Source organism: Hungatella hominis (assembly GCF_014288005.1).
Classification (GTDB): Bacteria; Bacillota; Clostridia; order Lachnospirales; family Lachnospiraceae; genus Hungatella; species Hungatella effluvii.
In genome coordinates, this window is the sequence record NZ_JACOPB010000001.1 from 576,714 (window position 1) to 692,056 (window position 115,343).

The 115,343-nt window shown below is 50.6% G+C and carries 106 protein-coding genes, 1 pseudogene and 1 other annotated feature (2 of these 108 cut by a window edge); of the genes and pseudogenes, 94 read left to right on the top strand and 13 right to left on the bottom strand.

Annotated elements, in window-relative coordinates; translation table 11 throughout:
- A protein-coding gene (locus H8S75_RS02690) for a TrkH family potassium uptake protein (RefSeq protein ID WP_055657067.1) crosses the window boundary here: on the top strand, positions 1-860 show its 3' portion. The gene continues 496 nt to the left of window position 1, outside the view; only the last 860 of its 1,356 coding nucleotides appear in the window; its start codon lies off the left edge, out of view; it ends in the stop codon at positions 858-860.
- A 250-nt stretch (positions 861-1,110) separates the two neighbouring features.
- Positions 1,111-1,764 (top strand): potassium channel family protein, encoded by a 654-nt coding sequence (locus H8S75_RS02695; RefSeq protein WP_055657071.1) that lies wholly within the window; start codon positions 1,111-1,113, stop codon positions 1,762-1,764.
- 151 nt (positions 1,765-1,915) lie between these two features.
- On the opposite strand, the gene H8S75_RS02700 is transcribed toward H8S75_RS02695, so the two are convergent.
- Positions 1,916-2,788 (bottom strand): helix-turn-helix domain-containing protein, encoded by an 873-nt coding sequence (locus H8S75_RS02700; protein ID WP_187019122.1) that lies wholly within the window; start codon positions 2,786-2,788, stop codon positions 1,916-1,918.
- 153 nt (positions 2,789-2,941) lie between these two features.
- Here H8S75_RS02700 and H8S75_RS02705 point away from each other — a divergent pair, with 153 nt between their 5' ends.
- From H8S75_RS02705 to H8S75_RS02790, 18 genes are all read left to right on the top strand, one after another.
- On the top strand, positions 2,942-4,798 hold the full coding sequence (locus H8S75_RS02705; RefSeq protein WP_187019124.1) for a DUF2264 domain-containing protein: 1,857 nt from the start codon (positions 2,942-2,944) through the stop codon (positions 4,796-4,798).
- Positions 4,799-4,826: 28 nt separating this feature from the next.
- Positions 4,827-5,963, top strand: a complete 1,137-nt coding sequence (locus H8S75_RS02710; RefSeq protein ID WP_187019125.1) for a glycoside hydrolase family 88 protein — start codon at positions 4,827-4,829, stop codon at positions 5,961-5,963.
- A 258-nt stretch (positions 5,964-6,221) separates the two neighbouring features.
- Complete coding sequence (locus H8S75_RS02715) at positions 6,222-7,511, top strand: ABC transporter substrate-binding protein (RefSeq protein ID WP_187019127.1); 1,290 nt, start codon at positions 6,222-6,224, stop codon at positions 7,509-7,511.
- Positions 7,512-7,529: 18 nt separating this feature from the next.
- Entirely contained in the window at positions 7,530-8,450 is a 921-nt protein-coding gene (locus H8S75_RS02720; protein ID WP_187019128.1) for a carbohydrate ABC transporter permease, read from the top strand.
- A gap of 12 nt (positions 8,451-8,462) precedes the next feature.
- Positions 8,463-9,311 (top strand): carbohydrate ABC transporter permease, encoded by an 849-nt coding sequence (locus tag H8S75_RS02725; RefSeq protein ID WP_002603458.1) that lies wholly within the window; start codon positions 8,463-8,465, stop codon positions 9,309-9,311.
- A gap of 30 nt (positions 9,312-9,341) precedes the next feature.
- A complete protein-coding gene (locus H8S75_RS02730; protein WP_187019130.1) occupies positions 9,342-9,479 on the top strand; it encodes a hypothetical protein in 138 nt (45 codons plus the stop codon).
- Positions 9,472-11,145 (top strand): glycoside hydrolase family 2 protein, encoded by a 1,674-nt coding sequence (locus tag H8S75_RS02735; RefSeq protein WP_187019132.1) that lies wholly within the window; start codon positions 9,472-9,474, stop codon positions 11,143-11,145. Before H8S75_RS02730 ends, H8S75_RS02735 begins: the two co-directional genes overlap by 8 nt.
- A gap of 232 nt (positions 11,146-11,377) precedes the next feature.
- Positions 11,378-11,590, top strand: a complete 213-nt coding sequence (locus H8S75_RS02740; RefSeq protein ID WP_002603461.1) for a FeoA family protein — start codon at positions 11,378-11,380, stop codon at positions 11,588-11,590.
- 15 nt (positions 11,591-11,605) lie between these two features.
- Positions 11,606-11,827, top strand: coding sequence for a FeoA family protein (locus H8S75_RS02745; protein WP_025530593.1), 222 nt, complete (start codon positions 11,606-11,608; stop codon positions 11,825-11,827).
- 76 nt (positions 11,828-11,903) lie between these two features.
- Positions 11,904-14,060, top strand: coding sequence for a ferrous iron transport protein B (feoB, locus tag H8S75_RS02750; RefSeq protein ID WP_187019134.1), 2,157 nt, complete (start codon positions 11,904-11,906; stop codon positions 14,058-14,060).
- 62 nt (positions 14,061-14,122) lie between these two features.
- Entirely contained in the window at positions 14,123-14,311 is a 189-nt protein-coding gene (locus H8S75_RS02755) for a FeoB-associated Cys-rich membrane protein (protein WP_081034280.1), read from the top strand.
- A gap of 16 nt (positions 14,312-14,327) precedes the next feature.
- Complete coding sequence (locus tag H8S75_RS02760) at positions 14,328-14,603, top strand: transcriptional repressor (protein ID WP_002603465.1); 276 nt, start codon at positions 14,328-14,330, stop codon at positions 14,601-14,603.
- A 35-nt stretch (positions 14,604-14,638) separates the two neighbouring features.
- On the top strand, positions 14,639-15,034 hold the full coding sequence (locus H8S75_RS33555) for a metal-dependent transcriptional regulator (protein WP_432764170.1): 396 nt from the start codon (positions 14,639-14,641) through the stop codon (positions 15,032-15,034).
- 102 nt (positions 15,035-15,136) lie between these two features.
- Positions 15,137-15,652: an RNA polymerase sigma factor gene (locus H8S75_RS02770; RefSeq protein ID WP_187019136.1), complete on the top strand. Its 516-nt coding sequence runs from the start codon at positions 15,137-15,139 to the stop codon at positions 15,650-15,652.
- Positions 15,642-16,673: a zf-HC2 domain-containing protein gene (locus H8S75_RS02775; RefSeq protein ID WP_187019137.1), complete on the top strand. Its 1,032-nt coding sequence runs from the start codon at positions 15,642-15,644 to the stop codon at positions 16,671-16,673. The genes H8S75_RS02770 and H8S75_RS02775 overlap by 11 nt, the downstream gene beginning before the upstream one ends.
- On the top strand, positions 16,645-17,349 hold the full coding sequence (locus H8S75_RS02780; RefSeq protein ID WP_187019139.1) for a hypothetical protein: 705 nt from the start codon (positions 16,645-16,647) through the stop codon (positions 17,347-17,349). The genes H8S75_RS02775 and H8S75_RS02780 overlap by 29 nt, the downstream gene beginning before the upstream one ends.
- A 105-nt stretch (positions 17,350-17,454) precedes the next feature.
- On the top strand, positions 17,455-18,819 hold the full coding sequence (locus H8S75_RS02785; protein WP_187019141.1) for a CobW family GTP-binding protein: 1,365 nt from the start codon (positions 17,455-17,457) through the stop codon (positions 18,817-18,819).
- Positions 18,820-18,823: 4 nt separating this feature from the next.
- The gene (locus tag H8S75_RS02790; protein WP_187019142.1) at positions 18,824-19,777 is read left to right on the top strand and encodes a TIGR03943 family putative permease subunit; all 954 of its coding nucleotides are present in this window, start codon (positions 18,824-18,826) and stop codon (positions 19,775-19,777) included.
- Positions 19,778-20,088: 311 nt separating this feature from the next.
- Here H8S75_RS02790 and H8S75_RS02795 read toward each other — a convergent pair whose 3' ends face one another.
- Positions 20,089-21,483, bottom strand: coding sequence for a polysaccharide deacetylase family protein (locus H8S75_RS02795; protein ID WP_187019144.1), 1,395 nt, complete (start codon positions 21,481-21,483; stop codon positions 20,089-20,091).
- Positions 21,484-21,744: 261 nt separating this feature from the next.
- On the opposite strand from H8S75_RS02795, the gene H8S75_RS02800 reads away from it, so the two are divergent.
- Positions 21,745-22,977 (top strand): D-alanyl-D-alanine carboxypeptidase family protein, encoded by a 1,233-nt coding sequence (locus tag H8S75_RS02800; protein WP_187019146.1) that lies wholly within the window; start codon positions 21,745-21,747, stop codon positions 22,975-22,977.
- A gap of 193 nt (positions 22,978-23,170) precedes the next feature.
- Here the strand turns inward: H8S75_RS02800 and H8S75_RS02805 are convergent, their stop codons facing one another.
- The gene (locus H8S75_RS02805) at positions 23,171-25,153 is read right to left on the bottom strand and encodes a sodium-translocating pyrophosphatase (RefSeq protein ID WP_187019148.1); all 1,983 of its coding nucleotides are present in this window, start codon (positions 25,151-25,153) and stop codon (positions 23,171-23,173) included.
- 243 nt (positions 25,154-25,396) lie between these two features.
- Between H8S75_RS02805 and H8S75_RS02810 the strand changes: the two genes are divergently transcribed.
- From H8S75_RS02810 to H8S75_RS02840, 7 genes are all read left to right on the top strand, one after another.
- Complete coding sequence (locus tag H8S75_RS02810) at positions 25,397-25,648, top strand: PspC domain-containing protein (protein WP_002603475.1); 252 nt, start codon at positions 25,397-25,399, stop codon at positions 25,646-25,648.
- A 43-nt stretch (positions 25,649-25,691) separates the two neighbouring features.
- Positions 25,692-26,012 (top strand): PadR family transcriptional regulator, encoded by a 321-nt coding sequence (locus tag H8S75_RS02815; protein WP_002603476.1) that lies wholly within the window; start codon positions 25,692-25,694, stop codon positions 26,010-26,012.
- Positions 26,009-26,737: an HAAS signaling domain-containing protein gene (locus H8S75_RS02820; RefSeq protein WP_055657104.1), complete on the top strand. Its 729-nt coding sequence runs from the start codon at positions 26,009-26,011 to the stop codon at positions 26,735-26,737. The genes H8S75_RS02815 and H8S75_RS02820 overlap by 4 nt, the downstream gene beginning before the upstream one ends.
- On the top strand, positions 26,734-27,699 hold the full coding sequence (locus H8S75_RS02825) for a DUF4097 family beta strand repeat-containing protein (RefSeq protein WP_187019149.1): 966 nt from the start codon (positions 26,734-26,736) through the stop codon (positions 27,697-27,699). Before H8S75_RS02820 ends, H8S75_RS02825 begins: the two co-directional genes overlap by 4 nt.
- A 40-nt stretch (positions 27,700-27,739) precedes the next feature.
- Positions 27,740-27,931, top strand: coding sequence for a PspC domain-containing protein (locus H8S75_RS02830; protein ID WP_002603479.1), 192 nt, complete (start codon positions 27,740-27,742; stop codon positions 27,929-27,931).
- 149 nt (positions 27,932-28,080) lie between these two features.
- Complete coding sequence (locus H8S75_RS02835; RefSeq protein WP_349768861.1) at positions 28,081-28,404, top strand: RNA polymerase sigma factor; 324 nt, start codon at positions 28,081-28,083, stop codon at positions 28,402-28,404.
- Complete coding sequence (locus H8S75_RS02840; RefSeq protein WP_187019151.1) at positions 28,377-29,168, top strand: hypothetical protein; 792 nt, start codon at positions 28,377-28,379, stop codon at positions 29,166-29,168. The genes H8S75_RS02835 and H8S75_RS02840 overlap by 28 nt, the downstream gene beginning before the upstream one ends.
- Here H8S75_RS02840 and H8S75_RS02845 read toward each other — a convergent pair.
- A complete protein-coding gene (locus H8S75_RS02845) occupies positions 29,152-30,531 on the bottom strand; it encodes an ATP-binding protein (RefSeq protein WP_187019152.1) in 1,380 nt (459 codons plus the stop codon). The genes H8S75_RS02840 and H8S75_RS02845 overlap by 17 nt on opposite strands.
- Positions 30,531-31,262, bottom strand: a complete 732-nt coding sequence (locus H8S75_RS02850; RefSeq protein WP_490400383.1) for a LytR/AlgR family response regulator transcription factor — start codon at positions 31,260-31,262, stop codon at positions 30,531-30,533. Before H8S75_RS02850 ends, H8S75_RS02845 begins: the two co-directional genes overlap by 1 nt.
- Positions 31,263-31,519: 257 nt before the next feature.
- Between H8S75_RS02850 and H8S75_RS02855 the strand changes: the two genes are divergently transcribed.
- The 36 genes and pseudogenes from H8S75_RS02855 to H8S75_RS03025 all read left to right on the top strand — a co-directional run bounded on the left by H8S75_RS02855 (position 31,520) and on the right by H8S75_RS03025 (position 68,372).
- Entirely contained in the window at positions 31,520-31,732 is a 213-nt protein-coding gene (locus tag H8S75_RS02855) for an alpha/beta-type small acid-soluble spore protein (RefSeq protein ID WP_002603484.1), read from the top strand.
- Positions 31,733-31,928: 196 nt separating this feature from the next.
- Complete coding sequence (gene cbiD / locus H8S75_RS02860) at positions 31,929-33,116, top strand: cobalt-precorrin-5B (C(1))-methyltransferase CbiD (RefSeq protein ID WP_187019156.1); 1,188 nt, start codon at positions 31,929-31,931, stop codon at positions 33,114-33,116.
- A gap of 65 nt (positions 33,117-33,181) precedes the next feature.
- A complete protein-coding gene (cobI, locus tag H8S75_RS02865) occupies positions 33,182-33,859 on the top strand; it encodes a precorrin-2 C(20)-methyltransferase (protein WP_187019157.1) in 678 nt (225 codons plus the stop codon).
- A gap of 2 nt (positions 33,860-33,861) precedes the next feature.
- Positions 33,862-34,641: a precorrin-4 C(11)-methyltransferase gene (gene cobM / locus H8S75_RS02870; protein WP_187019159.1), complete on the top strand. Its 780-nt coding sequence runs from the start codon at positions 33,862-33,864 to the stop codon at positions 34,639-34,641.
- Complete coding sequence (locus tag H8S75_RS02875; protein WP_349768851.1) at positions 34,638-35,777, top strand: cobalt-precorrin 5A hydrolase; 1,140 nt, start codon at positions 34,638-34,640, stop codon at positions 35,775-35,777. The genes cobM and H8S75_RS02875 overlap by 4 nt, the downstream gene beginning before the upstream one ends.
- Positions 35,774-36,514: a precorrin-3B C(17)-methyltransferase gene (cobJ, locus tag H8S75_RS02880; protein ID WP_187019161.1), complete on the top strand. Its 741-nt coding sequence runs from the start codon at positions 35,774-35,776 to the stop codon at positions 36,512-36,514. Before H8S75_RS02875 ends, cobJ begins: the two co-directional genes overlap by 4 nt.
- Complete coding sequence (gene cobK, locus H8S75_RS02885; RefSeq protein WP_187019163.1) at positions 36,507-37,988, top strand: precorrin-6A reductase; 1,482 nt, start codon at positions 36,507-36,509, stop codon at positions 37,986-37,988. Before cobJ ends, cobK begins: the two co-directional genes overlap by 8 nt.
- A complete protein-coding gene (locus H8S75_RS02890) occupies positions 37,985-39,985 on the top strand; it encodes a cobyrinic acid a,c-diamide synthase CobB (protein ID WP_243270156.1) in 2,001 nt (666 codons plus the stop codon). The genes cobK and H8S75_RS02890 overlap by 4 nt, the downstream gene beginning before the upstream one ends.
- Positions 39,986-39,988: 3 nt before the next feature.
- Positions 39,989-40,438, top strand: a pseudogene (locus tag H8S75_RS33560) (GNAT family N-acetyltransferase); the annotation flags it as partial.
- 102 nt (positions 40,439-40,540) lie between these two features.
- The gene (gene cobT / locus H8S75_RS02895) at positions 40,541-41,614 is read left to right on the top strand and encodes a nicotinate-nucleotide--dimethylbenzimidazole phosphoribosyltransferase (protein ID WP_279288634.1); all 1,074 of its coding nucleotides are present in this window, start codon (positions 40,541-40,543) and stop codon (positions 41,612-41,614) included.
- A 55-nt stretch (positions 41,615-41,669) separates the two neighbouring features.
- Positions 41,670-42,314: a bifunctional adenosylcobinamide kinase/adenosylcobinamide-phosphate guanylyltransferase gene (locus tag H8S75_RS02900; protein ID WP_187019165.1), complete on the top strand. Its 645-nt coding sequence runs from the start codon at positions 41,670-41,672 to the stop codon at positions 42,312-42,314.
- A 62-nt stretch (positions 42,315-42,376) separates the two neighbouring features.
- Positions 42,377-43,021 carry a GyrI-like domain-containing protein gene (locus tag H8S75_RS02905; protein ID WP_187019167.1) on the top strand — a complete coding sequence of 215 codons (645 nt, stop codon included), beginning with the start codon at positions 42,377-42,379 and terminating at the stop codon, positions 43,019-43,021.
- Between the two features lie 214 nt (positions 43,022-43,235).
- On the top strand, positions 43,236-43,664 hold the full coding sequence (locus H8S75_RS02910) for a ribonuclease Z (RefSeq protein ID WP_187019169.1): 429 nt from the start codon (positions 43,236-43,238) through the stop codon (positions 43,662-43,664).
- Positions 43,648-44,709, top strand: coding sequence for a DNA/RNA non-specific endonuclease (locus tag H8S75_RS02915; protein WP_187019170.1), 1,062 nt, complete (start codon positions 43,648-43,650; stop codon positions 44,707-44,709). The genes H8S75_RS02910 and H8S75_RS02915 overlap by 17 nt, the downstream gene beginning before the upstream one ends.
- A gap of 292 nt (positions 44,710-45,001) precedes the next feature.
- Positions 45,002-45,337 (top strand): hypothetical protein, encoded by a 336-nt coding sequence (locus H8S75_RS02920; RefSeq protein ID WP_187019172.1) that lies wholly within the window; start codon positions 45,002-45,004, stop codon positions 45,335-45,337.
- 356 nt (positions 45,338-45,693) lie between these two features.
- A complete protein-coding gene (locus H8S75_RS02925) occupies positions 45,694-45,945 on the top strand; it encodes a TM1266 family iron-only hydrogenase system putative regulator (RefSeq protein WP_002603498.1) in 252 nt (83 codons plus the stop codon).
- A complete protein-coding gene (gene hydE / locus H8S75_RS02930; protein WP_187019174.1) occupies positions 45,942-47,003 on the top strand; it encodes a [FeFe] hydrogenase H-cluster radical SAM maturase HydE in 1,062 nt (353 codons plus the stop codon). The genes H8S75_RS02925 and hydE overlap by 4 nt, the downstream gene beginning before the upstream one ends.
- A gap of 53 nt (positions 47,004-47,056) precedes the next feature.
- The gene (gene hydG / locus H8S75_RS02935; protein ID WP_002603500.1) at positions 47,057-48,472 is read left to right on the top strand and encodes a [FeFe] hydrogenase H-cluster radical SAM maturase HydG; all 1,416 of its coding nucleotides are present in this window, start codon (positions 47,057-47,059) and stop codon (positions 48,470-48,472) included.
- 52 nt (positions 48,473-48,524) lie between these two features.
- A complete protein-coding gene (gene hydF / locus H8S75_RS02940; protein WP_187019175.1) occupies positions 48,525-49,733 on the top strand; it encodes a [FeFe] hydrogenase H-cluster maturation GTPase HydF in 1,209 nt (402 codons plus the stop codon).
- A gap of 307 nt (positions 49,734-50,040) precedes the next feature.
- On the top strand, positions 50,041-50,463 hold the full coding sequence (locus tag H8S75_RS02945) for a helix-turn-helix domain-containing protein (protein ID WP_187019177.1): 423 nt from the start codon (positions 50,041-50,043) through the stop codon (positions 50,461-50,463).
- Between the two features lie 7 nt (positions 50,464-50,470).
- Positions 50,471-50,752 (top strand): DUF503 domain-containing protein, encoded by a 282-nt coding sequence (locus H8S75_RS02950; RefSeq protein ID WP_025530730.1) that lies wholly within the window; start codon positions 50,471-50,473, stop codon positions 50,750-50,752.
- 105 nt (positions 50,753-50,857) lie between these two features.
- Positions 50,858-51,313: a MarR family transcriptional regulator gene (locus tag H8S75_RS02955; RefSeq protein WP_187019179.1), complete on the top strand. Its 456-nt coding sequence runs from the start codon at positions 50,858-50,860 to the stop codon at positions 51,311-51,313.
- 184 nt (positions 51,314-51,497) lie between these two features.
- The gene (locus H8S75_RS02960; protein ID WP_187019181.1) at positions 51,498-52,289 is read left to right on the top strand and encodes an acyl-CoA thioester hydrolase/BAAT C-terminal domain-containing protein; all 792 of its coding nucleotides are present in this window, start codon (positions 51,498-51,500) and stop codon (positions 52,287-52,289) included.
- A gap of 158 nt (positions 52,290-52,447) precedes the next feature.
- A complete protein-coding gene (locus H8S75_RS02965) occupies positions 52,448-53,212 on the top strand; it encodes an adenosylcobinamide-GDP ribazoletransferase (RefSeq protein ID WP_187019182.1) in 765 nt (254 codons plus the stop codon).
- A gap of 17 nt (positions 53,213-53,229) precedes the next feature.
- The gene (locus tag H8S75_RS02970) at positions 53,230-53,667 is read left to right on the top strand and encodes a bifunctional adenosylcobinamide kinase/adenosylcobinamide-phosphate guanylyltransferase (protein WP_187019184.1); all 438 of its coding nucleotides are present in this window, start codon (positions 53,230-53,232) and stop codon (positions 53,665-53,667) included.
- A 10-nt stretch (positions 53,668-53,677) separates the two neighbouring features.
- Positions 53,678-54,682 (top strand): adenosylcobinamide-phosphate synthase CbiB, encoded by a 1,005-nt coding sequence (cbiB, locus tag H8S75_RS02975; protein ID WP_187019187.1) that lies wholly within the window; start codon positions 53,678-53,680, stop codon positions 54,680-54,682.
- Between the two features lie 49 nt (positions 54,683-54,731).
- Entirely contained in the window at positions 54,732-55,835 is a 1,104-nt protein-coding gene (locus tag H8S75_RS02980; protein WP_187019189.1) for a pyridoxal phosphate-dependent aminotransferase, read from the top strand.
- 4 nt (positions 55,836-55,839) lie between these two features.
- Positions 55,840-57,399 carry a cobyric acid synthase gene (locus H8S75_RS02985; RefSeq protein ID WP_187019191.1) on the top strand — a complete coding sequence of 520 codons (1,560 nt, stop codon included), beginning with the start codon at positions 55,840-55,842 and terminating at the stop codon, positions 57,397-57,399.
- Entirely contained in the window at positions 57,396-58,031 is a 636-nt protein-coding gene (locus tag H8S75_RS02990) for a precorrin-8X methylmutase (protein WP_187019193.1), read from the top strand. Before H8S75_RS02985 ends, H8S75_RS02990 begins: the two co-directional genes overlap by 4 nt.
- Positions 58,032-58,086: 55 nt before the next feature.
- Entirely contained in the window at positions 58,087-59,709 is a 1,623-nt protein-coding gene (locus H8S75_RS02995; RefSeq protein ID WP_187019195.1) for a response regulator, read from the top strand.
- On the top strand, positions 59,710-61,503 hold the full coding sequence (locus tag H8S75_RS03000) for a sensor histidine kinase (RefSeq protein WP_187019197.1): 1,794 nt from the start codon (positions 59,710-59,712) through the stop codon (positions 61,501-61,503).
- Positions 61,500-62,510 (top strand): substrate-binding domain-containing protein, encoded by a 1,011-nt coding sequence (locus H8S75_RS03005; protein WP_187019199.1) that lies wholly within the window; start codon positions 61,500-61,502, stop codon positions 62,508-62,510. The genes H8S75_RS03000 and H8S75_RS03005 overlap by 4 nt, the downstream gene beginning before the upstream one ends.
- Before the next feature lie 17 nt (positions 62,511-62,527).
- Complete coding sequence (locus tag H8S75_RS03010; protein WP_187019201.1) at positions 62,528-63,559, top strand: galactose ABC transporter substrate-binding protein; 1,032 nt, start codon at positions 62,528-62,530, stop codon at positions 63,557-63,559.
- A gap of 219 nt (positions 63,560-63,778) precedes the next feature.
- Positions 63,779-65,086: a substrate-binding domain-containing protein gene (locus H8S75_RS03015; RefSeq protein WP_432764173.1), complete on the top strand. Its 1,308-nt coding sequence runs from the start codon at positions 63,779-63,781 to the stop codon at positions 65,084-65,086.
- A 103-nt stretch (positions 65,087-65,189) separates the two neighbouring features.
- Complete coding sequence (locus tag H8S75_RS03020; RefSeq protein WP_187019205.1) at positions 65,190-66,698, top strand: sugar ABC transporter ATP-binding protein; 1,509 nt, start codon at positions 65,190-65,192, stop codon at positions 66,696-66,698.
- A gap of 18 nt (positions 66,699-66,716) precedes the next feature.
- Positions 66,717-68,372: a galactose/methyl galactoside ABC transporter permease MglC gene (locus H8S75_RS03025; protein WP_187019208.1), complete on the top strand. Its 1,656-nt coding sequence runs from the start codon at positions 66,717-66,719 to the stop codon at positions 68,370-68,372.
- 193 nt (positions 68,373-68,565) lie between these two features.
- Here the strand turns inward: H8S75_RS03025 and H8S75_RS03030 are convergent, their stop codons facing one another.
- Positions 68,566-69,030 (bottom strand): CYTH domain-containing protein, encoded by a 465-nt coding sequence (locus tag H8S75_RS03030; protein WP_025530743.1) that lies wholly within the window; start codon positions 69,028-69,030, stop codon positions 68,566-68,568.
- Positions 69,031-69,563: 533 nt separating this feature from the next.
- On the opposite strand from H8S75_RS03030, the gene H8S75_RS03035 reads away from it, so the two are divergent.
- From H8S75_RS03035 to H8S75_RS03090, 12 genes are all read left to right on the top strand, one after another.
- Positions 69,564-70,670 (top strand): substrate-binding domain-containing protein, encoded by a 1,107-nt coding sequence (locus H8S75_RS03035; RefSeq protein ID WP_187019210.1) that lies wholly within the window; start codon positions 69,564-69,566, stop codon positions 70,668-70,670.
- Positions 70,671-70,692: 22 nt separating this feature from the next.
- Complete coding sequence (locus H8S75_RS03040) at positions 70,693-71,253, top strand: DJ-1 family glyoxalase III (RefSeq protein ID WP_187019212.1); 561 nt, start codon at positions 70,693-70,695, stop codon at positions 71,251-71,253.
- A gap of 19 nt (positions 71,254-71,272) precedes the next feature.
- Positions 71,273-72,727 carry an extracellular solute-binding protein gene (locus H8S75_RS03045; RefSeq protein ID WP_349768853.1) on the top strand — a complete coding sequence of 485 codons (1,455 nt, stop codon included), beginning with the start codon at positions 71,273-71,275 and terminating at the stop codon, positions 72,725-72,727.
- Positions 72,728-72,729: 2 nt separating this feature from the next.
- The gene (locus H8S75_RS03050) at positions 72,730-75,774 is read left to right on the top strand and encodes a bifunctional diguanylate cyclase/phosphodiesterase (RefSeq protein ID WP_187019217.1); all 3,045 of its coding nucleotides are present in this window, start codon (positions 72,730-72,732) and stop codon (positions 75,772-75,774) included.
- Between the two features lie 100 nt (positions 75,775-75,874).
- The gene (gene tig / locus H8S75_RS03055; RefSeq protein WP_187019219.1) at positions 75,875-77,161 is read left to right on the top strand and encodes a trigger factor; all 1,287 of its coding nucleotides are present in this window, start codon (positions 75,875-75,877) and stop codon (positions 77,159-77,161) included.
- Between the two features lie 82 nt (positions 77,162-77,243).
- Positions 77,244-77,831: an ATP-dependent Clp endopeptidase proteolytic subunit ClpP gene (clpP, locus tag H8S75_RS03060; protein WP_002603539.1), complete on the top strand. Its 588-nt coding sequence runs from the start codon at positions 77,244-77,246 to the stop codon at positions 77,829-77,831.
- Between the two features lie 35 nt (positions 77,832-77,866).
- Entirely contained in the window at positions 77,867-79,168 is a 1,302-nt protein-coding gene (gene clpX / locus H8S75_RS03065; RefSeq protein ID WP_002603540.1) for an ATP-dependent Clp protease ATP-binding subunit ClpX, read from the top strand.
- A gap of 158 nt (positions 79,169-79,326) precedes the next feature.
- A complete protein-coding gene (gene lon, locus H8S75_RS03070) occupies positions 79,327-81,645 on the top strand; it encodes an endopeptidase La (RefSeq protein WP_187019221.1) in 2,319 nt (772 codons plus the stop codon).
- 12 nt (positions 81,646-81,657) lie between these two features.
- Positions 81,658-82,248 (top strand): ribosome biogenesis GTP-binding protein YihA/YsxC, encoded by a 591-nt coding sequence (yihA, locus tag H8S75_RS03075; RefSeq protein ID WP_187019223.1) that lies wholly within the window; start codon positions 81,658-81,660, stop codon positions 82,246-82,248.
- 62 nt (positions 82,249-82,310) lie between these two features.
- On the top strand, positions 82,311-83,195 hold the full coding sequence (locus H8S75_RS03080; protein WP_187019225.1) for a transporter substrate-binding domain-containing protein: 885 nt from the start codon (positions 82,311-82,313) through the stop codon (positions 83,193-83,195).
- A gap of 103 nt (positions 83,196-83,298) precedes the next feature.
- Positions 83,299-84,093 carry an amino acid ABC transporter permease gene (locus H8S75_RS03085; protein WP_187019628.1) on the top strand — a complete coding sequence of 265 codons (795 nt, stop codon included), beginning with the start codon at positions 83,299-83,301 and terminating at the stop codon, positions 84,091-84,093.
- A 2-nt stretch (positions 84,094-84,095) separates the two neighbouring features.
- Complete coding sequence (locus H8S75_RS03090) at positions 84,096-84,839, top strand: amino acid ABC transporter ATP-binding protein (RefSeq protein ID WP_187019227.1); 744 nt, start codon at positions 84,096-84,098, stop codon at positions 84,837-84,839.
- Positions 84,840-84,960: 121 nt separating this feature from the next.
- On the opposite strand, the gene pdxR is transcribed toward H8S75_RS03090, so the two are convergent.
- Positions 84,961-86,382 carry a MocR-like pyridoxine biosynthesis transcription factor PdxR gene (gene pdxR / locus H8S75_RS03095; RefSeq protein ID WP_187019229.1) on the bottom strand — a complete coding sequence of 474 codons (1,422 nt, stop codon included), beginning with the start codon at positions 86,380-86,382 and terminating at the stop codon, positions 84,961-84,963.
- A 314-nt stretch (positions 86,383-86,696) separates the two neighbouring features.
- Between pdxR and H8S75_RS03100 the strand changes: the two genes are divergently transcribed.
- On the top strand, positions 86,697-87,305 hold the full coding sequence (locus tag H8S75_RS03100) for a LysE family translocator (protein ID WP_187019231.1): 609 nt from the start codon (positions 86,697-86,699) through the stop codon (positions 87,303-87,305).
- Between the two features lie 126 nt (positions 87,306-87,431).
- On the opposite strand, the gene H8S75_RS03105 is transcribed toward H8S75_RS03100, so the two are convergent.
- From H8S75_RS03105 to H8S75_RS03115, 3 genes are read right to left on the bottom strand one after another with little or no spacing between them, the layout of a single operon-like run.
- Positions 87,432-87,839, bottom strand: coding sequence for a glycoside hydrolase family 23 (locus H8S75_RS03105; RefSeq protein ID WP_187019233.1), 408 nt, complete (start codon positions 87,837-87,839; stop codon positions 87,432-87,434).
- Positions 87,840-87,866: 27 nt separating this feature from the next.
- A complete protein-coding gene (locus H8S75_RS03110; RefSeq protein WP_002603550.1) occupies positions 87,867-88,388 on the bottom strand; it encodes a DUF4364 family protein in 522 nt (173 codons plus the stop codon).
- A 24-nt stretch (positions 88,389-88,412) separates the two neighbouring features.
- Complete coding sequence (locus H8S75_RS03115) at positions 88,413-89,567, bottom strand: NAD(P)-dependent malic enzyme (RefSeq protein ID WP_187019236.1); 1,155 nt, start codon at positions 89,565-89,567, stop codon at positions 88,413-88,415.
- Between the two features lie 142 nt (positions 89,568-89,709).
- Here H8S75_RS03115 and H8S75_RS03120 point away from each other — a divergent pair, with 142 nt between their 5' ends.
- The 17 genes from H8S75_RS03120 to H8S75_RS03200 all read left to right on the top strand — a co-directional run bounded on the left by H8S75_RS03120 (position 89,710) and on the right by H8S75_RS03200 (position 111,274).
- Entirely contained in the window at positions 89,710-93,354 is a 3,645-nt protein-coding gene (locus H8S75_RS03120; RefSeq protein ID WP_187019239.1) for a DUF5717 family protein, read from the top strand.
- A 15-nt stretch (positions 93,355-93,369) separates the two neighbouring features.
- Positions 93,370-94,593, top strand: coding sequence for a DUF5716 family protein (locus H8S75_RS03125; protein WP_187019241.1), 1,224 nt, complete (start codon positions 93,370-93,372; stop codon positions 94,591-94,593).
- Positions 94,590-95,402: a hypothetical protein gene (locus H8S75_RS03130; protein ID WP_187019243.1), complete on the top strand. Its 813-nt coding sequence runs from the start codon at positions 94,590-94,592 to the stop codon at positions 95,400-95,402. The genes H8S75_RS03125 and H8S75_RS03130 overlap by 4 nt, the downstream gene beginning before the upstream one ends.
- 272 nt (positions 95,403-95,674) lie before the next feature.
- Positions 95,675-96,019, top strand: coding sequence for a PadR family transcriptional regulator (locus H8S75_RS03135; protein WP_187019245.1), 345 nt, complete (start codon positions 95,675-95,677; stop codon positions 96,017-96,019).
- Entirely contained in the window at positions 96,006-97,358 is a 1,353-nt protein-coding gene (locus H8S75_RS03140; RefSeq protein WP_187019247.1) for a permease prefix domain 1-containing protein, read from the top strand. Before H8S75_RS03135 ends, H8S75_RS03140 begins: the two co-directional genes overlap by 14 nt.
- A gap of 89 nt (positions 97,359-97,447) precedes the next feature.
- The gene (locus H8S75_RS03145) at positions 97,448-98,551 is read left to right on the top strand and encodes an immunity protein Imm33 domain-containing protein (protein WP_187019249.1); all 1,104 of its coding nucleotides are present in this window, start codon (positions 97,448-97,450) and stop codon (positions 98,549-98,551) included.
- An 87-nt stretch (positions 98,552-98,638) separates the two neighbouring features.
- Positions 98,639-98,867: a binding site (T-box leader), on the top strand.
- 49 nt (positions 98,868-98,916) lie between these two features.
- Positions 98,917-99,201, top strand: coding sequence for a hypothetical protein (locus tag H8S75_RS03150; RefSeq protein ID WP_187019251.1), 285 nt, complete (start codon positions 98,917-98,919; stop codon positions 99,199-99,201).
- A 26-nt stretch (positions 99,202-99,227) separates the two neighbouring features.
- Positions 99,228-101,906: a valine--tRNA ligase gene (locus H8S75_RS03155; RefSeq protein ID WP_187019253.1), complete on the top strand. Its 2,679-nt coding sequence runs from the start codon at positions 99,228-99,230 to the stop codon at positions 101,904-101,906.
- 338 nt (positions 101,907-102,244) lie between these two features.
- A complete protein-coding gene (locus tag H8S75_RS03160; RefSeq protein ID WP_025530449.1) occupies positions 102,245-103,069 on the top strand; it encodes a sigma-E processing peptidase SpoIIGA in 825 nt (274 codons plus the stop codon).
- 28 nt (positions 103,070-103,097) lie between these two features.
- The gene (gene sigE, locus H8S75_RS03165; RefSeq protein ID WP_002603561.1) at positions 103,098-103,838 is read left to right on the top strand and encodes an RNA polymerase sporulation sigma factor SigE; all 741 of its coding nucleotides are present in this window, start codon (positions 103,098-103,100) and stop codon (positions 103,836-103,838) included.
- Between the two features lie 202 nt (positions 103,839-104,040).
- Positions 104,041-104,520, top strand: a complete 480-nt coding sequence (locus H8S75_RS03170; protein WP_187019255.1) for an RNA polymerase sigma factor — start codon at positions 104,041-104,043, stop codon at positions 104,518-104,520.
- A gap of 14 nt (positions 104,521-104,534) precedes the next feature.
- Positions 104,535-105,410 carry an anti-sigma-V factor RsiV gene (gene rsiV / locus H8S75_RS03175; protein WP_187019258.1) on the top strand — a complete coding sequence of 292 codons (876 nt, stop codon included), beginning with the start codon at positions 104,535-104,537 and terminating at the stop codon, positions 105,408-105,410.
- A 256-nt stretch (positions 105,411-105,666) separates the two neighbouring features.
- Positions 105,667-106,149 carry an RNA polymerase sigma factor gene (locus tag H8S75_RS03180; RefSeq protein WP_187019260.1) on the top strand — a complete coding sequence of 161 codons (483 nt, stop codon included), beginning with the start codon at positions 105,667-105,669 and terminating at the stop codon, positions 106,147-106,149.
- Positions 106,146-107,510, top strand: coding sequence for an RsiV family protein (locus H8S75_RS03185; RefSeq protein ID WP_187019262.1), 1,365 nt, complete (start codon positions 106,146-106,148; stop codon positions 107,508-107,510). The genes H8S75_RS03180 and H8S75_RS03185 overlap by 4 nt, the downstream gene beginning before the upstream one ends.
- A gap of 159 nt (positions 107,511-107,669) precedes the next feature.
- Positions 107,670-108,101, top strand: a complete 432-nt coding sequence (locus H8S75_RS03190; protein ID WP_207729046.1) for a BlaI/MecI/CopY family transcriptional regulator — start codon at positions 107,670-107,672, stop codon at positions 108,099-108,101.
- A complete protein-coding gene (locus H8S75_RS03195; RefSeq protein WP_187019264.1) occupies positions 108,101-110,440 on the top strand; it encodes a M56 family metallopeptidase in 2,340 nt (779 codons plus the stop codon). Before H8S75_RS03190 ends, H8S75_RS03195 begins: the two co-directional genes overlap by 1 nt.
- Before the next feature lie 468 nt (positions 110,441-110,908).
- A complete protein-coding gene (locus H8S75_RS03200; RefSeq protein WP_187019266.1) occupies positions 110,909-111,274 on the top strand; it encodes a hypothetical protein in 366 nt (121 codons plus the stop codon).
- Here the strand turns inward: H8S75_RS03200 and H8S75_RS03205 are convergent.
- The 3 genes from H8S75_RS03205 to H8S75_RS03215 all read right to left on the bottom strand — a co-directional run.
- The gene (locus tag H8S75_RS03205; protein WP_187019267.1) at positions 111,224-112,705 is read right to left on the bottom strand and encodes a recombinase family protein; all 1,482 of its coding nucleotides are present in this window, start codon (positions 112,703-112,705) and stop codon (positions 111,224-111,226) included. The two genes, H8S75_RS03200 and H8S75_RS03205, sit on opposite strands and share 51 nt — an antisense overlap.
- 298 nt (positions 112,706-113,003) lie before the next feature.
- The gene (locus H8S75_RS03210) at positions 113,004-113,717 is read right to left on the bottom strand and encodes a response regulator transcription factor (RefSeq protein WP_187019269.1); all 714 of its coding nucleotides are present in this window, start codon (positions 113,715-113,717) and stop codon (positions 113,004-113,006) included.
- A 108-nt stretch (positions 113,718-113,825) separates the two neighbouring features.
- Positions 113,826-115,343, bottom strand: partial view of an MATE family efflux transporter gene (locus H8S75_RS03215; protein ID WP_187019270.1) — the 3' portion only. 489 nt of this gene lie beyond the right edge of the window; only the last 1,518 of its 2,007 coding nucleotides appear in the window; the start codon falls outside the window, past its right edge; its stop codon occupies positions 113,826-113,828.

Sequence of the window (115,343 nt, forward strand, 5' to 3'; positions counted from 1 at the left end):
GTATTTTCCATTCCATATCGGCCTTCTGCAACGCGGGCTTCGACCTGATGGGAGGGCAGACACCGTACAGCTCTTTTGTAGCCTATTACGATGACTGGCTGGTGAATCTGGTCATCATGTCCCTTATTATTATCGGTGGTATCGGCTTTATCGTCTGGGATGATTTAAGCCGGAATAAGCTGCATTTCCGAAAATATATGCTTCAGACGAAGATTGTACTCGTCACCACCGCGATCCTGGTCTTCGGCGGAGGACTGCTGTTTTATCTGCTGGAGAGGAATCATCTTCTGGTGGGAATGAATACCAGCGGAAAGATCCTGACCTCCTTATTCAGCTCTGTGACGGCCAGAACGGCCGGCTTCAACACGACGGACACGGCGGCCTTAACCGATGGAAGCAAGCTGCTGACCATCATCCTGATGTTCATCGGAGGAAGCCCTGGCTCCACTGCCGGCGGCATCAAGACGACGACCCTGGTGGTCCTTCTCTTGTGCGTACATTCCAATATCAAGCAGACGTACGGGATCAATATCTTCGGCCGGAGGCTGGAGAACGACGCGGTCAAGCGTGCCGGTACGATTCTGACGATCAACCTTTTGCTGGCAGTCACGGCGTCGCTGGCCATCATGGCGATACAGCCGCTGGGATTTTCCGATATCCTGTTTGAGACGTTTTCCGCTATCGGTACTGTCGGAATGACCACGGGAATCACGAGAGCGCTCCATCCGGTATCGCGCTGCATCATCATTCTTCTGATGTACTGCGGCAGAATCGGAAGCCTTTCCTTTGCCCTGGCCTTTGTCCAGTCCAAGAGAAAGCCCCATGTACAGCAGCCTGCGGAGGCGATCAACATCGGGTAAGCCCGCAGCCGGTGCCTGGAAGTGAAGAGATCATGTATTCAATTCGCCTCGGCGAATTGGTGCGAGCGCCCGTCATGCCCCGCATGACATCATACACTGGGGCGCTCTGCACATCCGCCGGAGGCTTTAATATTCAGAAGTGGATTGCACCACCACTGAATAAAGATTGCTATAACCCGCCACCTTAGAGGTGGGGGAATCTGCTTATGAATGTTGAAATAATATGCTGCGAAGCAAAGGAGAATATCATATGAAATCAATTTTAATCATAGGAATGGGACGGTTTGGCCACCATCTCTGCGAAAATCTCGCCATGCTGGGAAATGACGTTATGGTGGTGGATCAGAAGGAAGAGGTATTAGAGGACCTGCTTCCCATCGTGACCAGCGCCAAGATCGGAGACTGTACCAACGAGGCGGTTTTACGAAGCCTGGGAATCGCCAACTTCGACATCTGTTTCGTCTGTATCGGAACGAATTTCCAGAGCAGTCTGGAGATCACCAGCCTTGTAAAGGAGCTGGGCGGCCGCCGTGTCATCAGCAAGGCGAACCGCGACATACACGCCAAGTTCCTTCTCAGAAACGGCGCGGACGAGGTCATCTATCCGGACCGTGACATTGCAGAAAAGATGGCGGTCCGCTACAGCGCCAACCACGTATTTGACTACATTGAACTGACGCAGGAATACTCCATCTACGAGATCCCGCCTCTTCCGGAATGGATCCACAAGACCATCCGCGAGGCCGATATCCGCAACCGTTACCACATCAGCGTCCTGGGCATCAAACGCGAGGGAAAAGCCCAGCTTATGCCCCCGGCCGACTATGTCATTCAGGCGCAGGAGCATCTGATGGTAATTGGAAAAAAGGTGGATATTGACAATATCCTGGAAAAGATGAAATGATGTGCTCAAAGTTCGGGTAAATAATATCGCCGTCCCACCGGTCAGCTTCTGGTGGGGCGGCGTTTTTTGGTTTCACAGGTAGGTTCATCCTATGAAATAAAAACCCTCCGGGGGATGTGCCGGACTCTTTATTCTGTAACAGGAACCTTTGCTATAAGAATTTTAAGTTGCTGGACTGACCCTCGGTGGTGTAGGTGGCCATATTTTTCACATATTTGCCGGGGGAGACTCCCATGATTTTATGGAACACCTTGACGAAATGGGAGTAATCATTAAATCCGCATTCGTAACAGGCGTCTGTGATGGAGGCACCCTGTTTTAAGAGGATTCCGGCGTGCTGGATGCGGCGTGCGATGATGTAGTTCCACAGGGAGGTTCCGGTATAGTTCTTGAATATATGACTCAGACGGGAACCGCTGATATTCAGTGCGGCGGCGATCGTCTGTATGGATATATCATGGGTCAGATTGTTATTGACATAGCTCAGGGCCTGTCGGATTATCTCGGGGGATACGTCTCCCGCAGAGGCGGATTCAAAACGGATGGCCTCATTCGCGCAGAGGAGAATCCAGGAGAGACAGGACCGGATTCGGATATCATACCCGAATTCTTTTTTGTTTAAGCTGTTGATAATGGTATCCACACACGCTTCGTATTGCTGAAGCTGTCTGCTGTCCAGATGGCAGGGATGGTCCGGAGTGAAATTCTGAAAACAGGCGAAGAGATCTGTTTCCGGGGTTGACAGGGAGGCGGCAAAGCTTTCTTCGAAATGGACAGGCATACGCTCATAGGGCGTCTCATCGCTGATGAACAGGCCGTGTATGTCATTCGGACAAATGAAAATCAGATCGCCGGGCATAAGGCGGAAGGTGACATCATTAAAAAAATAGTCTACATTACCGCTTTTAAACAGCAGAAGCTCGTATGCGTTGTTGTGCATATGCAGGGTACGATCCTGCTTCTGGCAGGTGCGGTGATGGGAAATCAGCAGCTGGTTGATGGATTGTGTGGTGATTTCAAACATTGGAAGCTCTCCTTTCTGACGATATGCGCAGCATGATATGACATAAATATAGCATAAAAAACAATATTATGAAAAGAAAATTATGATATGATAAGTCATATGGTTAATATACACAAAAAAAGAAAGATGAAAGTGAAAAAGATGGACATAATAATGAACTCAAGAAATGATATGGTTCAGCTGTTTCTGGATTTTATAAGGCCGCTGAAAGCATTTTACAGTCCGAAGAGGGCATTTCTTCATGTGGGGAATACAGGGGCCCATTACGGTGAAAAGTCAGCCAGGATGGAAGGCTGGGCCAGGGTGCTCTGGGGATTGGGGCCGCTCTGGTCAGCGGATAACTCCGGGCTTCCCGCAGAACAGCAGGAGGAGATAAGGGAGTGGCTTGTACTCTATCGGAACGGTATCATCCATGGAACGGATCCCGGAGACAGCGAGTACTGGGCCGACATATTTGATTATGATCAGAAGATGGTGGAGGTGGCGGCGCTCGTATTTTCGATAACGGTCAACCGCAGGGAGCTGTGGGACGCGCTGACTGACGGCCAGAAGGACAACCTGTACCGGTGGCTGAGACAGATGAATGACTACGACATGCCGAAGAATAACTGGAGGTATTTCAGAATTCTCACGAATATGACTTTTCGGCTGCTGGGGCTGGAGTGGCGGGAAGATAGAATGGAGGAGGATTTTGCGCTGATCGAAGGCTCCTATACCGGCGATGGCTGGTATTACGACGGCAATCCGGGCCAGGTCGATTATTATGTGGCATTCGCGATCCACTATTACGGACTGATCTACGCGGAACATATGGAGGCGCTGGAGCCTGAGAGGTGCCGGATCCTTAAGGAACGCAGTACGAAGTTCTTTGATGATTTTGTCTACTGGTTTGCGAATAATGGGGAAGAGATTCCTTTTGGAAGGAGCCTGACCTACCGTTTTGCGCACAGCGGCCTGTTCGGAGCGATGGCCTACGCCAGACTCGATGTGGATTACGGCGTGCTTAAGAATCTGGTTTTAAGGAATATCGAGGTGTGGATGCGGCGTCCCATTTTCGATAACACGGGGATTTTGAGCATTGGGTACGGATATCCGGATCTTTTGATGAGTGAGAATTATAATGGATGCGGTTCCCCCTACTGGTGCAATAAGGCGTTTATCGTGCTCGGACTGAATGAGAACCATCCATTCTGGACGGCTGAGCCCAAGGCGTACCCTTATGAACCGGTGAAATATTTAAAGCACCCGCACATGATTGTTACCCATGATGACAACGATCACGTGCTGGCTTACGTGACGGGGCAGCATTTGGCGCTGGATCACGGCAGGGGCGCGGAAAAATACGAGAAATTCGTATATTCCAACCAGTTTGGCTTCAGTGTTGCGAGAGGGACCAGCCTGGAACAGGGGGCATTTGACAATACTCTGGCATTTTCCGTAAAGGGAGAGAACCGCTACTGCATGAGATACGGTCAGACAGACTTTAATTCGGATGAGGAAAAGCTTTCTGCAAAATACAGCCCGATGACCGGTGTGGAGGTAATAAGCACAGTGGTTCCCTGCTCTCCCTGGCATGTGCGGATTCACCAGATTACCAACTGCGTACCGGTAACGGCAGCAGACGGAGGTTTTTCCATTGCTCAGGAGCGGTGCTTTGAAGTGACGGAGGGAGCCGGGACGGGCAGACTGAAAGCGGAGAATATCGAAATCACGGAAGATTCTGCATTTGTAAGGGCTTCGTGGGGAGTAAGCGGAATTGTGGCCGAAACTGAGGGGACGGCAAAGCTTGTGACGCCGTTTCCGAATACCAATTTATTCTATAATCTCACGGTTATTCCAACCGTGACAGCGGAACTGGAACCGGGCAGCCATTTACTGATTACCAGTGTGTTCGCAGACCGCTTCGCCAGTGCCGGGGAAATGGCCGGGCAGAAGCCTTTCGTGAGTGTGGAAGAGGGAAGTGTTACGATTGCATACAGAGGCAGGACAGTGACTGTCCCCCTTTTATGACATAAGAAACAAGAGAAAGGAGAATGCAATGTATTTATCACAACAGGATGCGGCATGGGCTGCTGAGACAATGGAAAAAATAAAAAAGAAGATAAAGCCTGTGACAGAACGCAGCCGCGGCAAGATACCGTATACCACGGTGGACGGCGTCTTCGATGACCGGTCCGGAAGCCAGGATATCTCCTGGTGGACCAACGGCTTTTGGGGCGGTATGATGTGGCAGCTTTACGCTTTGACGGGTGATGAGCTCTACCGGGAGACGGCTGAGGAACTGGAGAGAAAGCTGGATGCGGTGCTGATGCGTGCAGACGGCCTGGACCATGACAATGGTTTTAAATGGCTGCCAACTGCTGTGGCGGACTACAGGCTGACGAAGAATCCAGAGTCCCGGAACAGAGCCCTGCTCGCTGCCAATAACCTGGCAGGCAGATTCAATCTTGCCGGCAACTTTATCCGGGCATGGAATGACTGGGGAGAGGATGATCACCGCGGATGGGCGATTATCGACTGTATGATGAATCTCCCGCTGCTTTACTGGGCCTCCGAGGAGACGAAGGACCCCAGATTTCAGCAGATCGCTGTGGCGCATGCCAATATGGCGCAGCAATGTTTCGTGAGAGAAGACGGTTCCGTCAATCATATTGTGGAATTTGATCCCTTTACAGGAGAGAGGGTGCGAAGCTATGGGGGGCAGGGCTATGAGACCGGTTCTTCCTGGACCAGGGGACAGAGCTGGGGCTTATACGGCTTTGTGCTGAGCTACATACATACCGGTGACGGGCATTATCTTAACACGGCAAAGAGGATCGCCCATTACTTTATGGCCAACACGCCGGAGAACGGCCTGATTCCCGTTGATTTCCGGCAGCCGGCCGAATGCGCCTGGGAGGATTCCACTGCGGCGGCGATCGCGTCCTGCGGTCTGATCGAGCTTTCCAGGCACACGGAGGGCAGAGACAGCAGCCTCTATAGAAACGCCGCGCTGAAGATGTTAAAGGCCCTCGACGCGTCCCGCTGCTGCTGGGAAACGGAGAAGGATCATCTGCTGGAGCGGTGTACGGCGGCTTACCATGATAAAGAACATGAAATTGCCATTATTTACGGTGATTACTATTTTATTGAGGCAATATGGAAGATTGCTGGTGAAGATTTGTTTATTTGGTAATACAAAAGTTGCAGTTACTGCCGATAATACGAATTATGTCATGTATTATCGGTATTTTTATGTCTAAAAAGGACGTGAGCTATTTAAAAATCTGTTTATTCTGACTCTTTTATCTGGAAAACGCACTTCCTTTCTCGCACAATGCAAGCTATTCCCCAATCTCGCAAAATTAAGTCCACCATAATTCGTATTATATTTCCAAAATCAAAATCTGGTTTTTCCAGGTAAAGATAAATGAAGAAAATGGAGGATTAAAAAATGAAGAAAAGAAGATTGGCAGCGGGTGTTATGGCGGCGGTTATGGCAGCAGGTATCGTTGCAGGATGCAGCAGTACAGGCGCCGGAGCCAAAGGAAGCCAGGAGGAGAAGGTGACCATTAAGGTTGCCCTGTGGGATTATTCCAATACCGAATATTACAAGACCATGTTTGATGCATTTACGGCAAAGTATCCCAATATTACCGTTGAACCGGTCGAATTCTCTGCGGATGAGTACGACAACACGGTGATCACACAGCTGGGCGGCAAACAGGACTTCGATGTTGTGTTCACAAAGGGAACACCTGCACTGAGCGCACTGGTGGAACAGGGACACGTTCTGGCGCTGGATGATCTTATGGGGAAGGACGCCTCTTTTCAAAAGGATGCGTATTCCGGTCTTGTGGACCAGCTTCAGCTAAACGGCAAGACGTATGGAGTTCCGTTCAGAAAAGACAATAATATGATTTTCTATAACAAAGACTTATTCGACAAGGCCGGCGTCCCTTATCCCGAGGACGGCATGACGATGAAGGAATACCATGAGCTGGCTGCCATAATGACGAGCGGAATGGGAAATGACAAGGTCTACGGCGCCCATGTCCATACGTGGCCCAGCAATGTGTCCGAGTTCGCCAGACGAGTCGAAGAATTTGACGTTCTCGATACGGACAGCTATGAAAATCTGGTGCCGTATTATAATGAGATTCTGGCCATGCAGGACGAAGAAGTTGTTCAGGACTACGGTATGCTGAAGTCCTCCAACATCCATTATTCCGGCGTATTCTATAACCAGCAGGCGGCTATGCTTCAGATTGGAACCTGGTTTATCAACATGTGCGTGGAAAATGTAAAAGACTTCAACTGGGGTGTCTGCAGCCTTCCAAATGACAAAGGAATCGGCAATGAGGCCGCGATCGGCGGCGTGACTCCGGTATCCATCGGGGCGTATGCAAAGCATCCGGAAGAGGCGTGGACCTTTATCAACTATATCTGCGGAGAAGAGGGGGCAGAGGTCCTTGCAAAACAGGGAATTGTCCCAGGCTACAACTCCGATCAGGTCAGCCAGATCTTTGATGATATTCCCAAAACATCGCCCAATGCTCCGGAAGGCTTATCAAAGTATATTGATATAGATAAGTATGTAGTGGAGCAGCGTATGGACAGGCTTGCCAAGGAAATTGATAACATTTACCAGGAACAGCACAGCGCCATCATGACAAAGAGTGTGACTGTGGAGGATGGTCTCCGGAAGATGGCAGAGAGAGTTAAGGAAGCGCAGTCCAAGTAACTGGAGAAAGGCGGACATATGAACAGAGATAACAGCGCGGCCCAAATATCGAAGAAACGGTCTCTGGCCAGAAAAAAGAACTTAGTCGCATACTCATTTATCCTACCTAATTTAATCGGATTTTTCATTTTTACATTTATACCGATTGTCTTTTCCCTGCTGCTCAGTTTTTGCGAATGGGATTCCGGGAATCCGGTTAAATTCGTAGGTTTAAAGAATTTTATCACGATGTTTACCAATGATTCAAGCTTTTGGATTGCTTTGAAAAACACCCTTTATTATACGGTCGTGACAGTGCCTGTAACGCTGGCCTTATCGCTGTTTCTGGCCATTCTGATGAACAAAAACTTAAAGGGCCGGGTGTTTTTCCGCTCCGTTCTCTTCTTCCCGTACGTGGCTTCCCTGGTAGCCGTGGCAGTGGTCTGGATGGCATTATTCAATCCGGACCGCGGCCCGGTCAACGGGCTTCTGATGGCGCTCGGTGTGTCCAATCCGCCGAGATGGGCGGCGTCTACGACCTGGGCTATGCCGACGATCATCGGTTTGACCGTGTGGAAGGGGATGGGGTACTACATGATTGTCTATCTGGCCGCCCTCCAGGGCGTATCGGGGGATTTGTACGAGGCGGCTTCTCTGGACGGAGCAGGCAGATGGCAGCAGTTCCTCCACATTACGTGGCCCTGCGTAACCCCTACTACGTTCTTTATTTTGATGATGCTGATGGTATCCACCTTCAAATCCTATGATATTATGTATATCACGACACAGGGAGGACCCGGCGAGGCAACCAAGGTTCTGGCTTACCATATTTTCAACAGCGCGTTCGTAAGCTCCAGGTTTGGTTACGCCAGCGCGGTGGCCATGGTTCTGTTCGTCATTATCATGGGTGTGACACTGATTCAGTTTAAAGGTGAGAAACGATTTACAAGTTATTTATAAGGAGGCAGCAGTATGAAGCAGGCAGATAATAAAAATTCGGCTGTCTCTGCGGTTAAGACAGCGTTTATGTACGCAGCACTGATTATTATGGCGGTTATTATGCTTATTCCCTTTGCATGGATGCTGTCGGCATCCTTAAAGTTCGAGAAGGATGTATTCTCCTTTCCGATCGTATGGATACCGCCCGTTCCCCAGTGGAGCAACTATGCAGAAATATGGAAGAAGGTTCCGCTTCTGACGGGCTTTTTCAATACGACGAAGCTGACGGTATGCACCACCGTTTTGCAGCTGGTCACGTCGAGCTTTGCAGCCTATGCATTTGCGAAGCTGAGCTTTAAGGGGAGAGATACTATTTTCATGATGTACGTCATGACGATCTCAATACCATGGCAGGTTTATATGGTTCCCCAGTACAAGATGATGACGCTGTTCGGCCTGACCGACAGCCATCTGGGCATTATTCTGATGCATGCGTTTACAGCCATGGGAGTATTCCTGATGAGACAGTTTTTTATCGGAATCCCCAACGAACTGCTGGAGGCGGCGAGAATCGACGGTCTGAGTGAGTACGGAATCTGGGCGAGGCTGATGCTTCCGCTGTCGAAGCCGGCGATCGCCACTCTGTGCATTACCTCATTTACCTTTGAGTGGAACGATTTTATGGGGCCGTTAATCTATTTGTCTTCCCAGAAAAAAAAGACCATTCAGCTGATGCTGCGTATGTTTAACAGCCAGTATTCCTCCAACTATGCCCAGATTATGGCCGCGGCCACGGTTGCCCTGATCCCGGTCCTGATTCTGTTTATCTGTTTACAGAGGTACTTCGTGGAGGGCGTGGCGAGTTCCGGTATCAAGGGATAGAAGCTAATTCAGGAAAGAAAAGGAGACGGGATGAAATATTTGGAAAATGTGACCTTTGAGGATTTCTCCTCCGTGGAAAGCTCAGAGCAGAAGCTGAAGACAGATATTGACTGCATCAGGAGAATCGTAGACGCCGTGGAGCGGCAGGAGGTGGGAGCGTATGATTAGGACATTCTGCACCCATGAAATCCGAAAAGTCCGGGAATTGAGCGGCAGCCTGTGGGAATTTTCGCCCTGTACAGGTGATCTGGCAGGCAGAAAATACCGGACGGCGGTTCCGTGCTGCTGGGAATCCATGCCTGATTTTTCCTCTTACAGGGGAGTCGGCGTGTTTTCCAGAGAGATCGAGACGGAAGGGGCATTCCGGCTGGTATTCAAGGGCGTCAGCCATACGGCAAGAGTGTGTCTCGATGGAAGGGAGATAGGCAGCCATTATAATGCTTATACGCCATTCGCCGTGGCTGTCACAGATGTGATGGCCGGAAGGCACCTGCTGGAGGTCTATGCAGATAATACGTTCGGCGAGGCCAGCGCACTCCACATACCCAATGACTACATGAGCTACGGCGGCATCAGCCGCGGTGTCCTTCTGGAGGAATTGACGGATACGTATATTGAATACATTCACGCAGTCCCGATCATGGAGAAGGACGGCTGGAAAGCCCTGGTTTCAGTGAAGGTTAAAAATTGGTCCGCGGCCGGGAAAGCATGCAGGCTGAATCTGGACCTGGCCGGGATTGCCTCTGAAGCCATAAAACTGACACTGGAGGCCCGCGGGGAGAAAACCGTGGACTTTCAATTGTCCGCGGCAGAGGCGGAGGTCTGGGAGATCAAAAACCCGAAGCTCTATACAATCCGGGCCACGCTTTCGGATGAAAACGGAGCGTTTGACGACCAGATCGACCGCATGGGATTCCGCGAGATTAGGACGGAGGGCAAAGATATTCTTTTAAATGGGAAGAAGCTGCGTATCAGGGGATTCTGCCGCCACGAGGACCATCCGATGTTCGGCTGCGCCCTGCCCTATGCGGCAATCCAGCAGGATCTGGAGACGGCCATGGATTTAGGGGCCAATGCCATCCGTACCGCTCACTATCCCAACGACGAATTGTTTCTTGATCTGTGCGATGAGCAGGGAATTCTGGTATGGGAGGAAAACCATGCCCGGGGGCTGACGCTGGAGCATATGCAGAATCCGAATTTCGAGCGCCAGGCGGAAACGTGTATCGAGGAAATGATCACGGCTCATATCAATCACCCGTCTGTCATTATCTGGGGCATTTTAAATGAGTGCGCCAGTGATACGGAGTACGGCTATGAGTGCTATAAGAAGCAGTACGACTTGATTAGGCGCATGGATTTTTCCAGACCGAGGTCGTCTGCAAGCTGTAAATTTAAGACGGACATCTGTTTCGGGCTTCCGGAGATTGTCTCTTATAATCTTTATCCGGAGTGGTATCATGAGACGCCGGCCAATGAGTATGTGAAGGATATCTATGACTGGGTTCAGCGTGAGAGCGAAGGAAGCGGCAAGCCGTTTCTGGTTACTGAGATCGGTGCGGGCGCCATCTATGGTTTCAGAAGCCACACTCTGTGCAAATGGTCGGAGGAATATCAGGCAAAGGCTCTGGAGAACCAGATTACGGCGGTTCTTGAGCAGGAAGGCTGCAGCGGTATCTTTATCTGGCAGCTCTGTGACGTGAGGGTCAGTGACGAGTGGTTCACCAGCCGCCCCCGCACCATGAATAATAAGGGGATTGTGGATGAATACAGGCGGCGCAAGCTGGCCTATGATGTGGTAAAACGGATTTACCACGCTTACGAAGATAAATGACAGGGAGAGCAGCAGGGGAAAACCATGTTTAGAAAAACGCGGTTTTCCCCTGCTGTTTTTTAAAACCCTGTTCCTCTTTCCTTTAATAATTCCTGCATAGTTGGATTTATTTTCCTTATTGAGAATTATTTTCAATAAGGTACTTGATTTTTTATTCGGATTAGCATATACTAACTACTGTAAAGAAAATTAAATTGAGAATGATTTTCAAAATTAAGCAGAGGTGGTGAATATGATGCCTTTAACCATGGTAAGAACCGGCGAAGCACAGGTAATACGTAAAATCGGCGGGAACGAAGAAACGAAACGTTTTCTGGAGAATCTTGGTTTTGTAACGGGCGCAGTGGTCACCGTGGTATCGACAATCAGCGGAAATATGATAGTCAATGTCAAGGATTCCAGAATCGCAGTGAATCAGGATATGGCAAAAAAAATTATGGTTTAACAGGAGGAAAAGAGGATGCAGACCTTGAAGGAAATTCCATGCGGCACGACCGTAACCGTGAAGAAGTTAAATGGAGAGGGCGCAGTCAAACGCCGGATTATGGATATGGGGATCACAAAAGGCTGTTCTGTATTTGTCAGGAAGGTTGCACCGCTCGGGGACCCGGTGGAAGTAACGGTGCGAGGGTATGAACTTTCTTTGAGAAAACAGGATGCGGAACTGATTGTGGTAGAGTAAAAGATCAGGGAAGGGCGGACGCCCTATATTTTAAGAACGAGAGTTAGAGATGGCTAACTAAAGGAGGAACAAGAGTATGGCAATCCGTATTGCACTGGCAGGTAATCCGAACTGCGGAAAAACCACCATGTTTAATAACTTAACAGGCTCCAACCAGTATGTTGGAAACTGGCCTGGGGTTACGGTTGAGAAGAAGGAAGGGAAGCTGAAGGGAAAGAAAGACATCATTATCACCGACCTTCCGGGAATTTATTCCCTGTCACCGTATACACTGGAAGAGGTCGTAAGCCGTGACTATTTAATTAATGAGAGACCGGATGCGATTATTAACCTGGTGGACGCCACGAATCTGGAACGTAACTTATATTTGACGACACAGCTGCTGGAGCTGGGGATTCCGGTTGTCATCGCCCTGAACATGATGGATCTGGCGGTGAAGAGCGGTGATAAGATCGACGAGAAGAAGCTGGCGGCAGCGTTTGGCTGTGAAGTGGTTGCTACCTCCGCTTTAAAAGGCGAGGGACTGACTGAAGTGGTAGACCGTGCGGTTCGTCTGGCAAATGCCAGGACCATTCAGGTGCCGAAGCATGAGTTTTCCAGAGAGGTGGAAGGCTATTTGGCCGATATCGCAGACCTCCTTCCCAATTCCGTTCCGGACCATCTGGTGCGCTGGTACAGCATCAAGCTGTTCGAGCAGGATGAGAAGGTCCTGGGTACGACCCCGCTTTCTGCCGATTCCTCGAAGCGCATCGTGGAAATTGTGAAGGATGCCGAGAAGCAGATGGATGACGATGCGGAGAGTATCATCACCAACGAGAGATACGAATACATATCGAAAATCATTACGGGCTGTTTAAAGAAGAACCGAAAGGGAATGACCGTTTCGGACAAGATTGACAGGATTGTAACGAACAGAATCCTGGCGCTTCCGATCTTCGTGGCCGTGATGTTTGTGGTCTATTACGTTTCCGTCACATCGCTCGGAACCATTGTTACCGACTTTACCAACGATACGCTGTTTGGCGCATGGATCCAGCCGGCCGTTCAGAGCCTACTGGAGACCGCAGGCGCTTCCGAATGGCTCGTTTCCCTGGTTGTGGATGGTATCATCGGAGGTCTGGCGGCTCCAATCGGATTCGCTCCTCAGATGGCGATTCTCTTCCTGTTCTTATCTGTCCTGGAGGACTGCGGATACATGGCGAGAGTTGCATTTATCATGGACCGTATTTTCCGCAGATTCGGATTATCGGGAAAGAGCTTTATCCCGCTGCTTATCTCTTCCGGATGCGGCGTTCCGGCCATCATGGCCACTAAAACCATTGAAGATGATAAAAACCGCCGTATGACCATTATGACATCGACCTTCGTTCCCTGCGGCGCAAAGCTTCCGGTTATCGCACTGGTAGCAGGTGCGATCATGGGTGGGGCCTGGTGGATGGCACCCAGCATGTATTTTATCGGAATTGCATCGGTTATCGTATCCTGTATTATTTTAAAGAAAACGAAAATGTTTGCAGGTGATCCGTCACCGTTCGTAATTGAACTTCCGCAGTACCACGTTCCGTCAGTGAAGACCGTGCTGCTTCACGTATGGGAGCGTGTATGGAGCTTCTTAAAGAAAGCGGGAACAATCCTGTTCCTCTGCTGTATGGTGATGTGGTTCCTGGCTACGTTCGGTGTGGAAAACGGCGCCTTCGGCATGGTTGAGGATATGGAAGCTTCCTTCCTCGCGATCATCGGCACCTTCCTCGCTCCGATCTTTGCGCCTCTGGGCTTCGGCAGCTGGCAGGCGGTTGCCTCCTCCCTTTCCGGATTTGTGGCAAAGGAGGGCATCGTCAGCACCATGGGTGTCCTTGCCAATATGGCGGAAGCGACGGAGAGTGACGCCGCTCTGTGGCAGTACGTTATGACTGATTTCTTCCACGGAAGCGCCCTTGCAGGATTTACCTTCCTAACCTTTAACTTACTGGATTCTCCGTGTCTGGCTGCAATCAGCACCATGGCGAAGGAGATGGGAAATAAGAGCTGGACCGCGTTTGCAGTTATCTTCCAGAATGTATTTGCTTATGCGGTATGCTTAATGATCTATCAGCTGGGATCATTCGCCATGGGCGGTGGTTTCGGTATTGGAACAGCCTCTGCTGTTATTGTTCTTGCTGTAACTCTGTATCTGCTGTTCCGTCCGGCTCCGAAGGCTGACAAAAAGACAGGAGCCGCAGCGGCCAGAATTTAAGCAGATGCACAGGGACCTGGAGGACGGACTACCAGGAGACTGAATAGAAAAGAGGGATACTTATGGTAACTTGGATAGCTGCCAATGCGGCGACAATTATGATATCACTGATATTACTCGTATTGACGGGACTTGCGATCCGTTCCGTGTATAAGAACCGGGGAACCTGCAGCTGCGGAAGCAAGAGCGGCTGCGGAGGACAATGCAGTTGCTGCCATGGCTGCGCTCCAGGCCATAAGCCGCGCTCATAACGGGGAGGTTGATAAGATGAATCAGGCTGATATCCTCGAAGAGAAACGCGCCTATGTGATTCGGGAATTAAAGAAAAACGGCTGCAGAATCACAAACCAGAGACAGATTCTGATTGACGTGATTCTGCAGGACGAATGCTGCTGCTGTAAGGAAATGTATTATCAGGCACTGGAAAAGGACCCCACGATCGGAATGGCCACTGTTTACCGGATGGTGAAGACCCTGGAGGAGATTGGACTGATCCAGAGAAAGAACCTTTACCGGATAGACGGAGACAGCGCCAGCGCCTGACGGGATCAAAAACCCGGGCAGGAGAAGCGCTGACGGTGCTCAATGAGAATAACAGGAACCGGCGTGGTACCCGTGCAGACAGCTGCAGGGCGCCGCGGCCGGTTCCTTCGTTTTCGGAATACGGACCGGGAGTGGACTTATGGAAAAAAATCGTATATGATAGAAGCGATACACACGGGATGAAATGGGGAGAAACTGCCATGTATGAGTCCGGAGAAAATTATCTGGAGACGATCCTGCGTCTGAGAGAGAAAAATGGGACGGTGCGTTCCCTCGATATCGCCCACGAACTGAATTTCAGCAAACCAAGTGTGAGCCGTGCCATCGGAATCCTGAAGGAGGCAGAGGAAGACGCCTGCCGCATGGAACATATTATCAGTGAGGAAGTATTTTTGGGAATTAAAAGATTTATGAGCGAGCAGAGCCTGTAGGTTTCTGCTTTTCTTTATCTTTGAATGTAACTTTTTGAGAAAAACGGAGTCTATATAGGTGAAGGCGGTTTCGAGTGAAGAAAAAACAAAGGAGAGACGTCCGTGGGAGTGAGATTTGAAGAAGTTTACCAGAGGCAGAAAAACGCGGTATACGGTTACCTTTCCTATATGACGAAGGATAAAGATACGGCGGAGGATTTGGCGCAGGAGACCTTTTTGAAGGTCTATCTGGGGCTTAAGGGCTTTAAGGAGGACTGCAGTGAAAAGACGTGGTGCCTGACGATTGCGCGGAACACCTTTCTTTCCTTTGCCAGAAAGAAACAGCCGGTTCTCCTGGAAGAGGCCGACATACAACGGCTGGAGGCCGGGTATGAGAGCGGACCGGAGGAGAAGCTTTTGAAGGAAGAAAAGGCAAAACTGATCCGGGAGGTGCTTTCTTCCTTAAATGCCGACGACAGGACGATCATCCTGCTTCGCGATTATGAAAAGATGGCGTACGCGGATATTGCCAGAGTGACAGGGCTTTCGGAAACCGTGGTAAAGGTCAGGCTTCACAGGGCCAGGCTTAAGTACCGGAGCCGGTATGAACAGAGAGGAGGTGACAGCTGTGGCATGTGATTACAGAGATCGGGTACTGGAGTATCTGCGGGGCAATATCGAGGACCCGGAAGTGGAAAAGCACCTGGAGGAATGCGGGGAATGCCGCGCGCTGGTCGAGGGGTATCTGGAGAAAGGGAAGGAGCTGGACATACCGGAGGCCGGATATAGCGGTACGGATGAGGGGCTTAAGGAGCGGGTGGTCCATTTTGAAAAAGGAACCAGAAGGATCCTGGTGTTCACCCTGGTGGGATTCGTGCTGGGCTGGTTTTCCATCACTTATTTTACGGATTCCTTTCTTGTGACAAAGGTGATTCTGGCCATCCCGTACAAGGCCAGTGAGATGCTGCACAATCTGTTTCATGCGCAGCCCTACGGCTATTACAGCGGGAACGGCATGTTTACGGAGTTCAATGAATTCTTCCCGGGAAGAGGCCTTCTTACGTTTCTGGCGGAGCGGATTACGCCGGTTATGATCGGGGGCGCTGTCTATGGCAGCCTCGCCTATTTTACCGGAGATTCGAAGATCTTTACGCTGCGGCGCTATCTGAAATTTGCAGCCGTCTGGGCGGCTGTAGTCCTTCTGTGGACGGGGGCGCTGTTAAAGGCGGACACCGTAATGGCGGCAAAGGATGACCGTATGGAGGACGTAACCGGATTCTTTCTGGCGACCGAAATCCGGGGAAACGGCTACTATGAAGAGGATAAGCCGGGAGGGAATGACACCATTTTCCGCATTCTTCGGGATGCACTTTACCAGGACGGGAATCCCCTGGAACGCTTAAGCCCTGATGTGCGGGTACCCGAGGATGAACTGCAGCTTCAGATCTTTCTGGGAAAACACCGGCAGGATTCCATGATCTGTGAGGTAAATCCGAAGGAGCATTATCTGGTGACGGAGCACGGTACGGTATACCGGGTGCCGGAAGAATTCTCCAGATATATGGTTCGGTACCAGGAGGACTGTTTGGAGTCCTTATATGATGAATACGACGGGGAGGAGACGCTGACAGATGAAGAAATTGGCGGAATGGAGAATTAAAACGAAAAAAGACTGGATCCTTGCGTTCCTGTTTACGGCCCTGATGGTCTATGTGGTGGCGGTCCGCTTTTTTCACTGGAAGATCCTCAATTTTATGCAGAAGTTCATGCCGGATAAGATGAGTACCATGAACCTGCCGGAGGGATATGGAACAGTGCTGTTCTGCACTTTAGGCATGGCGGTGATCACGATGGCAGTGCTTGCGCTTGAACACCAGAAAAAGAAGTATATAGTGGCGGCGGGGCTGGCCGGATTCCTGATTGCCGACTGCGCGCTGGGCGGCTTCGTATTACACTGCCGCCTGATCGTACAGCGGGGGTATGAGGAACCTGCGGCTTCCGCCTGGATCGCTTTACGTGATGAGAATGAGAATGTGAATCTGGCGTCCGGAGACGAGACTCTGGCGCGGCTTCAGATGCTGGCATTTTCCCTGGAGAGGCAGCCGGCCGAGAGACAGGCGGAGCTGAAAAAGCTGGTGAGAGAAGGGAAGCAGGCCCGTTCGTTTGTCTGGTTCTCCTTTCCGGAGAAATATTTTCACGGATACGATCCCATATTTAATATAGAAGAAGGACTGATTTATATGGACCGCGGGGATCAAAATATGGTGTTTTACAAGGATAACGGTTTCATTGAGTGCGTAGAAGAACTGAAAAACACCATGATTGAGAAAAAATGATGAAGTACAATAAGGGTCTCCAGCTTGACTTTACAGGCGGTTTGTGACAAAATAGGTAGTTGTAATGAATGAAAAACCTGGAAAGAAAAGAGGTCCTTAAACGATATGACAAAGATTGATATTATATCCGGCTTCCTTGGAGCCGGTAAGACGACTTTTATTAAAAAACTGCTGGAGGAGGCCATCTCCGGAGAGCAGGTGGTTTTAATTGAAAATGAGTTCGGGGAGATCGGCATCGACGGGGGATTCTTAAAGGATTCCGGAATCGAGATCCGTGAGATGAACAGCGGCTGCATTTGCTGCTCCCTGGTCGGTGATTTTGGAAAGTCCCTGGCGGAAGTGCTGACCAAGTACAAGCCGGATCGTGTGATCATCGAGCCGTCAGGCGTGGGCAAGCTTTCTGATGTCATGAAGGCAGTCAGAGATGTGGCGGCGGAGATCGAGGTTACCTTGAACAGCGCGGTTACCATCGTGGATGTGGCGAAATGCCGGATGTACATGAAGAATTTCGGCGAGTTCTTTAATAATCAGATCGAGAACGCAGGAACGGTTGTTTTAAGCCGTACCGACATTACTGCCATGGACAAGGTAAATCAGGCTGTGGAACTGATCCGTGAGAAGAATCCGAAGGCCGTGATCGTCACAACGCCATGCAGCCAGTTAAGCGGCGCCCAGCTTCTGGAAATCATCGAGAAGCCGGATACGATGGCGGAAGACTTAATGAAGGAAGTTAAGGAGCACCGTCATCACCATCACGACCATGACGGCGGGGCGTGCGGCTGTGGGCATGATGAGGAAGAGTGCGGCTGCGGCCATGATCATGAGCACCATCATCATCACGACCACGATCATGAAGCAGAGGAATGTGGCTGCGGCCATGACCATGAGCATCATCACGACCACGATCATGAAGCAGAGGAGTGCGGCTGCGGCCATGATCATGAGCACCACCACCATCACGACCACGATCATGAAGCAGAGGAGTGTGGCTGCGGCCACGATCATGAGCACCATCATCATCACGACCACGATCATGAAGCAGAGGAGTGCGGCTGCGGCCATGACCACGATCACCATCATCATCACGACCACGATCATGAAGCAGAGGAGTGCGGCTGCGGCCATGATCATGAGCACCACCATCATCACGACGGCGAGGCCTGCAGCTGCGGTCACGATCACCACCATGCGGACGAGGTATTCACCAGCTGGGGCCTTGAGAATGTTGCGGCCATGAAGAGGGAAGACTTAGACCGGATTCTGGACGAACTGGCATACGGTGACCAGTACGGCGAGGTGCTTCGCGCCAAGGGCATGGTTCCTGGAGAGAAAGAGGGAAGCTGGCTCTATTTCGACCTTGTACCGGAGCAGTATGAGATCCGTGACGGATCACCGGAATATACCGGCAAGGTATGCGTGATCGGCGCAAAGCTGAAAGAAGACGAATTAAAGAAAGCGTTTGGCAGGTGAGAAGATGGAGTACACGGATACATTAGATGACGATTTTATGCCGGTGTTTCTGATCAATGGATTTTTAGAAGCCGGTAAGACCCAGTTTCTCCAGTTCACCATGCAGCAGGATTATTTTCAGACCGATGGAAAGACCCTGCTGATCGTCTGCGAAGACGGTGATACGGAGTACGATACAGAACTGTTGAAACGCACCAAAACGGCAGGTATATTTATCGAAAGCATGGACGAGCTCACGCCGGAGCGTCTTCTGGAGCTGGAGCTACTCTATAATCCGGAGCGCGTCTTAATTGAGTGGAACGGCATGTGGAATCAGGATGACTTACAACTGCCGGACGACTGGCGTGTATATCAGCAGATTACCATTATTGACATGTCCACCTTTGACTTATATGTGGCGAATATGAAGCCTCTGCTGTATGCCATGATTAAGAATTCTGAACTGGTTATCTGTAACCGGTGTGACGGGATCGAAGATTTATCAGGCTGCCGCAGGACCCTTAAATCCATGTGCCAGAGAGGCGAGATAGTCTTTGAGGATTCAGAGGGAGAGATCGACGAGATCGCGGACGAGGATCTGCCTTACGATATGAGTGCGGACGTGATTGCAATTTCGCCGGAGGCTTACGGCATCTGGTATATTGACTGTATGGACAGGCGGGACCGCTACGAGGGAAAGATTGTGGAATTTACGGCCATGGTATTAAAGAGCCCGGATTTTCCGAAAAATTACTTTGTCCCGGGACGTATGGCCATGACCTGCTGTGAAGCCGACATGACGTTCCTCGGATTTGTCACGAAGGCCAGAGAAGCGAAGGACTTACAGACGAAGCAGTGGGTAAAGGTCCGGGCCAGGATCGCCTATGAATTCTGGAAGGACTATGAGGGCGAAGGCCCTGTGCTCTATGCGGAGTCCGTCCAGCCGGCGGAGCCCATCCGGGCCGTGGTACAGTTTTAACAAAACAAGCTTAACGGCAGTGGCGGGCGGAGAGAAATCGGTATCCCCCACTGACATGAAGTCAAGCCGCGCATCTATAAGAGGTAGTCGCACTCTTTGAAATGATCGAGCGTGGATTGAAATAACGAAACAAAGATCGGGCAGGCCGTCTCAGCGCCATATTTCCTTCGTGCGGAGTGTCGGCCTCCGGAGGGTTTTTGTCTCATAGGACAGCTTTCCTATGAAATAAAAAAAGAGCCTTGAGGCGGAACTGTCATGGTCCCGCTTCAAGGCTCTTTTGAGTTTGCAGTGTTTTGTAATAAATGATAAAGCTACATCTGTGGTACCGGTGTCGGTCTGGCCGGATCGAATACGTCCGGGACGCTGAATAAGTCGCTTAAGCTGTCCGGATAGTAATACATGCGGTAGCCATCCAGATTCCGTCTCCCCTGGCGGAAATGATCCGGTCCCAGCTGCATCCAGTAAGGCGTGCTGGCATCCACGTTGCAGAAATATCGGAATCCCAGTGATTTTAAATAGGTAAAGCGTTCATTATCATCCGTATAAGGCTTCCAGGTCCCGATATCGCTGCCAAAGGGGTAGAGAATGATATCGGTAGGACCGATGAGGGATTCCACGTTCTTTTCCCATTTATCCGCATCCATCCTGAAGTGTTCCATGGAGATCGTGCCCAGGTTGCGGTGGCCCCAGCTGTGGGAAGCCAGTTCCCAGCCGTGGTCTCTCAGGCACTGAGCGACTGCGGCAGCCTGTTTGCGATCCTCCTCGTAATTGGGATTGGTGTCCTTATAAGATTCATCTGTCCGGTATCCAAGAATTCCATTGTAGCCCGTAAATGCGATTATGGCTCTTGCGCCCTTATAAGAAAATCCCGGGTGTTCTTTAATGAAGGTTTCCAGTATGGGAACGAGATCGAAATCTCCGGTGACGACGCTTCCGTCATCCTGTTCCATCTCTGTGGTGGGATAGCCGTCTTCACCGATCACCATGCGGGTGGCGAAGCCGTCTCCCTTCATATATTCATAGTAGCACACGTCATCCTGTGACATGACGAAGGCCTTTTTCCCTTCGGGAAGCATGATGTCGCCGTAGACGAACTTCGGATTGCCGTTTTCGTCTGTCGTCTCATAGGCGAGATCGTGAATCTTTACGAGGACGTAGCCCTTATCGTACATGGACTGCATCATCTTGATAAACTCGTCTTTCGTCGTCATCATCTGGTTGTATCCGCCCTCCCGGTTGTCTCCGTCGAAGGCTTTGGAGGTGTCGACGATCAGAGAGTGGAAGAACACGTGGGTGACTTCCTGGGGATTGACGCGGACCAGCCGGCTCATCTGATCTTTGTAGGCGGCGACGGCGTCTGCGGCTTCCTTCGCGGAGGCGTAGCGGCTGTCGGAGGTGATCAGGCTGATGGCGCCTTCATAATCGTACTGCAGGGCCAGGCTTTCTGCCTGTGTAAGGAGATCGATCAAACCGGTGTCCTCTGTCTCCGGTGCCGTGGTGATGATCTCCGGAGGGGATGCCTCCGCGGTGGTCTGGGTGACGGATGCCTTGACCGCCCCCAGACCCTTGCGGTGCCGGCCCAGTATAATGCCGCCCGTGACTAAGGCGGCAACCAGTAAAATTCCTATCATAATGACAATGATATTATGTAACGTGCGGCGACGCTTTTCCTGCTGACGCCGTTCACGGTATTCTTCCATATTCATGCTATTACCTCTTTTTCCAGTGTATTGAAGGAGCTTTGGGCGGCCGGATCAGACAGATGCTTCACAGAAAGTGACACACTGCTGTACCCGAAATCGTCCTGGATACCGGACACAGTACAAACTCCTGAACCAGTATACCATACTTTCAGACAGGATGAAATCGTATCAAGGGAAAATTAAGGAAAATTTTTTGGAAAAAAGTGGCATAGGACTGGAAATCCCACCCATACAATGAAACAAAGGATTTTATCAGGGGAAATTATGAAACGATTGTTAGCTATTGTTTTAAGCATGCTGCTTTTCCTCTGTCCGTCTCATGCCGCGTGGGGGCAGGAGCCGGACATTGCCGTGGCGTCGGACATGGTAATCCGGTCGGAAGAGGCGAAGACTGTAAACGCCGAGGGAGGTCCATCCATACAGGCGCCCAGCGCTCTGCTGATGGAAGCTTCTACCGGACAGGTGATATACGAAAAAGATGCGGATACGAAAAGGAGTCCCGCCAGCATTACGAAAATCATGACTCTGATCCTGATTTTTGATGCCCTGGATTCCGGAAAAATAAAAATGACCGACGAGGTGGTCACCAGCGCACATGCCAAGTCCATGGGCGGCTCCCAGGTTTTCCTGGAAGAGGGGGAGACCCAGACGGTGGAAACCATGATCAAATGCATCGTGGTGGCCTCAGGAAACGACGCTTCCGTGGCCATGGCGGAATACATAGCTGGAACAGAGGAAGAATTTGTGAAAATGATGAACGAGAGGGCGGCCGGACTTGGCATGACCAACACCCATTTTGAGGACTGCTGCGGCCTGACCGATTCGCCTACCCATGTGACGACGGCCAGAGATATCGCCCTTATGTCGAGAGAACTGATCAACAAGTATCCCCAGATCCATAATTACTCCACCATCTGGATGGAGAACATCACCCACGTGACGAAACAGGGAACGAAGGAGTTTGGTCTCTCCAACACGAATAAGCTGTTAAAAATGGCGACCAACTTCAATGTGACCGGTTTGAAGACGGGATCTACGTCTCTGGCTAAATACTGTCTGTCGGCGACCGCAGAAAAAGACGGTGTCCGCCTGATCGCTTCCATTATGGCGGCTCCTGATTACAAGGCCAGGTTTGCAGACGCCCAGACGCTGCTGAACTACGGCTACGCCAACTGCCGCCTGTACGAGGATAAGGAGATGCTGCCGCTTCCGGAGCTGGTGGTGGATAACGGCGTTGTGGACAGTGTCCCCTTAAAATACGGCGGCACCTTCTCCTATCTGAGCTTAAACGGGGAAGACCTGGCTGCCATAGAGAAGGAACTGGTACTGCCGGAATCCATAGCGGCGCCGGTGGAGGAAGGCCAGAGCGTGGGCGTGATTAAATACAGCCTGGCGGGAAAGAAGCTGGGAGAAGTTCCGGTACTCACAGCTGGAGCGGTGAAGGAAGCCGGGTTCATGGATTACTTTAAGAGAGTGCTGGCGGGATTCGCAGTTTGACAGCGCGGAACCAGAAAGAAAACGAAAAACGGGAGGAAAAGCGTCTCATGCTTTTCCTCCCGTTTTTTATTTCACAGGAAAGTTCATCCTATGAAACAAAAACCCTCCGGGGGCTGCGCATTCCGCGCTAAGGAAATATGGCCGCTGAAGCGACCGCGCTTCAGCGCGAGAGTCCGGCGGGCCGGACTCTTTATTATAGAAGACCACCAAACTGTAAGAACAGCGGAGCGAATACCAGGGACACAATGGTCATCAGCTTGATCAGGATATTGATAGATGGTCCCGACGTATCCTTGAACGGATCGCCTACCGTGTCGCCGACGACAGCCGCCTTGTGCGCGGAGCTGCCCTTTCCGCCGTGGTTGCCTGTCTCGATGTATTTCTTCGCGTTATCCCAGGCGCCTCCTGCGTTGGACATGAAGATGGCAGTGAGAACACCGGTCACCAGGGCTCCGGTCAGGAGTCCGCCCAGGGCTTCCGGCCCGAGAATCAGCCCGACGGCCAGAGGGACGAGCACGGCCATGAGGCCGGGAAGAAACATTTCGCGGAGCGCGGCAGTGGTGGAGATGGATACGCAGGAGGCGTAGTCCGGCCGGTCGGTCCCTTCCAGGATGCCCGGCTTCTCGTGGAACTGCCGGCGCACTTCCTCGATCATCTGGTGAGCAGCCTTCGACACGGATTCCATGGTCATGGAAGAGAAGAGGAAGGTGAGCATTCCGCCGATGAACAGTCCGACGATCACATGAGCATTTAAAATATCAATTGTTTTTAAATTTACCGCTTCTGCATAGGAGACGAACAAGGCCAGGGCGGTTAAGGCGGCGGAACCGATGGCAAAGCCCTTTCCGATCGCTGCCGTGGTGTTGCCGACAGAGTCCAGCTTGTCGGTGATTTCGCGGACCGAATCATCGAGACCGGCCATCTCTGCGATGCCGCCGGCGTTATCTGCGATAGGACCGTATGCGTCGATGGCGACGGTAATGCCGGTGGTGGAAAGCATGCCGACCGCTGCCAGGGCGATTCCGTAGAGGCCCATCAGGCGGAAGGAGACGAGAATGCCGATGCAGACCAGCAGGATCGGAATCGCGGTGGACTGCATACCGACGGCAATTCCGCTGATCACGGTGGTAGCGGACCCGGTCTCAGACTGTTTGGCAATCTTTTTTACAAAACGATAGTCGCCGGAGGTGTAGATCTCCGTGACGAATCCGATCATAACGCCCACAAGGAGTCCGGCGATGATGGCAAAGGCGGCGTTGAAGCTGCTGAAATATACGTAGCTTAAGAGGAAGGAGGCGGCCACGACCAGGGCTGTGGCGCTGTACTCTCCGCTCTTTAACGCGCGGTGCGGATTGGAATTGTTGCCGGCTCTCACGATCAGGGCTCCGATGATGGACGCCACGACTCCGCAGGCGGAGAGCAGCAGCGGGAAGATGACGCCCGCTTCCTGGTAGAATACGACACCCAGCGTCAGCGCTGAGATCAGGGACCCTACATACGACTCGAACAAGTCAGCCCCCATACCGGCCACGTCGCCTACGTTATCGCCTACGTTGTCTGCGATGACGGCCGGGTTCCGGGGATCATCCTCAGGAATTCCGGCTTCCACCTTGCCGACTAAATCGGCGCCCACATCGGCCGCCTTGGTGTAGATTCCGCCGCCCACACGGGCGAATAAGGCGATGGAGGAGGCGCCGAGGCTGAAGCCTGCAAGCACTTCCACATCCTTTGTAATAAGGAAAAGCGTTCCGACACCGAGAAGTCCCAGTCCGACGACGGCCATACCCATGACACTTCCGCCGGAAAACGCCACGGATAAAGCCCGGCTCATACCGGAGGTCCTTGCGGCGTTGGCGGTACGGCAGTTGGCGCGGATCGCCGCACTCATGCCAAGATAACCGGCGATGGTGGAGAAGGCGCTGCCCACCAGGAAGCAGACGGCCGTAGTCCAGCTTCTCGTACCAAAGCCGATCACGACGAAGAGGACAGCGACAAAGATGATGAGGACACGGTATTCCGAGGTCATAAATGCCCTTGCGCCTTCCGCGATCGCGTCCGCAATCTCGCGCATCCGGTCATTTCCCGGGTCCTGCTTAATCACGTGAAGACGCAGAAAGATGGCGAATAAAAGGCCGATCAGGCCGATAACGGGTACAGACAGTATCATTTTTTCCATAATAACCCTCCCAATTTTCATGATATTTGTGCAAATTGATACCTGTGTAAACCATTGTAGCAGATAAACAACGAGAATACAACAAAAAGTTTTAGATAACCTAAAAATAATTTAGAATAATTTATTCTGTGATTTAGTTGACAAACAATATTATACGATATATAATATAACCATGCTATACAAGATATAATATAGAACACAAAATAATATTATACTAAACAATAAGAGAAAGGTCGAGTGAGTATGGAGACGAAACGTTTATACCGATCAGTAAAGAATAAGGTAATTTGCGGCGTGTGCGGCGGCATCGGAGAGTATTTTAATGTGGACCCGGTTATTATAAGGCTTATATGGGTAATTCTGATGTTCTTCCAGCCATGGCGTCATATGTTCCATTCGTTTGCAGGATTTTCCCTCATCGGCGGCAGTTTAGTCGTTTATTTCATCGCGGCAGTGATTATACCGCGGGCACCCTCAGATGACGGAAGCCGTTAAAGGCCGTTCGGATCTGACTGAATGAGAAGATAGGAGTGGGAATATGGTTTTTAACACAGGTGCAGCCCTCCTTGACGCGATCGTACTGGCGGTTGTGTCAAAGGAACAGGAAGGGACTTACGGATATAAAATCACACAGGATGTGAGGAGTGTCATCGACATTTCGGAATCGACCCTTTACCCGGTGCTTCGCAGGCTTCAGAAAGAAGAGTGCCTGGAAGTCTACGATATGGCTATCGACGGCAGAAACCGCAGATATTATAAGATTACGGAAAAGGGAAGAGTACAGCTGAATTTGTACAAAGGTGAGTGGGCAGGCTACTCCCGGAAGATATCTCAAATCTTTGAGGAGGCATTAATATGAACAGGGAAGAGTTTATGAAGGAGCTGGAATATCTGCTTTCCGATATTCCGGATGAAGATAAGGCGGAGGCCATCGGCTACTACAGAGATTATCTGGAGGAAGCCGGAGATGAGAATGAGGAAGCTGCTATTAAGGAATTTGGAAGCCCGGAGCGCATCGCGGCGATTATCCGTTCCGATCTGTCCGGGCATTTGGAAGACGGCGGGGAGTTCACAGAGAAAGGGTATCAGGATGAACGGTTCCGCGACCCGAATTACCAGGTGGCGAAGCGGTATGACCTGCCGGACGCCGTGGAAGGACAGAAGACAGAGGAACATGAGGAAAAGAGAGAGAATCAGCCGAGAACCAACAGGACGGTGAAGATCATCCTGTGGATTATCTTAATCATTGTGGCGTCTCCGGTCCTGTTTGGAATCGGCGGCGGGCTGGTCGGGATGTTCGGCGGCCTCTTCGGACTGCTGGTAGCTGCTGTAGTGCTCGTGGGCGTCCTTACCGGAGTGCTGTTTATCTGTGGGATTGCACTGCTCATAGTGGGCATCGTGTCGATGGTGATTCATCCCTTAAGCGGGATACTGGTTATCGGCATTTCCGTACTGACGCTGGGATTTGCCTTTGCATGTCTGGCTTTATGCGGAGTGTTTTACGGTAAGTTTCTGCCGTTTCTGTTCCGGTCGATTGTGAACGGAATCAGTGGTTTACTCTATGGAAGGAGGAGTCGCTCATGAAGAATTTTACGAAGGCATGCCTGATAGCAGGCGGCGTCTGCATTCTGATCGGAGGTGGGATTACCACTGTGGCGGCCGCCATGGGCGGCAGACTGTCGGATGTGTCTGCTTACCATTACAGCTGGCTCGGCCGTGATATCGCCGACGGTATTACCCGTGACATCAGGTCGGGGATGGACGATCTCAGCCGCGACCTGTCGGATAGTTTCGACGACAGCTTTGACGAGCTGGGCCGCGAATTTGATGATATCGGCCGCAGCATCCATGACAGGCTGGATGATGGGGTATTAAACGAGAGTGCATTTTCTGAGATTTACGCCAGGAAGCTGGATCTGGAGGTTCGAAGAGGAAAGGCCGTTATCGTATATGATGCTCCGGCGGATAAGATTGTTGTCTCCAGTGAGGAAGATATGGCACGCTGGAATGTCTACAGCGAAGAGGATGAACTGAAGGTAACGGTTGGGTCCAAGTCCTGGGATTCCCATGATTATAAAGATACGGTGATATATATTCACGTTCCGGCAGATTACCGCTTCGAGGAGGTCGAACTGAAGGTCAAGGCCCAGAGTAACAACAAGGTCATCAACAGCGATAATGGTCCTGCCATTGTGGCGGAAGGCTTGAAGGCCGGCAAGATAGAGATCGACGCATCTGTCGGCGCAGTAAGAGTGACCGGAGCTGACACGGGAAAGCTGGAGGTTGATTCCGATGTGGGAGCCGTGCAGTTTGAAGGAAAGGTAGACGGCGATGTGGACACGGAATGTAGCGTCGGCGCTGTTAAACTCGACCTGGCCGGAGCGAAGGCAGACTTTAACTACGAGATCAAGTGCAAGGTAGGCAGCATTACCGTTGACGGCGAGGGTTTTTCCGGTCTGTCCAAGGAAAGAAAGATCAATAACGGGGCAGTCAAAAAGATGGAACTGGACTGCAACACAGGCGCGATTGAAGTTAAATTTCACTGAAAAATGGAAAACATAGAGAGAACAGAGAGGAGATTCGAAGATGGATGACAGAGAGACAAGAAGATTATATCGTTCTGATACAGATAAGATGATTTGCGGCGTATGCGGAGGAATCGGTGAGTATTTTAACGTTGACGCCACGCTGATCCGGCTCTTATGGGCGGTGCTGGCCTGTTCCGGCACGGGCGTTGTGGCCTATTTCATCGCGGCGATCATTATTCCCCGCAGATAGGAATTACGCGGATACGATTACCATTCCGGCTCCGGCTGCTTTTGCGGCCCGGAGCTTTTTTTCATTTCATAGGAACGTTCGTCCCATGAAATAAAAACCCTCCGGACTCTTTATTCTAAACTGAACCATTTTATCCCCTGGAGGCTCTTATATACAGGTGCACCAAAAACGGAAGGGAGAGAAGCGATGAACGAAACCCGTCCGAGGCGCCCTGCGAACAGGTGATCCGGCAGGAAGAAAAGGACCGGGTCTATGAGGCCGTATGCGCCCTGGACAGAAAGCAGAAGACCGTGGTCATCTTTTATTACTATCAGCAGCTGACGACGAGAGAGATCGCGGATATTCTGGGCTGTATGGAAGGAACGGTTAAATCGCGGCTTCATACGGCCAGGAAAAAACTTTCAAAGGCTCTTGAAGACTTGGGATGGCAAGAGGAGGAGAAAATATGGACGAAAAAAAACTGGAATCTCTGATTACGGAAACACTCGCTGAGAGGGCAGAGCGCCTTTCTGTATCTCCTGAAGTAAAGCAGCTTGTGAGACAGAAAATTTCTGAGGAAAAAAAGGAGAAAACGAATATGAAACATCGGATCAGCGGAAAAATAGTAATTCTCGCGGCGGCCCTGTGCCTGCTTGGAACCATGGGTGCGGTGGCGGCAGGAAGGGCAGCTGGACTTGTCAGCCATTCCGATGGGAACGATCCGGTCTATGGAAGCTACGGGGAACTGAGAAGTAATGTGAAGCAGGATCTGGGATATTCCGTAAAAACGGTGGATTCGCTGGGAGAAGGATGGGATTTCCGGAGGGCTTCCATTGGGAGCGTGCAGGCTCAGGATGAGACGGGAAATGTGATCGGCACGTATCTGAACCTGAAGGTCTGTTACGGCGCCTCTAAGAAGGAGGCGGTCAGCCTGATCGTCAGACGGCCGGGAAGCCTCGTCAGCGAAGAGGTGAGGCAGCCTGACGCGGCAGGGGAACATGAGGGAATCGAACTCCGCTATTACTGTGACAGGTACAAATTCCTTCCGGTTGGAACCGAGATATCCGAGGAAGACAGGCTGGCCGAGGAACGGGGAGAACTGTTCCTTTCCTATGGGTCCGATCAGACAGAGATAAACGATTACTATACCGTATCGTGGAAGGACGATGGAATCAGCTACTCCATCATGTCCTTGGATCGGAGCTTTACTGCAGATGAGATGTTTGCAATGGCGGCGGAAGTCATTGATGGGAAATAATCGTAGTTTCCCTGTCTGCCGCAGCGCCTGACGGTTCGGGGTTCAGCAGGACAGAAGTCTCAAAGACGCCGTCTTCATACCGGAACCGGGTGATACCGTGGTACTGGTCTGCGATGTGGCGTACAGACATGGTACCGATGCCTTCCCCGGCGTGATGGGAGGAGAGGAAGACTCCGTTCTCTTCCCGGATCTCCCCGGAGTAGGAGTTGACGACAGACAGTGTGACCATGGAGCGGCCCGCCATTCCCAGCTTCATGCGGATAAAGCGTTCCCCTTCCGTCTGCCGGAGGCATGCCTCCACGGCATTGGACAGCAAATTCCCCAGAATGGTGCAGAAGTCTACCTCAGGAACTGTCAGAAGGGAGGGAAGCTGGATCTCGATGAAGACGGTGACCCCGCTGCTGACGGCTGTGTTTTCATAATAGCTGATGATGGAATTGACCGCATGATTGTCACAGTACTGTTTCAGGGCGTAGCTGTCGGTCTGTTTTAAAAACTCTTCAATGTAGCGGAGGCATCCTTCATAGTCCCTCCGCTCAGCGTATCCCCGCATGGCCAGCAGATGGTGACGGAGATCGTGACGGGCCTTCCGTGTCCCCTCAATGTTGTCCTGCAGAAGGCTGTACTGCTTCTTCTCCATCTCTGTCAGCAGTTCGGCGGTATGAAGCTTTTCCCGCAGAACGATGTTCTGGGAGGTCTCCGACAGCAGCCGGAAGATGCAGAGCTGGCAGAAAAACATACCCGGATACCAGACCAGGGGAAACAGCAGCATGGAATTCTTATTTCCGGTCTCAATGGCGGTATAGTATGGATTGATGCCGAGCCGGTAGAGAAAGAAAAAGGACACGGGAATAATCCATAAATAGTTCCAGATATTCATGCTTTTTGTGCTGGCGATGGCCGGATGGATACACACCTTGAAGAAGTGGTAGAGTACCGGTACAAGGAGAATATAGACAGTCAGGCGGCACAAAAAACCGGTGGCGGTCTGGCTGCCGGAAAAGGAAGCTGAATGCCAGATCACACTCACCAGGTCGGAGATCATATTGGTTCCATCCAGATAGTTGCGCGCCGCAAACACCATGAAGATGGTGACGAATATACTTTCGCGAAAAAGCCAGGACAGAAATAGGATGATGACTGCCAGGCTGTAGATGGAATATAAGGTCTTAAATGAGTCTCCGCCCCCAAACAGGGGACGGAGCAGAAAGTAAGAACCGGTCGTAACAAAGAATAAAAGAACCAGAATAAAAAAGCTCCGTACGCCGTTTACCCGTAAACGGCCCCGGAAGAACAGCAGGATACAGAAAATAATCGTCAAAAGTTCAAGCCCGACGGATAAGATGGAAAAAGGGAACTCCATTATACGCCTCCGCTCAGCCGCAGAAACTGATAGTCCGCGTAGCGCTGGTGAATTTCCTGACGGTTCTTCCGCGTAATCGGCACACGCTCATCGGTATCCATGATAAAGTCATTTTTTTCTAAAGAGATCACCCGGTCCATGTTGACGATGCAGTTTCTGTAACAGCAGAGAAACTGGGGATAACAGAGAAGACAGGGTGAAAATGTCTCAAATTTCATGTAGGAACGGATCGTTCTCGTTTTGGTGTGAATCTGAATATAGTGATTAAAGTAATCTGTAAATATAATATCATCGAGCCGTATCTTAATCATGGTCCGGCTTTCCTTCACTTCTATGTACCGCGCGTGGCTGCGCATGGACCGTTCGCAGTATTTTAGCGTGTCTTTAAATTTCTCATAGGAAAAGGGCTTTACAAGATAATCAGAAACCCGCAGTTCAAATCCCCTGACTGCAAAGTCACTGCTGTTGGTAGTAAAGACCATCAGGCAGTCCGCATCGCTGTTTCTTACCTTCTCCGCGATCTCCAGTCCATTGATTCCATCTAAAAAAATGTCGATAAAAAGCAGATCATAAGCCCCCGGCCTCCAGCATTCCATAAACTGTTCACCGTTTTCAAATAGGTCGATCTGCCTGTATATGGGATTCCCTGAATAATATTCCTTAATATAGCCGGATAACTGTTCCCTCTGTGCTGAAGAGTCATCTATGACTGCAATACGCAATGTTATCACTCTCCTTCGTTCATATAGCATACCTATAAAATTATATCATATTATCGACAGACCTGCTGGAAAGATTGGGTAAAAACAGGATAAATACAGTAAACTATAGTATATTTTGGTAAAATGTGTCATTAGTACTGTCGAAAATTGACATATGGGGCCGCCGCCCCATCCTGCAAATCAGAAAACCCTCCGGTCCGGATGTTTAAGGGGTCTCATAACGGGCATACTCTCCTTAGATTCGAGAAAGGAGCAAGCCTGTAATCATGTCAAAAGGAAAAAAGAACGAACCATTCGATCCTCATAATTTAAAACCAGAGGAAATACTTAAATTCGAAATTGCCACGGAGTTAGGTCTCAGTGACAAAGTAATCAACGGCGGCTGGCGTTCCCTCACCGCGAAAGAAAGCGGCCGCATCGGCGGTCTCATTACGAAACGCAAACGCGAATTAAAACAAGAGGCTTTAGAAGAAAAGTAAGAACTGCGCGACAGCGCTTAAGGAGAGGGGAAGGGAGACCGGAGCTGACAAACAGACGGTTTCCCCTCCCCTCTCCTCAAGCTATGTGGCTAAGAATTGGCTTTGTAAGGGGAAAAGCCATAGGGGACTCCCTGTTTAAAAAAACTTGCCACCCCCCTCGCTATCCATTATAATATACGGGAAAGAGGATACAGCGATGGAAGAGAAAAAGTTGAGAAGTGGTTTTACCACGGGTACGTGTGCGGCCTGTGCGGCGAAGGCTGCCGCGGTTATGCTGCTGCAGCGGGAAGCGGTAGAGTGTGTCCAGGTGATGACGCCGGGAGGAACCCGGGCGGAGCTGTTGCTGCATGATGCGGAACGGACAGAACATTCGGCCGTGTGCGCCGTCAGAAAAGACGCGGGAGATGACCCGGATGTAACGGATAAGGCTTTGATTTATGCTTCGGTAGAGTACATAACAGACAGCGGTGACCCGGATATGTGTTACCGGAACAATCATATTTTCTTAACCGGAGGCCCTGGGGTCGGGATTGTTACGAAGCCGGGCCTTGCGTGTCCTGTGGGGCTTCATGCCATCAATCCGGTACCCAGAAAGATGATCTTTGAAGAAGTGGAGGCGGTGGCACGAAGCGCAGGCTGCGAAGGACGCCTCCTTGTCCGAATATGGATTCCGGAGGGGGAGCGTCTGGCTCTCAGCACCTTTAACCCAAAGCTAGGAATCGAGGGCGGGATCTCTGTGCTCGGAACCAGCGGGATCGTGGAGCCGATGAGTGAGGCCGCTTTAAGAGCCACCATTCAGCTGGAACTCCATATGAAGGCCGTGGCAGGGCAGCGGGAAGTGATCTTAACCCCCGGAAATTACGGGGAGAATTTTTTGAAGGAGACATTAAATCTCTCCCTGGCCCAGGGGATCCAGTGCAGCAATTTCGTACAGGATTCCGTGAAAATGGCGGCGGACGAGGGGATGAACGGTCTTCTTTTTGTCGGCCACGTCGGAAAACTGATCAAGGTGGCCGGCGGTGTCGGAAATACGCATTCGAAGTACGGGGACAGGCGTATGGGAATTATGTGGGACTGTGCCCGGATACACTGTGAGGAGATGGCGGAGAGTGACAGGAACCGGTTGAAAGACCAGGTGCTCGCATCCAATACGACGGAGGAGGCGGTAATCTGGCTGGAAAAGGCCGGAGTCCTGAAACCGGCGATGATGACTGCGGTGGAACGGATGAAGCAGTACGTAGAAGAGTGGAGCGGGAGAACCGTGTGCGCCGAGGTGGTGACATTTACGAACGGATACGGTATACTTGGTATGACTTGCGGGGCAGAGAACATGATTGAGGCATTTCGCATTCGGGAAGAAGCAAACGAAATGCAGAAAGAATAGAAGAGAGAACAAGGACAGAAGAGAAAACAAGAATAGAAGAGAAAACAAGAACAGGAGAGACAATCATGTCTGGAATTCTATACGGAATCGGAGTCGGTCCTGGAGACCCGGAATTAATGACCATAAAAGCAGCAAAGCAGATAAAGGAATGTGCGGTGATCGCCATTCCACACAGGGAAAAGGAACTGTGTACGGCTTACCAGATCGCGCGTCAGGCGGTGCCGGAGATTGAGGAGAAAGAGTGCCTCTACCTCCCCATGCCGATGACAAAGGATAAAAAAGTGCTGGATGAAAGCCATGATCTGGCGGCCAGCGCTGTGATGGAACGGCTGGACAGAGGGGAGGATGTGGGCTTCATCACACTGGGTGATGTGAGCATCTACTCGACCTGCAGCTATCTGCTGGAGCGCCTGTGGAGCAAAGGGTATGCGACGAGGCTGGAATGCGGGATTCCCTCCTTTTCAGCGGCGGCGGCCAGGCTTGGCATGCCGCTGGTGTCCGGAGCGGAGGAGCTGCATGTGATACCGGCTACGTACCAGGTGAAGGAAGCGCTTAAGCTTCCAGGCGTCAAGGTGCTTATGAAGACGGGAAAACAGATGAAGGCAGTCAAGGAAGAGATCCGCAAATGCGGGGCCAGTGCCGTTATGGTGGAAAACTGCGGCATGGCCGATGAACGGATTTTTATGTCCCTGGAGGAAATTCCGGATGAGCCGGGATATTATTCACTGTTGATTGTGAGGTAGAGATGGTACATATCGTAGGAGCAGGTCCGGGAGCACCGGATCTTATTACCGTCCGTGGGAAGGAACTGATCTCACAGGCGGATACAATCATTTACGCAGGCTCGCTGGTAAATCCGGCGCTGCTGGAATACAGAAAAGAAGGCTGCCGCGTGTTAAACAGCGCGTATATGACGCTCGATCAGGTGGTAGAGGCGGTCCGTGAGACCGAGGCAGAGGGAAAGATGACTGTCCGCCTGCACACGGGGGACCCCTGCATCTATGGGGCGATCCGGGAACAGATGGATGAATTTGACCGTTTGGGGATATCCTGTCAAGTCTGCCCGGGAGTCAGTTCCTTCTGTGGAGCCGCCGCAGCCTTGAATATGGAATACACGCTTCCGGAGATATCCCAGAGCGTGGTGATCACCAGGATGGCAAGGCGGACTCCGGTTCCGGAGCGGGAATCCATCGCTTCATTTGCGGCGCATGGGGCGACCATGGTCCTGTTCTTAAGCTCAGGCATGGTGGCAGAGCTGGCGGCTGAGCTGATGCGCGGCGGATACGGCGCGGACACTCCGGCGGCCATCGTCTACCGGGCTACCTGGGATGATGAGAAGAAGGTCGTCTGCACGGTGGGAACGCTGGCAGAGCGGGCGGCCGGGGAGCAGATCAGGAAAACAGCCCTGATCATCGTGGGAAACGCGGTGAGCCAGAGCGGATATGCCCTTTCGAAGCTGTATGATTCGGGGTTTACGACGGAATACAGGCAGGGAAGTGATACTGAGGGGAAAGAGAGGAAATGATGAGGCTTTCGCTGATTTGTTTTACAGGAGCGGGGGCGAAGCTTGGCGCCCGGCTGTTGAAGGAACTGAAACGGAACGGCCATGAATGCCGTGGGTTCGTGCTGGAGAAGTTTTTGAATCCGTTTCACGAGACAAATGGTCTGGAACCCTTAAAATCCAGCCTTCAGGAATGGACCGGGAACCAGTTTGAGACGCGGGAGGGGCTGATTTTCATCGGGGCCGCAGGGATCGCCGTCAGGGCCATTGCACCGTGGGTAAAGGACAAGAGGACAGATCCGGCCGTTGTGGTCATCGATGATAGCGGCCGTTTTTCCATTTCCCTTCTGTCAGGCCATTTGGGAGGTGCCAATGGGCTGGCGGAAGAGACGGCGAAGCTGACGGGAGGAATCCCCGTCATCACCACAGCCACGGATATCCATGGCCGCTTTGCGGTAGATAATTTTGCAAAGGAGCAGGGGCTTTGGATCTCGGATATGAAGACGGCAAAGGCGGTGTCCGCCGATGTCCTGGCCGGTGAGCCGGTGGGATTTTTCAGCGATTTCCCCGCAGCGGGAAGAGTGCCGGAGGGCTTTACCCAGAAGGAAAGCTGTAAAAGAAATGTCTGGATTACGGTGAAGCGTTATCCGGAGAACCATGACAGCTTATGCGGCCGCGCTCCGGCGCGTGAGTCCGGCGGGCCGGACTCTTTTTCGAAGCTGTACCTGCCGGAAGGCGGGGAGGTGCTCCGGCTGGTACCGCGGATTGTGATCCTGGGAATCGGCTGTAAGAGGGGCACGGAAAAAGAAAGAATAGAAGCATCCGTGGAGGAGGCATTACGCCGGTGGAACATCGAGCCGGAGAGTGCGGCCGCCGTGGCGACAATCGATATAAAGAAAGAGGAAGCCGGACTCCTTTCCTATGTAAGGGAGCATGGCCTCTCCTTTCAAACGTATCCGGCCGAACGGCTGCTGCAGGCGGAGGGGGAATTCTCCCCGTCTTCTTTTGTTAAGGAGATCACAGGCGTGGACAACGTCTGCGAGCGGGCCGCTGTAAGCCTTGTAGAGGACTTAGGCGGAGGAAGACTGATGATGAGAAAACAGGCGGGCGGCGGCGTCACGGTGGCGGCCGCGGTCCGGGATTGGAAGGTGAAGCTGTGAAGCAGACAGGAAAACTATATGTGGTGGGAATCGGACCGGGTTCCTACGAACATATGACGATAAAGGCGGTTCGCGCCATGGAAGAGAGCCAGGTGGTGGTCGGATATACGGTGTATGCGGATTTGATGCGGGAACATTTTCCCGGAAAAGAGTGGATCACCACGCCTATGAGGCAGGAGACAGAACGGTGTCGTAGGGCAATCGAGAAGGCGGAGGCCGGCATGACGGTGGCGCTGATCTGCAGCGGGGATGCCGGTGTGTACGGGATGAGCGGCCTTATTCTGGAACTGGTGGGAGAATCGGATTCCCCGATCGTGGAGGTGATTCCCGGAGTGACGGCGGCGTTAAGCGGCGGCGCCTTGCTCGGCGCGCCTCTGGGGCACGATTTTGCCGTGATCAGCTTAAGCGATTTACTGACTCCGATGGAGCTGATCGAGGACAGGCTTTTGCACGCGGCAAAGGCGGATCTGGCCATATGCCTCTATAATCCCTCCAGCCGGAAGCGGTCGGATTACTTAAGACGGGCGTGTGACATCATGCTCACCGCCAAGAAGCCGGAAACGGTCTGCGGCATTGCAATGAATATCGGCCGGGAAGGGGAGTCCGTGGAGCTTATGACGCTTTCCGAATTAAGAGACACATCCACCGACATGTTTACCACCGTGTTCATCGGCAATGAGAAGACAAAGGCGGTAAACGGGAGGATGGTAACGCCGAGAGGATACCGGAATGTGTAGGATTTTAATCTTCGGAGGCACTACGGAAGGCCGTCTTCTTGCCGAATACTGCCACCAGCAGGAAATAGAGGCGTACGTCAGCGTTGTCAGCGGTTACGGTGCGGATCTGCTTCCGGAAAGTGAATCTCTCCATGTGCTTTCGGGCCGCATGGCCGGTGATGCGATGGAAGGCTTCATGAAGCGGGCATCCATCCGCGCCGTCTTTGACGCGACCCATCCGTATGCCGCGGAGGCAACCAGAAATATAAAAGAAGCCTGCGGCCGCGCCGGGGTCTCCTATCTGCGGGTGACGCGGGAGTCTGCCGCAGCGGAGAGCCCCGGAGGTGACAGCCGCAAAGGCTCAGCCGCAGCATTTGCATCTCAAGTCGTATACGTGCATTCCGTAGAGGAAGCAGTCTGTTACTTGAAGGACAGGGAGGGAGACATCCTCGTGACTACGGGGAGCAAGGAACTTGCCGCCTATACAGCGCTTCCGGGATATGAGGAAAGGCTTTACGTGCGGGTTCTTCCCTCCTGCGCCGCCATATCCGCCTGCGAAGACATCGGAATAAGAGGAAAACGCATCATCGCCATGCAGGGTCCGTTTTCCGAAGAAATGAACCGGGCCATGATGCGGCAGCTGGGAGTCCGCTATCTGGTGACAAAGGAAGCAGGGACAGCGGGAGGCTTTTTAGAGAAGCTCTCCGCAGCGGAAGCACTTTCCGTGACAGCGGTTGTGATTGGAAGACCGTTGGAGGAGGGAGACGGAATTACATTGGACGCGGCGAAAATACTCCTGAAAGAAGCGGGAACCGTATCCGCCAAACGGAAGCTTTCTCTCATCGGGACAGGGATGGGAGGCCCGGGCCAGATGACGCTTGTGGCCGCTGAGGCGCTGAAACGATGCGATGTCTTATTTGGCGCCAGACGCATGACGGACGCGGCGGAGACGCTGGGAGAAGCAGCGTCGAAAATCCTGCGGGTTCCGATTTACGGGAACCGTGAAATCCTGGAATGGCTTGAGAGCCATCCGGAGCATAAAAGAGCCGGTGTCCTGTATTCCGGCGATACGGGGTTTTACAGCGGCGCGTCCGGTATGGGCGCCGTGCTTTCGGAAAAACCGTACTGCGATTCCTATGAATTCACCATTTACCCGGGGATATCGTCCGTGTCGTACTTATGTGCCAAAATGGGACGAAGCTGGGAGCATGTGAAACTGATCAGTCTGCACGGGCGGGACTGCGACGCGGCCCAGGCGCTGGCCCAGAATCCGGCGGTATTTACGCTGCTGGGCGGGGTGCACACGGTAAAGGAACTCTGTGAGCAGCTTTTGAGAGCCGGGCTTACCGACGTGAGAATCACTGCGGGAGAGCGGCTCTCCTATGCCGATGAGCGGATTGTGACCGGAACGCCGGACCAGCTTGCAGCTATGGAATTTACAAGCCTGGCTGTGGTTCTGATGGAACGGAACGAAGAGAGTGAGGGTGTCAGATGAGAGATGAATGGTTTATCCGGGGAGAGGTCCCCATGACGAAGAGCGAGGTTCGTGCCGTTTCGGTGGAGAAGCTGGAGCTTTCGCCCGATTCGGTCCTCTTTGATATCGGAGCGGGGACCGGTTCCGTGTCGGTGGAGGCCGCGGCTTTTATGCCGGAAGGCACAGTCTATGCGGTCGAGAAGAAGCGGGAGGCCGTGGAGCTGCTGGAGAAAAACAGGAAAAAGTTTCAGGCGGAGCAGATTCGAATCATAGAAGGCGCGGCCCCGGAGGCTTTAGAGGGTCTGGAGGCGCCTACCCATGCATTTCTGGGAGGCACCTCCGGCAAAATGGCAGATATTCTTTCTCTGCTGCTGGCAAAGAATCCAGAGGTCCGGGTGGTGGTGAATGCGATCACGCTGGAATCCGTTTCGAAGGTGATGGAATGGACCGCCGCCCGCGGGATCGAGGCCGATATCGTTCTGGTGTCAGTTTCACGGGCGAAGGCGGCGGGCCGGGTCCACATGATGATGGCTCAGAACCCTGTTTATGTGATTTCCTTTGGGGGGAGAGAGACAGGGGGCGTGAAAGCGGCAAAGCAAGCGGTGACAGCCGAAGAGGCCTCCGGCTCAGAAACCGCATATCCGCGTTTGATGCTTGCCGCACCCAAGAGCGGCAGCGGAAAAACGATGATGACCTGCGGACTGCTGGCTGCATGGAAAAAGCGGGAGATAGAATGCCGGGCGTTTAAGTGCGGGCCGGACTACATCGATCCCATGTTTCACAAATACGTACTGGGAATCGACGGTGGAAATCTGGATACCTTTTTCCTGCCTGATGAAGAGGTGCGAAATCAGTTTAAGGATCTGGCAGCCGGTGCTGACCTTTCGGTGGTGGAAGGCGTGATGGGATATTACGACGGTGTCGGAGGAAATGACACTTGGGCCAGCTCCTACGACACGGCCCGCGCTCTTGACGCGCCCGTCGTACTGGTTCTGGACTGCAAGGGAGCCTCGCTTTCCCTGGCGGCAGAAATAAAAGGATTTCTGGAATATAGAAAAGACAGCCGTATACGCGGCGTTATCCTAAACAGGATCTCTCCGGTGATGGCGGAGCGTCTCGTGCCGGAGATCGAAAAGCTGGGAATTTCCGTGTTCGGCTATCTGCCGGAATGCGACGCGGCAAAAGTAACCAGCCGTCATCTCGGACTTGTGATTCCGGAGGAGTCCAAAGCCCTGCGGGAGCGGCTGGAACTGCTGGCTTTGGAGATGGAGAAGACCGTGGATGTGGAAGGGCTTTTACGTCTGGCAGGCGGTGCCGGGGAATTGAAGGACGACGGTGAAGCGGCGGAGGGCAGTGCGGAAGCCGTAATCGCCATTGAAGCACCCGGAACGGAACGCATCCGGATCGGTATCGCCAGAGACGAGGCTTTCTGTTTTTACTATCAGGAAAATATAAAGCTTTTTGAGAGTCTGGGAGCCGAGTTCGTGGAATTTGATCCCATGCGGGACGAGCATCTGCCAAAGGAAATTGCCGGGCTGATGCTCGGCGGCGGTTACCCGGAACTCTATGCCGAAAGATTGTCGGCCAACGGCTCTCTTTTAAGAGAAATAAATGAAGCGGCGGCCGGCGGAATGCCCATACTTGCGGAGTGCGGCGGTTTCCTCTATCTACATGAGGAGCTGGAGACGAAGGAGGGGGAGGTCTTTCCCATGGCGGGAGTCATTGCAGGACGGGCATTTCCAACCGGAAAACTGTCCCGATTCGGATACATCGGGCTCGTGCCCTATGGGGACACCCCGCTTTTGAAAGAAGGGGAAGAGATCCGCGGCCATGAATTCCACTACTGGGACAGCACGGCCTGCGGCAATGCAATGAAGGCCGTGAAACCAGGCGGAAAGAGAAGCTGGGACTGCATTCATGCAGATGGCGGTCTGCTGGCCGGTTTCCCCCATCTTTATTATCCATCGAATCCATCTGCCGCAGAGCGGTGGCTGGAGCTTTGCAGGAAAGGAACTTAAGTCATGACAGAAGAATTAAACATACGGCGGGGTGTCTCAGAGGACATTCCCGAACTGGTGCGGCTATACGACGAGACGGTCGGGCATCTGGAAAGCCATGTCAACTATCCGGGCTGGAAAAAGGGAGTCTATCCCGGAAGGGATGCGGCGGAAGAGGGTGTGGAGACAGGCACACTCTATGTGGCGGAGACTAAAGGCCGCATCATCGGTTCCATCATATTAAATGGAAAGCAGGAGGCCGCATACAACGGTGTCTCCTGGGGCGTGGAGGCGGAGCCGGATGAGGTAATGGTGATCCATACATTTCTCGTTCACCCGGATTTCCGTAAATCAGGCGCGGGGAAATTTCTGATGGAGTTTGCGGAATTACAGGCCCTGAGGGAAGGAAAGAAGACGATCCGCCTTGACGTATATGAGAAAAATGAACCCGCAGTCCGGCTCTATGAGCGGCAGGGATACCGCTATGTGGCGACTGTGGATCTGGGACTGGGCTCCTGGGGCCTTCCGTGGTTTAAACTCTATGAGAGAACGGCAGAAGAATGCTTAAACGGGGTTTTGTCCAGGATATCCCCTCTTTCGTCAGATGCCATGGAACTGGCCTCTCTCACATGGAGCCATGTGGCGAAGCCGCTCTATAGCCTGGGGATTCTCGAAGAGGACGTGATAAAGATCGCCGGAATATCAGAGACCCAGCATGTTGATATCGGTAAACGGGCGCTGATTATCATGTGCAGTGATAACGGCATTGTAGAAGAAGGTGTAACGCAGACCGGACAGGAAGTCACTGCCGTGGTAACTGAAAATATGACGGATGGAAACAGCAGTGTCTGCCTCATGGCTGACCGGGCGGGAGTGGACGTGTTTCCGGTGGATATCGGAGTCTCCAGAGATTTGCGTTCCGGCGCCAGGAACCCGCTGATACGGAAAAAACTGGCTTATGGAACAAAGAATTTCCATAAAGAACCGGCCATGACCCGGGAAACCGCTGTAGCGGCCATTGCCGCGGGAATTAGCGTGGCTGGAGAGCTGAAGGAAAAAGGGTACCGTCTGATCGCCACAGGAGAGATGGGGATAGGCAACACCACGACGAGCAGTGCCGTGGCGGCCATGCTGCTGGATCGTGATCCGGCTGAAATGACGGGCCGCGGGGCGGGACTGTCGGACGAGGGCCTGATGAAAAAAGTATCCGTTATCCGGGAAGCTGTAAAGCGGTACGGACCGGAATGCAGAGATGCCATCGATGTGATTGCCCATGTGGGAGGCTTAGATCTCGCCGGCCTTACCGGTGTCTTTTTAGGGGGCGCGGTCTACCGCATTCCCGTTCTGATCGACGGCTTTATCTCGGGTACTGCGGCGCTTGCCGCAGCAAAGCTGGCGCCGGCCGCCCGCGATTATATGCTGGCCACCCACGTTTCGGCGGAACCGGCGGGACGCCTGCTCCTGGATGAACTGGGCTTAAAACCATTTGTGGCGGCAGGGATGTGTCTGGGGGAGGGAACCGGCGCGGTTGCGTCCATCCCGCTTCTCGATATGGCGCTGGAGGTTTATACCAAAATGAGCACATTTCAGGATATTCAGATTGAGGAGTACAAGCCGCTGGCGCCTCAGAAAAATTCCGGGACGCAGTAGCAGTGCATCCCGGCACCACCAGGGCGTGCTGGTGCTCACAGCGAGGAGGAAGAGGATGGTAACACTGGTAACGGGAGGCAGCGGCAGCGGAAAATCGGCCTTTGCCGAGCAGGAGATTGTCAGACTGGGAAAACGGAGGCGGATCTACATTGCGACCATGAAGCCTTGGGATGAGGAGTGCAGACGCCGGATTGAACGTCACCGTCTGATGCGGGCAGATAAGCAGTTTGAGACTGTGGAGTGCTACCGCGGCTTAGAGCGGCTGAAGCTGCCTGCCGCGGGAAAATACGGAGAGCTGACCGGAGCAGCGGAGTATGCAGTTCTTTTGGAATGCCTCTCCAACCTGGTTTCCAATGAACTGTTTGGAACCGGGGAGGACGACTGCCCGGACAGCTTTTCCGCCGAATACGGCTCTGCGGTGGCGGATTCGGTAGTAGACGGAATTCTGAGTCTGAGAAGGAAAGTATCTGATCTCGTCATCGTGACCAACGAGGTATTTTCGGCCGGCGATTACCGCAAACAACCGGTCTGCATAAAATGGGACGAAAACGGGGAAAATCCGGATACCGGAGATCTTTGCGGCTGGGATGAATCCACGGCTCTCTATCTAAAGGTTCTGGGAGAAATCAACTGCCGCCTGGGAATGCTTGCAGACCGCGTCATCGAGGTGAGCGCAGGAATTCCCGTTGTAATTAAATAATCATGTCATACAGTTGTCGTGTTTACTGTGTTACACTCATAAAAAAGTAAGGAGGCAGCAGTATGACACCATTTGATTATAAAAAAGAGTATAAGGCATTGTATCTTCCGAAGGAGATGCCAGCCATCGTGGAGGTACCTTCCATGCAGTACGCGGCAGTGAGAGGACACGGAGATCCGAACGAGCCGGATGGGGAATACGGAAGGGCGGTTGCCGTTCTGTACGGGATTTCCTACACGATTAAGATGAGCTATAAGGGAAGCCGGAAGGTTGACGGCTTCTTCGAGTACGTCGTTCCGCCGCTGGAGGGCTTCTGGTGGATGGAAGGCGGCGCGCCGGGCGTCGATTACAGGAACAAATCCCGATTTAACTGGATTTCCATAATCAGAGTGCCGGAATTCGTCACAGAGGAGGTATTTGCCTGGGCGAAGGAGGAGGCGCAGCGAAAAAAAGGGATCGATATGAGTCTTGCGGAGCTGATCACAGTTTCGGAGGGCCTGTGTGTCCAGTGTCTCCACATTGGAAGCTATAACGAGGAACCGGCCACCGTTGCAAAAATGGACCATTATATAAAGGAACAGGGCTATGAGAACGATATCTCTGATCGCAGGCGTCACCATGAGATATACTTAAGTGATCCGAGGAAGGTTTCACCGGAACGAATGAAAACTGTAATCAGGCATCCGGTGAGACCGAAGATTGATTAGAGCGTATCTAGTACAGCATTGCGCAAGTTCCGGTGAATTCTGCACTCGCTATTCACGCCAGGACCACGCCCACGAAGCTAGACGTAGGGTCCACTACGCCGTCGCTTCGCAGTCGCGCCCCTGGCGTAAATATCAAGCACATAATTCATCGAAACTTACGCAATGCTGTACTAGATATGAATTTTCAGACATGCTCTGGGAGAGGAAGGAAAAAATGATAGTCATGATTTGTGTTGACGACCATAACGGCATGATGTTCAACCACCGGCGTCAGAGCAGAGACAGCGCAGTGCAGGAGCGGGTGCTTCGGTGCTCGGAGAACAGCAGACTTTGGATGAACGAGTATTCCAGTAAGCTGTTCCCGGAGCCTAAACCGGACTGGCTGTCTGTCGATCCGGCATTTCTTGACAGGGCGGGAAGCGGCGAGTACTGCTTTGTTGAGGATCAGGACATTCTGCCGTATGAAGATGAGCTTGAATCGATCATTCTGTTTCAATGGAACCGCAGTTATCCGGCGGATTTCCATTTTCCCGCGGATATCCTGTCTCATGGATGGACCATGACGGAATCCGAGGAGTTTGAGGGAAGCTCTCACGAAAAAATAATAAGAGAAGTGTATAAAAAAGATGAAGAGAATAAGTAATTATATTGCAGTTTTAGTCATGACGGCGCTGCTCCTTGCCGGCTGCGCCCAGTCACCGGCCCCGATACCGGACCAGGCGCTGGCTCAGAAATCGGCTCAAATGTCAGACCAGACATCGGCTCAGACCGGTGAAAGCCAAAGCACTGCCGGTGTATTGGCCAATGAGACAGAGCTTGTGGGTAGTACAGGACCGAAGCAGTTTAAAGCATCCGATATTCCCGCCTATTCGGGAGACGCGTATGCCGCGGTAAACGGGAATGTCCCCTATTTCGAAACGTCAGATTTCACGACAGAATCCTTCGAGACTTACAGTGATTTAGACAGCCTCGGAAGATGCGGCACGGCCTATGCCAATGTGGGCACAGACCTTATGCCGACAGAAAAACGCGGGTCCATAGGCAAGGTGAAGCCTTCCGGGTGGCAGACCATAAAATACGATTTTGTAGACGGTAAGTACCTCTATAACCGGTGTCACTTAATCGGCTTTCAGCTGACGGCTGAGAATGCCAATGAAAAGAATCTGATCACAGGTACCCGGTATATGAATGTGGACGGCATGCTGCCGTTTGAGAACATGGTGGCCGACTACGTCAAGGAAACGAAAAACCATGTCCTGTACCGGGTTACTCCGGTTTTCCAGGGTAATAATCTGATCGCTGACGGCGTACTGATGGAGGCGGAATCCGTTGAGGACGAGGGCGACGGAATTTTATTCTGTGTATTCGTCTATAACGTGCAGCCCGGAGTCACCATAGACTACGCTACCGGCAGCAGTCAGCGATCAGAGAGTGCACCACAGGAGACCGCAGCGTCCGAGGACGGCAGCACAGCCGGAAAAAAAGCTGAGAGCAGCGCAGAAAGTAAAAACGAAAGTAAATCCAGTACCGAGACCACTTATATTTTCAATACCAATACTCACAAATTTCACTATCCTTCCTGTTCCAGTGTTTCACAGATGAATGAATCAAACAAGCAGAGCTTCACCGGCAGCCGGGATGAAGCGATCGCGCAGGGCTATGAGCCGTGCGGGAGATGTAAGCCTTAATTTCTTTTTCTGCCGGCTGGTATCTTTAGCTATAAAATTTATAGTTGTAGTGGGGGAGAGGCTCTGTGTCCCTCCTCTTTCCCGTCTTCACTCCAGGTCTCTCCCGAGCGTATCTTTCAGCCTCCAAATCCAATTCTGCGCCGGTAAATACGAATTGAAACCGTGATATTTTTTAAAATATTATAGACTTTATACGCCTGTATATGGTATTATATACATAAGAAACACGTCACTAACAGTTAATAATTGGATTGTAAAAAGTATGGTTCAATTTACTTGTATGGAGGTATATATGACAGATACAGAAAAAATTGATCAGATCCTATTAAAAATGGAAAGTTTTGCGACAAAAGACGATTTGAAGGCCTTTGCAACAAAAGACGATTTGAAAGCCTTTGCGACAAAAGCAGACTTAAGGCATGAAACCAATTTGGTGTTGGAAGAGTTGGATTCAACGGAGCAGAGACTCAACCGAAGGATTGATTCAACCAACAAAGACCTGCAAGAGTTACGTCAATATGTCTCAGTTGTGCGATATAACAATGAGATTGTCGAAATTCTGATGAAACGACAGGACAATGTAGAACAAAGATTGCAAAAAGTGGAAAGAAAGGTGTTGTGTTCATAAGTTGTAACAGTTCAGACGGCGGGATAATTGGCGCATAAGTTGTTTGGATCTGTCTGTAAAAGGCAGAAAACAATTGAAAATATTTACAGCTCGTGATATGCTATTACTGTATCCTGACGCCAAAAACATGTTTTGAGGCGAAAGGTTCGGCTCGAGATAGGAAATATAACATGGAATGCAGATCGCATTCTTTTCTTGCCGTACCTTTTGGGGTGCGGCATTTTTGCTTTAACAAAATCAATGAGAATTCTCCCAGCCTCTACAGGTGGGAGATGAATCGCAAAAACAAACTTAGCGTCAGTGGCGGGCAGATATCCCCCACTGACATGAGGTCAAAACAATCTGGAGGTGTAACGATGGAAACAAGGATCGCGGTGGTGGGAATCGTTGTGGAAGCAGAGGAATCCGTAGAGGAACTCAACGAAATTCTTCATGAATACCGCCAGTATATCATTGGCCGTATGGGGATTCCCTATCATGAGAAGAAGATCAGCATTATCAGCATTGCGGTGGACGCTCCCCAGAGTATTATATCGGCTCTTTCCGGCAAGGTGGGAAAATTGAAGGGCGTCAGCTCGAAGACCGCCTACTCGGGAGTGAAATCATGAGCGACGCTGCAAAAAAGGTTATGGACTTAGCCGTGCGGCTGGCGGAGAATCACGATCTGCCGGATGACGCGCTGTATACGCTGATTACGGAACGGAATGAAGAGACAGCCCTGTTTTTGAGAAACGAGGCCAGAGCACTGTGCGAACGGATCTACGGACGCTTCGTCTATATCCGAGGACTGATTGAATTTACGAATTACTGTAAAAATGACTGTTACTACTGTGGAATCAGGAGAAGCAACCGGGAGGCAGAGCGGTACCGGCTGACAGAGGAGGAGATTCTGTCGTGCTGTGAGGCTGGCTACGGCCTGGGATTCCGCACTTTTGTGCTTCAGGGCGGAGAAGATCCCTATTTTACGGATGAACGGCTTTGCACCATTGTGGCGTCAATCCGAGGGTTGTGTCCGGACTGCGCCATCACCCTGTCGGCAGGGGAGCGAAGCCATGACAGTTATAGACGCCTCCATGATGCGGGGGCAGACCGTTACTTACTCCGCCATGAGACGGCCGATCCGTGTCATTACGGAAGGCTTCATCCGGAGTCGATGAGCTTCGATAAGCGGATGGCAGCGCTGAGGGATCTGAAGGAAATCGGTTATCAGACTGGCTGCGGCTTTATGGTTGGGTCACCATACCAGACCGCGTCCATGATCGTAAAGGATCTGCGCTTCATGAAGGAATTTGGTCCTCATATGATCGGGATCGGACCGTTTCTCTCTCATAAGGACACTCCCTTTTGTGATATGGAAAATGGGACAGCCGAATTGACACTGTATCTGCTGTCGGTTATCCGTCTGATGATGCCGAAGGTGCTGCTTCCTGCTACCACGGCACTCGGAACCGTGACGGAAGGCGGCAGAGAGGCGGGAATCTTAAGCGGCGCAAATGTGGTCATGCCGAATCTGTCCCCGGCAGGCGTCCGAAAGAAGTATATGCTGTATGACAACAAGCTGTCCTCCGGCTCCGAGGCCGCGGAGAGCCTGGAACTCTTAAGGGAATCCTTAAGTAAAATCGGTTATGGGATTGCCGTCTCGCGGGGCGACAGTCTAGTAATATAAAAATGAATGACTGACGGAGAAGCATTTGCTGACCCGGAAGAAAGGAAGGAATCATGTATAATCCAGAATCGTTAAAAGCAGAGGAATTTATTTCACACGAGGAGATCCAGGAGACACTCGACTATGCGGAAAAAAACAAAGAAAACGTGGAGTTGATCGACTCGATCATCGAAAAGGCAAGGCAGCTGAAGGGACTCAGCCACAGGGAGGCATCCGTGCTGCTGGCCTGCGAGATGCCGGACAAGATTTTAGAGATGTATAACCTGGCGGAAGAGATTAAGAAGAAATTCTATGGAAACCGTATCGTCATGTTCGCGCCTCTCTACTTATCCAACTACTGTATCAACGGCTGTACGTACTGTCCGTACCACGGCAAGAACAAGCACATCGCCCGCAAGAAGCTGACGCAGGAGGAAGTGGCAAAGGAAGTAATCGCCCTTCAGGATATGGGCCACAAACGTCTGGCTATCGAGGCGGGAGAGGACCCGGTGAGGAATCCCATCGAATACATATTGGAATGTATCGATACGATCTATTCCATTAAGCATAAGAACGGAGCTATCCGCCGTGTGAATGTAAATATTGCGGCTACCACGGTCGAGAACTACAGGAAGTTAAAGGACGCGGGAATCGGAACCTACATTCTGTTCCAGGAGACGTATCACAAGGAGAGCTATGAGAAGCTTCATCCGACGGGACCGAAGCACGATTACGCCTACCATACTGAGGCTATGGACCGGGCCATGGACGGCGGAATCGATGATGTGGGACTTGGCGTACTCTTCGGACTGGAGCTCTACAAATATGAGTTTGCAGGTCTTTTAATGCATGCCGAGCATTTAGAGGCGGTTCACGGTGTGGGCCCTCACACAATCAGCGTTCCGCGTATCAAGCATGCCGACGATATCGATCCAAGCGCATTTGACAACAGCATCAGCGACGACATCTTTGCAAAGCTCTGCGCATTGATCCGTCTTGCTGTGCCATATACGGGAATGATCATATCCACAAGGGAGAGCCAGCAGGTGAGGGAAAAGGTGATCCGCCTCGGTGTGTCCCAGATCAGCGGCGCTTCCAGAACGAGCGTAGGCGGTTATCAGGAGGAGATCCGGCCGACCGATACAGAGCAGTTTGACGTTTCCGACCAGAGAAGCCTCGACGAGGTGGTGCGCTGGCTGATGGAGATGGGGTATATTCCGTCCTTCTGTACCGCGTGCTATCGGGAAGGCAGGACCGGCGACCGTTTCATGAGCCTCTGTAAGAGCGGCCAGATTCAGAACTGCTGCCATCCCAATGCGCTTATGACGTTAAAGGAATTTTTGATGGATTACGCCTCCGAGGACACGAAAGCCATCGGAGAGAAGTTAATCGAGGCAGAGCTCGCCAATATTCCAAAAGACAAGGTGCGGGATATCTGTAAGGATCATTTGGAAAAGATCGAACAGGGAATCCGGGATTTCCGGTTCTGAGATAGTATGGTTCATACAAAAGACAACTCAGAGGACTGTGGGGTGAAGAAATATGGGACTAGGTGATACGCCGGGCGGCGAGCGCATACACATCGGCTTCTTTGGCCGCCGCAATGCGGGAAAATCCAGCATAGTAAACGCGGTCACGGGCCAGGAACTGTCCGTGGTATCTGATATCAAGGGAACGACGACGGACCCGGTCTATAAATCCATGGAGCTGCTTCCCATGGGCCCTGTGGTGATCATTGATACCCCGGGCTTTGACGATGAAGGCGCTCTCGGAGAGCTGCGCGTGAAAAAGACCCGGGAGATTTTAAACAGGGCGGACTGTGCCGTGCTGGTGGTCGATTCGGTTTTGGGAAAGACGAAGGCCGATGAGGAGATGCTTTCACTATTTAAAGAGAAACAGCTTCCATATCTGATCGCTTATAATAAATGGGATCTGCTGGACAAAAAAGAGTATAAAACAGAAGAGCAGACAGCGGACGAAAAATCTGTTTTCGTCAGTGCCGAGACGAACTGCCATATTAAGGAGTTAAAGGAGAGGATTGCCGGTCTCATAAAAGAGAAGGAAAATGGCTGCCGTCTGGTGGGAGATTTCTTAAAACCTCTCGATCTTGTGGTGCTGGTGGTCCCCATCGATAAGGCTGCACCGAAGGGACGGCTGATCCTGCCGCAGCAGCAGGCCATCCGGGATATTCTGGAGGCAGGGGCCATGTCCGTGGTGGTGCGCGACACGCAGCTTCAAGCAGCGCTTAAGAAGCTGGGCCGCGATCCGGATCTGGTGATCACGGACAGCCAGGCATTTTCCGAGGTGGCCGAGGTGGTACCGGACCATGTACTGCTCACCTCCTTTTCCGTTCTGATGGCAAGATATAAAGGATTCCTGGATGCGGCGGCAAGCGGAGTGAAGGCCGTGAACCAGCTGCAGGACGGGGACCGGATTCTCATATCCGAGGGGTGTACCCACCACCGGCAGTGCAATGATATCGGCACGGTGAAGATTCCGGCCTGGATTAAGAAATACACGGGGAAGAATGTCATCATCGAAACGTCCTCGGGGCGAAGCTTTCCTGAGGACTTATCCGGTTACCGCCTGGTGATCCACTGCGGCGGCTGTATGCTTAATGAGAGAGAAATCAGATACCGCATGCAGTGCGCGGGGGACGCGGGCGTTCCCTTTACGAATTACGGTATGGTCATTGCGCAGATGAAGGGGATTTTAGAGCGAAGCATGGAAATCTTCCGGAAGGTTCGGTGATTAGTCCGGGAAACATATTTCCGGCTTGCGGGAATAACAGCAGAGCAGGAAGGATAACGGGATCCGCGTTATCTTTCCTGCTTTTTGTATCATAGAAAAAGGACTCTTAGTACAGGAATGATTCACAGAGAAGGAACCGGCAGTGCAGACCGGGCGCTGAGGCGGTTCGTCAGCTGTGAACACGACGGCAAATGGAAAAAAATACCATATATGGAGTTTAAGGACTACTGAGCGTGCGTTCCAAATACTGATTATTTCATGTAAAATAATAAAAGAAGTATTTTACATCAGGAAGGATTTATTTTACATGAATGATAACAGAAGTAAAAATCAGCCACGAGTACGGAAATTTCCATCAGAGCCGGCCGGGGAGAAGGGCCCGGGACGTGCATCAAAGGGCGGACGAAACAAAGAAGAACTGCTGCGTGAAATGGGGAACCGCTTAAGGCAGATCAGGTTGGAAAAGAACTGGACTCAGGATAAGATGGCGGAATGTCTCGGTATTACGAAAGCATTCTATGGAAAAATCGAGAGGGGAGAGAGCAGCATTGCCCTGGAAAAACTGGCCCTGTTGAATGAAACCATGGACATTGACTTAAACTATCTGATAACCGGGGAGACAATTCCGGTACTTCCGATCAATTTCCAGGATGTCCCCCGCGAGAAGCGATACAGCATGGAACAGCTTATCAAATATGCCGTCAGTCTGGCATCATCAAAAGAGGGGTGACAGAGAAATGAGAATTTTATCGTTGACAATCAGACTTCACGCCCCGTGGGTCCATTCTTTAAAGGAAAAGCGGATGGTGGTGAAGAGTCTGACTGCAAAGCTTCGCAATAAATATAATGTATCCGCAGCAGAGACCGATGAACAGGATATTCACCAGATAATCGTCATCGGAGTGGCCTCGATTGCTGCAAACCACGCCCAGGCCGACAGCATGGAGGAGGAGATTCTGCATTTTGTGGAGTCGAATACGGAGGCGGAACTGGTGGAACACGTGAAAGAAGTATTTTAAAGGCAGAGATAAAAGCGGCATTGTTAAAATGGGCTTGACAGAAGCTGGAAAAAGGGATATAGTTGCTATACTGTAAAGATACTTAACAAATTCGGAGGCAGCTACATGAACGATTATTCGCAGATGACGGTACTTATGGAACGTATTATTCATAAATACAATCAGTGGGAGAACAGAAAACGCACGTATGGCACAAAGATGCTGCTGACCCGATCAGAGATTCACACGATTGCGGCCGTGGGAGACAATCCGGGAATTAATATTACTACTCTGGCCTCTGCGCTGGGAGTTACGAAAGCCGCCGCTTCGCAGATGATCTATAAACTGGTGGATAAAGGCGTCGTGGAGAAGGCGGTATCCCACTATTCGGACACGGAGGTGGTCTTAAACCTGACGGAGGAAGGGCAGAAGAATTATATTGCCCACAGGGAGATCCACACCCGCTCGGATGAAGAATCCCTCCGGCTGATTCAGGAGATGCCGGAGCCGTTCTGCGGAGAGATGATTCAGTTCCTGACTGCGTTTGAAGAAATTATGGATAAGAGATTAAAAGAAGAATAGGCTGTCGCTGACAGCATTTCTTTTTTTTATTATGTTAAGTAAGTTTACAGTAAATCATATTAACATAGCGTTACATTGACAGCGCGCCACACTAACATGGGAAGCACATTAACATGGGAAGCACATTAACATGGGAAGCACATTAACGAGCACCACACTGAGAGGAAAGCATAAGGAGGAAATCATGATACAGGAATATCGCACAAAGGAACTTTACGGAGATTTTTATAAGAATGAAGGAAAACCGCTGGTGGTAATCATAGGCGGCAGCAGGCCGGGACTTCCGGCGCCTTTGAACAAAGATTTTTTAGAACGATTAAAGAAAGATTTTCAGGTTCTGCTGCTGGCGTACTTCGGCGCCGGTGATCTTCCGGAGAGTCTTGAGTGCCTGCCGATGGAATACTTTGTTAATGCGGTATCCGCCGTAAAACAGGAGTACGGCATCGGCGACAGGGAGGTGATCGTAATCGGCCAGTCGAAGGGAGGGGAAGCCGCGCTGCTGCTGACAAACTATATGCGATCAGCAGTGACAATCGCGCTGGTCCCTTCCTGTTATGCGTTTCAGGGACTGCCCGCGGAATTCACCCTGGAGAGCTTTACAAACAGGAAGTCCTCCTGGTCCTTTCAGGGAAAAGAACTGCCCTATATCAAATTCTATTTTGACCGGGAGATTGTAAAGGAGATTATGGATGGAAATTACTGTACGTGTTATGTAGCGTCGATAGAGAAAAACGGGAATGAAGACGCGCTCATCCGCGTTGACGGATATACCGGGAAAATACTTCTGATTTCTGAGGAAAACGACAGGTACTGGCCGAGCCGGGCGATGAGTGAGCAGCTGGTTAAGAGAAGCGGAAACAGAGAAAATATGAGACATATTTCCATGAAGCTGGACGGCCATTATCTCATGAATTATGAGGAGTCCGCCGGGGAAATCGTGAAGTACCTGGAAGAGTATCTGACCGGTAAACAGTAACGTTATGGTAATAGACAAATAAAGCATATAGCGCCAATAAATGATATGATGCCATTTATTGGTGTTTTGTTTTTAACAAATGTATCTGCTCTCTGTACGAAATCCCTGTTTTGTTGTATGATAATAGAGATAATTTTTATAATGGGAGGAATGGAACGATGAATTTACTGGGCAGCCTCGCAATCGCGTTTTCCATGTACTCTGTAATCCCCATGCCCCAGGTATCCTGGACGAAGGAGCGGATGAAATATGCCATGTGCTTCTTCCCGTTAATCGGTGTGGTGATCGGAGCCTTGACTTACGGTTCCGTGCTGGTGCTTACGGTGCTTAAGCTGGACTGGATGGCTAAAATATTACCGGTCCTGGTACCTCTGATTGTTACGGGGGGAATCCATATGGATGGGTTTCTCGACGTGACGGATGCCAGAGCCTCGCACGCGCCGGTGGAAAAGAAACTGGAGATTTTAAAGGACCCACATACGGGGGCTTTCGCCATAATCGGCTGCTGCGTGTATCTGCTGCTCTACGTAGCGGTTTTCGGAGAGATGAAACCGGTGCTTCTGGGAGCCTACGGAGGGATTTTTGTGATATCGAGGGCGCTTTCCGGACTTGCCGTGGTGACCTTTCCGATGGCGAAGAACAGCGGACTCGCTGCGTCATTTTCCGGACAGGCACAGAAGAAGACTGTCGCCGTGACCATGTGGTGCTGTCTGGTTCTGGCAGAAGGCTGGATTCTGTATGCGGGAGGAGCCGCGGCTGCATCGATGACAGCGGTTGGCGCCGCTCTGACATTTTTGTACTATTACCGTATGGCGAAAAAAGAATTTGGCGGAATTACGGGAGACCTGGCCGGGTTCTTCCTTCAGGTGTGTGAGCTGGTACTGACGGCGGTGCTGGCGGCTGTGACCCGATTTGCCATATAAAGAACAGGAGAATATTTATGATATTTATTACGGGCGGTGCGTGGCAGGGAAAGACGGCATTTGCGGAAACACTTGCGGCAGGCCGGGCCACGCCGGGAATAGGGGAACACGTACTTTACGCCGGTCCCAAAACGGAAGAGAGAACGCTTCCGGTGGCCAGCGGACGGAGGGATTCGTTCGAAACGGCCCTTGAGCGGCCGGTTATCAGCGGATTTCATTACTTTGTGAGGAGACTGCTCTGGGAAGAACGGGATGTCAATGAATTTATAGCCGCGATTGAGGCGAAGAATCCGGATGTCGTGATTACCGCGGACGAGATGGGATGCGGTATCGTTCCGGTGGACCCGGAGGAGCGGGCATGGAGGGAGGCAGCCGGGAGGGCGGCCGAAAAGCTGGCGGCAGATTCCGAAGCGGTGTACCGCATGGTCTGCGGCATCGCCACCAGGCTGAAATGAGGGAGAACAGATGATACGTTACCATATACTGGCTGCATTTGCGGGCTGTGCCCTTGATGCGCTGTTTGGAGATCCACGGAATATGCCCCATCCGGTCTGCGGCATCGGTAACCTGATCGCATGGCTGGAGGCACGGCTCCGCAAATGGTTTCCGGCAAACGAAAAGTCGGAGAGAATGGCGGGAACCGCGCTGGTCGTCGCTGTTCTTTTGATCACAGGACTTGCCTCGGTGCTCGTTCTGGCCGCCGCGTACACGGTTCATCCATTGGCCGGAGTGGCAGTGGAAAGCGTGATGTGCGGGCAGATGATGGCGTGGCGTTCTTTGAAAAAAGAGAGCATGAAGGTGTATGACGCGCTGGCCGCCGGGGATACAGAGGGCGCAAGAACCGCAGTCTCCATGATCGTAGGGCGGGATACCAAAGATCTCACAGACCTGGGAATTACCAAGGCTGCGGTGGAGACTGTGGCGGAAAATACCTCGGATGGAATCATTGCTCCGCTCTTTTACATGGTGCTGGGAGGCGGAACCGGGATATTTCTCTATAAGGCGGTTAATACCATGGATTCCATGGTTGGATATAAAAATGACAAATATATAAACTTCGGAAGAACAGCAGCCAGGCTGGACGATGTGTGCAACTACATTCCGGCCAGGCTTTCGGCCTGTTTCATGATCGCGGCGGGATATGTCCTGGAGGCGGCAGAAGGAGCCGGAATCCGTCACTACAGCGGAAGAGGCGGAATTCGGATCTTCAGACGTGACCGCTATAACCATAAGAGTCCCAACTCCGCTCAGACGGAATCGGTCTGTGCCGGAGTACTGGGGATTCAGCTGGCGGGAAACGCGTTCTACTTCGGAAAGCTGTACGAGAAACCGACTATCGGCGATGCAGACCGGTCTGTGGAATATGCGGATATCCGGCGGGCAAACACGCTGATGACGGGAACGTATGCGGCGGCGCTGTTTGCAGCGGCGGTTCTTGGGCTTCTGGTTACAATACCATTTATTAGATAATCGGGCACTGTACAACAGACTGTAAAATGACAGAATGGAGATATACATCATGGAATACCAGCATGGAGGAGACATATATACGAATCAGGTGGAGCTGGATTACTCCGCCAACCTAAACCCGCTCGGGCTTCCCGAGGGTGTGAAAAATGCTTACATAGGGGCGGCAGACTGCTGCAGCGTGTATCCGGACAGCCGGTGCCAGGCCCTTCGAACGAAGCTGGCGGATTACCACCGGATCGGAAAAGAGGCTGTTCTCTGCGGAAACGGCGCGGCGGAGCTTATCTTTCTGATTGTACAGGCGAAGCGTCCGAAGCGGGCGCTGTTAATCGCCCCCTCCTTTCTGGAATATGAGCAGGCGTTAAAGGCCGCAGGATGCGGGACGACCTGGTTCGACTTAAAGGAAGAGGAAGACTTTGCCCTTTCGGTACCGGAGCTCCTCGCGCGTTTAAAGGAGGCAGAGGCGGCCGGACAGCGGCCGGATATCCTGTTCCTCTGCAATCCCAATAATCCCACCGGATTTGCGGTGGAACGGGAAGCGCTGATCCCTCTTCTGGAGTACTGCGAAGAGCGGGGCATTGTCTGTGTGGTGGATGAGTGTTTTATGGAGTTCCTGGATGAGCCGGAGCGCTTTTCCGTGATGAAGGAACTGCGGTCGGGACGTTTCCGCCGGCTGTTTATTCTGAAGGCATTTACGAAGATTTACGCCATGGCCGGGCTGCGGCTGGGCTACGGTATTTCTCTGGACCGGGAACTTCTGGAAGCAATGGACGGCTGTCGTCAGCCGTGGAGTGTCTCCGGTCCGGCTCAGTCGGCGGGCGAGGCCGCGCTTGGGGAGACGGAGTATGTGAACCGGGCGAGGGAGCTGGTGAAACGTGAGAGGAGCTGGCTGAAGGCGCAGATGGAGGGCCTGGGGCTTTTCGTCTACGATTCCAGGGCCAACTATCTGTTTTTCAGGGATCCGGCGCAGGCCAGGGCCCGGACGCCGGAATCCCGCAGCCTCTATGACGCCTGCTTGAAAAACGGTGTCTTAATCCGCTCCTGCGCCAACTACCGGGGGCTTGACGGACGTTTTTACCGGATCTGCGTAAAGGACAGGGCCAATAACGAGACATTTATCCGGGTGCTGAAAAAGGCGATGGAAGAGAGGGATTAGATCAATGGCAAAATCAATTATGATACAGGGAACGATGTCTAACGCGGGCAAGAGTCTGATCGCGGCAGGATTATGCAGGGTCTTTAAGCAGGACGGCTACCGTGTCGCCCCTTTCAAATCGCAGAATATGGCGTTAAACTCGTATATAACGGAGGACGGGCTGGAGATGGGACGCGCCCAGGTGGTGCAGGCGGAAGCCGCCGGTATTAAACCGCAGGCGGACATGAATCCGATTCTGCTGAAGCCGACTTCCGACTCCGGTTCCCAGGTCATTGTCCACGGAGTACCGATTGGAACGATGCCGGCGAAAGAGTATTTTGCATATAAAATGACGCTGATTCCCGAGGTGGAAAAGGCATACCGGAGACTGGAGGAGGAGTACGATATCATCGTGATCGAGGGCGCCGGGAGCCCGGCGGAGATCAATCTGAAGAAGGATGATATTGTGAACATGGGCATGGCGAGGATGGCGGATGCGCCGGTCCTTTTGGTGGGAGATATCGACCGCGGCGGTGTGTTTGCCCAACTTTACGGGACTGTGGCCCTGCTTTCGGAAGAAGAGCGGGCGCGGGTGAAGGGGCTCGTCGTCAATAAATTCAGGGGAGACAAGACCATTCTGGAACCGGGGCTTTACATGATCGAGGACCTGTGCGGCATACCGGTTACGGGAGTGGTTCCTTATGCTGATGTGGACATCGAGGATGAGGACAGCCTGGGACACCATTTAAGCGGAACAGAAAAAGGGAAAAAGACGCTGGTGGACATTGCCGTCATACGGCTGCCCAGAATTTCCAATTTTACGGATTTCCAGGTCTTTTCCTGTATGCCGGAAGTCGGCCTTACGTATGTGAACCGTTTGTCGGATCTGGGAAAACCGGACCTGATCCTGCTTCCCGGGACGAAGAACACGATAGAAGATTTACTCTGGATGCGGGAGAACGGCCTGGAGGCGGCAGTGCTGAAGCTGGCATCCGCCGGCGTTCCTGTGTTCGGAATCTGCGGCGGCTTTCAGATGCTGGGAGAAAGCCTGGAGGACCCGTTCGGCGTGGAGACGGAAACCTACAGAGGGCGGCCGGTGGAGGGGCTTAAGCTTCTTCCGGTAAGGACCGTATTCGGGAAAGAGAAGACGAGAACCCGGGTGACCGGTTCCTGTGCCTCCGTGGGCGGAATCCTGGAGGAGCTTTCGGGCATGGAGATCGAGGGATACGAAATCCACATGGGTGAGACGGTCCGCGCGGTGCCGCCCCTGTCCTATGTAATGGAACAGAACGGCTCTCATCTGGCCAAGATGGATGGCTGCCAGAGAAATCATGTCTACGGCACGTACATCCATGGATTTTTTGACCGGGAGGGAATCGCAGAGACGGTTGTGAGCGCTCTCCTTGAGAAAAAGGGGCTGACCGCAGTGCGAAACGAAGAGTTTCATTATGCCGCCTACCGGGAGCAGCAGTACGACCGTCTCGCGGCAGTCATCAGAGAGAGCTTTGACATGGCGGCAGTTTACGAAATGATGGGAATCGACGGCAATCGCATGACGGACAGCAGAAAGGAAGATTCAGAATGATAAAGACGGAACTGGAACGGGTGCTTCCCGGTGACATAGAGAAAAGAAGCTTTGAGATTATCACAGAGGAGCTGGGGGACCGGGTCCTGGACCCGGAAAATGAACTGGTCATCAAACGCGTAATTCACACGACCGCCGACTTCGACTATGCGGACAGCTTAATCTTTTCCGAACACGCAGTGGAGCTGGCGAAGGCGGCGATTAAAGAAGGCGTCCGCTTCATCACAGACACCAATATGGGGAAATCGGGCGTCAACCGGGCGGCCCTCCGGAAATGCGGCTGTACGGTGGACTGTTTCATGGCCGACGAAGACGTGGCGGAGGCGGCGAAGCGGCTCGGAACCACCAGAGCCTGCGCCAGTATGGAGAAGGCGGCCGATTTGGGCGGAGACTGTATCTTTGCAGTCGGCAATGCCCCCACGGCACTGGTCCGGCTGTACGAGCTGATTAAAGAGGGCAGGCTGAAACCGAAATTGGTGATCGGTGTGCCTGTTGGTTTTGTCAACGTGGTCCAGTCCAAGGAGATGATCCTTTCGCTGCCCGACACTCCGTTTATTGTGGCGAGAGGACGGAAGGGCGGAAGCAATGTGGCGGCTGCCATCTGCAACGCGCTGCTGTATCAGTGCATATAACGGGACTGAATAGAGACAAAATCTTATTATTTACAGGAGAGAAGGGGTATAGATCATGAATTTATACAGTATTATTTTGGTGGACGACGAGGAAGAGGTCCGCAAGAGCATTATCAAACAGATCGACTGGGAATCAGCCGGATTCAAGGTGGTGGGGGATGCTGAGAACGGAGAAGACGCGCTGGAAAAGATCGAGGTCTTAGAGCCGGATGTGGTGCTGACCGATATCCGTATGCCCTATATGGATGGTCTTACTCTGGCGGAGAAAATCCGGCAGAGGTATCCTTCCATGAAGGTGGTTATTTTTTCGGGCTACGACGATTTCGAGTACGCCCAGAAGGCGATTAAGCTGAACGTGACGGAGTACATTCTAAAACCGGTCAACGTGGAGGAACTAACCTCCATCCTGAAACGGATCAAGTCCAATTTAGACGAAGAGATCGAAGAGAAGCGCAACGTGAGCCGCCTTCGTGAAAATTACAGAAAGAGCCTGCCAATTATCCGCGAGCAGTTTTTCAACGACATGGTGCACCGGAGGCTGTCGGATGATTTGATCGAGTCGAAGCTTAAGGAATACGATATCCCGATTATGGGAGCCAGGAAATGGGTGATCGCGGCTATCAATGTGGAAAAGAGTGATGACAGAAGCAAGAAGACACTGTCACTCCACGAGGAGGAAGAGCTGATCCCGATTTCCGTCATGCAGATCGTGCGGGAAAAACTGAAAAGCTACTGCCGGTTCTCCTTATTCCAGTCCACGGCTGAAGCCGAAATGGTGGTGATCGCGGCGCTCGACGACGACAATACGACGACGGGGCTCATCGATGTCCTGGGAGATATCTGTAAGGAGGCCAAACGTATTCTGGAGGTTCCGGTCACCATCGGCATCGGCCACAGCGTGACCGGCCTGTCGAAGATCGCAGGCTCCTACCAGTCGGCAGTAGAAGCCCTGGGATATAAGGCGGTGGTGGGCAGCGGAATCACGATCTACATCAACGATATGGAGCCGGTAGGCAGCGGCAAGCTGGAATTTGACAATGCAGACGAGTCTGATTTTATTTCCGCCGTCAAGTTTGGACCGGATGAGAAGATCGAGGCCGTAACGGCCAGGATTTCCGGCAAGCTGGAATCAGCAAAGGTGCATTACCGCCAGCAGCAGGTGTATGTTTTCGGCGTCCTGAACACCATCATTCAGATGATCCAGCAGTATGATTTAAACCTGGAGGAGATTCTGGGCGGCGAGCTGGAATACTTAAGTGTCATCGACAAGCTTCAGAAACGGGAGGAGTTCGGCGAGTGGCTGTTTAAGACGGCGCACAAGATGAACCAGGCCATCAATCAGGAGCGTGACATAACGACGCGCCAGGTGATCCAGCAGGCGAAGCAGTATATTATGGACAACTATCAGAACCCCGATCTGTCCGTGGAGATGATCTGCCGCCACCTGCACATGAGCCCGGCTTATTTCTCGACCATGTTCAAGAAGGAGACAGGGCAGGCCTACATCGCCTATCTCACGGAAATCCGCTTAAATAAGGCCGTGGAACTGTTAAACAAGACGGACGACAAGACGTACGTCATCGCCTCCAAGGTGGGTTACCAGGAGCAGAACTATTTCAGCTACGTATTCAAGAAAAAATTTGGAGTGTCACCGACGAAATTCCGTGGAGCCAGATAAATGAATAAAAAGAAAAACGGCAAGAGGATTCATAACAACAGCATACGGTATACGATCTTTACGTATTTTACCGTGACTGCCTTAGCGGCCAGTCTGCTCATTACGTTTTCCATCTACCAGCGTCTGTCGAGCCAGGTGTCCGAGACGGTCATGGAGGAAAATCAGAGCCTGATCGGCCAGGTGGCGCGGTCTGTGGAGAGCTATCTGCGCACGGTCATGAAGCTGTCGGATTCCCTGTATTACGGTGCGATAAAGAACGCGGACCTGTCCTCGGAGTCCATCAACAGCGAGATCACCCTGCTGTACGACAACAACAAGGACAATGTGGACAACATTGCCCTGTTCTCCCAGGATGGGACTTTAAAGGAGGCGGTGCCGGCGGCCAGAATCAAGACGAATCTGGACGTAACCGGGGACGGCTGGTTTTTAAGCGCAATGGAGAAGACGGAGAACCAGCACTTCTCCAATCCTCACGTCCAGTATATTTTCGACGGCAATGAAAGCCAGTACCGGTGGGTGATCTCTCTGTCCCGGGCGGTGGAGCTGACGGAAGGGACATCGACGGCCCAGGGCGTGCTTTTGGTGGATTTAAGCTACTCCAGCCTGGCGCATCTGTTTGAGGGCGTGACCACAGGCACCGGAGGCTACGTCTACTTAATCAGCAGCGACGGGGAAATCCTCTACCATCCTAAGATCCAGCTGATTGATTCCGGACGGGTCTCCGAGAATAATTTAACAGCGGCCGGATACAAGGACGGAAACCATTTGGAAAAGTTCGAGGGGCGTGAGCGGATTATCACCGTGAAGTCCGTGGGCTACACGGGCTGGAAGGTCGTAGGGGTGACGCCAAAGAACGTGGTATCCCTAAACTCCATAAAGACGAGGCTGTTTATCATTTTCCTGATCACCCTGATTCTCTTTATTTTAACAATTATTAACTCCTATATTTCGTCCAGAATCACGAATCCCATCAAGGAACTGGAGAAATCCGTGGGAATTCTGGAGGAGGGAAATTTGGAGACGCCGGTCTATATCGGCGGTTCGTATGAGATTCAGCATCTGGGAACCTCCATCAATAACATGGCCAGACAGATCCGGGTGCTGATGAACGATATTGTGACAGAGCATGAGGCCAAGAGAAAGCAGGAATTTGATACGCTGCAGTCTCAGATCAACCCGCATTTTCTCTATAACACCCTGGATATCATCGTCTGGATGATTGAAAATGAGCAGAAGGCGGAGGCAGTCAAGGTAGTGACGGCGCTTGCGCGGTTCTTCCGTATCAGCCTGAGCAAGGGCAAGAGCATCATCACCGTGCATGACGAGCTGGAGCACGTGCGCAACTATCTGATGATTCAGCACATGCGTTTTAAGAACAAATTTTCCTACTACATCGACGCCGCGGACGACTGCCTGGAGCTGGCCAGTTTAAAGCTGATGCTCCAGCCGCTGGTGGAGAACGCGATCTACCACGGGATGGAGTTCATGGACGGCGACGGCGAGATCACGCTCAAGGTGTGGAAGGAAGGGGAGGACTTATACTTCACGGTCCGCGACAACGGGCTGGGCATGACCCGGGAACAGGTGGAAAGCCTGTTTTCCGACTCGATTTTAGTGACCTCCAAAAAGGGCTCCGGAATCGGTGTAAAGAATGTGAATGAGCGGATCAAACTCTATTTTGGCGAGGAGTACGGGCTTAGGATCGATTCAGAACCGGACGAGGGGACGGAGATTACCATCCACCTTCCTGCCGTTCCCTACAGCCGGATTCTGGCGGAGGGCGGAGAAAGATGAAGATGACAAGGCGGGAAAAGATGATATGGAGTCTGCTTGCGGGAGTTTTAGTCCTCCTGTTTCTGCTGTCCTCCACGGATTTGATTATCAAAGAAAAGAAGACAGAGATTTATCCGATTTCCATCGTGATCGGAGATACCACGGATGATTACTACACAAATTTCCGCAAGGGCGTGGATAAGGCTGCGGATGAGTACAACGTGGATGTCAACTTCATCACCCTGTACGAAAAGGGAGATGTCACGGAGCAGATGGATCTGTTAAAGCGCGAGATTGACGACGGGGCGAAGGCAGTGGTGCTGGTCCCCTTAAAGCAGCAGGAGTGCAGTGCGATGCTGGATGGGATGGTCCTTGGCAGCCCGCTGATCGTCATGGGAACCATCTTCCCGGGCGACTGGGCCATGAGCGGAATCTCACAGGACTACCAGGAGACAGGGAAGATGCTGGGGGAAGCCATAGCAAGGGAAAATATCCATGACAAGCCGGTTCTCGTATTCTCCGAGGGGCTGGAGTACGGGTATAACAAAGAAGTGTACAGCAGTCTTCTGGCGGCGCTCTCCCAGGCGGGCTTCCATGTGCAGCTCTACGAAAAGTACAGAGGCGGCGCTTCCGGCACCAGCGCGGCGGAATGTGAGGATGACTTCCGCCGGACGATTGAAGAAACTGCGGTTTTCAGCAGCGGAGAGGAGATTCTAGTTGCCCTGGATGTGCAGAGCCTGGATCAGGTGGCGGACGTTATCGCGGGAAGCCCGGTTTATGGAAAAGACACTCCGAACCTCTACGGCTTCGGCAGCACGACGAAGATATTAAACCAGATGGACCGCGGCGTGATAAAGGGCCTTGTGACGACAAACCAGTTCGATGCCGGATACTTAAGCATTGTAAAGGCAGTGGAGGCCATCGAAAAGCGCGGCGACCGGGATCAGATCGTGCTGGAATCGTATTACATCGAAAAAGATGATTTGAAAGAGACGCGTTTCGAGAAGATTCTTTATCCAATCGAGTAAGAAACAGAGGAGGGCCAATGAAAAAGAAATATTCATTAATTGCAGTACTGCTCATAGCTGTTATTCTTGTGTTCGGCTGTCTGTTTTTCCAGAACCGGAGCCATGAGGAGAAGGAGGAGAAAAAGACGCTGCGGGTCGGGGTGACTCTGTACCGGGGAGACGATTCCTTTATCAATAATCTCTGCGGAAAGATGGAGGAGAAGGCGAAAGCCTATGAGAAGGAGACTGGCGTCAAAGTGATTCTCGACGTTGTGGATGGAAAGGGGAATCAGAACACGCAGAACAGCCAGGTGGACCGGTTTATTTCCCTGGGTGTGGACGTGATCTGTGTCAATATGGTCGACCGGTCCGCAGCCTCCTATATCATCAGCAGGGCGATGGAGGGTGATATTCCCGTGATATTCTTCAACAGGGAGCCGGTGGAAGAGGATATGAACCGATGGGAAAAGCTTTACTATGTGGGGGAAAGCGCTAAGGAATCCGCGGTCCTGCAGGGGAACATCCTGGTAGACGCTTACAAGAAGGATCCCGCTTCCCTGGATTTAAACGGCGACGGCAAGGTAAGCTATGTGCTCCTTGAGGGCGAGACGAGCCATCAGGATTCCCTGATCAGGACGGAATGGTCGATTCAGACCTTAAAAGACGGAGGCGTACCTCTGGAAAAGATCACCGGAGGCATTGGAAACTGGGAGAAGAGCCAGGGCTCTGCGTGGATGGAGAAATGGCTCGATGAGTATCCGGATGAAATCGAACTCGTGATCAGCAACAATGACGATATGGCGCTGGGCGCGGCTGACGCGCTGGAGCGGAAGAAAATCACAAGGCCCATCAAGATCGTGGGAATCGACGGAACGCCCCAGGGAATCGAGGGGCTGAACTCCGGCAAGCTCTTTGGAACCGTGCAGTGCGACAGCGATGAGTATGCTAATGCGGTGTTCCAGATCGCCGCTGCGGCTGGACTTGGACAGAATGTACAGGAAATCGTGAGTTTGGAAGGGGGAAAATACTATAATTGCAGGCAGACTGCACTAACAGTCGATAAAAACTGAAAAGTCTTGTGCATGTTGCGATTCAAACCATGGAAAAACAGGTGAAAAACAGAATGTCTAAGAAATTTTATATAAAAACGAAAAAAATCATATGGAAATATGCCTAAAATAAAGATATAATATGGGTGTCGATGAGGAAAAATGACGAATCGGCAAATACTATACTATATCTAGGGAGGATTTATCATGAGATTACTCAAAAAAGTAGTAGCAGTAGGTATGGCGTCCACTATGGTATTTTCCATGGCAGGATGTGGCTCCAAGACAGCAGAAACACCAACCACAGCAGCTCCGGCAGAGACGACAACCGCAGCAGCAGGAGAGACCACAGCAGCTCCGGCAGAGACAAAAGCCGCAGATGCAAAAGTGGAGAACAAGGATAAGCCCTTAGTATGGTTTAACCGTCAGCCATCCAGCAGTGCCACAGGCCAGCTTGATATGACGGCGCTGAATTACAATGCGGATACATACTATGTAGGATTCGATGCCAATCAGGGTGCTGAGCTTCAGGGTACCATGGTGAAAGAGTACATCGAAAAGAATATTGACACCATCGACCGCAACGGTGACGGAGTCATCGGCTATGTTCTGGCTATCGGCGATATCGGACATAACGATTCCATCGCCCGTACAAGAGGCGTTCGTAAGGCTCTTGGAACAGCAGTAGAAAAAGACGGCAACATCAACAGCGACCCGATCGGAACGAACACAGACGGCTCCTCCACCATCGTACAGGATGGTAAGATTGAAGTGAACGGAAAAGAATACGTAGTTCGTGAGCTTGCTTCTCAGGAAATGAAGAACTCCGCTGGTGCTACATGGGATGCAGCGACAGCAGGTAACGGAATTGGAACATGGTCTTCCTCTTTCGGCGATCAGATCGATATCGTTGCTTCCAACAACGACGGTATGGGTATGTCCATGTTTAATGCATGGTCCAAAGACAACAAAGTTCCTACATTTGGATACGATGCAAACAGTGATGCAGTTGCAGCGATCGCAGAAGGCTACGGCGGAACGATCAGCCAGCATGCAGATGTTCAGGCATATTTAACACTTCGTGTTCTTCGTAACGCTCTCGACGGCGTTGATATCGACACCGGTATCGGCACAGCTGACGACGCAGGAAACGTTCTGAGCAGCGACGTATATGTATACAAAGCAGATGAGCGTTCTTACTACGCGCTGAACGTTGCAGTTACAGCTGACAATTATAAGGATTTCATGGATTCCACAATGGTTTATGCACCTGTGGCAAACCAGCTTGACGCAGCTGCACATCCGGAAAAGAAGGTATGGCTGAATATCTACAATTCTGCTGATAACTTCCTGGGTTCCACCTATCAGCCACTTCTTCAGAAGTACGACAAGCTGCTTAACTTAAAGGTTGAGTACATCGGCGGCGATGGCCAGACAGAGTCCAATATCACAAACCGTCTTGGAAATCCGAGCCAGTACGATGCATTTGCAATCAACATGGTTAAGACAGATAACGCAGCTTCTTACACATCTTTACTTGATCAGTAAGATTCACTAATATTAAAGATGGGCAGGCTATCAGGGAGAAGAAATTCTCCCTGATAACCTCTTTTAATAATCAGGCGTTTTTATAAGCAGAGGAGTAAAAACAATGGCAGATAAGAAAGATGATATCGTCTTATCAATACGCGGTATGAGCAAGTCCTTTGGCCGAAACAGGGTTCTGGACCATATCAATCTGGATGTGAAGCGCGGAACCGTTATGGGGCTTATGGGTGAGAACGGCGCCGGTAAGTCCACCATGATGAAGTGCCTGTTCGGTACCTACCAGAAGGACGAGGGAAATATCTTCCTGAAAGGAAAGGAAGTAAGCTTTTCCGGACCGAAGGATGCCCTTGAAAACGGAATTGCAATGGTTCACCAGGAACTGAATCAGTGTCTGGAAAGAAATGTTATTGACAATCTGTTCCTCGGTCGTTATCCGGTCAATTCCATGGGGATTGTTGATGAAGGCAGAATGAAAAAGGAAGCTTCCGAGCTTTTCAGAAAGCTGGGCATGACCGTTGACCTTACTCAGCCCATGCGGAACATGTCTGTATCACAGAGGCAGATGTGTGAGATTGCCAAGGCAATCTCCTATAATTCTCAGGTAATTGTTCTCGATGAGCCTACTTCCTCCTTAACGGTACAGGAAGTGGATAAGCTTTTCGAGATGATGAGAATGTTAAAAGAGCAGGGAATTGCCCTGATCTACATCTCTCATAAGATGGATGAGATTTTTGAAATTTGTGATGAGATATCAGTGCTTCGTGACGGCAACCTGGTTATGACAAAGAGTACCAGGGATGCGAACATGAATGAGCTGATCGCGGCCATGGTAGGCCGTTCACTTGACAACCGGTTCCCGCCGGTTGACAATACCCCCAAGGATGTGATTTTGTCCATCCAGCATTTATCTACGAAGTTTGAACCCCATTTGCAGGATGTTTCCTTCGATGTAAGAGAAGGGGAGATCTTCGGGCTGTATGGTCTGGTGGGCGCTGGACGTACGGAGCTTCTGGAAACAATCTTTGGTGTCCGTACCAGAGCGGCCGGGCGTGTGTATTTTAACAAACGCCTTATGAATTTCGGAAGTGCGAAGGAAGCCATGGAGCATGGATTTGCCATGATCACCGAGGAACGGAAGGCCAATGGGCTTTTCCTGAAGGGCGATCTTACGTTTAACACCACTATTGCAAACCTGGAGCAGTATAAAACCGGGATCGCGCTCTCTGATGTTAAGATGGTAAAGGCGACTTCGAAAGAAATTAAAATTATGCATACCAAGTGTATGGGGCCGGATGATATGATATCGAGCCTTTCCGGCGGTAACCAGCAGAAGGTTATTTTTGGAAAATGGCTGGAACGCGAGCCTCAGGTTTTCATGATGGATGAACCTACAAGAGGTATCGATGTCGGCGCGAAATACGAAATATATGAGTTGATCATCAATATGGCGAAGCAGGGAAAGACGATCATCGTTGTATCCTCTGAGATGCCGGAGATTCTGGGAATTACGAACCGTATTGGTGTTATGTCCAATGGACGGCTGTCTGGAATTGTGAATACAAAAGAAACAAACCAGGAAGAGCTTTTAAGACTCAGTGCAAAATACCTATAATGGGGGAGATTGATGGATATGGCGAATGGAAATGGTAAGACTCTTACAGCTGAACAGGAACTTAAGCTGCGCCAGCCAATTGAGGATTATGTTGGTAAGATACAGAGTAAGATCGACAGCCTCAGAGCGGACGGCACAAACAGAGCAGTCGCTCTTCAGAATTCGATTGACGCAATAAAGAGAGACCGCAGCATCACGAAGGGTGAAAAAGAATCCAGGATTACAGCGTATAAGGCTGAGCTGGATAAAGCAAAAGCAGTTGAAGCAAAAAATAAAGATGAGATTTCAAAATTAATTTCCGACGCAACAGCGTATCTGAAGGCACACTTTGATAAGGATTATTATCAGCCGCTGAAGGAGAGCTGTGAGCAGGAAAAGGTGCTCGCAAAAGAAAAGTACAACAAAAAGATTGCGGAGCTGGAGAAAGAACACCAGAGCACCATGTCAAAGCTTTCTGACCATCAGGAAGTGAAGGATGAAAAGTATGTTCATAAGAACCGGATGTTTGATGCGAAAATGGATTTGGAAAAGGAACTTCAGCAGATCAAGGACAGAAGACACGCGGCGTTTGTCTGGCAGTATCATCTGATCGACTTACTGCGCATCTCCAAATTCACCTTCACGGAGTCCAGGGCCCAGAAATGGGAGAACTATAAATATACGTTCAACCGCAGGGAATTTTTACTGCAGAATGGTTTGTATATCGCGATTATCCTGATTTTTATCGGGCTTTGTATCGCCACGCCGATCATAAAGGGCGTGCCCCTGCTTACCTATAATAATATTTTAAATATTCTTCAGCAGGCTTCCCCGCGTATGTTCCTTGCACTCGGTGTAGCGGGACTCATTCTCCTTACCGGTACGGACCTTTCCATTGGCCGTATGGTTGGTATGGGTATGACGACTGCAACCATCATTATGCACCAGGGTATTAATACGGGTATGGTTTTCGGCCATGTATTTGATTTTACGGGCCTTCCTATCGGTGTAAGAGTTGTTTTCGCTCTGTTTATGTGTATCGTTCTGTGTACATGTTTTACCGCAATCGGAGGCTTCTTTACAGCCAGATTCAAGATGCATCCTTTTATTTCAACCATGGCAAACATGCTGGTAATCTTCGGCCTCGTTACGTATGCGACAAAAGGTGTATCCTTCGGTGCAATTGAACCGTCGATTCCGAAGATGATCATCCCGAGACTGAATGGCTTCCCGACTATCATCCTTTGGGCGGTAGCAGCCATTGCAATCGTATGGTTTATCTGGAACAAGACAACATTCGGCAAGAATTTATACGCAGTCGGCGGAAATCCGGAGGCAGCGGCTGTTTCAGGTATTTCCGTATTCTGGGTAACTATGGGCGCATTTATCCTGGCTGGTATTCTTTACGGCTTTGGCGCATGGCTGGAATGTGCAAGAATGGTAGGCTCCGGTTCCGCGGCTTATGGCCAGGGCTGGGAGATGGACGCGATCGCGGCCTGTGTAGTGGGCGGCGTATCCTTTACCGGTGGTATCGGTAAAATTTCAGGCGTAGTAGTCGGCGTACTTATTTTCACCGTACTGATCTACTCCCTTACAATCCTCGGTATCGACACAAACCTTCAGTTTGTATTTGAAGGTATCATCATTATCACGGCAGTAACACTTGACTGTCTGAAATACGTTCAGAAGAAATAAAACAATAATTCACCCAACAGCATGAAAGAATTTGCTTATACGCCAGCGCACCGCAAATTCTTTCATGCCTTTTTTATTTCTATAGGAAAGATGGCCGCTGAAGCGACCGCGCTCCGGCGCAGGAGTCCAGCTTGCCGGACTCTTTAATGTAAGGGGAAGAATAAAATTTCTCCCCAAAGCATGGTCCCCATGCTCAAAGCAGCTCCATACCTGCCAGCCCCGACAACCGGCTGTTCTGATACTCCCCGGAGTACGTCACATCCCTTCCAAACCATTCCGGAGGAACAAACGCATTCGCCTCCTCCTCCGTCTCAAACTCCACTTCCGCCAGCATAAGCCCCTGAAACTTCCCTTCAAACACATCGAATTCGATAGTCAAATGCGATCCCTCGACAGGAATCAAGTACCTTTTTTTCGTAAGAATATTCCCATCCGCCTTCCCGATCAAATGCTCATAAGCCTCCTTTGTAAGAGGCAGATTATACTCCTCCCTGGCCAGCTTCCCTCTTGACTTATACGTAAGATAATACGTATCATCCTCCCGTCTCACCCGCACCACCGGCTCTGTACACAGGTAACCCTGCTCAATCGCATGATAAGGATACTCCTTATATCCGGGCAGTGGATCATTTATAAAAAATTTACGTTCTATTTCCATCGATTTCCCTCCATTAACAATACGTGTAACCATTGCAAAAATAGTATACCATATACCATAAAGAAAATGTAGTCAAGCCTTTTATTTATTATTTAATATTGTTTTAATATTGGTTTTCCCAGCACAGCCAGTACACAGCCCCAGGGTTTGCGGTTAGGGTGAGGGGGACGGGGGAGAACCTGCGACAGCTTCCTTTTCCGAGGCTCGCAGGAACTTAAGCCGGAAGGCAGGAAAAAAGGGTGGTGAAATCTGGCCTCCAAGCCAGATTTCAAGTGCACATGGAGGAGAAGTCCTTCAGGAGTTCTCCGTAATTTGCGCGGGCCGCCCTTTTTTCCTGCCTTCCGGCTTTAGTTCCTGCCGCCGAGGAAACAAGAAGCTGTCGCAGGTTCTCCCCCGTCCCCCTCACCCCAACCGCAAACCCTGGGGCGTACCTCCCCAATAATTGTTTCTTCCCAACTCAAGCTGAAACAGTAGATAAAATATCCTAAAAGTGGTAATATAAAATCTACAGACAAAAAACAGGAGAATACATCATGAAAAAGAGAGAAAACCGTATTTTTCCCATCTGTCTGCTGCTGGCTCTGGCGGTCTGCTTTCTGGCGGCGTGTTCGTCCGGAAAAGGCGGGACGCGGGAATCGCCGGGGGCGTCAGAAAGTACGTTCAAAAGTACGTCAGAAAGTGCCAATGGCAGTTGGAAGGGTGCGGATGACAGCGGTGAAAGTGCGGAAGCAGCGGAGAAGAAGCTGCGGATCGGCGTTGCCATCTACCGGTACGACGATAATTTTATGAAGCTGTACCGGGAGGAACTGAGGCAGTATCTGGAGGAAGCGTATAACGCGGAGGTTGTGGTGCGGAACGCCAGGGGAGAGCAGGAGGAACAGATCTCCCAGGTGAATGAGTTTATCGAGGCCGGATACGACGGGATTATTGTGAATCTGGTGGACACGGACCGGGCGGGCGTGATTGCAGATTCCTGCCATGAGGCTGGGATTCCCCTTGTATTTATCAACCGGGAGCCGAAGGCGGACGAGCAGGCCAGATGGAAGGCGGAGAAGATGGCGGTTTCCTGCATTGGAACGGATTCGAAGCAGGCCGGAACCTATCAGGGCGGTATCATACTGGAGACGGAAAAACGCGGAGATTTTAACGGAGATGGCGTCGTGTCCTACGTAATGATTATGGGAGAAAAGGACAATGAGGACAGCAATTACCGCACCGAGTATTCCATAAAGGCGCTGGAGGACGGCGGCATGGAGACGGAAAAGCTGTTTTCGGGCCATGCTGACTGGAAGAAGGAGGAGGGCCGGAAGCTGGCGGAGAAGGCGCTTGCGCTTTATGGCAGGCGGATCGAGGTCATTTTCTGCAACAATGACGCTATGGCCAATGGCGCGTGGGAAGCCATCGACGCGGCGGGCCGGAAAACCGGAAAGGATATCTACTTAGTAGGCGTGGATGCCCTGGAGGAGACGGTTCAGTACATTAAAGAAGGCAAAGTGACGGGAACCGTGCTGAACGATCACACGGGACAGTCCCATACGGCCGCGGACATACTGATGAAGATGATTCACGGTGACGAGGCAGAAACAAGGTATCTGGTGGATTATGTGAAGATTTCTACCATCAGTACCCTGCAAAAATAAACAGACAGAGAGGATTATGATCATGGGAAAAGTATATGCATTTGTAGCAAACGGATCAGAAGAGGTGGAACTGCTGGCAGTCGTGGATGTTCTGCTCAGAGGCGGACAGGATGTGAAGCTGGTTTCCATTACAGGAAGTAAAGCTGTGGTAAGCGCGCATCAGATAAAGCTGCAGGCGGATCTTGAATTTTCCGAGGCAGATTTTTCTGACGCGGATGTTCTGTTTTTACCGGGCGGTATGCCGGGAACGAGGAATCTGGCGGCTCATGAGGGCTTGTGCGGGGAGTTGTTAAAGGCGGATAAGGCTGGAAAGAGACTGGCTGCCATCTGTGCCGGACCCAGTGTCCTCGGCGGACTGGGGATCCTGGAAGGGAGAAAGGCGACGTGTTATCCGGGCTTTGAAGGCGAACTGAAGGGCGCGGAATATACGAGACAGGGCGTAGTGACGGATGGCAATGTGACAACCGCACGGGGCCTTGGCTATGCGCTGGATCTGGGAATTGAACTGCTGGCTTTATTGACGGACAGGGAACATGCGGGTCAGATCAAAGATTCGATCCAGTATGACCAGATTCCAATGTAAGGATAAGGATGTGATGGGGATGAAGATGAAAAAAAGATGGGTACTGCCGGTTCTGGCTGCGGGGATTTTGGCCGCCGGCTTAGCGGGATGTGAAAAGAAGGATCCTTACGGCCTCTCGGCTAAGGTTCCGGTGACGATTACCATATGGCACTACTATAACGGCGTCCAGAAGGAAGGCTTCGATCAGCTGGTTCAGACATTTAACGAATCGGAGGGCCGGGAAAAGGGCATAATCGTGGAAGCCTACAGCAAGGGCAGTATCGACGATTTAAGTCAGGCCGTGACGGACAGCATAGATAAGAAGATCGGCTCGGATCCGGTTCCGGATGTCTTCGCGGCTTATGCCGATAAGGTTTATGAGATCGACCAAAGGGGCATGGCGGTTGATCTAAGCAAGTATCTGACCGCCGATGAGATCGGGGAGTATGTGGATGCCTACATAGAAGAAGGCCGGTTTGACGGAAGCGAAGGAATCAAGGTGTTCCCGGTGGCGAAGTCAACGGAAGTATTTGCGATCAACAAGACGGACTGGGATAAGTTTGCCGAGGCAACCGGTGAGACGGACGCGGCGTTCTCTTCCTGGGAGGGGATCACGCGTGTGGCGGAGAAATATTACAAGTGGACCGACAGCCTGACGGAAACGCCGGATGACGGAAAGGCATTTTTCGGAAGAGACGCATTTGCCAACTATATCATCGTCGGAAGCCTGCAGCTTGGACATGAGATTTTCCGCGTGGAAGATGGACACGTGATCATGGATTTTGACAGGACCGCCATGAAGCGGCTCTGGGATAATTATTATATTCCGTATGTCAACGGCTATTTCGGCGCATTCGGAAAGTTCAGAAGCGACGATGTGAAGACGGGACAGCTGGCGGCCTTCGTGGGCTCAACCAGCGGATTCGCCTATTTCCCAACCAGCGTGACGCTGGAAGATGGAACCAGCTATCCCATCGAGAGCAAGGTCTATCCGCTTCCCAACTTCTCCGGGACGGAGCCGTGTGCCGTCCAGCAGGGGGCAGGCATGATGATCTTAAAGTCTGAAGAGAAGAGAGAGTATGCGGCGTCCATCTTTTTGAAGTGGTTTACGGGTGTTGACAATAATATCAGATTTTCCGTCTCCTCCGGCTATCTGCCGGTTAAGAAGGAAGCGGGAGTGAAGGAACGGCTGGAGACCGTGCTGGCGGAGAATGGAGAGGAAGACGCGGCGGGTGAGAATCTGCTGATCGGCCTGGAGACTGCCAACAAGTATCAGCTGTATACGACGAAGCCCTTTGAGGGCGGAGATCAGGCGCGCGCCATTTTAAACGCCACCATGGCGGATAAGGCCAGAGAAGACAGAGAGACCGTGCTGTCCCTCATGGCGCAGGGAATGTCCAGGGAAGAAGCGGTAGAGCAGTTTACGGAAGAATCTAACTTTGACCAGTGGTATGAGGATACAAAAGAACAACTGGAGACAATCATCGGAGAGTAGTTATGAAAAAAGGCAGGAATGAATCCATCAGAACCCATCTGCTCTGGCCGTTATTGGTGCTGCTGATTATACAGGCACTGATTATGGCCGGAATGGTTCTGTTCGGCGGTGTTTCTAAAAAACTGAAGAATAATGAAATCCATATTTTGAGTGAGAATACGGATAACACCAGGCTCTATCTGGAGAAGGAGACGATCCACCAGTGGATCAATGTCGTCAATGACTCCGGATCCATGGCGTCTGAGATTCAGTCGGTTTTAGACGAACAGCATAAAGATGCGTCCTGTATTTCAAACGATTATGATTTAAACCGGGAGATTGCCGACGGGATTATGAACAGAGCCGTCGATCTCATGCGCCGCAGCTACGGGACGGGAATATTCGTCGTGCTGGATGGCCCGGCGGCGCAGAACAGTGCGGAAAATACGAAGGCCGGGTTTTACATACGCGATTCTAATCCCGGCAGGAGCTATAATCAGGATAATTCGTCCCTGCTTCTGGAGCGGGGGCTTCCTTCCCTTGCCAATAAATACGGGATTCCCCTGGATTCCTTCTGGGACCTGGGCTTTGATATGACGGCCGATGACGGCAGTACCGATTTCTATAAAAAACCGTTTTATTCCTCCGTGGAGAATCAGGCCGGGGCAGAGGACCGGTTGAATTTTGCCTATTTAAGCAAGCCGTTCCGCCTGAGTCCGAAAGACATTCCTGTCATCACGTATTCCGCTCCCATCATTCTGGAGGACGGAAGCGTCGTGGGCGTGTTCGGACTGGAGATGGGAATCGGAAGGATCGAACAGGTGCTCAGCTCCGACAGGACGGAGAGCAGCTTCGAGGTCTGCTACGCCCTGGGAGTCCGACAGTCGGGAGAGAATACCATCACTCCCGTAGCATCGTCAGGCTATCTTTATAATCAGTATTTCAAGGGAGACGAGTACCTGGAATACACGGATAACGAGGAGGAAGGTATCGGTGAGCTGCATTCCTCCGACCGGGCCGGGTGGTATGCCAGCGTAAAGCAGCTGGATGTGTATAACTATAATACGCCGTTTGAACAGGAGGAATGGGTCCTGGTCGGGATGGCCAGGAAGAACGACCTGCTGTCCTTTTATAATTCCATTCGAAGCATGCTGCTGAGCTCCATTTTGATTCCGATTATTTTAAGCGTATTCGGCGTCTTCATCATTGGCAAGATCGTGACAGACCCGATTCGCGGCCTGGTCAATGAGGTGCGTAAACGGTCTGGAGAACACGGCCTTACGCTGACACGGGTTCACATCGGGGAGATTGATGAACTGACAGAGACCATCGAACAGCTGAGTGCGGATGTGGAGCGGTCAGCATCGAAGATATCCAGCATTTTAGAGCACGCCAACGTGCTGATTGGCGTGTTTGAGTATGAAGAAAACAATGAAAGCGTATTCTGCAGCCGTTCTATTTTTGAGATGATGGGTTGGGAAGAGCCGGGGGAACCGTACTGCTATATGGGCAGCGAGGAGTTTCGGCAGCGGATGGAGGCCGGTATCAGGAATACAAAGAGAGACGGCGAAAATTACCTTTTTCATGTGGAGGCGCGCCCGACGGCAGATGAAGCAGAGAGGAGCGCGTCTGACCGGGCAAATGCGGCCGGTAAGGGGCGCTGGGTCCGTCTCATCCTGGAGACACAGGAGGCGGGAACGGTCCTCGGCGTGCTTTCAGATGTGACGGGCGACGTGGAGGAGAAGGCGAAGCTGGAGCGGGAGAGAAATTACGACCTGCTCACCAACCTTTATAACAGAAGGGCATTCCGGGAACAGCTGGTGGTGGCCATGGCGGATGGAACCATTCAGACCGCGGCTGTGGCCATGTGGGATCTCGATAATTTAAAGTATATCAACGATACGTACGGCCATGATGAGGGCGACCGCTATATCGTTCTGTTTGCCAACTGCTTAAAGCGGCTGGAAGAGGAAGGCGCCATTGTATCGCGCTATTCCGGCGATGAATTTGTCACGCTGATTTACGGGGGTGGAAAAGAGGAGATCAGGCGGAGAGTCCAGTCCTTCATGCAGTTTTTGCAGTCTACCAGCCTGGAGATGAAGGGTGGGTATCAGATTCCTGTCCGCGTTTCCGGAGGCATGGCGTGGTATCCGGATGATGCCGTGGATTTTGATACACTGTTAAATTACGCTGATTTTGCCATGTACATGGTTAAGCACAGCGTGAAAGGCATTATCATGGAATTCGATTCCAACGATTATTCCAACAATTCCTATATGCTGGCCGGGCGGGAAGAATTAAACCGGATGCTGGAGACGCGGGAAGTGGATTTTGCATTCCAGCCAATCACGAGGCGGGACGGAAGCGTCTTTGGCTATGAGCTGCTGATGCGGCCCAATTTTACGAATTTAAAGGGAATCAAAGAGGTGCTGAATCTGGCACGGGCTCAGGCGAAGCTTACACAGATGGAGACGCTGACCTGGTATGCCGGTCTGAAGGCTGTGGAAAAACAGGATCAGGCGGGCGCTCTGGGACAGACGGAACGGCTTTTCATCAACTCCATTGCCAGCGCCTGTATGTCGAAGGAGGAGGAAGCCGATCTCTGGAACCGGTACAGCCGCTATCTGTCCCGTGTCGTGACGGAGCTTACGGAAGGGGAACCCGTGAATCAGGAGTATATGAGCCGTAAAATTGCGGTGACTAAAAAGTGGAACGGTCTTATCGCTATTGACGATTTCGGAGCTGGCTACAACAGTGAAACCGTGCTTCTCGACATGGCGCCTGATATCATCAAGGTGGATATGAGTCTCGTGCAGCGTATCCATGAAGATCCCAACCGTCAGCTGATTCTGAATAATATCCTGGACTTTGCGGGGCAGAACCATATCACGGTTCTGGCAGAGGGAGTGGAGACGAAGGAAGAACTGGAATTTCTGATTCAATGCGGCGTCGAGCTGTTCCAGGGATACTATATCGGACGGCCTCAGTTGGAAATCCGTCCAATCGATCCGTACATTGTCAGGAAAATGCAGGATTTTGCCCAAAAATCGGACTTTTCACAGAAATAGTACTGGAATTTACCGAATGAGTATGCTATAATGCTAAATTGAAGTGTAACGCCCTGTCGGTATGGCGGTTCACATATATATTCAAGGAGGAACCCATAGAATGAGTTTACAAGTAGAGAAATTAGAAAAGAACATGGCAAAATTAACTGTAGAGGTACCAGCTGAACAGTTTGAAAAAGCGCTCACCACGGCTTTTAATAAGAATAAGAGCAGATTCAACATACCTGGCTTCAGAAAAGGAAAAGCTCCTCAGGCCATGGTAGAGAAGATGTACGGCGTAGAGGTATTATATGAGGATGCCATCAACGAAGCACTCGACGCAACATACGGCGATGCCGTAACAGAGAGTGAACTGGACGTTGTATCCAGACCTGAAATCGACGTTGTACAGGTTGAAAAAGGGAAAGAATTAATCTATACAGCTACCGTAGCTGTTAAGCCGGAAGTGACTCTCGGCGAGTACAAAGGAATCGAAGTAGAGAAGGCATCCGCTGAAGTGAGCGACGAGGACATCGAAGCAGAGCTTAAGAAGGTTCAGGAGCAGAACTCCAGACTAATCACCGTAGAGGACAGAGCAGTAGAAGACGGAGACCAGACGGTTGTTGATTTCGAAGGATTTGTAGACGGGACTCCGTTTGAAGGAGGAAAGGGCGAGGATTATCCTTTAACTATTGGTTCCCATTCCTTCATCGATACATTCGAAGAGCAGTTAATCGGTAAGAACATCGGCGAAGAGTGCGAAGTAAACGTAACTTTCCCGGAGGAATACCATGCAAAGGAACTTGCCGGTAAGCCAGCAGTATTCAAGGTAACCGTTAAGGAGATCAAAAGAAAAGAGCTTCCGGAGTTAAACGATGAGTTTGCCGGAGAAGTTTCCGAGTTCGAGACTCTCGAAGAGTACAAGAACGATGTAAAGGCCAAGCTTTCCTTAACAAAGCAGAAAGAAGCCGCTACAGAGAATGAGAATCATGTTGTTGACAAGGTGGTGGAGAATGCCACAATGGACATTCCTGAGCCGATGATCGACAGCCAGGTAAACAACATGGTCAACGATTATGCAAGAAGAATGCAGAGCCAGGGCCTTTCCCTTGAGCAGTACATGCAGTTCACAGGCATGACGATCGATACATTAAAAGAGCAGATGAAGCCGCAGGCTGTCAAGAGAATTCAGACAAGACTCGTATTAGAGGCGATAGTAAAAGCTGAAAACATCACGGTTTCCGATGAAGCTGTTGAGAAAGAGATCGCAGATATGGCTGAATCCTACAAGATGGAAGTTGCCCAGATCAAGGAATACATGGGAGAGAACGGCGTCGAGCAGATGAAGGAAGACTTAGCAGTTCAGGAAGCAGTTGATTTCCTGGTTGCTGAGGCAAAGTTAGTTTAAATACGTTCTGAAGACCGGGGAGATTCCTGATTATGTTTGGAATCTGCTCGGCTTTCGTAATATAAGGACAGGAGGAAACAAGATGAGTTTAGTACCTTATGTCATTGAATCGACGAGTAAGGGCGAGCGTTCTTACGATATTTATTCAAGACTCTTAAAAGAAAGAATTATTTTCCTGGGTGAAGAAGTGACAGACGTGTCCGCGAGCATTGTTGTAGCCCAGCTTCTGTTTCTGGAGGCGGAAGATCCTAACAAGGACATCAACCTCTACATCAACAGCCCGGGTGGCTCTGTAACCGCGGGTATGGCGATCTATGATACGATGAACTATATCAAGTGTGACGTTTCCACCGTATGTATGGGCATGGCGGCCAGCATGGGCGCATTTTTACTGTCCGGCGGTGCAAAGGGAAAGAGATTCGCTCTTCCAAACGCGGAGGTCATGATTCATCAGCCTTCCGGCGGCGCACAGGGACAGGCGACCGAGATCCGGATTGTTGCTGAAAACATTTTAAAGATCAAGAAGCGTTTGAATGAGATTCTGGCTGCAAACACAGGCCAGCCGTATGAAGTGATCGAACGCGATACAGAGCGCGATAACTACATGAACGCCGAAGAAGCAAAGGCTTACGGTCTGATTGATGAAATTATCTACAGCCACGAGCATTAAGTTAGTGATTAATTGAGAAAGAATGAGGTGTGTATATGCCGGTCAGAACAGACGACAAAATCCGATGCTCTTTTTGCGGGAAAACGCAGGACCAGGTAAAGAAGCTGATTGCCGGTTCCAATAATGTCTATATCTGTGACGAGTGTATTGATCTCTGCGCGGAGATATTAGAAGAAGAGTTCGACAGTCATGAAGAAGAAGGACCTGATTTCAGCGACATCAACTTAATGAAGCCGAAGGAGATCAAGTCATTTCTGGATGACTACGTCATCGGACAGGATGGCGCCAAAAAGGTGTTGTCCGTAGCGGTCTATAATCACTATAAGAGAATCACATCCAGACGAAACATGGATGTGGATGTACAGAAGAGTAATATCCTGATGCTGGGACCGACCGGTTCCGGTAAGACGTATCTGGCACAGACGCTCGCAAAGGTGCTCAACGTGCCGTTTGCCATCGCGGACGCCACAGCGCTTACCGAGGCGGGATACGTGGGCGAGGATGTGGAGAACATTCTGCTCAAGCTGATTCAGTCCGCAGATTACGATATCAGCAGGGCTGAGTACGGCATTATCTATATCGATGAGATTGACAAGATCACGAAAAAATCCGAAAACGTGTCCATCACGAGAGATGTATCCGGTGAAGGGGTGCAGCAGGCACTCTTAAAGATTCTGGAGGGAACGGTCGCCAGCGTGCCGCCTCAGGGTGGAAGAAAGCATCCTCATCAGGAGCTTCTTCAGATCGATACCACCAACATTCTGTTCATCTGCGGCGGTGCCTTCGATGGGCTCGAGAAGATCATCGAGAGCCGTTTAAGCGCGGGCTCCATCGGTTTCAACGCCGAGATCGTGGATAAGAACAGAACCGATATTGACGACCTGTTGAAGAAAGTACTTCCGCAGGATCTCGTAAAATTTGGTCTGATTCCGGAATTTATCGGCCGTGTGCCGGTTACCGTGTCATTAGAGCTTCTCGACAAGGCAGCGCTGGTAAAGATTCTGACAGAACCGAGAAATGCCCTGATCAAGCAGTATCAGAAGCTGTTTGAGCTGGACGATGTAAAACTGGAGCTGACCGAGGAAGCAGTCGAAAGGATTGCGGAGCTGGCAGTGGAGAGAAAGACGGGAGCCAGAGGCCTGCGTTCCATTATGGAAAGCGTTATGATGGATATCATGTATGAGATTCCATCCGACAGCAACATCGGTATCTGTACGATCACCAAGGCTGTTGTGAATAAAGAGGGAGAACCGGAGATCATCTACAGAGATACGACGGTGCCCAGAAAATCCCTGGCCCAGAAACTGAGAAAAGATAAGACAGGCGAGATTGCATAGGATCCAGAGAAAGTTCGGAAAGGTGTTACAGCAGGAAGAACTGCTGCAGCACCTTTCCTTATTTACGCCGGGAGGCACTAGTACAGCGTTGCATAAGTTCCGGTGAATGCTGTACTAGATGGATCCATCTGTCCTGTCGGGATGCAAAGGAGAGAAATATGGAAGATAAGACAATAACGATGCCGGTCATTGCTTTGCGTGGCATGACTGTCCTTCCTAAAATGATGATACATTTCGATATCAGCCGCAGCAAGTCCATCGCGGCTGTGGAGAAGGCGATGATCGGAGACCAGAGAGTCTGCCTCGTCACTCAGAAGAACAGCGAGGAGGCCGATCCGGGAGTCGACGAGCTTCACCAGGTGGGCTGTGTGGCACTGATCAAGCAGCTGGTGAAGATTCCGAATAATGTGGTTCGCGTCATGGTCGAGGGCCAGGAGCGTGTGGAGCTTCTGGGACTGGACAGCGAGGAACCCATGCTTGTCGGTGAGATCGGAACCTTAACAGAGTCGGAGGATTCCCTGGACTACGTCACGAGACAGGCTATGGTGCGTATTCTGAAAGAAAAGCTGGAGGAATACGGCAAGGAGAATCCCCGGATGCTGAAGGAGGTCTTCCCGAACCTGATGATGGTTACGGACTTAGGCGAGCTTTTGGATCAGATTGCGATCCAGCTTCCATGGGACTACAAGAACCGCCAGAAGGTTCTGGAGTGTGTACTGCTGGAAGAGCGTTATGAGACCGTCATGAGAAACCTTCTGACCGAGATCGAGATTACCCGTGTAAAACGGGAGATTCAGGGACGTGTCAAGGAGAATGTGGATAAGAATCAGAAGGACTATATCCTGCGGGAGCAGCTGAAGGTGATCCGTGAGGAGCTGGGCGAGGACAACCCGCTGTCCGATGCCGACGAGTATGAGAAGCAGCTTAAGGCTTTAAAGGCGGACAAGGAGACGAAGGACAAGATTCACAGAGAGATCGAACGGTTCAAGGCTATGCCGGGCGGAAGCCAGGAGGCCAACGTACTCCGCATGTATCTGGAGACAGTGCTGGACCTTCCGTGGAAAAAGGTGTCGAAGGACAATAACAACATATCGCATGCCGAGGCGATTTTAAACGCGGATCATTATGGGCTGGAAAAGGTAAAGGAGAGAATCCTGGAATACCTGGCCGTCCGTGTTCTGACGAAGAAAGGAACGAGCCCGATTATCTGCCTTGTGGGACCTCCGGGAACCGGTAAGACGTCCATCGCGCGCTCCGTGGCCAGGGCGCTGAACAAGCAGTACGTCCGCATCAGCCTTGGCGGAATCCACGACGAGGCTGAGGTCCGTGGCCACAGAAAGACATACGTCGGCGCCATGCCGGGCCGTATCGTGGAAGCCATGCGGCAGGCCGGAGTCAGCAATCCGCTGATGCTTCTGGATGAGATCGACAAGGTGAGCAGCGACTATAAGGGAGATACTTCCTCTGCGCTGCTGGAGGTGCTGGACAGCGAACAGAATGTAAAGTTCCGTGACCACTATGTGGAACTCCCCATCGATTTGTCCAATGTGCTTTTTATCGCCACGGCGAATACGACGCAGACCATACCGGGACCGCTGCTCGACCGTATGGAAGTGATTGAAGTAAACAGCTATACAGAGAATGAAAAGTTCCATATTGCGAAAAACTATCTGGTAAGAAAGCAGCTGGAGCGGAACGGTCTGACGGAAGAACAGGTTTCCATTACCGATAAGGCTCTTGAGAAGATTATCCATAATTATACAAGGGAAGCCGGAGTGAGAAATTTGGAGCGCCGGATCGGGGATATCTGCCGGAAGGCCGCCAGAGAGTTCCTGGAAGATAAGAAGAAGGCCATCAGGATTACGGAAAATGGGCTGGAAAAGTATCTGGGCAAGGAGAAAATCACCTTCGAGGATGTCAATGAGGAAGATCAGGTGGGAATCGTCAGAGGACTGGCATGGACCAGCGTAGGCGGAGACACTCTGCAGATCGAGGTCAATGTCATGCCCGGAAAGGGAACGATGCAGATGACAGGCCAGATGGGCGATGTGATGAAGGAATCGGCCCAGACGGCATTAAGCTATATCCGTTCCATCTGCCCGGAGTACGGCGTGGCGGACGATTACTTTGAAAAACACGATATCCACCTCCATATTCCGGAGGGAGCAGTTCCGAAGGATGGTCCGTCGGCAGGCATTACCATGGCGACCGCCATGCTGTCGGCTGTCACGGGAAGAAAGGTGGATGCGAAGCTGGCCATGACGGGAGAGATCACACTGCGCGGAAGGGCGCTTCCGATCGGCGGCTTAAAGGAGAAGATCCTGGCTGCCAGGATGGCACATATGAAGAGAGTTCTCGTGCCGGATAAGAACAGGCCCGACATTGCGGAGCTGTCGAAGGAGATCACGAAGGGGCTGACCATCATTTTTGTGAAGGATATGGCAGACGTGCTGAAGGAAGCCCTTGTAAGCGAATAGAAAGGAAGCCATATGATAATCAAAACAGTAGAACTGGAGACCGTGTGCGGAATTACCAGTAAGCTGCCGGACAATACGAAGCCGGAGTTTGCATTTGCAGGGAAGTCCAATGTGGGGAAGTCGTCGCTGATTAACGCGCTGATGAACCGCAAGGCGTACGCGCGCACGTCCTCCCAGCCGGGCAAGACCCAGACCATTAATTTCTACAATATCAACGATGCCCTTTATTACGTGGATTTACCGGGCTACGGCTACGCAAAGGTAGCTCAGGAAGTAAAGGCCAAGTGGGGGAAGATGATTGAAAACTATCTCCACCAGTCTCCCATGCTGAAGCGTGTGTTCCTGCTCATCGACATCCGCCATGATCCATCCGTCAACGACAAGACCATGTACGACTGGATTGTGTACAACGGATATCAGCCGGTTATCATTGCGACGAAGCTGGACAAGATCAACCGGAGCCAGGTGCAGAAGCATATGAAGATGGTTCGTCAGGGACTGGGAATCGGTCAGGCTGTGACGGTTATCCCATTTTCCGCTGAAACGAAACAGGGAAGAGACGAAATATGGGCTCTGATCGAGGAAATGATGGGAGAGTCTTGACAAGGAGACAAAATCTTTTTATAATAAACCTATTTATGAGATAGTGCAGAGGAGAAAAAGTTATGAAAAAGACAGGAAAGAGTTTGGCAGCAGCCTGCCTTGCGGTGGTTTTAGCCGTATCGGCGCTGACTGCGTGTGGGAACAAGAATGCGGCAGAGAGTACACCGGCCGCCGGAGCAGAGGCGAATGAAGGCGGAGAGAAGGTATTGAAGGTTGCGATGGAGTGCAGCTACGCACCGTATAACTGGACCCAGCCTACGGATGCAAACGGCGCTGTCGCGATTTCAGGAGGTTCTGATTTTGCGTACGGCTATGACGTTATGATGGCGAAAAAGATCGCTGATACACTGGGTCTTAAGTTGGAGATCGTTAAGCTGGACTGGGATTCCCTTGTACCGGCTGTACAGTCGGGAAAGGTTGACTGTGTCATTGCGGGACAGTCCATCACCGCTGAGCGCCTTCAGTCTGTAGATTTTACGGAGCCGTATTACTATGCGACGATCGTAACTCTGGTAAAGACAGGCGGAAAGTATGAGAACGCGGCCAGCGTTGCAGACCTTGCAGGAGCCACAGCTACCTCTCAGTTGAACACAATCTGGTACGACAACTGCCTGCCGCAGATCCCGGATGGCAACATTCAGCCGGCACAGGAGTCTGCACCGGCCATGCTGGTAGCTTTAAACTCCGGCAGATGTGATCTGGTTGTGACAGACAAGCCTACCGGACAGGCTGCACTCATTGCGTATCCGGATTTCAAGCTGCTTGATTTCACGGGCAAGGACGGCGAGTTCCAGGTATCGGATGAAGATATCAACATCGGTATTTCTTTAAAGAAGGGGAATACAGAGTTAAAGGACGCCATCAACAGTGTATTGGCTACGATGACAAAAGATGATTATAATAAGATGATGGAAGAGGCGATTTCCGTTCAGCCATTATCAGAATAATCTTACATTACAGAAATCGGCAGGGCATGCAGGCACGGGACAGGGCAGTTTCATTCCGTGCCGCTTGTTCTGTTTCAATTAAATTGGAGGTAATCTTATGTCGCTGCCGTCAGATTTTTTTGGAAGGATTGTATTTATCCTGCAGAAATACGGAGTATCATTTTTAAACGGCGCCGGAAAGACTATGGCGATCGCCCTTGTCGGTACACTGATCGGCTGTATCATCGGATTTGCGGTCGGAATCGTCCAGACAATACCGGTGGATAAGAAGGATAATCCTGTTAAAAGGGGAGTTCTGGGACTTATCAAGCTGATCTTAAATATCTACGTGGAAGTATTCCGCGGAACGCCCATGATGGTTCAGGCCATGTTTATTTACTATGGATCTTCTGTTCTGTTTGGTTTTAACATGTCCCAGACGTTTGCCGCTTACTTTATTATATCCATTAATACGGGTGCTTACATGGCGGAGACGGTACGCGGCGGCATCCTTTCCATCGATCCGGGACAGACAGAGGGCGCGAAAGCCATCGGTATGAATCATATCCAGACTATGGTCAATGTTATCATGCCTCAGGCGCTGCGCAACATCATGCCTCAGATCGGCAATAACTTAATTATTAACATAAAGGATTCTTCCGTTCTTTCCGTGATCGGCGTCGTAGAGCTGTTCTATGCAACGAAGGGCGTGGCCGGCGCTTACTATACGTATTTTGAGGCATTTACCATTACGATGGTGATTTACTTTATCCTTACCTTCACCTGCTCCAGAATTCTGCGTCACTGGGAGAAGAAGATGGACGGTCCGGACAGCTACGATCTAGCTACCACGGATACGCTTGCCTACACCAGCGGCCTGGTGAAATTCCCAGATCCAAACGAGAAGGAGGATAAGTAATTATGGCAGGAAATACAGTACTGGAAATCCATCATTTAAGCAAGACGTTCGGAACGAACGTGGTTCTCCGGGATATCGATTTCTCCGTGGCTGAGGGCGATGTGACGTGTATCATAGGCGCCTCCGGTTCCGGTAAATCCACACTGCTGCGCTGTGTCAACCTTCTGGAGACACCGACTACGGGAGAGATCCTGTATCACGATAAGGACATTACGGACAGAAAGATGAACGCCGCCTCCTACCGTACGCGCGTGGGTATGGTGTTCCAGAACTTCAACCTCTTTAATAACATGACAGTGCTTGACAACTGTATGGTCGGCCAGATCAAGGTTTTAAAGAAGGACAAGGAAGAAGCAAAGCGTAAGGCCATGCTTTATCTGGAGAAGGTAGGAATGGCTCCCTATATCAACGCAAAGCCGAGGCAGCTGTCCGGCGGCCAGAAGCAGCGTGTGGCAATCGCCAGGGCACTCGCCATGGAACCGGAGATTCTGTTGTTCGACGAGCCGACGTCCGCTCTGGACCCGCAGATGGTGGGCGAGGTGCTTGCCGTCATGAGGACGCTTGCAAAAGAGGGATTGACCATGATTATCGTCACCCACGAGATGGCGTTCGCCCGCGACGTTGCGAACCACGTTGTGTATATGGCGGGCGGGGTGATCGAGGAAGAGGGCGCTCCGGCGGACATCTTCGGAAACCCGCAGAAGAACTCGACCAAGGAGTTTTTGAACCGGTTTATGCAGGGGTAGGCGGAGGAAATAACGGATAGTCGAAACGGCATAAAAGTTCATATGGAAGGTTTGTGTTGGAAGCCCTGCAAAGTCTGGTGATTTTGCGGGGCTTCCAACTTAGGCAGAGCAGCTTCGTGTTTCAAAACAAAATGCCGCATTTATTCGAAATGAGAAAATCACTAATTGTACCAATACCTTTGATGATTTTTTCATCTGATAAATGGGAATATCCCAACATAATTTCATCGTCATGTTCTGTGTTTTTTTCCAGATAATAATTAGAAGGTCGATAGATTCTAACTCCTTTTTCCAGCAGTGCTTTATCGATTTCCTCTGTAAACAGTAAATCGTGAAATTTTACAACTAGGTGTAACCCTGTTGCGTGCCCCAAAATAGCAAACTGGCCCGGAAAATGACAAGACAACTCGTTGAGTAGAAGCTTTCTCCTTCTGCCATAGAGCTTTTTCATTTTCCAAATATGTTTTTCAAAATATCCCTCCTGTATGAATTGGGCTAATGTATATTGCCCTAAAACATCCGTATGAACATCCGAATACATTTTCAGTTTCTTACATGGTAAAAGCAATTTATCCGGCAAAATCATAAATCCCAGCCGAAGTGCGGGAGCGAGTATTTTACTGAACGAACCAAGATAAATAACACGCTGCGGGTTCAATTCATATAAAGAACTGATAGGAGGGCCTTCATATCTAAATTCGCCGTCATAGTCGTCCTCTACTATATAGCAGTTATTTTGTTCCGCAAAACGAATAAGTTCTAAACGCCTTCTGATAGGTAAAACGCCTCCCATTGGATATTGATGTGAAGGCGTTGTATAAACAAATGAGACATTTTTCTTATCACGCATAAAATCAATGCAAATCCCATTATCATCAACGGGAACACCTTCAATCATACATCCGGTAGAGGTTATTACCTTCCTTAAACCAGAATGTGTTGGTTCCTCGATTAAAACAATGTTATCTTTGGCTTTCAAGATTTGAGAAATCAGCGACAAGCCTTGTGTTGCTCCGGAAGTAATAACAATCTGACGGGGAGTACAGGACAACCCTCTTGTTCGATATAAATATTTCGCAATTGCTTCCTGTAATTCCTGTACGCCAAAGGTCTTGCAATAGCCGAAAGATGATGGCTCAATTCTATTGCACACTTCACGGTAGATATTTCCCCAAAGTTTATGCGGAAAATACTCTAAAGCTGGTAATCCGGTGCGAAAGTCAATGATGTCTGCGGGGCGTTGCATTTTATTCTGTTTCGCCGTAGTGCTGTTATTAACAGACGGAATCAAATCAAGGGCGTGCAGTTCGTCTGCGACCACTGTGCCTGATCCCTTTATTGTTTTTAGATACCCTTCAGCAGCTAGCTGACTATACGTTTCAATAATTGTGTTTCTGGAAACAGCAAGTTCTGATGATAATTTACGAGTTGATGGAAGTTTATATCCAGAAGGTAACATACCGTTCAATATTTTTTGGCGGATTTGTGTATAAATTTGCCGCTCTAATGTAAGTTGACTGTCACGATTTATTTCTATCCACATAGTAATCCTTTCTTTTAAAAGTGGTTCTATAAAAATAACTATATAGTGGAACTTTAAAACCCACTTTTAAATTGATACAATTGTAGCATAAATCAAGAGAACAAGAAAGGATGAAGTAAAATGATTAAAAAATACGCATCAGTAAAAAGTGTTTTTCCAAAGTTTCAATTTAGAGCTATGGTCGTGAAGGATATGGGGATTTCTATCGAACGCCTTGCCAGGAACAAACTGATTTAAAATTAAAATAAAACAATAGAAGAACGACTGTCCAAAATATGAACGGACATCTATTAGAACTGTTGGCAGGAGATAAAATGAATACATATACTTTTATAATTACATCATTGATTATTATTTTGATTCCTGGTACGGGTGTTATCTATACTATAACTGTTGGCTTGACCGAGGGAAAAGAAAAAAGCATTTTTGCGGCCTTGGGCTGTATGATTGGGATTCTTCCGCATTTATGTATCAGTATTGCATTATCCTCATTACTGATGCAAATAAATGATACAGTGTTTGATATTATTAAATATGTAGGAGCTGTATATTTGATATTTTTGGGATTGGGTATGATATGTTCAAAAAATAATATTCAATTTTCAGAAATGCAGACAACGCACTATATACCTGTAATTATTAGTCGAGGAGTACTTATCAATCTATTAAATCCAAAATTGACACTATTCTTTTTTGCGTTTCTACCACAGTATGTCGCTTCTGACAGTAAACATTATATGATAACAAGTGCTTTGCTTGGAGCGCTGTTTATGGTACTGACGTTGGCTGTATTTATTGGGTATGGTTTTATGGGAAGTATTGCAAAAGTGTGGATGAATCAATCGCCAAAACGAGTGGCAATATTGCAAAAATGTGTTGGTCTTATTTTCATAACTTTTGCTGTACAATTGGTTTTAGTCTGAAAGACAGAGTAAAAGATACAGCCGAAAGAACCTTAATTTTAGTGAAGAATGATGATCCGAAAATGGTATAAGGAGCATGTGGATATTTACAATCCCCAATGCTCCTTATACCATTTTTGCATGACTCTATTCAGATACAGTGACAGATTCCGTTACCACAGGAACCGGCGTTATAATTTCTTTTTCTACCGGCGTCATAACTGCCGGAACCGGAACGGCTGGTTTTAACGGCTCCGGTTCCGGAGACGTCTGTTCCTGTGTCTGCTCCTGCTTCTGGCTCTTAGAGACCTGCACGTTCTCCGCGTTCTCCGTGCCCTTCGCATCTCTGGGCTTTTTGGAAAAGATATCTCTTACCTTGATGCGCACAAAGGTTTTGATAACCTTCACCGAAAGCAGGATGATAAAGACGGGAAGGACAATAGTCAGCAGTAGCTTTGCCTTCAAAAGAAATTTCTTCCGTTTCAGCTTTTTCACTTCTGCCTGATACTCATCTCTGATTTCCTGAATCAATGATTTCTGTTTTTTGATCTGCATGGGAATTCCCCCTTTATAATTGCCTTTTTAGTCGCTCATGAGAGCCTTCATGGCAAATGCGTAGATTTCCTGGCTTTTGGCCTTCCAGTGGTCACACATGATTTCCGCCTGGTCCTTATCGGGGACGGCGAGCTCCAAATCGATCAGACAGCTCTTACCCTCACGCACCTCACAGTGAACGATGAAATCCTGATTGGTGGATTTGTAGAAATCCGCGGTCACGCCCACCTCGTTGCGGAGGCGGAACTTGTTCTCTTTCAAATATTCATCGATGTCTTCAATGATGGCAGAGGATATCTTGTTGCCGAAGAACGAAAGGGTTTCTTCTCCCTCCCGCGTGATCTCATAGCGGCTGCTGTTGTGGTTGGTCTCCACATGGAGGAGCTTGGCCTCCAGAAGTTCGTTTAATGCCTGATTCAGCGTGAAATACGTGGTGTATTCATGCTCCAGGAAAAAATTTGACAGCTGCGCACTGGTAAGGGGAAAATTGACCTGCTTCAGCATATACAAAATCATTAATTTATAAAGCGTCATGGGTTCTGACAACATAGGACACCCTCCATAGATTGATTCTTACTTTTGTATATGATCTTTCACTGCACGGCTGACCACATCGGCCACACGGGGATCAAATGCCTCCGGCAGAATATGGTTTTCATCCAGTATGGATTCATCCACCAGCCCTGCGATCGCGGTGGCGGCAGCCAGCTTCATCTCTTCAGTGATCGCAGTGGCGCGTCCCTCTAAAGCACCCTTAAAGATGCCCGGGAATACAACTACATTATTGACCTGATTGGGGAAATCAGACCTGCCGGTGCCGATAATTTTTGCTCCGGCCTCTTTTGCAACGTCAGGCATAATCTCAGGAACCGGGTTTGCCATGGCGAACAGTATCGCATCCCTGTTCATGGACGCGGCCATCTCTTTTGTGACAATTCCCGGTGCGGATACGCCGACAAAGATATCGGCGCCCTTCATGGCGTCGGCCAGACTGCCGTCTGCGCCTTCTAAGTTGGTCACTTCCACCATCTTTTCCTGCATCCAGTTTAAGCCGTCCATACCCTTCTTTAAGATTCCGGCGCGGTCACACATGGTGATGTGCAAAAATCCGTAGGTTAAGAGAAGCTTCGTGATGGCGATTCCGGCGGAACCGGCACCGTTTACGACGACCCGGCAGTCTTCCTTCTTCCTGCCGGTCACCTTTAATGCGTTGATGATTCCCGCCAGAACGACGATGGCGGTTCCGTGCTGGTCATCGTGGAAGACGGGGATGGGGAGCAGCTCTTTTAAGCGTTCCTCAATCTCAAAACATCTGGGCGCGGAAATGTCCTCTAAATTGATTCCTCCGAAAGCAGGAGCAATGTTGACAACGGTCTTTATGATCTCTTCCGTATCCTGAGTATCCAGGCAGATTGGAAATGCGTTGACGCCGCCGAATTCCTTGAAGAGCACGGCCTTTCCTTCCATAACGGGCATGGCGGCCAGAGGTCCGATATTGCCGAGGCCAAGAACCGCGCTGCCGTCGGAAACAACCGCGATCGTGTTGGATTTGATTGTATATTTATAAGCGGTTTCCGGTTCGGCAGCGATGACCTTACACGGCTCCGCAACGCCGGGAGTATAGGCGAGGGCCAAATCTTCCCTGCTTTTTACTTCGGCTTTGGAAATAGTTTCCAGCTTGCCGTTCCATTTTTCATGCAATAATAAAGCTTTTTCATTCGTTGTCATGATTCTTGTCCTTCTTCTATCAGTTTTTATTTTATCATACCAATTTTAGGGTTTTAAATCAATAGAAAATATGTTAGAATATAGTAATTAAACTGAAAGACAACAGCTGTCAGGATGAAGAACATAAGATACAGGTGGTACTATGAGAGAACGAATCAACAGGCTGGCTAAAGGCATCATCGATTCGGAGGTTCCTGTGATCAAGGTCACTCCGAAAGAAACCCACGACGTGGTGCGTTCCGGCGGGGCCACGAGGCGGGAACTTGTCGTTACCAGTGAGAATAATCTGCATATAAAAGGACTTGCATATTCTTCCAATTTCCGCGTGAGGCTTCTTAATGGGGCGTTTGGCGGCACCTATAACCATCTGGTCTATGAGGTGAATACCGGTTTTCTGGAAGACGGAGATATGATTAAGGGCGCTTTCTATCTGGTTACCAATGGCGGAGAAAGAGAAGTCCCTTATTCTTTTCGTGTGGAACTGAGTACGTCAGGGAAAGCATTGAGCGATTTAAAGACGGCGGAGGATTTCGCCGGAACAGCGAAGAACGACTATGAGACTGCGCTTCGCTTATTTGAATATAGAGATTTTTTCGAGGCCCCTTTCATGAAGGATTTGCATGTGAGGGCCCTTTACGGTGGTTTAAAAGGAAGACCGGACAGGAAGAAGGAGCTGGAGGAATTCCTTACCGGACTCGGTGTCAAGGAGCCGGTAAAGCTGACTGCGGACGAGAGTGAGCGGCGGTTTCATCAACTGGACGGAGTGATCCAGGAATGTATTACGATAACCAGAAGCGGTTGGGGCTACGTAAGCCTTGAGGTTACGGCCGACTGTGATTTTATAGAGATTCCGGTGAGAAACATCGGAGACCAGGATTTTACCGACGACACCTGCGAGATCGTCTACCGCATCCATCCGAGGCGCATGCATCAGGGCCTGAACCAGGGACGCATTATCATTACCGGAATCGAAGAGCGCTTCGTCGTTCCGGTGACCGCGATGGTGAACCCGGGAGGCGGTATTTCCGCGGAGGACGCCTATACGAAGGAAGCGGTGGCGACGTATCTGCACCTGCGCTTACAGAAAGAGGCAGGTAATGGGGACTTTCCTCACAATACGCCGAACGCAGGTGAGGGGGACTTTCCTCATAATCAGATGCTGCGGGCGCTGGATGAGATCGAGGAGATGAAGGGGCAGCAGGAGGCGATTAAGCTTTTAAGGGCCGAGATATACCTTTCAGACGACAGGACGAGCCAGGCGGCGCTGCTGCTGGATGAATGCCGGGAGAAGATCCTGGCGGAGCGGCAGGAGAAGCTGGAGCTTTACTGCTACTATCAGTATCTGAGGCTGATACTGCAGCCGGATGAATACCAGAAGGAATCGCTGGTTCGTCTGCTGAGAAAATATCTGGAGGAAAATCCGGGCCTTCATAATCTGTTTCTGATCCTTTTAAGACTGGACCGCCGGCTTAATGAGAATCCGGGCGGAGCCATATCCATGATGAGGCGCCAGTTTGAAGCGGGCATGAGAAGCCCGTTTCTCTATCTGCATGCCTGCAGGCTGCTTTCCGAAGAACCGGATCTGATCCGGAGTATCGGCCCGTTTGAGCTGCAGGTCCTGTCCTTCGGCGCCAGATACGGTGCCGCGGGAGAGAAATTTGCGCTGGCTGCGGCGAGGCTTACGCTGACGTCCAGGCATTTTAACCGCCTTCACTACAGAGCGCTGGGACGCCTGTATGAGAAGTATCCCGGAAAGGAAATACTGGAAGCGGTCTGTTCCATACTGATCCGGGGAGAGAGCAGGAGTGCGGAGGCATTTAAGTGGTATGAGAAGGGGATCAAAGAAGGAATCAGCCTGACACGGCTTTACGAGTATTATCTGTACGCGCTTCCAAAGGATTACTGCTACCTGCTTCCCAAGGAAGTGCTCCTCTATTTTTCCTACGGCGGTAGCGAGCTGGACCGCCACAGCAGGGCGCTGCTCTATAAAAATGTGCTGGTTTACTTAAAGGAATCCGATCCGCTGTATGAGGTGTACGAGCGGGATATCGAAAAATTCGCCACAGAACAGCTGTTCGAATCAAGGATCGGAAGTAATCTGGCGGTTATTTACGAACACATGATTTACAAGGATGTCATTGACCTTCCTATGGCTAAGGTACTGCCCTCTATTCTGCGTTCTTACCGCGTGGAGTGCAGGAACCTTAAGATGAAGTATGTAATTGTCTGCTACGAGGAGCTGCTGGAGGAGGACGCATTTCTTCTGGATGACGGCGTAGCATACGTGCCGCTGTTTTCCGAGCACAGCATTCTGTTGTTTCAGGATGCCTTTGGAAACCGTTACAGTACGGTTCCTTATGAGAAGACGCCGGTGATGGATAAGCCGGAGTTAGAGGCGCGCTGCTTTGAACTGTATCCCGATCATCCGATGCTCAGACTCCGGGCCTGCGACGAGATCTTAAAGAGGGGCATTGCAGATGAGAAGGAGGCGGGGATGCTGGAGGATGCCATGGAGGATGGACGGCTCCAGCCGCTGTATCAGAGACTCCTGCTATCCAGAATTATAGAGTATTACCAGAATATGCCGGGCATTCCATCGAACGTGAAAGAGGGAGACTCTCCTCTTCATCCGGTGAGTGAAGACAGCACAGAGGGAGGCGCTTATCTGGTGCGCCTCGACAAGCGTCTGCTTACGAAGGAAGAACGCCTGGGAATCTGTGAGACCTTAATCAACCGCAATTATGTCGAGGAAGCCTTCGATATGATACGGGAATTCGGCTGCGAGGAGATTCAGAGCAAGCGGCTTTTAAAGCTGTGTACCAAGATGATTCTTCAGAATCTTTTTGATGAAGACCCGCTGCTTCTCCACCTGTCGTACCGCGTATTTCTGGAAGGCATGAGTGACAGCGTTATCCTGGATTACCTCTGCGAGCACTATAACGGTCTGACGAATCAGATGTACCGCATACTTCTGCAGGGCATTTCCGAGCATGTGGAGACGTATGATCTTGAGGAGCGTCTGGTGGCACAGATGATGTTTTCCGGATGCACGGAAACCATAGACCGGGTATTCAGCCTCTATATGAACAAAAAGAAGACGAGTGACAACATCGTCCGGGCATATTTTACAATTAAGAGTTCGGAGTATTTCCTTGATGACAAGACTCCGGATGACAAGGTTTTCGCCTATCTGGAAGGCGCGGTCAACGGCTCTGCAGACAAAGACAGGATACCGACGATCTATCTGCTGGCTCTGACCAAATACTATTCCGAGCTTTCCTCGCTGGAAGAGGAGCAGAAGGAGCTGTTAAAGAGCACGACAGCGGTTCTCCTGGAGGCGGGACTGGTATTCCCGTATTTCAAGAAGCTGGCGAAATACGTTCCCATGCCGGAGGATATCATGGACAAGGCCATGATCCAGTATCATTCAGACAGGAACGCGCGGATCGATTTTGAGGTCCGGATTCTGCCGGATGAGGAGGAATACCACTGTGAGGATATTGGAAGGACGTACCAGGGGATTTTCGTAAAGAAGAAGGTCCTTTTTGAAGGGGAAATCATGGAGTACCGGATCAGTGAACTGGAAGACGGCAAGTGGGTGCTGAAAAAAGAAGGAAGCGTCAGCTGTGACGCTGCATCGGCGGCCGGTGATTCGGAAAGCAGATTTGCCTGTTTAAATGAAATGAGCCTGTGTCTGAGTTTAAAGGACGAAGAAGGGCTCAAAAAACGGATGCGGGAGTATTTAACAAAGAATGCTGCCGCGGAAGAATTATTTCCACTGATGTAGATAAGGGGATTGTCGATGGACGGATTGATAATTGGACTTGATTTATGTGATGCCTATACCAGGCTGTGCTGTCATGAACGTGAAAAGACGTGGTGCCTGCCGACGGTTATCTGCCGGAAGAAGGATGATGACGAGTGGTATGTGGGGGAAGAAGCTTACGCATACACCCTGGTGGGGGAAGGCATTATCGTAGACAAGCTTATAAAGATGGTCATGAAGGACGGTACCGCCACGCTGGGAGGCGTGAAATACGAGGGCACCACCCTGCTTAAGATCTATCTAAAGAAAATACTGGCGCTGGCCAAGGAGGAATTTTTCTCTGATGAGGTAAAGGAGCTGGTGATCACACTGGAAAAGGTGGAGGTCAAGCTGATGGACGCGCTGATGTACTGTGCGGATTACTTAGAGATCCCCAGGGACCGGGTGCACATCATCAGCCATACGGAAGGCTTTGTCTACTACGTTCTGAGCCAGAAGAAGGAAGTATGGAACAATCAGGTAGCGGTCTTCGATTTATCAGAGGATTCGCTCCATTACCACGAATTAAAGGTTCAGCGCGGGATGAAGCTGATGACTGTGGTGGCCGAGGATGAGGCGCTGGAGGAGAGCTTTAATCTCGATATTTTGAATACCCCTTCCGGCGGAAAGCTGGCAGATAAGATACTCAGTTCCTGCGCGGAGCGGCTGCTTTCCAAGAAGCTGTTTTCTTCTATTTTCCTGACAGGAAAAGGCTTTGAGCGGCAGGACTGGGCGGGAGATTTCATGAAGCTTCTCTGTTCCAGGCGAAAGGTCTACATGGACCAGGAGCTGTTTGCCAGGGGCGCCGCTTTTAAGGGCATGGATTACCTCCATGAAAAGACGTCTTACCCCTTTATCTGTGTCTGCGAGGGGCGGCTTCATTCGACGATTTCGATGAAGGTGCTTCACAAGAACCGTGAGAGCCAGCTGATCGTGGCGGCTGCCGGTGACAACTGGTATGAGTCGAGAAGCAGTGTGGATTTGATCGTGGATAACCAGGACTACGTAGAGTTTTTAGTAACCCCCATGGATCCGAAGCAGAAAAAGCTGGTAAAGATTCCGCTGGAGGGATTCCCGAAACGGCCGGAGAGAACGACGCGTGTGGGGATCAGCGTGGGATTTTTAGATGAGAAGACGATGGCGGTGGTGCTTAAGGACAAGGGCTTCGGAGAACTGTTCCCGGCCTCAGATGCCGTAGTCAGACAAGAGGTCATGATATGAGCCTGATACTATGCCGGCAGGAGCCGGTAAAACATCCTTTTTATTTCGAGGGCCTGGGAGTCCACCTTTACTCCTCCCAGGAGCTTTGCTATGTGATCTACCATAATCCGCTCCTGGTACTGGATGATTTCGTGGATGACCATCTGATCGAATTCATCCGCGGCGAGCTGGAGATGGGCTTTATGGCGGCCAAGCTGGAAAAATGGCAGCAGAGCGGAGAAGACACCGATGAGCTCCTGTTTTTAATCCTGACGGAATGTGACTACTACAACGCAGCCGAGATCAAACATTTCCGTCAAAAGATCGAAAACTACAGAAAAATGCCCCCGCCCGAATTCGCCAAAGCCAAAGCCGACTACCTTTTCACGAGAAAGCAGTACGGCAAAGCCGTAGCAGAATACGAAGGAATCTTAGAGATGCCAAAGGAGTCTTCAACAGACGACGCCTTTTTTGCGAAGATATACAATAATCTGGGAGCTTCTTATGCGCGTTTATTTTCCATGGAGAAGGCCTATCGGGCGTATCAGAAGTCGTTTGATTTAGCAAAGAGTGGAGACGTATTAAAGCGAATCTATTATTTATCCAAATGGAACCCCAATCTGGTATTAAAAGACAGATACCGCACATTGATTACGGAAGATGTAAAAGCGGTATGGGATGAAGATATGAAGAAGGCAGAAGAGGCCGCGCAGAAGGTGGAAAGTTTAGAAAAATTAGACGAACTATTTTTAAAAGATCCGATTAAAAGAATGAAAGGTGCTTCCGAACTGGTTAAAGAGTGGAAGGGGGAGTACCGAAACATGATATAAGCACTGAGCAGTGCGAAAAAAGACATAGGCAAATATACGTTGTGCTAGCACAAAAGTAAATTTGCCTATGTCTTTTTTCATAGGGCGAACGCCTGTCAGCGAGATGAAGCGAAGCGGAATCGAGCGGCACTGCGGTCCAGCGGGCAGCACCATCAATTTTATATAAACAGGGCAGTTCTCCCTTGACATCTTCTCTGCCATCAACTATTATATAGATAATCGATATATAGATAACCTATATAACAACTCAAAAAAGAAAGTGAGGTACTCCCATGCCCATCGACAAAAGCCTGATCTCAGGCAGTACCACCATGCTTCTTCTAAAACTTCTAACAGAAAAAGACATGTACGGATACGAGATGATAGAAAATCTGCGGAAGAAATCCAACGATGTATTCGAACTGAAGGCGGGAACCCTTTATCCCCTCCTGCATTCCCTGGAACAGAAGGGATATTTGACCTCCTATGAAGAGGACGCTTCCGGCAAGATACGCAAGTATTACAGTATTACCGGCGAGGGAAAGCGTTACCTGAAAGGGAAGGAAGAGGAGTGGAAGCAATATGCCGGAGCGGTATCCGGAGTACTGGCAGGAGGTGTCGTCTATGGAACTGTCTGAATATCTCGATACCGTATCGGAGCAGATCCGCTGTAAAAAGGCCAGGACTATGGTCAGGGCGGAACTGGAAAACCATGTGCAGGAACAGTCTGATGCCTATGAGGCTGATGGCATGACGCCTTCTGAGGCGAAGAGAGAGGCGGTCCGCCAGATGGGAGATCCCATAGGGACGGGAACTGCTCTGAACCGGATTCACCGGCCGCATCTGGAGTGGAAATTCCTCATTCTGGTGCTTCTGTTAAGCGCGTTAGGCCTCGCGCTTCAGTATATGACATGCTATACCGGACTGTTCGGCGGCATTTCCGGCGATCTTGCAGACTATTTCTGGAAACGCCAGTGCTTTTTTACCGTCACGGGACTCGGCGTTCTCGCCGCAGTTTATATCGTCGATTACACAATACTCGGCCGGTATCCCCTCCTTCTGTGGTTTGGTTACTTCATCGTCATAATCATCATCGCAAATACACACGTCGTAATCATGGGAAAAGTGAGAATCTATAATTATCTGACGCTGTTCCTGCCTCTCTACGCGGGAGTGCTTTATAGATTCCGGACAAAGGGATACGGAGCGGTAGCCGTCTGTTATCTCTTAAGCTTCATGCCATTTTTCATGGGACTGAAGACGATAATGGTACATGGGAGTCTGGAGCTCGCCGGCGGCTGTTTCCTGCTTCTGCTTATTGCCGTATGGAAAGGATTCTTCCATGTCAAAAAGGCCCGGACCATAGCAGCTCTTATTGCCGTACCTGTGCTCACCCTCCTCCTTCTTTACTGGAAGGGAACGGACCTGGGAGTACTGCATACGTACCAGATGATCAGGCTTCAGTCCATTTTTGGCCCGGATATGCTTTATTACAACTCCAATGGAGGGATTATTCCCTATCTTCAGGAGTCCGTCTCCAGTTTTCAAATGTTTGGCTCATCGGCAGCGCCTATGCCGAAGGCTATGAAGTTTTTAAACTGCGACTACGTTGTTTTCTTTGTTTTTGCCAAATACGGTATTGCGGCCGGAACTGCCATGCTGTGCATACTTGCCGCTACAGTGGTGAAAGCATTTTCCATATCGTGGAGACAGAAGAACCGCCTTGGATTTCTCATCGGAACGGCGTGCTCCGTGGTTCTGACAATTCAGATGATTGTCTATGTGGCGGCCAATTTCGGCGTACCGCTGGTAGAGCCCATGACGATTCCGTTTCTGTCATACGGAGGGCAGAGTACCCTGGTGAATTACATATTGCTTGGACTGATTCTCAGCGTCTACAGAAACAAGGATATTGTTTCCGAAAGACATGGAACCCGGGGGAAATGGAAAATACGGCTGGAACGGCTGGAATCGTAAGTGGAAAAAAGTGACATGTTATGATACACTAAGGCGTATAAAACCTGAACGGCGATACAGAAAACGAAACGTTCAGACAGGAGGACGCTATGGGTGATAATATATGGCAGAACGTATTTCAGGAGATATTTAAAAAGAACTTGGAGCTTATGAAACAGGAACCGGAAGCCGCGGGGCTCAATGCTTTGTTTGACCGCGCGGGAGCGTATGAACAACTGACGATCGGAGAGGTGCGGCTAAAGACCGGCAGGATCGAGATTGGAGATCCGCTCTGCTACATAAATACGAAATATTCCTGTACGCTGGAGGAGACGTTGGAGCCGGGGAGCTATCCGGTATCGCTGTCAGTGATCGATCATCCGGTCTTTGGATTCCGTTTCCTGGCGGCGAAACTGGACGTGAACGGAAAGACGCCGGTCCGCTATGAACTGGCCATGCCTCAGGGCTATACGATTGAAGATAAAGATAAACCGGGAGTATTTGCCATGTTCGGTGTGGATACGGGGCTGGCCTGTATCTGTGACAGGGCTGTGTCTGTCGTTTATGATGATTTTATAAAAGAGTGGCGCGGGGAGAATACGGACAAAAATCTCTATGACGACTGCTTTGCGGAGGCCATGAAGGCTTATGCCGAACAGTATCCCCGATATCAGAGGGAGGACGGCGATTATATGGACTGGTGTCCGCCGGGAAGCGATGAAAACCTGATTCTCTTTACCAGTGGTTTCGGTGACGGTGCGTACAGCGGTTACTGGGGGTTTGATGAAAATGGGGACAAGGCGTGTCTTGTGATCCGTTTTATCGATCCGGAGGCCTACGACGTTCCCATGCCGGAGCTTCCGCGGCGTAAGAAGTTCTTCAAGAAGGCGGAAGAGATAAAGCCGCTGCTGGAGAGCGGCCAGTTTGGAATCGCCACCGATAAGATTATGGTGGAAGGCTCCAAAGTGGGCTATATGGTGCGTAATGAGCCGCAGGAGGAACACCCGGAGGACAGCGGATGGATCTTCTATGAGGGATCGGAAGATCGGGAATACTGTGAGGACAGCGGGCATTTCGGACTCTATGATCTGAATACGGTGGCAAACTATGATCCCGATATTATTCCGCTGCTTGACGCCCCCGCGGGCATGGCATTTTTCCGCGGTGACGATGGGGAATTCTATGTGGATGCCGGTGTGAACGGAGGGAATTGAGAATAGAGAAATGACCAGAACTTTTCGGCACATGACTCACAGGGGTTGACAAATGCTGAAAAAACCTCTATGATATCACCATAAAGAAAAAAGGTAATGAAGAAGAGGAGTACGTTCATAACCCTGACAGAGAAAACCATTCACCGGCTGAAAGATGGTTAAGGAAGTGTGTGCGGAAGGTAGCTTTGGAACCGGAGTGCTGAAATACAGTGGTGTTCAGTAGGCGCTCACGCGTGGTTTGCGTTAAAGACCGTGAGAGCTGTGGCGCAGACTGCCGCAGGAAAAAAGGTGGTACCGCGGATTGTTCGCCCTTTGCATGGAATACATGCAGAGGGCTTTTTTTATTTCACAGCAAAGTTCGTTCTATGAATAAAAAACCTCCGGGAGTGCTGTTCCTCCTAATCAGCGTGTTTTACAGCTCCAGGCTGGCAAAAAGGAACTATAGAGTCTATGAACTGAGCCATACCGGAATGGGAAAGACCATATTGTTTTATCCGGACAGAATTGAGTGTGCAAATGACGGTGAAGCGGCGAAAACATATTATTACAGCCAGATTTCCAGGGTGAAAGAGTCTAGCGGCCTGTCAAAAAGGAGATTTCGAAGCGTTTCAAAGCTTTATGAAACAGGGCAGACAGCCTTAGAAAAATAAAAAAGAAAACAGATAAGGAGAATACCATGAAAGAACTAGAAAAAAATTATAATCCTGCCGAAATTGAGGGCAAGATATACCAGAAATGGCTGGACAGGAAGTATTTCCACGCAGAGCCCAATCCGGATAAGAAACCATTTACCATTGTGATGCCTCCGCCTAATATCACCGGCCAGCTTCATATGGGCCACGCGCTGGACAACACCATGCAGGACATTTTAATCCGCTACAAACGGATGCAGGGATACGAGGCGCTCTGGCAGCCGGGTACGGATCACGCGGCGATCGCCACAGAGGTCAAGGTTATTGAGAGTTTAAAGAAGCAGGGCATCGATAAGGAGGACCTGGGCCGTGACGGATTCCTGGAGAAATGCTGGGACTGGAGGAAGGAATACGGCGGACGCATTATCAACCAGCTTCATAAGATGGGCTCCTCCGCAGACTGGGACAGAGAACGTTTTACCATGGACGAGGGCTGTTCGGAAGCGGTGCAGGAAGTATTTATCCGTCTGTATGAGAAAGGCTATATTTACAAGGGATCCAGAATCATCAACTGGTGCCCGGTATGCCAGACCTCCATATCGGACGCAGAGGTGGAGCATGTGGATCAGGACGGATTTTTCTGGCATATCAATTATCCGGTAGCGGGAGAGGAAGGTTCCTTTGTGGAGATTGCAACCACGAGACCGGAGACGCTTCTCGGTGATACGGCTGTGGCGGTTAATCCGGAGGATGAGCGCTACACCAATCTCGTTGGAAAGATGCTTAAGCTGCCTCTCACGGGACGCACCATCCCGGTGATTGCCGACTCCTACGTAGACAAGGAATTCGGTACCGGATGTGTAAAGATTACACCGGCCCATGACCCTAACGACTTCGAGGTGGGCAAACGCCACAACCTTCCGGAGCTTACGATAATGAACGACGACGCGACCATCAGTCTGCCTGGCAGCAAGTACGATGGGATGGAGCGCTACGAGGCCAGAAAAGCCATCGTAGAGGATTTGAAGGAACTGGGCCTTCTCGTAAAGGTGGTTCCCCATACCCACGCCGTAGGTACTCACGACCGCTGTAAGACCACGGTAGAGCCGATGGTGAAGCAGCAGTGGTTTGTACGCATGGAAGAGATGGCAAAGCCGGCGATCGAGGCGTTGAAGAACGGAAAACTGAAATTTGTGCCGGAGCGTTTCGATAAGACGTATCTGCACTGGCTGGAGAGCATCCGCGACTGGTGTATTTCCAGACAGCTGTGGTGGGGCCACAGGATTCCGGCCTATTACTGCGACGAATGCGGAGAGATTGTTGTAAGCAAGGAAAGACCGGAGAAGTGCCCGAAATGCGGATGTACTCACCTTACTCAGGATGAAGACACGCTCGACACCTGGTTTTCTTCTGCTCTGTGGCCGTTCTCTACACTCGGATGGCCGAACGAGACAGAGGATCTAAAGTATTTCTATCCGACAGACGTGCTGGTGACAGGATACGATATTATTTTCTTCTGGGTGATCCGTATGGTGTTCTCAGGGCTGGAACAGACCGGAGAACTGCCGTTCCACACCGTGCTGATCCATGGACTGATCAGAGATTCTGAGGGCCGCAAGATGAGCAAGTCCTTAGGCAACGGCATCGATCCGCTGGAAGTCATCGACAAGTACGGCGCGGACGCCCTGCGTATGACACTCATTACCGGCAATGCCCCTGGAAACGATATGCGTTTCTACTGGGAGAGAGTGGAAGCCAGCCGCAACTTCGCCAACAAGGTATGGAACGCTTCCCGCTTCATAATGATGAATATCGAGAAGGCGCCTGACAGCCAGGCGGAGCTGTCTGATCTGACCATGGCGGATAAATGGATTCTTTCCAAGGCCAACACCCTGGCCCGCGAGGTGACAGACAATTTAGACAAGTATGAACTGGGAATCGCCCTCCAGAAGGTTTACGATTTTATCTGGGAGGAATTCTGCGACTGGTATATCGAGATGGTAAAGCCGAGACTCTGGAACGAAGAGGATACTACAAAGGCAGCGGCCATCTGGACCTTAAAGACCGTGCTGATTAATTCCCTGAAGCTGCTTCATCCATATATGCCGTTCCTCACCGAGGAAATCTTCTGCAATCTTCAGGACGAGGAAGAAGAGGAGACTCCCCCTCAGTGCCCTTCGGCGGAATGTTCCATCATGGTATCCGCATGGCCGGAATATAAGGAGGAATGGAACTTTGCCGAGGAAGAGCATGCGGTAGAGACCATCAAGGAAGCGGTAAGAGCTATCCGGAATGTCCGGACTTCCATGAACGTTCCGCCGAGCAAGAAGGCAAAGGTATACGTTGTATCAGAGAACAGCGAAATCCTGGATATCTTCGAGCACAGCCGTGTGTTCTTTGCCATGCTGGGCTATGCCAGCGAAATCGTGCTAAAGAAGGATAAGGAAGGAATCGGCGAAGACGCCGTGTCCGCTGTGATCCATCAGGCAGTCATCTATATGCCGTTTGCCGAGCTGGTAGATATCGAGAAGGAAAAAGAACGGTTAAAGAAGGAAGAGGAGCGGTTGTCCAGGGAGCTGTCCCGCGTAAAGGGAATGCTGAGCAACGAGAAATTCGTAAGTAAGGCGCCGGCAGCCAAACTGGAGGAAGAAAAGGCGAAACTGGAAAAATATACACAGATGATGGATCAGGTGAAGGAGCGTATCGCTCAGTTAGGCGAATAGGAGCGCGCAGCCTGTCCTGTTTATCAATCTTTATAAGAAAAGAGTCGAACCCGGCGGAAAAAATCTGCCTGGTTCGACTCTTTTTTTCGTGGGCCCTCCGGGCAGAAGGCGCACTCCGCGCTAAGGAAGTATGGAAAGCTGCAAAGCTTTGTGATTGGTGCGTGAAACGCATGGACGGGGGTGGTGCAAACAGATGTTTGACCATAAGATGTCGAATTATGATGAAAATACCGGGAAAAAGGCGATGAAAAACAGGAATCAGGGCCGCCGTTTTGACAAAATCTGAAGGTCTCTCTGACTATAATGTTCATACAGGGCAGGAGGTGAGAAAACTTTTAGTGACGGTTGACTTATACATAGATGTGTTTTTTGTCATAAACATGATCCTGGATTATCTTGTGCTTTCCATAACCGGAAAGGTGATGAGATACCGGGCGGGCAGATACAGAATCGTGCTGGGCGCTGCTTTGGGAGCTGCCTGGGCCGTCCTGTGCGCGGCATTTCCGTCCATTCCCCCCGCGGTCTCTTTTTTTATGACCTACGCCGTGGTCAGCTGCCTGATGGTGGTGACGGCGTTCGGCGTCAGAAAGAAGCGGGAGATTGGCAAGGCGGTAGCCTGCCTCTATCTGGTGACCGTCATGATGGCCGGAGCCATGCAGGCTCTCTACCAGCATACGATGGCCGGTTATTATATAGAACAGATCCTTCGCGGAAATAACCGGGCGGCCATGCCGTTTTACCGGCTGCTGCTGCTGGCTGCCGGCGCTTACTTCGGTGTGAGGTGTATCCTGGGCTTCGTTCTGGAGGCCAGAAAGAGCCGGAACCATTTCTACGAGGTAACGATGCATTACAGAGGGCGGAAGAAGACGGTGACAGCGCTTCTCGATACCGGTAACCGGCTGTATGAGCCAGTGACGCACCGGCCAGTTCATGTAGTGACCTACGAGGCGCTTAAGGAGCTGTGCGAGAGCGTGTCCTCTGTCATATACATTCCGTTTGGGAGTGTGGGAAAGAAGGAAGGCGTGATGCCCGGGATTTTCCTGGATGAAATGGAAATACGCCAGGGCAGTGACGTGAAAATTATAGAAAAGCCTCTGGTGGCTGTCTGCCGCCGTCCCCTGTCTGTGGATGGGGAATACCAGATGCTTCTGCATGAAGATTAGTTTCAGATGAAAAGGAGAGATTACCGATATGATATTAAAAGTTTCCGTACCAAACCGTTTCCAGTTTAAAGCCGTACCCACGTTTAAGACGCTGATGATGCCGAAGCAGGGAGAGATTCATTACATTGGCGGCGCCGATATTCTTCCGGCCCCACTGGACAATGAGTCCGAGGCGAGAGTGATTGCCATGCTGGGAGGCGAAGATGACCAGAGCGCAAAGTCGGAGCTGATCGAGCATAATCTCCGCCTTGTCGTCTACATAGCCAAGAAATTTGATAATACCAGTGTCGGCGTAGAGGACTTAATTTCCATCGGAACCATTGGCCTGATCAAGGCGATCAACACATTTAACCCTGAGAAGAACATCAAACTGGCCACCTACGCGTCACGCTGTATTGAGAACGAGATTCTCATGTATCTGCGGCGCAACAATAAGACGAAGATGGAGGTCTCCATTGATGAGCCGTTAAATGTAGACTGGGATGGAAATGAACTTTTGCTGTCCGATATTCTGGGAACGGACGAGGACGTGATCTACAAGGATTTGGAGACAGAAGTGGAACGCAATCTCTTAAATTCCGCCATCAGCCGGCTGAGCCCAAGGGAGAGAAAGATCGTGGAGCTCCGCTTTGGCCTGTCCGACGAGGAGGGGGAGGAAATGACCCAGAAAGAGGTGGCCGATTTGCTTGGAATCTCCCAGTCCTATATTTCCCGTCTGGAAAAGAAGATTATGAAGAGGCTGAAAAAAGAAATTGTGCGTTTTGAGTAGCGGAAGGAATTAATATTTATCCGTTTTTTCTTTAAAAATGATTTGATCTATAGTATAATAATAAAATGTGGCACGTCGGAAAGGTATCAGGCTTTCCGGGTGCCATTTTTTACTTTATTTGAATAAATAAGATTATTTTTTCGCAACTTTTTTAAAACAGGAAACGTCTAACAGACAGAAGAGGAGAGAGGAGGAAGAATATTTGAAGAAGAATTTGGAAGCTGAAGCTGAGAAAATACTCCTGACCAATTATGAAAAGTATTATCGTCTCGCCTACAGCTATGTGAATAACGAACAGGATGCGCTGGACATTGTCCAGGAAAGTGCTTATAAGGTGATGAAAGATATTAATAAGGTGCGGGAGCCGGATTATTTATCCACCTGGATCTACCGCGTGGTGATGAACACGGCCGTCGATTTTCTGAGGAAGAGACAGAAGGAGAGCATCGGTCTGGAGGGGGTGGAGATCCCCCACGAGGATGTCTATCATGAGGATGATCCGATGGAGCTTCTCAAGTCACTGGAGGAAAAAGACCGTACCATCGTGGTATTAAAGGTTATAGAGGAACTGAAGCTGGAAGAGATCGCTGTGGCACTGGATTTGAATGTCAACACGGTAAAAGCAAGATTGTACCGGGCACTGAAAAAACTCAGAATCGAACTGAAGTCGGAAATGTCATAGAAAGGGGACACATTATGGAAAACGACAGCAGAAACAATTTGGAGAAGTTAAAAGAAGAATATCATAACATTCCGGTGCCGGCCTCGGCCAGGGAAAACATGATGGCAGGAATTGAAAAGGCAAAAAAAGAAAAGAGGATGAGAATCGTGATACAGTTTACAAAGAAGACAGGATTAACAGCGGCGGCCGCGCTGCTCGCCATCACCGTGATGGCAAACGTAAGCCCTACGACCGCAAATGCCATGGAAAATATTCCGGTGCTCGGAACCATTGCCAAGGTGGTAACCTTCCGTACTTTTGAAGATACAAAAGATAATTATGAGGCGAAGATCGATATTCCCCAGGTATCCATCGGAGATCAGGCGAACACAGAGGTCAACAAGTCCATCGAGGAGTATGCGAACCAGCTGATCGCCGAATACGAGAAGGAAGTGACAGAGGACGTTGCCGGTGAGGGCCATTACTCTGTAACCTCCAGCTATCAGGTGGTGACAGACAATGATAAATATCTGTCTCTGCGCATCAACACAACCGTGATTATGGCCAGCGGGGCAGACTATGTGAAGATATTCACAATAGACAAGGCAACAGGCCAGGTAGTAACCCTGAAGGACTTATTTCGGGATAAAGCGGATTATATTCAGGCTCTCAGCGATAATATAAAAGAGCAGATGAGGGCTCAGATGGCGGCGGACGACTCCAAGATGTATTTCTTTGAATCCGGCGAGGAGGCTGCAGAGGACTTCAATCAGATTACAGGTGACGAGAGCTTCTATTTCAACGGGAACGGAGAGCTGGTGCTTGTATTTGACGAATATACCGTGGCCCCGGGATATATGGGAGTCGTGGAATTTACGATCCCGAAATCGGTAACGGGGGATATTGGCTGATTGGGGTAATTTGGAATAAAGAGTCCGGCTGTCCGGATTCTACTATGAAATAAAAGCAGCAGGCGTTTGGACGAATGTGTCCGGATGCCTGCTGCTGTTTTTTGTTGCGTCCTGTCTCATACAATGATATAATTTTTCGACCCCACTCTTTCAATAAAAAATCTACAGGAGATGAAACTTTTCACATCCTGTGTTTGTCAATAAAGTAGACGGGAACAAAAACAGCATGCCTGTGAAAGGAGACAGAAAACAAAATATGAAACAGGATCATTATGACATTATGGTAAATTATATCATTGCAAATCAAAAGAAGTTTTACAGGCTGGCCTATACCTATGTGAGAAACGAGAACGACGCGCTGGATATCGTTCAGAATGCCATATGCAGCGCGCTGGAGCATTATGAGTCGATACGGGAGATCTCGTATATTAAAACCTGGTTTTACAGAGTGCTGGTTCATGAGAGTCTGAACTATGTAAAAAAGAAGAACCGGGAAATCGTGAGTGATGAACCGCTGGGCGGGGAGGCCGCCTATGTGGAGCCGGGCTACGGGGAGACGGAGGGGTTTTTTGAAGAGCTGGACCGTCTTCCGGCCGATACCCAGAATGTGATCAGACTGAGATTTTATGAGGAAATGTCTCTGCAGGAAATTGCTGCGGTTATGGAACTGAGTGTAAACACTGTAAAATCGAAATTGTACAGAGGGCTTAAATCATTAAAGGAGGAGCTGGTGATATGAGCAGATTAAAGGACAGCAAGAACGTATACGACAACATTCCCATCCCGGACCGGTTGGAGGAGACTGTGGCCTCAGCCATTGAGCAGGCCGCCGCGCGGCGAAAAGAAGAAAATGGCGTACCGGACCAGCCGGCAATGGATCGCCGGGACAGGAAAAAATGGCGAAGGCGGGGCAGAGTGATCTCTGGCTGTGGTCTGGCTGCTGCTGCCGCACTGACGGTAGTGGTCGCTGTCGGGGTTAATACCAGCCCGACATTTGCCGAAGAAATACGGGGGATTCCGGTGATTGGAGCTATCGTAAGGCTGTTTACCGCAGAATCGTGGCAGTCCGACACGGATGATGCCGGAATTTCGGTGGAGGTCCCCGGAATTGAGATGATTCGCGGCGAGACGAAAAATCTGGCGGAAGAGATCAACGAGGAAATCAAGGCGAAGTGTGACGCCTACGCGGCAGCGGCCGTAGAACGGGCAAAGGAGTACAAAAAGGCATTCCTGGATACGGGCGGAACGGAAGCGGAGTGGAAAGAGCATGATATCCAGATTCGCGTATGGTATGAACTGAAAAGCCAGAACGATTCCCATCTCTCCTTTACGGTCAGCGGATCCGAAAGCTGGGTCTCTGCCTACAGTGAGACGTATTACTACAATATCGACCTGACAACTGGAAGGTATTTAAGTCTGGAGGATCTTTTAGGACCGGATTACATGGAAAAGGCAAATGAGAGCATACGCGCCCTGATCAAAGCGCGGGAAGCGGACTCTGAAGTAAAATTCTTTACAAAGGCTGAAGGCGGCTTTGAAACCGTGACGGCAGATATCCCGTTCTATATCAATGAGAAGGGCAATCCAGTCGTAGTATTTGAAAAGTATGGGATTGCGCCCGGGGCATTGGAACGCCCGGAGTTTGAGATCAAAAGGCAGACGGAGGAGAAAGCACCAATGGAGGAGAAAGCGTCAGCGGAGACCGCGGCAAAGGAGCGTATGACGGAAGAACAGGCGGAGTCCGGCGGCCTGGATAATTTCTCCGTGGATCAGAGCGAGGCGGAGGCCTTTGCCGGCAGAATTCAGAAGGCTGTCGCGGAACAGGATCTGGAGGCGCTGGCTGACTGTATCTCCTTCCCTACCTATATAGGTTTTCGGGATGAAGGCGTCGTGGTCAGTACGAGAGAAGAATTTCTCGCTTTCGGAAAAGAGAAGATATTTACGGCTGATCTTATTTCCTCCATAAAAAATACGGATATTACAGCGCTGGAGGCGAGCATGGCAGGGTTTCATATGCAGGAGCAGTCGGAGGAGAGGAAACCAGGCATCACATTTGGTATCGTGAATGGAAAATTGGCTGTCAATGGAATCAATTACTGATCTGTAAAGGGGGAAAGGCAGCCTCTCTGAAAAGGATAGTATACAGCCTCCCCGAAGATCCGCTTGACATGAGAGGTCTATCGTGATAGACTTAATGCAAAGGGCTATTACGATAGACCAGAACCATGCGGCAATGATGGATTGAAGGGAGGCATTTACATGGAAGAAAAGAAGGAGATTCGTGAAAAGAATCAGATAGAAGAAAAGAATCAAATAGAAGAAAAGAATCAAATAGAAGAAAAGAAACTGTATGAGAGCGAATACCGTTTCATGAACCTGATCTGGGACAATGAGCCGGTGAATTCCACGGAGCTTGTGAGAATCTGCGGAAAAGAACTGGGCTGGAAGAAGTCCACCTGCTATACAGTTTTAAAAAAACTGGCAGGAAGGGGCTTTGTGAAGAATGAACAGGCCATCGTGAGCTCGCTGATTCCCAGGGAAGAGGTTTTAAAGTACGAGAGTGAGACGGTAGTGGACAGAAACTTTGACGGTTCTCTGCCCGCCTTTGTGACTGCTTTTCTGAAGGACAGAAAGCTGACAGCGAAGGAAGCGGAGGAAATCAGACAGATGATAGAAATGGCGGTGAAGTAATGGATGTGGATCAGATGATGATCACTCTTTTGAACATGAGCATTACCGCAGGCTTTGCCGCCCTTTTGGTGATGGCGCTGCGCCTGCTGTATAAGAGGCTTCCCAAGCGGTTTTCCTGTGTGTTGTGGTTGGTGGTGATCTTTCGCTTTTTATGCCCGTTTTCCCTCCAGTCGGCTTACAGCCTGCTGCCATTTTATTCGAATCCCCTGGAGGATCGGATCATCTATGAAAATACGCCCTCCATTGATTCGGGGGTCTTCTTTATAGACCGTCCCGTGAACCAGGTTCTGGAGCAGACCATGACCGTGACCAATCCCTATATGTCAGTCAATCCCATACAGATCCTGCTGTTTGTGATGCTGGTAGTCTGGGAGGCGGGAATGCTGGTCTTCTTCCTCTTCCATTTTGCCGGGTATATCCGTTTGAAATGGAGGCTTGGAACGGCAGTGAAGATCCAGGAGCCCGATCCGGACCATGAAGATGAAAAAGGCCGGAGACCGGAACACGGGATTTATGAATCCGACCGGATTCCCGGCGCCTTTGTCATGGGAATATTCCGCCCGGTGATCTACCTTCCTTCAAACTTAACGGAGATGGAACGGGAGTGTGTCTTGAGGCATGAACGGATCCATATCCGGCGTCGTGACTATCTCGTTAAGCTTCTGGGGCTTCTGATGGTTATCGTGCACTGGTTTAACCCCATCGCCCATATAGCTTTCCGTCTGCTCTGCAAGGACATGGAGATGTCCTGTGACGAGGCGGTGGTGAGCGAGCTGGGAGAGGGCGGAAAGAGGCAGTACTCGCTGGCACTCCTGTCTGCTGCGGAGAAAGGCAGCGGAGCGCGCCTGCCCCTGGCCTTTGGAGAGAGCCATACGAAATCGAGAATAAAGAATGTTTTAAACTATAAGAAAGCGGGCTTCCGGATCACGCTCTGCGCCGTGATCGTAACGGCAGCGGCCGTGCTGTGCCTCATGACCGTCAGGGAAAAACCCGTGGATCCGGAGGCGGTTTCCATCATTGGAGGCGGAGACGGCCCTACCAGCATTTTCATTGCAGGTAAGGATGACGGCGAGACGCCGGCCATGCCTGTGGAAATGCCGGATACCTCCTGGCTCTCCGGGCAGGTATTGGAAAAGGGGCTTGAAAGTAGCATTACCATAGATTACGCCTCAAAGGATCAGATCATTTTTCATGGAAGCTGCGGCCTGTTCAGTTTTCAGCTTGAAGACGGAAAGTGGGTGCCGAACTTAATCATTGGGCCGGATGATACGGGAACCATCGACTTGGAGGCGATAACCAGCGCGCTTGATGCGGTGAAAAAGGAACCGGAATCGGAAGACAGCGTTCACAGAGAAGATTCTTTCGTCGGTAAGAATCCGGCAGCCGGAAGTTCTTTTGTCGATTACGATGTGGAAAAGCTTGCCGACGGAAGCATCGCCGTACTTGGTGGTATGGGGACCTCATCGAGCAACGGAGGATTGACGGGAAAGCTGGTGGATGTATTTTACGGTTGGTACCATCCGGACGATATGGTGATGCATCAGGTATACTTATTCGCCGGAGACGGTACAATGGTGGAAAATAACAGCGGAGAGATCGAAGAGCGGCGGTATTTGTTTACGACCGACGGTGCTGATTATTTCCTCAGAACTCCGCAGACAGCTCTTGAATTTGAACTGCAGGATGGAAAAGAGCCGGAAAGCCTTCATTTTCCATATGACCGGCTGGAGCTGGTGAGAAATGAAGGGGGATATGTCCAGGTTCTGGATCCCATGGTGATCATGGGACAGCCGGAAAGCCAGAAGATGGTTCTGGCGGAAGGAAGGATATACTATTACGGTGCGGCGAAGGCGGATATACTGAGCTTTAAATCTCATTCCCTGATCGGAATCCGCACGGATGGCAGCGACCGCCGGGTAGCCGGGATCGACTACTCGGTTTGCAGGGGTCTGTCCTACGACAACGGCTATCTCTATTATGAAGGCTGGAAAAATGCCATGGAGTTCCCGCGCCCGATTTACCGCATGAAGCCTGATTTCAGTGAGATAACAAAGCTGGGAGATTTTAACGGAAACCTGATATCCGTGGTGGATGGAACCTTCTATCTGTTAAGCGCGGAGAAACCAGCCATCGTACTGACGCGGGAAGGCCGCTTTGATGAAGTTATGTATTACGATAAGTGCGGATACGACGCGAAGAACTATGAGTGCGTGGCGGCGTCCGCGGCTGACGGGAAGCTTGCGATGAAGTTCGTGAATCTGTCGGAGAACCGGGAGTATGTGAATTATGAGATTCCGCTGGCGGCGGGGGATTTGTGGAAGAAGGTAAATAAAAAGTGATTACCGGTGTGTTGGGTATACTTGTGTGTTGGGTATAATTCATTACAGTAATAGAAAAAGATGCAGTTGCCAGGTAAATGTAATGATATTTATAATTGAGCAATCGTGTTTAAAATGTATATAGTGTGTATTTTCGAAGGCAGGATCATAAATACTGATCCTGTCTTCACTTTTTATCTTAATAATTTGAGATGAATAAGACTATAAAATAGTAGTCAATACATGACGGAAAAATATGTGATAAATATAGAATGTACTGGAATAATAGAATGGTATTGACAATGTGATATCAAAGAGTCATAATTAAATGACTGAGCATATATAGTCGTTTGCACTCCGCAACACAAGTGAAAATTAGAGGCAATCCAATTATATTTGGCATTTTTAATAGTTGAGTCCGATGATTATTTCATTTTTATCCGATACATTTAACTAATACGTTTACAAATACGAAAAGAGAGGTACTTTATGAAATTACTGAAAAAAATAATTGCAATGATAACTGGAGTCAGCCTATTAGCCGTAACTATGAATTTTCCGGTTTTTGCTCAGGGAAACACAACTTCTGCGCAAAGTGATTTCGAATCCCTGCTTAACGAGTATCATATCACGGTGCGAGGAGCGAGTGCCGAGATAAGTGCGAAAGAACTTAAGGGAATAATGAAAACAGGGAGTCCTTCCGCGCGTATACAAGAAATTAATATGAATACAGATGCGCCAGTAAGATTATCTGCAAAAGAGTTAAATGTATTTGACAAAGGTATAAAGCAAAGTGAGAAAAAATCAAAGTTTCCAATGTATCACGACTTGCTCACTCGTGGCCCGCACTTGTGAAACAAGCGTGTCAAGCACCCGGCGCTTGTCGTCAAAGTCAACAGACTCCCAGTCCCGCAGATAGCCGCTTATGCTTTCAACCTGAGAGGACGAAACGGAATTAGCGGTTAGGTCGGCTACCAGTTTCGCCTGGGTTTGCCGTTGCCCGTCCAATTCCTCAATCCGGCTGTTAGCGTATTGTAGCAAGGTGGGGTTTGCGCCGGATAGCATGTCAAGCAGTTTTTCAATTTCGCTTTCGGTTTTGGCAAGTGCGGCGCGGGCGGCGGTCAGTTTCGGATTGTAGCTTGCAGTTCTGCCGCCTTTCAGCGTTTGGAACACCCGCATTTTCTTAACCATTTCCTCATACACGGCTTGTTCAAGCACCTGTTTCGTCAAAGTGCCCGCACCTTGACAGCCTTTATTTTCTGTTCGTTGTTTACACCGTAAGTAGGTAACGCCATTCGGCGAGTTCAGGCTTGCGAGAGCGTACCCGCAACAGCCGCATTTGATTTTCCCGGCCAGCCATGTATTATGGCATTTGCGCCCGTTCTGGAACGTGGTGTTTTGTGACAGCTTGCGCTGGACGGCCAGCCAGAGCCCTGACGGGATGCGGCCCTTGTGGGGCGCTATGACGAGGATCGGCTCCTCACCCTCCCGGCCCTGATACAGATAGCACCCATAATCACCTGTGAACAGTTCCGGCAGGCTTTCGATTTTCACGCCCTGGGCCTTGAAGTATTCGTAAATATCCATATCGGCCTGGACGTAAACCGGGTTCCGTAAGAGCTGGCCTAAAAATCCGCGTTTTAGCGTTTTCTTATACACCAGAATACCCTGCGTGGTGAAGTACCGGGTAATATCGCCGTATGAGGTTTCCGGCTCCCCGTACATTTCAAACATCATCTCGGCATAGTCCATCTCCGCGTTTTCCACCAGCTTTTTTGTCTTAATCCCGTCCATGACGATGGGCTCCAGATCAAAACCGTAAGCCGCCCGGCCCCGCATATAGTAGCCTTTGGCACACCGGGAATAGAAAGCGTCCGTTACACGCATTTGGATGCTTTCGCGTTCCAGCTGCGCGAACACGATACAGATGTTAAGCATCGCCCGGCCCATCGGGGTTGAGGTATCAAACTTTTCTGTGCAGGAGACAAACTCCACATTGTACTGCTTGAATAGTTCCATGAGCTTTGCAAAGTCCACTATGGAGCGGCTGATTCTGTCCAGCTTGTAAACGACTACCCGCTTAATCAGCCCGGCCTTGATGTCCCCCAAAAGCCGCTGGAAATCGGGGCGGTCAATGTTTTTACCCGAATATCCTTTGTCCTTATATTCCTTGCCCTCACCGCCTTTTAATTCATACCGGCAAAACTCGAATTGACTTTCAATGCTGATACTGTCCTTTTTGTCGATGGATTGTCTGCCGTAAATCGTGTCTATTCTATGATCCATAATGAGCTCCCTTTCCGTTAGAACAGGAGCCAACCTACAAGTATATTATACCTCTGCCGGCCCCCTTGAACAAGGATGCCCCCGCAAAGGGGAACGGGCGGCCTCTGGACATTTTATCCAGAAGCCGCCCGCTCTGCGTCAGGGGTGAAATAAATATCCCTCTATCTATCAACCGCACTTTGGGGCCAAAAGTGAAGCCCCTAATGATAAATATTTTGCAAACTTTCTTTTCTGGTACTTCTGGACATTTTGTCCAGAAGTACCAGCTATGTAATAATACCATGAATAGACGCGCTTGTTATTCCTTTTTGCGTTTGGGGTCTATGAAACGGTAGCCCACGCCCCGGACGTTTTCAATGCACTCCCCGCCGTCCAGCTTTTGCCGCAGGCGGCTCACGCTAACAGGGATAGCGTTGGTTTCGTTGCCGGAAAAATCATCGCCCCATACATAGTAGCGCAGTTGTTCATGCGTCAGTACCCGCCCTGCCTGAGAGGACAGCACATACAGCAGATCAAACTCCCGGCGGGGCAAGTCCAATTCCCGCCCATTATAGACCACGCGGCGGGTAAGGGGATCAATCAACAAGTTTTCAAACGTGACGATGGTATAGCACCGCTGGCCGGGCAGGGGCGGGGCGGCGGCGTTATAGCGCCGGAGCAGGGCCTGGGCCCGGAGCAGGCACTCCTGGAGCTCCAGGGGCTTTTGTATGAAATCATCCGCGCCCATTTCATAGGCCCGCGCACGGTGCTCAATACCGCCCTGAAAGGACAGCACCAGGATCGGCATATTCCTCATTTGCCGCATGAACCGGAGCAGTTGGAGCCCGTCCGTTTCCGACAGGGAGATGTCCAGGATCACAAGCTCGTAGTTATGGCGGGTAAGGCGCTCAATGCCGTCTATCACAGACAGGGTATAATAAGCACCGATGCCGTATTCAGTCAAGGCGTACTTGATGGCCTTGCAGTTTTTTAAGTCACTATCAATAATCAACACTCTTTGCTCCGCGTTCATAGGGTAGCCCTCCTTTCCGATTGTTGTCCCCTGTCACTTCTGGACAAAATGTCCAGAAGTGACAGCGCTACTAATTTTTGAGATATCTTATCAAACATGATTATACAATCAGCTTTGCAATTTGATATAATCACAAATTATACTGGCTGCTGCTTCCACACCACACGAACTGTCAACACAGAGGTGATAGCCGTGGGGATCGCCCCATTCACCACCCGATATACTGTTATAGTATGAAGCGCGTGCCGCGTCGGAGCGCGCGATGCTTTTCCGTCCCGCTTCTTCCGTGTCACCGTACATTTCCATTACCTTTTTCACGCGGTATTCCTTGGGGGCATAGATGAAGATGCGAACCACATCGGGGTAATCACTCAAGACGTAATCAGCGGCGCGGCCTACAATGACGCAGGAGCCGCTATCGGCAATCTTGCGAATAATCTGTTCCTGTGCAACGATTGCCTGTTGGACAACATTTGTACTTAGATACAGGGAGCGCAGCAATTCCGGCGCATTTTCGTTGATGTCCGATACAAATTGCCGATCTAAACCAGCCTCCTGCGCGGCCAGCGCGGTCATCTCTTTATAATAGCAGGCAACCCCCATACGCTCTGCCACAAGCTGGGCGATTCGTTTCCCACATGAGCCGTGTTCACGGGCGATTGTAACGATAACGCCTTTTTGAGAGGGACGGATTACCGCATCCACTGGCACAGACTCGCGGCTTTCACCGGACTCCATGGTTTTGAAATAGTGCACAGTCAGACACACGGCAACAATCATACCAATGATATCTGCGGCAGGCGCGGCAAACAGAATCGCATTGATACCGCTGCCCGCTTGGTTCCCCTCAAAAATCGAGGGAATCAAAATTACAAGCGGCACAAAGCAGACAATATCACGGGTCAGGGACGCGATGACCGCCATAACGGGCTTGCCCACAGCCTGAAAGAAAATAGAGGACATTTTAATCACACAGGTAAAGATCACGAGCGACAGGAAAATCCGGAATGTGCGCATAGCATATTCCAGGTAAAGCGCGTCGTTTCCAGAACCAAAAATGTTGATGACAACCTGCGGGCAAATCTCAAAAATCAAAGTGGATACAATGCCAACCGCAATCGTTGCAATCAGAACGGTGCGATAGGTTTCTTTGACGCGACCATATTTTTTTGCGCCGTAATTGTAGCCTAAAATCGGCTGTCCACCCAGAACAATACCGACGACGATATTGATGACAATGGTAAACACCTTTGTTTCAATGCTGATGACCGAAATGGGAATATCCTGCCCGTAGACGGACAAAGCGCCGTATTTGGCGAGCATGATGTTACAAGTCAGGGAAATGACAACAATGGACATCTGCGTGATGAACGACGATGCGCCTAATTTCAAAGCGTTGCTGAAAATCCTAAACTGCGGCACAAAGCTCGCCTTCGCCAGCCGGAAGCTCTTTGTTTTGAAAAAGTACAGTACGCTAACGAGGAAGGAAACGGTCTGCCCGATCACCGTTGCCCATGCCGCGCCAGCGATCCCCCAGTCCAGACCAAAGATAAATACTGGGTCAAGAATGATATTCAAAATTGCTCCCAGCGACATAGACGCCATAGAAACCGCCGGGCTTCCGTC

Coding starts and splice junctions, on each gene's coding strand:
- H8S75_RS02695 (WP_055657071.1), top strand. CDS start 1,111: ATGAAATCAATTTTAATCATAGGAATGGGACGGTTTGGCCACCATCTC.
- H8S75_RS02700 (WP_187019122.1), bottom strand. CDS start 2,788: ATGTTTGAAATCACCACACAATCCATCAACCAGCTGCTGATTTCCCAT.
- H8S75_RS02705 (WP_187019124.1), top strand. CDS start 2,942: ATGAACTCAAGAAATGATATGGTTCAGCTGTTTCTGGATTTTATAAGG.
- H8S75_RS02710 (WP_187019125.1), top strand. CDS start 4,827: ATGTATTTATCACAACAGGATGCGGCATGGGCTGCTGAGACAATGGAA.
- H8S75_RS02715 (WP_187019127.1), top strand. CDS start 6,222: ATGAAGAAAAGAAGATTGGCAGCGGGTGTTATGGCGGCGGTTATGGCA.
- H8S75_RS02720 (WP_187019128.1), top strand. CDS start 7,530: ATGAACAGAGATAACAGCGCGGCCCAAATATCGAAGAAACGGTCTCTG.
- H8S75_RS02725 (WP_002603458.1), top strand. CDS start 8,463: ATGAAGCAGGCAGATAATAAAAATTCGGCTGTCTCTGCGGTTAAGACA.
- H8S75_RS02730 (WP_187019130.1), top strand. CDS start 9,342: ATGAAATATTTGGAAAATGTGACCTTTGAGGATTTCTCCTCCGTGGAA.
- H8S75_RS02735 (WP_187019132.1), top strand. CDS start 9,472: ATGATTAGGACATTCTGCACCCATGAAATCCGAAAAGTCCGGGAATTG.
- H8S75_RS02740 (WP_002603461.1), top strand. CDS start 11,378: ATGATGCCTTTAACCATGGTAAGAACCGGCGAAGCACAGGTAATACGT.
- H8S75_RS02745 (WP_025530593.1), top strand. CDS start 11,606: ATGCAGACCTTGAAGGAAATTCCATGCGGCACGACCGTAACCGTGAAG.
- feoB (WP_187019134.1), top strand. CDS start 11,904: ATGGCAATCCGTATTGCACTGGCAGGTAATCCGAACTGCGGAAAAACC.
- H8S75_RS02755 (WP_081034280.1), top strand. CDS start 14,123: ATGGTAACTTGGATAGCTGCCAATGCGGCGACAATTATGATATCACTG.
- H8S75_RS02760 (WP_002603465.1), top strand. CDS start 14,328: ATGAATCAGGCTGATATCCTCGAAGAGAAACGCGCCTATGTGATTCGG.
- H8S75_RS02780 (WP_187019139.1), top strand. CDS start 16,645: ATGAAGAAATTGGCGGAATGGAGAATTAAAACGAAAAAAGACTGGATC.
- H8S75_RS02785 (WP_187019141.1), top strand. CDS start 17,455: ATGACAAAGATTGATATTATATCCGGCTTCCTTGGAGCCGGTAAGACG.
- H8S75_RS02790 (WP_187019142.1), top strand. CDS start 18,824: ATGGAGTACACGGATACATTAGATGACGATTTTATGCCGGTGTTTCTG.
- H8S75_RS02795 (WP_187019144.1), bottom strand. CDS start 21,483: ATGAATATGGAAGAATACCGTGAACGGCGTCAGCAGGAAAAGCGTCGC.
- H8S75_RS02800 (WP_187019146.1), top strand. CDS start 21,745: ATGAAACGATTGTTAGCTATTGTTTTAAGCATGCTGCTTTTCCTCTGT.
- H8S75_RS02805 (WP_187019148.1), bottom strand. CDS start 25,153: ATGGAAAAAATGATACTGTCTGTACCCGTTATCGGCCTGATCGGCCTT.
- H8S75_RS02810 (WP_002603475.1), top strand. CDS start 25,397: ATGGAGACGAAACGTTTATACCGATCAGTAAAGAATAAGGTAATTTGC.
- H8S75_RS02815 (WP_002603476.1), top strand. CDS start 25,692: ATGGTTTTTAACACAGGTGCAGCCCTCCTTGACGCGATCGTACTGGCG.
- H8S75_RS02820 (WP_055657104.1), top strand. CDS start 26,009: ATGAACAGGGAAGAGTTTATGAAGGAGCTGGAATATCTGCTTTCCGAT.
- H8S75_RS02825 (WP_187019149.1), top strand. CDS start 26,734: ATGAAGAATTTTACGAAGGCATGCCTGATAGCAGGCGGCGTCTGCATT.
- H8S75_RS02830 (WP_002603479.1), top strand. CDS start 27,740: ATGGATGACAGAGAGACAAGAAGATTATATCGTTCTGATACAGATAAG.
- H8S75_RS02840 (WP_187019151.1), top strand. CDS start 28,377: ATGGACGAAAAAAAACTGGAATCTCTGATTACGGAAACACTCGCTGAG.
- H8S75_RS02845 (WP_187019152.1), bottom strand. CDS start 30,531: ATGGAGTTCCCTTTTTCCATCTTATCCGTCGGGCTTGAACTTTTGACG.
- H8S75_RS02855 (WP_002603484.1), top strand. CDS start 31,520: ATGTCAAAAGGAAAAAAGAACGAACCATTCGATCCTCATAATTTAAAA.
- cbiD (WP_187019156.1), top strand. CDS start 31,929: ATGGAAGAGAAAAAGTTGAGAAGTGGTTTTACCACGGGTACGTGTGCG.
- cobI (WP_187019157.1), top strand. CDS start 33,182: ATGTCTGGAATTCTATACGGAATCGGAGTCGGTCCTGGAGACCCGGAA.
- cobM (WP_187019159.1), top strand. CDS start 33,862: ATGGTACATATCGTAGGAGCAGGTCCGGGAGCACCGGATCTTATTACC.
- H8S75_RS02875 (WP_349768851.1), top strand. CDS start 34,638: ATGATGAGGCTTTCGCTGATTTGTTTTACAGGAGCGGGGGCGAAGCTT.
- cobK (WP_187019163.1), top strand. CDS start 36,507: ATGTGTAGGATTTTAATCTTCGGAGGCACTACGGAAGGCCGTCTTCTT.
- H8S75_RS02890 (WP_243270156.1), top strand. CDS start 37,985: ATGAGAGATGAATGGTTTATCCGGGGAGAGGTCCCCATGACGAAGAGC.
- H8S75_RS02900 (WP_187019165.1), top strand. CDS start 41,670: ATGGTAACACTGGTAACGGGAGGCAGCGGCAGCGGAAAATCGGCCTTT.
- H8S75_RS02905 (WP_187019167.1), top strand. CDS start 42,377: ATGACACCATTTGATTATAAAAAAGAGTATAAGGCATTGTATCTTCCG.
- H8S75_RS02910 (WP_187019169.1), top strand. CDS start 43,236: ATGATAGTCATGATTTGTGTTGACGACCATAACGGCATGATGTTCAAC.
- H8S75_RS02915 (WP_187019170.1), top strand. CDS start 43,648: ATGAAGAGAATAAGTAATTATATTGCAGTTTTAGTCATGACGGCGCTG.
- H8S75_RS02920 (WP_187019172.1), top strand. CDS start 45,002: ATGACAGATACAGAAAAAATTGATCAGATCCTATTAAAAATGGAAAGT.
- H8S75_RS02925 (WP_002603498.1), top strand. CDS start 45,694: ATGGAAACAAGGATCGCGGTGGTGGGAATCGTTGTGGAAGCAGAGGAA.
- hydE (WP_187019174.1), top strand. CDS start 45,942: ATGAGCGACGCTGCAAAAAAGGTTATGGACTTAGCCGTGCGGCTGGCG.
- hydG (WP_002603500.1), top strand. CDS start 47,057: ATGTATAATCCAGAATCGTTAAAAGCAGAGGAATTTATTTCACACGAG.
- hydF (WP_187019175.1), top strand. CDS start 48,525: ATGGGACTAGGTGATACGCCGGGCGGCGAGCGCATACACATCGGCTTC.
- H8S75_RS02945 (WP_187019177.1), top strand. CDS start 50,041: ATGAATGATAACAGAAGTAAAAATCAGCCACGAGTACGGAAATTTCCA.
- H8S75_RS02950 (WP_025530730.1), top strand. CDS start 50,471: ATGAGAATTTTATCGTTGACAATCAGACTTCACGCCCCGTGGGTCCAT.
- H8S75_RS02955 (WP_187019179.1), top strand. CDS start 50,858: ATGAACGATTATTCGCAGATGACGGTACTTATGGAACGTATTATTCAT.
- H8S75_RS02960 (WP_187019181.1), top strand. CDS start 51,498: ATGATACAGGAATATCGCACAAAGGAACTTTACGGAGATTTTTATAAG.
- H8S75_RS02965 (WP_187019182.1), top strand. CDS start 52,448: ATGAATTTACTGGGCAGCCTCGCAATCGCGTTTTCCATGTACTCTGTA.
- H8S75_RS02970 (WP_187019184.1), top strand. CDS start 53,230: ATGATATTTATTACGGGCGGTGCGTGGCAGGGAAAGACGGCATTTGCG.
- cbiB (WP_187019187.1), top strand. CDS start 53,678: ATGATACGTTACCATATACTGGCTGCATTTGCGGGCTGTGCCCTTGAT.
- H8S75_RS02980 (WP_187019189.1), top strand. CDS start 54,732: ATGGAATACCAGCATGGAGGAGACATATATACGAATCAGGTGGAGCTG.
- H8S75_RS02985 (WP_187019191.1), top strand. CDS start 55,840: ATGGCAAAATCAATTATGATACAGGGAACGATGTCTAACGCGGGCAAG.
- H8S75_RS02990 (WP_187019193.1), top strand. CDS start 57,396: ATGATAAAGACGGAACTGGAACGGGTGCTTCCCGGTGACATAGAGAAA.
- H8S75_RS02995 (WP_187019195.1), top strand. CDS start 58,087: ATGAATTTATACAGTATTATTTTGGTGGACGACGAGGAAGAGGTCCGC.
- H8S75_RS03000 (WP_187019197.1), top strand. CDS start 59,710: ATGAATAAAAAGAAAAACGGCAAGAGGATTCATAACAACAGCATACGG.
- H8S75_RS03005 (WP_187019199.1), top strand. CDS start 61,500: ATGAAGATGACAAGGCGGGAAAAGATGATATGGAGTCTGCTTGCGGGA.
- H8S75_RS03010 (WP_187019201.1), top strand. CDS start 62,528: ATGAAAAAGAAATATTCATTAATTGCAGTACTGCTCATAGCTGTTATT.
- H8S75_RS03015 (WP_432764173.1), top strand. CDS start 63,779: ATGGCGTCCACTATGGTATTTTCCATGGCAGGATGTGGCTCCAAGACA.
- H8S75_RS03020 (WP_187019205.1), top strand. CDS start 65,190: ATGGCAGATAAGAAAGATGATATCGTCTTATCAATACGCGGTATGAGC.
- H8S75_RS03025 (WP_187019208.1), top strand. CDS start 66,717: ATGGCGAATGGAAATGGTAAGACTCTTACAGCTGAACAGGAACTTAAG.
- H8S75_RS03030 (WP_025530743.1), bottom strand. CDS start 69,030: ATGGAAATAGAACGTAAATTTTTTATAAATGATCCACTGCCCGGATAT.
- H8S75_RS03035 (WP_187019210.1), top strand. CDS start 69,564: ATGAAAAAGAGAGAAAACCGTATTTTTCCCATCTGTCTGCTGCTGGCT.
- H8S75_RS03040 (WP_187019212.1), top strand. CDS start 70,693: ATGGGAAAAGTATATGCATTTGTAGCAAACGGATCAGAAGAGGTGGAA.
- H8S75_RS03045 (WP_349768853.1), top strand. CDS start 71,273: ATGAAGATGAAAAAAAGATGGGTACTGCCGGTTCTGGCTGCGGGGATT.
- H8S75_RS03050 (WP_187019217.1), top strand. CDS start 72,730: ATGAAAAAAGGCAGGAATGAATCCATCAGAACCCATCTGCTCTGGCCG.
- tig (WP_187019219.1), top strand. CDS start 75,875: ATGAGTTTACAAGTAGAGAAATTAGAAAAGAACATGGCAAAATTAACT.
- clpP (WP_002603539.1), top strand. CDS start 77,244: ATGAGTTTAGTACCTTATGTCATTGAATCGACGAGTAAGGGCGAGCGT.
- clpX (WP_002603540.1), top strand. CDS start 77,867: ATGCCGGTCAGAACAGACGACAAAATCCGATGCTCTTTTTGCGGGAAA.
- lon (WP_187019221.1), top strand. CDS start 79,327: ATGGAAGATAAGACAATAACGATGCCGGTCATTGCTTTGCGTGGCATG.
- yihA (WP_187019223.1), top strand. CDS start 81,658: ATGATAATCAAAACAGTAGAACTGGAGACCGTGTGCGGAATTACCAGT.
- H8S75_RS03080 (WP_187019225.1), top strand. CDS start 82,311: ATGAAAAAGACAGGAAAGAGTTTGGCAGCAGCCTGCCTTGCGGTGGTT.
- H8S75_RS03090 (WP_187019227.1), top strand. CDS start 84,096: ATGGCAGGAAATACAGTACTGGAAATCCATCATTTAAGCAAGACGTTC.
- pdxR (WP_187019229.1), bottom strand. CDS start 86,382: ATGTGGATAGAAATAAATCGTGACAGTCAACTTACATTAGAGCGGCAA.
- H8S75_RS03100 (WP_187019231.1), top strand. CDS start 86,697: ATGAATACATATACTTTTATAATTACATCATTGATTATTATTTTGATT.
- H8S75_RS03105 (WP_187019233.1), bottom strand. CDS start 87,839: ATGCAGATCAAAAAACAGAAATCATTGATTCAGGAAATCAGAGATGAG.
- H8S75_RS03110 (WP_002603550.1), bottom strand. CDS start 88,388: ATGTTGTCAGAACCCATGACGCTTTATAAATTAATGATTTTGTATATG.
- H8S75_RS03115 (WP_187019236.1), bottom strand. CDS start 89,567: ATGACAACGAATGAAAAAGCTTTATTATTGCATGAAAAATGGAACGGC.
- H8S75_RS03120 (WP_187019239.1), top strand. CDS start 89,710: ATGAGAGAACGAATCAACAGGCTGGCTAAAGGCATCATCGATTCGGAG.
- H8S75_RS03125 (WP_187019241.1), top strand. CDS start 93,370: ATGGACGGATTGATAATTGGACTTGATTTATGTGATGCCTATACCAGG.
- H8S75_RS03130 (WP_187019243.1), top strand. CDS start 94,590: ATGAGCCTGATACTATGCCGGCAGGAGCCGGTAAAACATCCTTTTTAT.
- H8S75_RS03135 (WP_187019245.1), top strand. CDS start 95,675: ATGCCCATCGACAAAAGCCTGATCTCAGGCAGTACCACCATGCTTCTT.
- H8S75_RS03140 (WP_187019247.1), top strand. CDS start 96,006: ATGGAACTGTCTGAATATCTCGATACCGTATCGGAGCAGATCCGCTGT.
- H8S75_RS03145 (WP_187019249.1), top strand. CDS start 97,448: ATGGGTGATAATATATGGCAGAACGTATTTCAGGAGATATTTAAAAAG.
- H8S75_RS03150 (WP_187019251.1), top strand. CDS start 98,917: ATGAATAAAAAACCTCCGGGAGTGCTGTTCCTCCTAATCAGCGTGTTT.
- H8S75_RS03155 (WP_187019253.1), top strand. CDS start 99,228: ATGAAAGAACTAGAAAAAAATTATAATCCTGCCGAAATTGAGGGCAAG.
- sigE (WP_002603561.1), top strand. CDS start 103,098: ATGATATTAAAAGTTTCCGTACCAAACCGTTTCCAGTTTAAAGCCGTA.
- rsiV (WP_187019258.1), top strand. CDS start 104,535: ATGGAAAACGACAGCAGAAACAATTTGGAGAAGTTAAAAGAAGAATAT.
- H8S75_RS03180 (WP_187019260.1), top strand. CDS start 105,667: ATGAAACAGGATCATTATGACATTATGGTAAATTATATCATTGCAAAT.
- H8S75_RS03185 (WP_187019262.1), top strand. CDS start 106,146: ATGAGCAGATTAAAGGACAGCAAGAACGTATACGACAACATTCCCATC.
- H8S75_RS03190 (WP_207729046.1), top strand. CDS start 107,670: ATGGAAGAAAAGAAGGAGATTCGTGAAAAGAATCAGATAGAAGAAAAG.
- H8S75_RS03195 (WP_187019264.1), top strand. CDS start 108,101: ATGGATGTGGATCAGATGATGATCACTCTTTTGAACATGAGCATTACC.
- H8S75_RS03200 (WP_187019266.1), top strand. CDS start 110,909: ATGAAATTACTGAAAAAAATAATTGCAATGATAACTGGAGTCAGCCTA.
- H8S75_RS03205 (WP_187019267.1), bottom strand. CDS start 112,705: ATGGATCATAGAATAGACACGATTTACGGCAGACAATCCATCGACAAA.
- H8S75_RS03210 (WP_187019269.1), bottom strand. CDS start 113,717: ATGAACGCGGAGCAAAGAGTGTTGATTATTGATAGTGACTTAAAAAAC.